General features: G+C 71.0%; 103 protein-coding genes and 6 pseudogenes. 62 read left to right on the top strand and 47 right to left on the bottom strand.

Annotated elements, in window-relative coordinates:
* Nucleotides 1–78: 78 nt before the first annotated feature.
* Both DWB68_RS07270 and DWB68_RS07265 read right to left on the bottom strand, forming a co-directional pair.
* Nucleotides 79–1,203 (bottom strand): 5-methylcytosine restriction system specificity protein McrC, encoded by a 1,125-nt coding sequence (locus tag DWB68_RS07270; RefSeq protein WP_158588236.1) that lies wholly within the window; start codon nucleotides 1,201–1,203, stop codon nucleotides 79–81.
* A 1-nt stretch (nucleotide 1,204) separates the two neighbouring features.
* Nucleotides 1,205–3,280, bottom strand: coding sequence for an McrB family protein (locus tag DWB68_RS07265; protein WP_199700402.1), 2,076 nt, complete (start codon nucleotides 3,278–3,280; stop codon nucleotides 1,205–1,207).
* Between the two features lie 210 nt (nucleotides 3,281–3,490).
* Here DWB68_RS07265 and DWB68_RS07260 point away from each other — a divergent pair, with 210 nt between their 5' ends.
* Both DWB68_RS07260 and DWB68_RS07255 read left to right on the top strand, forming a co-directional pair.
* Nucleotides 3,491–3,754 carry a GlsB/YeaQ/YmgE family stress response membrane protein gene (locus DWB68_RS07260; RefSeq protein WP_119424481.1) on the top strand — a complete coding sequence of 88 codons (264 nt, stop codon included), beginning with the start codon at nucleotides 3,491–3,493 and terminating at the stop codon, nucleotides 3,752–3,754.
* Nucleotides 3,755–3,813: 59 nt separating this feature from the next.
* Nucleotides 3,814–4,038, top strand: coding sequence for a CsbD family protein (locus DWB68_RS07255; protein WP_119424480.1), 225 nt, complete (start codon nucleotides 3,814–3,816; stop codon nucleotides 4,036–4,038).
* 82 nt (nucleotides 4,039–4,120) lie between these two features.
* Here DWB68_RS07255 and DWB68_RS07250 read toward each other — a convergent pair whose 3' ends face one another.
* Nucleotides 4,121–4,804, bottom strand: a complete 684-nt coding sequence (locus tag DWB68_RS07250) for a hypothetical protein (RefSeq protein WP_119424479.1) — start codon at nucleotides 4,802–4,804, stop codon at nucleotides 4,121–4,123.
* A 93-nt stretch (nucleotides 4,805–4,897) separates the two neighbouring features.
* Here DWB68_RS07250 and DWB68_RS07245 point away from each other — a divergent pair, with 93 nt between their 5' ends.
* The 3 genes from DWB68_RS07245 to DWB68_RS07235 all read left to right on the top strand — a co-directional run bounded on the left by DWB68_RS07245 (nucleotide 4,898) and on the right by DWB68_RS07235 (nucleotide 7,247).
* Entirely contained in the window at nucleotides 4,898–5,782 is an 885-nt protein-coding gene (locus DWB68_RS07245) for an EamA family transporter (RefSeq protein WP_119424478.1), read from the top strand.
* A 56-nt stretch (nucleotides 5,783–5,838) separates the two neighbouring features.
* The gene (locus DWB68_RS07240; RefSeq protein ID WP_119424477.1) at nucleotides 5,839–6,423 is read left to right on the top strand and encodes a DNA-3-methyladenine glycosylase; all 585 of its coding nucleotides are present in this window, start codon (nucleotides 5,839–5,841) and stop codon (nucleotides 6,421–6,423) included.
* 164 nt (nucleotides 6,424–6,587) lie between these two features.
* Entirely contained in the window at nucleotides 6,588–7,247 is a 660-nt protein-coding gene (locus DWB68_RS07235; protein WP_119424476.1) for a GntR family transcriptional regulator, read from the top strand.
* Between the two features lie 112 nt (nucleotides 7,248–7,359).
* Here DWB68_RS07235 and DWB68_RS07230 read toward each other — a convergent pair whose 3' ends face one another.
* Entirely contained in the window at nucleotides 7,360–8,652 is a 1,293-nt protein-coding gene (locus DWB68_RS07230; protein ID WP_119424475.1) for an amidohydrolase family protein, read from the bottom strand.
* A gap of 189 nt (nucleotides 8,653–8,841) precedes the next feature.
* Here DWB68_RS07230 and DWB68_RS07225 point away from each other — a divergent pair, with 189 nt between their 5' ends.
* A complete protein-coding gene (locus tag DWB68_RS07225) occupies nucleotides 8,842–9,372 on the top strand; it encodes a GNAT family N-acetyltransferase (protein WP_119424474.1) in 531 nt (176 codons plus the stop codon).
* A gap of 218 nt (nucleotides 9,373–9,590) precedes the next feature.
* Entirely contained in the window at nucleotides 9,591–10,079 is a 489-nt protein-coding gene (locus DWB68_RS07220) for a hypothetical protein (protein WP_147391615.1), read from the top strand.
* A 32-nt stretch (nucleotides 10,080–10,111) separates the two neighbouring features.
* Here the strand turns inward: DWB68_RS07220 and DWB68_RS07215 are convergent, their stop codons facing one another.
* Complete coding sequence (locus tag DWB68_RS07215; protein WP_119424472.1) at nucleotides 10,112–10,660, bottom strand: CGNR zinc finger domain-containing protein; 549 nt, start codon at nucleotides 10,658–10,660, stop codon at nucleotides 10,112–10,114.
* A gap of 25 nt (nucleotides 10,661–10,685) precedes the next feature.
* On the opposite strand from DWB68_RS07215, the gene DWB68_RS07210 reads away from it, so the two are divergent.
* The gene (locus DWB68_RS07210; protein ID WP_119424471.1) at nucleotides 10,686–10,916 is read left to right on the top strand and encodes a hypothetical protein; all 231 of its coding nucleotides are present in this window, start codon (nucleotides 10,686–10,688) and stop codon (nucleotides 10,914–10,916) included.
* On the opposite strand, the gene DWB68_RS07205 is transcribed toward DWB68_RS07210, so the two are convergent.
* From DWB68_RS07205 to DWB68_RS07195, 3 genes are all read right to left on the bottom strand, one after another.
* On the bottom strand, nucleotides 10,897–11,550 hold the full coding sequence (locus DWB68_RS07205) for a GNAT family N-acetyltransferase (RefSeq protein WP_233548664.1): 654 nt from the start codon (nucleotides 11,548–11,550) through the stop codon (nucleotides 10,897–10,899). The genes DWB68_RS07210 and DWB68_RS07205 overlap by 20 nt on opposite strands.
* The gene (gene rsgA, locus DWB68_RS07200) at nucleotides 11,547–12,653 is read right to left on the bottom strand and encodes a ribosome small subunit-dependent GTPase A (RefSeq protein ID WP_119424470.1); all 1,107 of its coding nucleotides are present in this window, start codon (nucleotides 12,651–12,653) and stop codon (nucleotides 11,547–11,549) included. Before rsgA ends, DWB68_RS07205 begins: the two co-directional genes overlap by 4 nt.
* A 263-nt stretch (nucleotides 12,654–12,916) precedes the next feature.
* Nucleotides 12,917–13,702 carry a GTP pyrophosphokinase gene (locus tag DWB68_RS07195; RefSeq protein ID WP_119424469.1) on the bottom strand — a complete coding sequence of 262 codons (786 nt, stop codon included), beginning with the start codon at nucleotides 13,700–13,702 and terminating at the stop codon, nucleotides 12,917–12,919.
* 193 nt (nucleotides 13,703–13,895) lie between these two features.
* On the opposite strand from DWB68_RS07195, the gene DWB68_RS07190 reads away from it, so the two are divergent.
* Together DWB68_RS07190 and DWB68_RS07185 are read left to right on the top strand one after the other, a co-directional pair.
* Complete coding sequence (locus DWB68_RS07190; RefSeq protein WP_119424468.1) at nucleotides 13,896–14,327, top strand: GntR family transcriptional regulator; 432 nt, start codon at nucleotides 13,896–13,898, stop codon at nucleotides 14,325–14,327.
* A 9-nt stretch (nucleotides 14,328–14,336) separates the two neighbouring features.
* Complete coding sequence (locus DWB68_RS07185; protein ID WP_325048551.1) at nucleotides 14,337–14,651, top strand: FCD domain-containing protein; 315 nt, start codon at nucleotides 14,337–14,339, stop codon at nucleotides 14,649–14,651.
* An 85-nt stretch (nucleotides 14,652–14,736) separates the two neighbouring features.
* Here DWB68_RS07185 and DWB68_RS07180 read toward each other — a convergent pair whose 3' ends face one another.
* On the bottom strand, nucleotides 14,737–15,963 hold the full coding sequence (locus DWB68_RS07180; protein WP_233548663.1) for an MFS transporter: 1,227 nt from the start codon (nucleotides 15,961–15,963) through the stop codon (nucleotides 14,737–14,739).
* Nucleotides 15,964–16,501: 538 nt separating this feature from the next.
* Here DWB68_RS07180 and DWB68_RS07175 point away from each other — a divergent pair.
* Complete coding sequence (locus DWB68_RS07175; protein ID WP_119424465.1) at nucleotides 16,502–16,705, top strand: cold-shock protein; 204 nt, start codon at nucleotides 16,502–16,504, stop codon at nucleotides 16,703–16,705.
* A 101-nt stretch (nucleotides 16,706–16,806) separates the two neighbouring features.
* Nucleotides 16,807–17,025 (top strand): hypothetical protein, encoded by a 219-nt coding sequence (locus DWB68_RS07170; RefSeq protein WP_119424464.1) that lies wholly within the window; start codon nucleotides 16,807–16,809, stop codon nucleotides 17,023–17,025.
* A gap of 10 nt (nucleotides 17,026–17,035) precedes the next feature.
* Here DWB68_RS07170 and DWB68_RS07165 read toward each other — a convergent pair whose 3' ends face one another.
* The 4 genes from DWB68_RS07165 to DWB68_RS07150 all read right to left on the bottom strand — a co-directional run bounded on the left by DWB68_RS07165 (nucleotide 17,036) and on the right by DWB68_RS07150 (nucleotide 24,799).
* Nucleotides 17,036–18,277, bottom strand: coding sequence for a Fic family protein (locus DWB68_RS07165; protein WP_119424463.1), 1,242 nt, complete (start codon nucleotides 18,275–18,277; stop codon nucleotides 17,036–17,038).
* An 89-nt stretch (nucleotides 18,278–18,366) separates the two neighbouring features.
* Nucleotides 18,367–21,567: a type I restriction endonuclease subunit R gene (locus DWB68_RS07160; protein WP_119424462.1), complete on the bottom strand. Its 3,201-nt coding sequence runs from the start codon at nucleotides 21,565–21,567 to the stop codon at nucleotides 18,367–18,369.
* On the bottom strand, nucleotides 21,564–22,520 hold the full coding sequence (locus DWB68_RS07155) for a restriction endonuclease subunit S domain-containing protein (protein WP_147391614.1): 957 nt from the start codon (nucleotides 22,518–22,520) through the stop codon (nucleotides 21,564–21,566). Before DWB68_RS07155 ends, DWB68_RS07160 begins: the two co-directional genes overlap by 4 nt.
* A gap of 311 nt (nucleotides 22,521–22,831) precedes the next feature.
* Entirely contained in the window at nucleotides 22,832–24,799 is a 1,968-nt protein-coding gene (locus tag DWB68_RS07150; protein ID WP_119424460.1) for a type I restriction-modification system subunit M, read from the bottom strand.
* Nucleotides 24,800–25,115: 316 nt separating this feature from the next.
* Here DWB68_RS07150 and DWB68_RS07145 point away from each other — a divergent pair, with 316 nt between their 5' ends.
* From DWB68_RS07145 to DWB68_RS07125, 5 genes are all read left to right on the top strand, one after another.
* Nucleotides 25,116–25,466, top strand: coding sequence for a histone-like nucleoid-structuring protein Lsr2 (locus tag DWB68_RS07145; RefSeq protein WP_119424459.1), 351 nt, complete (start codon nucleotides 25,116–25,118; stop codon nucleotides 25,464–25,466).
* 149 nt (nucleotides 25,467–25,615) lie between these two features.
* The gene (locus DWB68_RS07140) at nucleotides 25,616–26,014 is read left to right on the top strand and encodes a VOC family protein (RefSeq protein ID WP_119424458.1); all 399 of its coding nucleotides are present in this window, start codon (nucleotides 25,616–25,618) and stop codon (nucleotides 26,012–26,014) included.
* Nucleotides 26,015–26,058: 44 nt separating this feature from the next.
* Complete coding sequence (locus DWB68_RS07135) at nucleotides 26,059–26,490, top strand: GNAT family N-acetyltransferase (RefSeq protein WP_119424457.1); 432 nt, start codon at nucleotides 26,059–26,061, stop codon at nucleotides 26,488–26,490.
* Between the two features lie 435 nt (nucleotides 26,491–26,925).
* The gene (locus DWB68_RS07130; protein ID WP_147391613.1) at nucleotides 26,926–27,177 is read left to right on the top strand and encodes a hypothetical protein; all 252 of its coding nucleotides are present in this window, start codon (nucleotides 26,926–26,928) and stop codon (nucleotides 27,175–27,177) included.
* Nucleotides 27,178–27,181: 4 nt separating this feature from the next.
* On the top strand, nucleotides 27,182–27,391 hold the full coding sequence (locus DWB68_RS07125; RefSeq protein WP_119424455.1) for a hypothetical protein: 210 nt from the start codon (nucleotides 27,182–27,184) through the stop codon (nucleotides 27,389–27,391).
* Nucleotides 27,392–27,719: 328 nt separating this feature from the next.
* On the opposite strand, the pseudogene DWB68_RS07120 reads toward DWB68_RS07125, so the two are convergent.
* A pseudogene (locus DWB68_RS07120) lies at nucleotides 27,720–29,478 on the bottom strand (FAD-binding protein).
* Nucleotides 29,479–29,550: 72 nt separating this feature from the next.
* Between DWB68_RS07120 and DWB68_RS16650 the strand changes: the two are divergent.
* A complete protein-coding gene (locus DWB68_RS16650; protein WP_233548661.1) occupies nucleotides 29,551–30,786 on the top strand; it encodes a LysR family transcriptional regulator in 1,236 nt (411 codons plus the stop codon).
* A gap of 298 nt (nucleotides 30,787–31,084) precedes the next feature.
* On the opposite strand, the gene DWB68_RS07110 is transcribed toward DWB68_RS16650, so the two are convergent.
* A complete protein-coding gene (locus tag DWB68_RS07110) occupies nucleotides 31,085–31,660 on the bottom strand; it encodes a helix-turn-helix domain-containing protein (RefSeq protein WP_119424454.1) in 576 nt (191 codons plus the stop codon).
* 75 nt (nucleotides 31,661–31,735) lie between these two features.
* Between DWB68_RS07110 and DWB68_RS07105 the strand changes: the two genes are divergently transcribed.
* The 3 genes from DWB68_RS07105 to DWB68_RS07095 all read left to right on the top strand — a co-directional run bounded on the left by DWB68_RS07105 (nucleotide 31,736) and on the right by DWB68_RS07095 (nucleotide 35,830).
* A complete protein-coding gene (locus DWB68_RS07105; RefSeq protein WP_119424453.1) occupies nucleotides 31,736–32,725 on the top strand; it encodes an NAD(P)/FAD-dependent oxidoreductase in 990 nt (329 codons plus the stop codon).
* A gap of 366 nt (nucleotides 32,726–33,091) precedes the next feature.
* Nucleotides 33,092–34,972: an FAD-dependent monooxygenase gene (locus tag DWB68_RS07100; protein ID WP_119424452.1), complete on the top strand. Its 1,881-nt coding sequence runs from the start codon at nucleotides 33,092–33,094 to the stop codon at nucleotides 34,970–34,972.
* A 99-nt stretch (nucleotides 34,973–35,071) separates the two neighbouring features.
* The gene (locus DWB68_RS07095) at nucleotides 35,072–35,830 is read left to right on the top strand and encodes an IclR family transcriptional regulator (protein ID WP_119424451.1); all 759 of its coding nucleotides are present in this window, start codon (nucleotides 35,072–35,074) and stop codon (nucleotides 35,828–35,830) included.
* 179 nt (nucleotides 35,831–36,009) lie between these two features.
* Here DWB68_RS07095 and DWB68_RS07090 read toward each other — a convergent pair whose 3' ends face one another.
* Nucleotides 36,010–37,002, bottom strand: coding sequence for an AraC-like ligand-binding domain-containing protein (locus tag DWB68_RS07090; protein WP_158588235.1), 993 nt, complete (start codon nucleotides 37,000–37,002; stop codon nucleotides 36,010–36,012).
* Nucleotides 37,003–37,158: 156 nt separating this feature from the next.
* Here DWB68_RS07090 and DWB68_RS07085 point away from each other — a divergent pair, with 156 nt between their 5' ends.
* The 4 genes from DWB68_RS07085 to DWB68_RS07070 all read left to right on the top strand — a co-directional run bounded on the left by DWB68_RS07085 (nucleotide 37,159) and on the right by DWB68_RS07070 (nucleotide 41,777).
* On the top strand, nucleotides 37,159–38,232 hold the full coding sequence (locus DWB68_RS07085; protein WP_119424449.1) for a carbon-nitrogen hydrolase family protein: 1,074 nt from the start codon (nucleotides 37,159–37,161) through the stop codon (nucleotides 38,230–38,232).
* 326 nt (nucleotides 38,233–38,558) lie between these two features.
* A complete protein-coding gene (locus DWB68_RS07080; protein ID WP_119424448.1) occupies nucleotides 38,559–38,948 on the top strand; it encodes a RidA family protein in 390 nt (129 codons plus the stop codon).
* A gap of 128 nt (nucleotides 38,949–39,076) precedes the next feature.
* A complete protein-coding gene (locus tag DWB68_RS07075; RefSeq protein WP_119424447.1) occupies nucleotides 39,077–39,322 on the top strand; it encodes an LPXTG cell wall anchor domain-containing protein in 246 nt (81 codons plus the stop codon).
* Between the two features lie 319 nt (nucleotides 39,323–39,641).
* Complete coding sequence (locus DWB68_RS07070; RefSeq protein WP_407645664.1) at nucleotides 39,642–41,777, top strand: heavy metal translocating P-type ATPase; 2,136 nt, start codon at nucleotides 39,642–39,644, stop codon at nucleotides 41,775–41,777.
* A gap of 101 nt (nucleotides 41,778–41,878) precedes the next feature.
* Here DWB68_RS07070 and DWB68_RS07065 read toward each other — a convergent pair whose 3' ends face one another.
* Nucleotides 41,879–42,481: a TetR/AcrR family transcriptional regulator gene (locus tag DWB68_RS07065; RefSeq protein WP_233548660.1), complete on the bottom strand. Its 603-nt coding sequence runs from the start codon at nucleotides 42,479–42,481 to the stop codon at nucleotides 41,879–41,881.
* A 65-nt stretch (nucleotides 42,482–42,546) separates the two neighbouring features.
* Here DWB68_RS07065 and DWB68_RS07060 point away from each other — a divergent pair, with 65 nt between their 5' ends.
* The 4 genes from DWB68_RS07060 to DWB68_RS07045 all read left to right on the top strand — a co-directional run bounded on the left by DWB68_RS07060 (nucleotide 42,547) and on the right by DWB68_RS07045 (nucleotide 45,452).
* Complete coding sequence (locus DWB68_RS07060; protein WP_119424444.1) at nucleotides 42,547–42,939, top strand: DUF1304 domain-containing protein; 393 nt, start codon at nucleotides 42,547–42,549, stop codon at nucleotides 42,937–42,939.
* 51 nt (nucleotides 42,940–42,990) lie between these two features.
* Entirely contained in the window at nucleotides 42,991–43,968 is a 978-nt protein-coding gene (locus DWB68_RS07055) for a zinc-binding dehydrogenase (protein WP_119424443.1), read from the top strand.
* 96 nt (nucleotides 43,969–44,064) lie between these two features.
* On the top strand, nucleotides 44,065–44,445 hold the full coding sequence (locus tag DWB68_RS07050; RefSeq protein WP_119424442.1) for a hypothetical protein: 381 nt from the start codon (nucleotides 44,065–44,067) through the stop codon (nucleotides 44,443–44,445).
* Between the two features lie 227 nt (nucleotides 44,446–44,672).
* Complete coding sequence (locus DWB68_RS07045) at nucleotides 44,673–45,452, top strand: VOC family protein (RefSeq protein WP_119424441.1); 780 nt, start codon at nucleotides 44,673–44,675, stop codon at nucleotides 45,450–45,452.
* Nucleotides 45,453–46,207: 755 nt separating this feature from the next.
* Here DWB68_RS07045 and DWB68_RS16965 read toward each other — a convergent pair.
* Nucleotides 46,208–46,390: pseudogene (locus DWB68_RS16965) on the bottom strand (LysR family transcriptional regulator); the annotation flags it as partial.
* Between the two features lie 99 nt (nucleotides 46,391–46,489).
* Here DWB68_RS16965 and DWB68_RS07035 point away from each other — a divergent pair.
* Nucleotides 46,490–47,464, top strand: a complete 975-nt coding sequence (locus DWB68_RS07035; RefSeq protein WP_119424440.1) for a DMT family transporter — start codon at nucleotides 46,490–46,492, stop codon at nucleotides 47,462–47,464.
* Here the strand turns inward: DWB68_RS07035 and soxR are convergent.
* Nucleotides 47,374–47,847 (bottom strand): redox-sensitive transcriptional activator SoxR, encoded by a 474-nt coding sequence (gene soxR / locus DWB68_RS07030; RefSeq protein ID WP_119424439.1) that lies wholly within the window; start codon nucleotides 47,845–47,847, stop codon nucleotides 47,374–47,376. The two genes, DWB68_RS07035 and soxR, sit on opposite strands and share 91 nt — an antisense overlap.
* A gap of 95 nt (nucleotides 47,848–47,942) precedes the next feature.
* Between soxR and DWB68_RS07025 the strand changes: the two genes are divergently transcribed.
* From DWB68_RS07025 to DWB68_RS07015, 3 genes are all read left to right on the top strand, one after another.
* Entirely contained in the window at nucleotides 47,943–48,797 is an 855-nt protein-coding gene (locus DWB68_RS07025; RefSeq protein ID WP_119424438.1) for an MBL fold metallo-hydrolase, read from the top strand.
* Between the two features lie 201 nt (nucleotides 48,798–48,998).
* Entirely contained in the window at nucleotides 48,999–50,015 is a 1,017-nt protein-coding gene (locus tag DWB68_RS07020; protein ID WP_119424437.1) for a zinc-dependent alcohol dehydrogenase family protein, read from the top strand.
* A 98-nt stretch (nucleotides 50,016–50,113) separates the two neighbouring features.
* Nucleotides 50,114–50,320, top strand: coding sequence for a hypothetical protein (locus DWB68_RS07015; RefSeq protein ID WP_119424436.1), 207 nt, complete (start codon nucleotides 50,114–50,116; stop codon nucleotides 50,318–50,320).
* Between the two features lie 101 nt (nucleotides 50,321–50,421).
* On the opposite strand, the gene DWB68_RS07010 is transcribed toward DWB68_RS07015, so the two are convergent.
* Nucleotides 50,422–50,976, bottom strand: a complete 555-nt coding sequence (locus tag DWB68_RS07010) for a TetR/AcrR family transcriptional regulator (RefSeq protein WP_119424435.1) — start codon at nucleotides 50,974–50,976, stop codon at nucleotides 50,422–50,424.
* 138 nt (nucleotides 50,977–51,114) lie between these two features.
* Between DWB68_RS07010 and DWB68_RS07005 the strand changes: the two genes are divergently transcribed.
* From DWB68_RS07005 to DWB68_RS06985, 5 genes are all read left to right on the top strand, one after another.
* Nucleotides 51,115–52,635: an MFS transporter gene (locus DWB68_RS07005; protein WP_119424434.1), complete on the top strand. Its 1,521-nt coding sequence runs from the start codon at nucleotides 51,115–51,117 to the stop codon at nucleotides 52,633–52,635.
* Between the two features lie 354 nt (nucleotides 52,636–52,989).
* Nucleotides 52,990–54,324 carry a hemolysin family protein gene (locus tag DWB68_RS07000; RefSeq protein WP_233548659.1) on the top strand — a complete coding sequence of 445 codons (1,335 nt, stop codon included), beginning with the start codon at nucleotides 52,990–52,992 and terminating at the stop codon, nucleotides 54,322–54,324.
* Complete coding sequence (locus DWB68_RS06995) at nucleotides 54,321–55,361, top strand: hemolysin family protein (RefSeq protein ID WP_119424433.1); 1,041 nt, start codon at nucleotides 54,321–54,323, stop codon at nucleotides 55,359–55,361. Before DWB68_RS07000 ends, DWB68_RS06995 begins: the two co-directional genes overlap by 4 nt.
* Before the next feature lie 124 nt (nucleotides 55,362–55,485).
* Complete coding sequence (locus tag DWB68_RS16640) at nucleotides 55,486–57,771, top strand: MFS transporter (protein WP_233548658.1); 2,286 nt, start codon at nucleotides 55,486–55,488, stop codon at nucleotides 57,769–57,771.
* A 145-nt stretch (nucleotides 57,772–57,916) separates the two neighbouring features.
* Complete coding sequence (locus DWB68_RS06985; RefSeq protein WP_119424432.1) at nucleotides 57,917–58,387, top strand: VOC family protein; 471 nt, start codon at nucleotides 57,917–57,919, stop codon at nucleotides 58,385–58,387.
* A gap of 25 nt (nucleotides 58,388–58,412) precedes the next feature.
* Here DWB68_RS06985 and DWB68_RS06980 read toward each other — a convergent pair whose 3' ends face one another.
* Both DWB68_RS06980 and DWB68_RS06975 read right to left on the bottom strand, forming a co-directional pair.
* Nucleotides 58,413–58,976, bottom strand: a complete 564-nt coding sequence (locus DWB68_RS06980; protein WP_119424431.1) for an NUDIX hydrolase — start codon at nucleotides 58,974–58,976, stop codon at nucleotides 58,413–58,415.
* Nucleotides 58,977–59,076: 100 nt separating this feature from the next.
* Nucleotides 59,077–59,598: a rhodanese-like domain-containing protein gene (locus DWB68_RS06975; RefSeq protein ID WP_119424430.1), complete on the bottom strand. Its 522-nt coding sequence runs from the start codon at nucleotides 59,596–59,598 to the stop codon at nucleotides 59,077–59,079.
* Nucleotides 59,599–59,826: 228 nt separating this feature from the next.
* Between DWB68_RS06975 and DWB68_RS06970 the strand changes: the two genes are divergently transcribed.
* The gene (locus DWB68_RS06970) at nucleotides 59,827–60,195 is read left to right on the top strand and encodes a hypothetical protein (RefSeq protein ID WP_119424429.1); all 369 of its coding nucleotides are present in this window, start codon (nucleotides 59,827–59,829) and stop codon (nucleotides 60,193–60,195) included.
* Nucleotides 60,196–60,430: 235 nt separating this feature from the next.
* Here the strand turns inward: DWB68_RS06970 and DWB68_RS06965 are convergent, their stop codons facing one another.
* Nucleotides 60,431–60,931: a DUF4188 domain-containing protein gene (locus tag DWB68_RS06965; RefSeq protein ID WP_119424428.1), complete on the bottom strand. Its 501-nt coding sequence runs from the start codon at nucleotides 60,929–60,931 to the stop codon at nucleotides 60,431–60,433.
* A 240-nt stretch (nucleotides 60,932–61,171) separates the two neighbouring features.
* Nucleotides 61,172–61,798 carry a DUF1697 domain-containing protein gene (locus DWB68_RS06960; RefSeq protein ID WP_119424427.1) on the bottom strand — a complete coding sequence of 209 codons (627 nt, stop codon included), beginning with the start codon at nucleotides 61,796–61,798 and terminating at the stop codon, nucleotides 61,172–61,174.
* Between the two features lie 70 nt (nucleotides 61,799–61,868).
* Between DWB68_RS06960 and DWB68_RS06955 the strand changes: the two genes are divergently transcribed.
* Nucleotides 61,869–62,972, top strand: coding sequence for a DNA alkylation repair protein (locus tag DWB68_RS06955; RefSeq protein ID WP_119424426.1), 1,104 nt, complete (start codon nucleotides 61,869–61,871; stop codon nucleotides 62,970–62,972).
* 223 nt (nucleotides 62,973–63,195) lie between these two features.
* Here DWB68_RS06955 and DWB68_RS06950 read toward each other — a convergent pair whose 3' ends face one another.
* From DWB68_RS06950 to DWB68_RS06940, 4 genes are all read right to left on the bottom strand, one after another.
* Nucleotides 63,196–63,486, bottom strand: coding sequence for a nuclear transport factor 2 family protein (locus DWB68_RS06950; RefSeq protein ID WP_158588233.1), 291 nt, complete (start codon nucleotides 63,484–63,486; stop codon nucleotides 63,196–63,198).
* Nucleotides 63,420–63,800 (bottom strand): Pr6Pr family membrane protein, encoded by a 381-nt coding sequence (locus DWB68_RS16160; RefSeq protein WP_158588232.1) that lies wholly within the window; start codon nucleotides 63,798–63,800, stop codon nucleotides 63,420–63,422. The genes DWB68_RS06950 and DWB68_RS16160 overlap by 67 nt, the downstream gene beginning before the upstream one ends.
* A 15-nt stretch (nucleotides 63,801–63,815) precedes the next feature.
* The gene (locus DWB68_RS06945) at nucleotides 63,816–64,187 is read right to left on the bottom strand and encodes a Pr6Pr family membrane protein (RefSeq protein WP_147391611.1); all 372 of its coding nucleotides are present in this window, start codon (nucleotides 64,185–64,187) and stop codon (nucleotides 63,816–63,818) included.
* 70 nt (nucleotides 64,188–64,257) lie between these two features.
* A complete protein-coding gene (locus DWB68_RS06940) occupies nucleotides 64,258–64,746 on the bottom strand; it encodes a nucleoside deaminase (RefSeq protein WP_119424423.1) in 489 nt (162 codons plus the stop codon).
* 148 nt (nucleotides 64,747–64,894) lie between these two features.
* On the opposite strand from DWB68_RS06940, the gene DWB68_RS06935 reads away from it, so the two are divergent.
* Entirely contained in the window at nucleotides 64,895–65,311 is a 417-nt protein-coding gene (locus DWB68_RS06935; RefSeq protein WP_119424422.1) for a GNAT family N-acetyltransferase, read from the top strand.
* 95 nt (nucleotides 65,312–65,406) lie between these two features.
* The gene (locus tag DWB68_RS06930) at nucleotides 65,407–65,661 is read left to right on the top strand and encodes a hypothetical protein (RefSeq protein ID WP_119424421.1); all 255 of its coding nucleotides are present in this window, start codon (nucleotides 65,407–65,409) and stop codon (nucleotides 65,659–65,661) included.
* A 3-nt stretch (nucleotides 65,662–65,664) separates the two neighbouring features.
* Here DWB68_RS06930 and DWB68_RS06925 read toward each other — a convergent pair whose 3' ends face one another.
* Nucleotides 65,665–66,354 carry a TetR/AcrR family transcriptional regulator gene (locus DWB68_RS06925; protein WP_158588231.1) on the bottom strand — a complete coding sequence of 230 codons (690 nt, stop codon included), beginning with the start codon at nucleotides 66,352–66,354 and terminating at the stop codon, nucleotides 65,665–65,667.
* A 166-nt stretch (nucleotides 66,355–66,520) separates the two neighbouring features.
* Between DWB68_RS06925 and DWB68_RS06920 the strand changes: the two genes are divergently transcribed.
* From DWB68_RS06920 to DWB68_RS06890, 7 genes are all read left to right on the top strand, one after another.
* A complete protein-coding gene (locus tag DWB68_RS06920) occupies nucleotides 66,521–68,218 on the top strand; it encodes an amidohydrolase (RefSeq protein WP_119424419.1) in 1,698 nt (565 codons plus the stop codon).
* Nucleotides 68,215–69,891, top strand: coding sequence for an ABC transporter substrate-binding protein (locus DWB68_RS06915; protein WP_119424418.1), 1,677 nt, complete (start codon nucleotides 68,215–68,217; stop codon nucleotides 69,889–69,891). The genes DWB68_RS06920 and DWB68_RS06915 overlap by 4 nt, the downstream gene beginning before the upstream one ends.
* Nucleotides 69,892–69,916: 25 nt before the next feature.
* The gene (locus DWB68_RS06910) at nucleotides 69,917–70,873 is read left to right on the top strand and encodes an ABC transporter permease (RefSeq protein WP_119424417.1); all 957 of its coding nucleotides are present in this window, start codon (nucleotides 69,917–69,919) and stop codon (nucleotides 70,871–70,873) included.
* Nucleotides 70,870–71,778 (top strand): ABC transporter permease, encoded by a 909-nt coding sequence (locus DWB68_RS06905; protein ID WP_233548657.1) that lies wholly within the window; start codon nucleotides 70,870–70,872, stop codon nucleotides 71,776–71,778. The genes DWB68_RS06910 and DWB68_RS06905 overlap by 4 nt, the downstream gene beginning before the upstream one ends.
* Nucleotides 71,775–73,490, top strand: a complete 1,716-nt coding sequence (locus DWB68_RS06900) for a dipeptide ABC transporter ATP-binding protein (protein WP_119424416.1) — start codon at nucleotides 71,775–71,777, stop codon at nucleotides 73,488–73,490. The genes DWB68_RS06905 and DWB68_RS06900 overlap by 4 nt, the downstream gene beginning before the upstream one ends.
* Nucleotides 73,491–73,635: 145 nt before the next feature.
* On the top strand, nucleotides 73,636–74,010 hold the full coding sequence (locus DWB68_RS06895; protein ID WP_119424415.1) for a DUF488 domain-containing protein: 375 nt from the start codon (nucleotides 73,636–73,638) through the stop codon (nucleotides 74,008–74,010).
* Between the two features lie 177 nt (nucleotides 74,011–74,187).
* The gene (locus DWB68_RS06890; RefSeq protein WP_119424414.1) at nucleotides 74,188–74,853 is read left to right on the top strand and encodes a hypothetical protein; all 666 of its coding nucleotides are present in this window, start codon (nucleotides 74,188–74,190) and stop codon (nucleotides 74,851–74,853) included.
* Between the two features lie 108 nt (nucleotides 74,854–74,961).
* Here DWB68_RS06890 and DWB68_RS06885 read toward each other — a convergent pair whose 3' ends face one another.
* From DWB68_RS06885 to DWB68_RS06875, 3 genes are all read right to left on the bottom strand, one after another.
* Nucleotides 74,962–76,500, bottom strand: a complete 1,539-nt coding sequence (locus tag DWB68_RS06885) for an FMN-binding glutamate synthase family protein (protein WP_119424413.1) — start codon at nucleotides 76,498–76,500, stop codon at nucleotides 74,962–74,964.
* Between the two features lie 137 nt (nucleotides 76,501–76,637).
* Entirely contained in the window at nucleotides 76,638–77,699 is a 1,062-nt protein-coding gene (locus DWB68_RS06880) for a D-2-hydroxyacid dehydrogenase family protein (protein WP_119424412.1), read from the bottom strand.
* Nucleotides 77,700–77,922: 223 nt separating this feature from the next.
* A complete protein-coding gene (locus DWB68_RS06875) occupies nucleotides 77,923–78,177 on the bottom strand; it encodes a glutaredoxin family protein (RefSeq protein ID WP_119424411.1) in 255 nt (84 codons plus the stop codon).
* 134 nt (nucleotides 78,178–78,311) lie between these two features.
* Here DWB68_RS06875 and DWB68_RS06870 point away from each other — a divergent pair, with 134 nt between their 5' ends.
* On the top strand, nucleotides 78,312–79,244 hold the full coding sequence (locus DWB68_RS06870; RefSeq protein WP_119424410.1) for an NADP-dependent oxidoreductase: 933 nt from the start codon (nucleotides 78,312–78,314) through the stop codon (nucleotides 79,242–79,244).
* Between the two features lie 146 nt (nucleotides 79,245–79,390).
* Here the strand turns inward: DWB68_RS06870 and DWB68_RS06865 are convergent, their stop codons facing one another.
* The 4 genes from DWB68_RS06865 to DWB68_RS06850 form a co-directional block, all read right to left on the bottom strand.
* Nucleotides 79,391–79,921 (bottom strand): GNAT family N-acetyltransferase, encoded by a 531-nt coding sequence (locus tag DWB68_RS06865; RefSeq protein WP_119424409.1) that lies wholly within the window; start codon nucleotides 79,919–79,921, stop codon nucleotides 79,391–79,393.
* A 169-nt stretch (nucleotides 79,922–80,090) separates the two neighbouring features.
* A complete protein-coding gene (locus tag DWB68_RS06860; RefSeq protein WP_119424408.1) occupies nucleotides 80,091–81,272 on the bottom strand; it encodes a hypothetical protein in 1,182 nt (393 codons plus the stop codon).
* A gap of 132 nt (nucleotides 81,273–81,404) precedes the next feature.
* On the bottom strand, nucleotides 81,405–82,058 hold the full coding sequence (locus DWB68_RS06855; protein ID WP_119424407.1) for a response regulator: 654 nt from the start codon (nucleotides 82,056–82,058) through the stop codon (nucleotides 81,405–81,407).
* Nucleotides 82,055–84,265, bottom strand: a complete 2,211-nt coding sequence (locus DWB68_RS06850) for a sensor histidine kinase (protein WP_119424406.1) — start codon at nucleotides 84,263–84,265, stop codon at nucleotides 82,055–82,057. Before DWB68_RS06850 ends, DWB68_RS06855 begins: the two co-directional genes overlap by 4 nt.
* A 125-nt stretch (nucleotides 84,266–84,390) precedes the next feature.
* Here DWB68_RS06850 and DWB68_RS06845 point away from each other — a divergent pair, with 125 nt between their 5' ends.
* Nucleotides 84,391–85,422, top strand: coding sequence for an endonuclease/exonuclease/phosphatase family protein (locus tag DWB68_RS06845; protein ID WP_119424405.1), 1,032 nt, complete (start codon nucleotides 84,391–84,393; stop codon nucleotides 85,420–85,422).
* A 102-nt stretch (nucleotides 85,423–85,524) separates the two neighbouring features.
* On the opposite strand, the gene DWB68_RS06840 is transcribed toward DWB68_RS06845, so the two are convergent.
* Nucleotides 85,525–87,819, bottom strand: coding sequence for an esterase-like activity of phytase family protein (locus tag DWB68_RS06840; RefSeq protein ID WP_119424404.1), 2,295 nt, complete (start codon nucleotides 87,817–87,819; stop codon nucleotides 85,525–85,527).
* Between the two features lie 429 nt (nucleotides 87,820–88,248).
* Nucleotides 88,249–88,677, bottom strand: coding sequence for a DoxX family protein (locus tag DWB68_RS06835; RefSeq protein ID WP_325048550.1), 429 nt, complete (start codon nucleotides 88,675–88,677; stop codon nucleotides 88,249–88,251).
* 90 nt (nucleotides 88,678–88,767) lie between these two features.
* On the opposite strand from DWB68_RS06835, the gene DWB68_RS06830 reads away from it, so the two are divergent.
* Nucleotides 88,768–89,193, top strand: a complete 426-nt coding sequence (locus DWB68_RS06830) for a winged helix-turn-helix transcriptional regulator (protein WP_119424402.1) — start codon at nucleotides 88,768–88,770, stop codon at nucleotides 89,191–89,193.
* A 158-nt stretch (nucleotides 89,194–89,351) separates the two neighbouring features.
* Here the strand turns inward: DWB68_RS06830 and DWB68_RS06825 are convergent, their stop codons facing one another.
* Nucleotides 89,352–89,798 carry a GNAT family acetyltransferase gene (locus tag DWB68_RS06825; protein WP_119424401.1) on the bottom strand — a complete coding sequence of 149 codons (447 nt, stop codon included), beginning with the start codon at nucleotides 89,796–89,798 and terminating at the stop codon, nucleotides 89,352–89,354.
* 42 nt (nucleotides 89,799–89,840) lie between these two features.
* On the opposite strand from DWB68_RS06825, the gene DWB68_RS06820 reads away from it, so the two are divergent.
* Together DWB68_RS06820 and DWB68_RS06815 are read left to right on the top strand one after the other, a co-directional pair.
* Nucleotides 89,841–90,773: an amidohydrolase family protein gene (locus tag DWB68_RS06820; protein WP_119424400.1), complete on the top strand. Its 933-nt coding sequence runs from the start codon at nucleotides 89,841–89,843 to the stop codon at nucleotides 90,771–90,773.
* Nucleotides 90,774–90,786: 13 nt separating this feature from the next.
* Nucleotides 90,787–91,344: a GNAT family N-acetyltransferase gene (locus DWB68_RS06815; protein WP_119424399.1), complete on the top strand. Its 558-nt coding sequence runs from the start codon at nucleotides 90,787–90,789 to the stop codon at nucleotides 91,342–91,344.
* Nucleotides 91,345–91,351: 7 nt separating this feature from the next.
* Here the strand turns inward: DWB68_RS06815 and DWB68_RS06810 are convergent, their stop codons facing one another.
* The gene (locus DWB68_RS06810) at nucleotides 91,352–92,023 is read right to left on the bottom strand and encodes a LysE family transporter (protein WP_158588230.1); all 672 of its coding nucleotides are present in this window, start codon (nucleotides 92,021–92,023) and stop codon (nucleotides 91,352–91,354) included.
* A gap of 94 nt (nucleotides 92,024–92,117) precedes the next feature.
* On the opposite strand from DWB68_RS06810, the gene DWB68_RS06805 reads away from it, so the two are divergent.
* Nucleotides 92,118–93,545: an MFS transporter gene (locus tag DWB68_RS06805; protein ID WP_233548656.1), complete on the top strand. Its 1,428-nt coding sequence runs from the start codon at nucleotides 92,118–92,120 to the stop codon at nucleotides 93,543–93,545.
* Nucleotides 93,546–93,700: 155 nt separating this feature from the next.
* Here the strand turns inward: DWB68_RS06805 and DWB68_RS06800 are convergent, their stop codons facing one another.
* Genes DWB68_RS06800 through DWB68_RS06790 form a run of 3 tightly spaced genes read right to left on the bottom strand, consistent with a single transcriptional unit; the run spans nucleotide 93,701 to nucleotide 97,153 of the window.
* Entirely contained in the window at nucleotides 93,701–94,855 is a 1,155-nt protein-coding gene (locus tag DWB68_RS06800) for an ROK family transcriptional regulator (RefSeq protein ID WP_119424396.1), read from the bottom strand.
* Between the two features lie 13 nt (nucleotides 94,856–94,868).
* Nucleotides 94,869–96,005 carry an ROK family transcriptional regulator gene (locus tag DWB68_RS06795; RefSeq protein WP_119424395.1) on the bottom strand — a complete coding sequence of 379 codons (1,137 nt, stop codon included), beginning with the start codon at nucleotides 96,003–96,005 and terminating at the stop codon, nucleotides 94,869–94,871.
* Between the two features lie 26 nt (nucleotides 96,006–96,031).
* A complete protein-coding gene (locus DWB68_RS06790; protein WP_158588229.1) occupies nucleotides 96,032–97,153 on the bottom strand; it encodes an ROK family transcriptional regulator in 1,122 nt (373 codons plus the stop codon).
* Nucleotides 97,154–97,528: 375 nt separating this feature from the next.
* On the opposite strand from DWB68_RS06790, the gene DWB68_RS06785 reads away from it, so the two are divergent.
* The 4 genes and pseudogenes from DWB68_RS06785 to DWB68_RS17135 all read left to right on the top strand — a co-directional run.
* On the top strand, nucleotides 97,529–97,975 hold the full coding sequence (locus tag DWB68_RS06785; RefSeq protein ID WP_119424393.1) for a hypothetical protein: 447 nt from the start codon (nucleotides 97,529–97,531) through the stop codon (nucleotides 97,973–97,975).
* A 125-nt stretch (nucleotides 97,976–98,100) separates the two neighbouring features.
* Entirely contained in the window at nucleotides 98,101–98,685 is a 585-nt protein-coding gene (locus tag DWB68_RS06780) for a sunset domain-containing protein (RefSeq protein WP_119424392.1), read from the top strand.
* Nucleotides 98,686–99,000: 315 nt separating this feature from the next.
* A pseudogene (locus DWB68_RS17140) lies at nucleotides 99,001–99,258 on the top strand (cation transporter); the annotation flags it as partial.
* A 9-nt stretch (nucleotides 99,259–99,267) separates the two neighbouring features.
* Nucleotides 99,268–99,732: pseudogene (locus tag DWB68_RS17135) on the top strand (GNAT family N-acetyltransferase); the annotation flags it as partial.
* Here the strand turns inward: DWB68_RS17135 and DWB68_RS16635 are convergent.
* The 3 genes and pseudogenes from DWB68_RS16635 to DWB68_RS06765 form a co-directional block, all read right to left on the bottom strand.
* A complete protein-coding gene (locus tag DWB68_RS16635) occupies nucleotides 99,661–100,212 on the bottom strand; it encodes an alpha/beta fold hydrolase (RefSeq protein ID WP_233548665.1) in 552 nt (183 codons plus the stop codon). The pseudogene DWB68_RS17135 and the gene DWB68_RS16635 overlap by 72 nt on opposite strands.
* Nucleotides 100,213–100,786: 574 nt before the next feature.
* Nucleotides 100,787–101,431, bottom strand: a pseudogene (locus DWB68_RS16630) (SDR family oxidoreductase); the annotation flags it as partial.
* The gene (locus DWB68_RS06765; RefSeq protein ID WP_233548655.1) at nucleotides 101,428–101,982 is read right to left on the bottom strand and encodes a TetR/AcrR family transcriptional regulator; all 555 of its coding nucleotides are present in this window, start codon (nucleotides 101,980–101,982) and stop codon (nucleotides 101,428–101,430) included. The gene DWB68_RS06765 and the pseudogene DWB68_RS16630, both read right to left, overlap by 4 nt.
* Before the next feature lie 122 nt (nucleotides 101,983–102,104).
* Between DWB68_RS06765 and DWB68_RS06760 the strand changes: the two genes are divergently transcribed.
* The 3 genes from DWB68_RS06760 to DWB68_RS06750 are packed head-to-tail and all read left to right on the top strand — an operon-like array spanning nucleotide 102,105 to nucleotide 104,997.
* Complete coding sequence (locus tag DWB68_RS06760; protein ID WP_147391609.1) at nucleotides 102,105–103,298, top strand: hypothetical protein; 1,194 nt, start codon at nucleotides 102,105–102,107, stop codon at nucleotides 103,296–103,298.
* Complete coding sequence (locus tag DWB68_RS06755) at nucleotides 103,298–104,773, top strand: glycosyltransferase (RefSeq protein ID WP_233548654.1); 1,476 nt, start codon at nucleotides 103,298–103,300, stop codon at nucleotides 104,771–104,773. Before DWB68_RS06760 ends, DWB68_RS06755 begins: the two co-directional genes overlap by 1 nt.
* Nucleotides 104,770–104,997, top strand: a complete 228-nt coding sequence (locus DWB68_RS06750) for an aryl-alcohol dehydrogenase (protein ID WP_119424387.1) — start codon at nucleotides 104,770–104,772, stop codon at nucleotides 104,995–104,997. Before DWB68_RS06755 ends, DWB68_RS06750 begins: the two co-directional genes overlap by 4 nt.
* Before the next feature lie 217 nt (nucleotides 104,998–105,214).
* On the opposite strand, the pseudogene DWB68_RS06745 reads toward DWB68_RS06750, so the two are convergent.
* Nucleotides 105,215–105,312, bottom strand: a pseudogene (locus DWB68_RS06745) (organic hydroperoxide resistance protein); the annotation flags it as partial.

The raw sequence follows: 105,312 nt of genomic DNA, 5'->3' as shown, positions 1-105,312 counted from the left end.
CAATCATCACCGACCCCACACCGGCATCGGAGGCCTCTCACCCATCGATCGCGTCCACAACGTCAGTGGGAAGAACATCTAGGCGCTGAGTCGCATCTCCGGCTCGGCGGCCGGGTTGGGCGTGAGGAGTACCTCGTCGAAGGCCGCGCGGATGGTGAGCGGAGGCTGAGAGAGATCCACGGTCCGCACCTTCATGGGGATGCCCGCGAGCGTGAAATCAAGCGGGGGGATCGTGCTGCTATCGGTGCGAGCCGCCAGGAGGACCCCGCTCGTTTCGCGGCCGGAGGCAAACAGCTGGCAGTACGTGAAGAGCTGGCGGATGTAGCCTGCCTTCAGTTTTCGAGGTCCTGAGGAATCGAACATGGTGCCGCCCTCAATCGGGCCGAACTTGCACTCGATGACGATGCGGCGCTGGCCGATGTCCACGACCACGTCGCTGCGCTGTTCGGGGAAGAACTCACGCGCGATGTCGTCACCGGGAAGATCCCCGAGGGGCCATCTCTCCTTCGGTGAGTGCACGCTGCCGCGGCCGCGGAGTGCGAACGTCAGGTAGCCCTTGATGGCCTTCTCGAAGAGCGCGCGGAGCGCACCCTCGTCACGCTTGAGCACGGGCATGGACGAGGAGCCCGAGCGGTGCTCGGGGACGCACATGTCCCGGATCAAGCGACACAGCGCCACGAGGTCTCTATCTTCCGCATCGCTGCGGCCCCAAGGCTCGCGGGCGAGGTCCTGGGCAGAAGGCTCGATCGGCGTGACGCCCAGGCGTTCCAGCGTCAGCGCCGCCTGCTTGGCCCGTTGGGCGAGTGCCGTTTCGACCCCGGCCACGCTGAGCTTGCGCAGGCTCTGGTGCAGGTAGCGGTAGCGAGGAAGGTCCACCGTGTGTTCCGCATACACGCACTGGATGCGGCCGGATTTCATGAGCTGGCGGGAGGCGGTCTGCAGGTGATCCACCCGGCCGCGAACGCGCGTCAGCGGACGCGACTGGGTTACGTACCCGCGCGAGAGCATCGTGCGCAGCCGCCGCTCCGTGCGTGCGAGCAACACCGTTCCGAGGGCGCCCAACAGATCCGCGTCGTGTTCGCCCTTGTGGATGAGCTCGCGTTCGTCCGTGCGCAGTTTGGGCAGAACATCCGAGGCATACGCCAACAGGAACCAGAGGCTCCGGACGTTGATGCTTGTGCTGCCTTCGCCGGCCTGGAACACGTCAGAGGCCCTCGACGAGGCGCTCGCGCTGCTCACCCGCTGTGTCGGGCGCATCGAACCAGTACTCGTCCAAAAGGGGACCGATGTCCGTCCGGGCAACGTCCTTGAACCACGCTACGGGATCGCTGTGGCCGTGCGTCGGAGTGACGAAGGAATGGCCCACGAGGAAGCTGCCGCCCAGCGACGAGTCGGTGCGGATGAAGTCGTTCAACCCCGACATGCGAGCGCGAATCGTTTCCAAGGTGTTGGTCGAGAGCTGGTGGAAGTGCTTGTTGAGCGCGGCTTCCCATGCGTCGTTGAACTGAGGCTCCAGCCGGAGGAAGGCGAAGCGCCGGCGGAGCGCAAAGTCGACGAGTGCCAGCGAGCGGTCCGCGATGTTCATGGTGCCGATGATGTGGAAGTTCGGCGGCAAGTGGAAGGGGCCTTCGTCCTCCGCGTGGTAGGCAAGCTCGATCGCATCCGACGGCGTGCGCTTGGTTCCCTCGATCAACGTGAGGAGCTCACCGAAAGCCTGGGCCGGGTTGCCGCGGTTGATCTCCTCGATGAGCAGGACGTGCGGAACGTCCGGGTTAGCCCGGGCGCGCTCAGCGTGCTGAAGCAGGGGGCCGTCCACGAGCCGCAGCGTGCCGTCGCCTCCAGGGCGCCAACCGCGGACGAAGTCCTCGTAAGACGTGCCCGGGTGGAACTGGACCGCGCGCACCGCCTCCGGGTCCTTGCTGCCGATCAGCGCATATGCCAGCCGGCGGGCAACCCAGGTCTTTCCGGTGCCGGGTGCACCCTCGAGGATGAGGTTCTTCTTGTCGGACCAGCGCTTCAGAGCGAGCTCGAGTTCGGCCTTGGGATGGAAACAGCCCTCTTCGATGATCGAGGTAAGCGAGTACTCCGGGCGCACGGGGGCCGAAGGTTCGGCGGCGGGGGCCGACTCGGCTGGAGCGGGAACGGCTTCCGCTCCGGTCGCGCTCTTGGGCTCCTGCCACAACACCCTGAGGTCCTCGTCGAGGTAGAAGTCGGGAAGGCGCCCGAGGTCAGTGGTCAGCCGCGCCTCGAGATCGAAGAGATCCTGGTCCACGTCCTCGGAAGCCGCGCGTTGCAGGAAGATGGGGCAAAGTGCCGCCGCGATCTTGCGCTTGTGGTCTGCGTTGACCGTTGGCTGGAACAGCTCCGGGTGCCCGAGGAACAGGAGTGAGTTGCGCAGGGCGGGCTCCGGGGTGCCAGGAATCTTATTGACGATCTCCCGCCAGGCGAAGGGATCGGTCATCGCCTTCTCCTGCGCGACCTCGGGCAAAGATCGGAACCAGCGAACCAGCTCAAGCAAAAGTACGAGGTGGTACCACCGGCGCTGGTTGAAGCCCTGACCGCCATGGAAGACGCCGTGCTCCAGCGCCTCGAGCACGTCAGCAGGGAGTGCAGGCGGGTTATCCGAAAAGCCGAGGACCGCTTCGAGGAGCTCGCGTTTCTTGCCCGGCGTGAGATTGGCCAGCGGCAGGAGGTCCAGCAGCAAGAGCTCTGCGAAAAGCACGATGGCCCCTGCTGGGGCGGGAGTCAGTTGAGTACGCAGCTTCTCCATGAAGCTCGCTCCGCTGGTGTCTGGTGCCTCGACGAAGTAGGTGAACAGAGAGTCCACGTTGTCGTCCGTCCACACGTCCACGTCGGTGATCACAGAACCGCCGTGCCTCAGGCAATCGAGGAGCCTGCGCGACATGGCGATAATCGTCGACTCGCCTGCCCGTCGTTCCATGCCCTGAGTGTGAGAGATCGGCCCGGATTCGGTCAGGCGAACGCGATTGAGCGGGTGGCTGAAGCCCCACACCCGGCGATCGGTGCTGGCCCAGACCTGGTTGTCTCCGGCTGCCTGTAGCGCCTCTTCCTTGCTCGCGAACCCGTTAGTGAAACCGTTCTGGATGCGCAGCGTGGGGCCCTCGGAGGAGCGGATGGCCTTGATGTAGGAAGCGGTTCCCTCGTAACGGGCTACACCGACAACCTCCATCGCGTGTCGAATGCTCGGACGATTCTCGAGGGGAATGTCGAAGGCGTCCAGGGCGGCGTCGAGAGAGTCGTACACGCGGTGCGTCGTCATGCTCACATCCTATGAACACGGTCCGACACCTCGCGGCATCCGCGGCTCGGGTTCCGCCGCCCGCGCCACCCCGGAACCTGGGCGACGCCTGGGAACCACCTGCCAATCCAGCGCCACCGGGGCAAAACAGGGCTACGGTCGAAGCACGCCCGCCCCCGGGGATGAACCCTTCCCAGGGAGCGGAACGACAACCGACCAGGAGGGATCGAGATGGGCTTCATTGCATGGATCATCATCGGCTTCATTGGTGGAGCCATCGGCAAGGCGATCGTCGGCAAGAACATGGGGTGGATCGCCACCCTGATCTGCGGCCTGATCGGAGGTGTCGTGGGCGGCTGGCTTGTCGGCGCGATCTTCGGCGGCAAGGCCATGGAGTCGTTCTTCAACATCGGCACGTGGATCGCGGCCATCGTCGGCTCGGTCATCGTCGTCTGGGTCGTTTCCCTCTTCACGGGGAAGCGCCAGAACGCCTGAATCTCCCGCGGTACACGCCGCGGGCAACCTGAAAGATCAGCACAACGGAAGGGAACCGCATGGGGCTCGGAGACAAGATCAAGAACCAGGCAGACAAGCTCGCCGGACAGGCCCAGGAGGCCTTCGGCAAGGTCACCGGCAACGAAAAGGTCGAGGCGGAGGGCGAGGCCAAGCAGGCCAAGGCCGAGGCCGCGCAAGCCGCCGAGGCCGTCAAGGACAAGGCCGCCGAGGTGGGTCACCAGGTCAAGGACAAGGCCAACGACCTCCTCAACGGCGACAAATAATCCACCGGCCCGAGGGCCACAGAGCGAGGGGCGGGACCAACCGGTCCCGCCCCTCGTCGCGTGAAACCGGCGCCGCGCGCCGTCAGCACTGCTCCTGCGATTGCTCGTTGATGACCCAGTGGCCGTTGCCCGGCTCCATCACCACGAGCCCGCAATCGCCGTCGTAGTCCACCCACAGCGTCACCGCCGCGGGGCCGGCCCGGCGCACCTCGACCTCGGCGACCATCGCGTGCCCCGCTGCGGCGTAGAGCCGCGACGTCAGGGTGATCATCCCCGCGCAATCGCGCACGTCCGCGCCGCCCGCCGCGAGCTCGTCCACCATCTTCTGCGCCTGCTTGGCGCCCAAGTAGCGGCAGGCCTTGGCCGCGTTCCCGGCGTTGACCGCGGCCACCCAGGCCTGGAAGTCCGCCACGGCCCGGGCGGCCGGGGCGCCGTGGGCCTCGGCTGAGGACCCAGTGGACGACGGCGCGGCCGGCGTCCCGCTCGACGTCGCCGCTGGCGCGTCGCTGGCCTGGGCGGCCCCGCCAGTGGCGCTGCCCGCGTCCGCGCCTGTGGAACCGCCGGGGCTGGTGCCGGCACCACCCGGCGCCGAGCCGGAGACCGCACCGGAGGCCGCGCCCGAGGCGTCCGCCGCTCCAACGGAGGGCTGCGCTGGGGCGGGAGCACCCGCCGTCGTGCCTGAACAGGCGCTCAGGCTCAGCGCCACGGCCAGGCCCAGGCCGGCGACCGCCCGATGTGTGCCGCGGAGGGAGGTGGGGGGAAGCATGGGGACTCCTGGGGGTTCGGGGTGGGGTCTTCCACCCTCGCCCAGCGCGTCACGCGCGGTCAATGCCCGGGGATGCGCCCCTAGTCTTGGCGCATGTTCGGTGTCCTTCTCGCTCTTGCCGCCTCCGTCGCCTGGGGTGGCTCAGACTTTGTGGGCGGGCTCGCGACCCGCCGCTCGAGCGCGCTGCGCGCCACGGTCTGGACGTTTGTGGGCGCCGTGCTGATCTCGGCCCTCGCCGTGATGGTGCAGGGCGGCGCGTGGTCTGCCACGGCGGTGCTCTCCGGCGTGGCCGCAGGAGTGGCCTGCGTGGTCGGTTACCTCGCCTTCTTCGGCGCGCTCGCGACGGCGCCCATGGGGCCGGTCACGGCGGTCGTCGGCGCGACCGAGGCGCTGGTGCCCGTGGGTGTGGCGCTCGCGATCGGTCACGGCGGCCTGGGCTGGCTGGGCTGGATCGGCGTGGCGGTGGCCGTACTGGGCGGCGTGGTGATCGGCCTGGCCGAGCGCGGCGAGGGGCGGGCGAGCGCGCTCAACCTCTTGCTGGCGCTGGTCGGCGGGCTGGGCTTCGGCCTCACGGTGGTCTTCATGAACCTCGCGCCGGAGGAGTCCGGCGCCGTCCTGCCGCTCGTCGAGATGAGCGTTGGCCTCTTGCTCCTGGGCGGCCTGGCGCTGTGGATCACGCGCAGCCGAGGGCTCTCCGGCGCGTTGCAGCGGGCCGGGCTGAGCCATCCGGGGGCCCCGCGCTCGGCGCTCGCCGCCGGTCAAGCGATCACGGCAGGCGTGCTGTTTGGCCTCGCGAACCTCCTGCTCATGGCGGCCCTGTGGATCGGCCCGCTCGCGGCTGTGGGCGTGGCGGTGTCGATGTATCCCGTGACGACCACGGTGCTCGGGTGGCTCGTCCTCAAGGAGAAGCTCACGCGCGTGCACCTCGTGGGCCTCGCGGCGGCGCTACTGGGGTGCGCGCTGCTGGCGCTGGGCTGACGCGGGGAGAGCACCGCCTCCGCGAGCCGAGCCCTGGCCCGTCCTACGCTGGCCGCATGGACGACTTTTCGTGGCTAGGCCTGCCCGTCGAGGAGGCCGCGCGGAGGCTGCTTGGCTGCGAGCTCGAGCGCACGCTGGGCCCGGAGACGCTGCGCGTGCGCATCGTTGAGACCGAGGCCTACAGCCAGGACGACCCCGCGAGTCACACCTTCAGCGGGCGCACCGCCCGGAATGAGGCCATGTTCCTGGGGCCCGGCCACGCCTACGTCTACCTCAGCTACGGGATCCACTCGTGCCTCAACATCGTGGTGGGGCGCGAGGGCGTGGGGGAGGGCGTGCTGATCCGCGCGGCAGAACCGCTCGAGGGGCGGGACACTATGGCCCTTCTGCGCGGCCGGGGCGGCGTTGCGCTCACCAACGGCCCGGGCAAGCTGGGACAGGCACTCGCCATCGACCTGGGCCTGTCGGGGCACGACGTCGCGCTGGCGCCCTTACGTCTCCTCCGCCGCCCGCCGCTGGGGGAAGAACGGGTGGTGGTGACAACCCGGATCGGCATCACCAAGGCGGCCGAGCTGCCGCGGCGCTTCTACGACCGAGACTCCGGCTACGTCTCCGTGCGCGCGCGTCCCGTGGCGCGCTAGCCACGCCCCCAGCAGGCCCGCGGTGCCGCCCGCTGGGTCCCGCTCCCGACCCCGCTCAGGCTTCCGGCGGCGGTGTCTCCGCGGTCGGGCGCGCTCCCTGTGCACGGATGCGCATCCTGCGCGGCGCGTCCCGCCGAAGAGTTCCACCGTGGAAGGATGCATCCATGAAAACCACTGGGGGCGCCGCCGAGTCCGAGGCCGAGCGCGCGGCGGCCACGCTGCGCGATCAGATCGTCGACGGCGAACGGCTGCCGGGATCGCGCCTCGTGGAGCGTGACCTCGCGGCGGAACTCGGCGTCTCCCGCCTGCCCATCCGCGAGGCCCTGCGCGCGCTGACCAACGAGGGGCTCGTGACGCCCCGCCCGCGCACGTGGGCCGTGGTCCGCGAATTCTCCGAACAGGACATCGACGACCTGCAGCAGGTGCGCGCGGCCCTCGAGCCGCTCGCCTTCGCTGGGCTCGCGGCGACCCGCACGGCCGAGGACCTCAAGCGCCTGCGAGCCATCCTCGCCCGGCACGCCGAGGCGGCCAGCCGCGGCGATGTTGCGGCCTCCCACCGCGAGGCGGCGGCCTTCCACACCGTGGCGCTGGAGCTGAGCCCCAACGGGCTCGTCGGTGAGGTCGGTGCCCTCCTGGCCTCGCGCCTGCGCTGGATGCTCTCGCAGCACGACGATCTGCTCGCCGTCACCGACGAGCACGAGGAGCTCTACGCCGCGATCGAGGCGGGCGATCCCGAGCGCGCCCGCGCGCTCGCCGAGGAGCACCTCGTCTCCAGCGCGCGCCGCGCCGAGGAGCACGGGCGCGCCGCATACGTCACGGCCTAAACGCCCGACGGCGTGTGGCCGCCGCCCAGCGCGGCTTCACCGCAGGCTGGGCGTCCCGCCGCCCCGCCCAGCGAGGCTTCACCGCATGCAGCGCCGGGGCGCGGAGAGCGGCTCAGACGAGCAGCTCGCCGCGCTGCGCGACGACGCGGCCGCCGGCCACCACGAGCTCGCGCACGGGCGTGCGCACCAGGGCGTCCTGCACGTTGAGCGCGTCGACCAGCACCACATCGGCCCGCGCGCCCACCTCGAGGCCGTGCGCGTGGCGGTGCACGAACGGCGCGGCGAGCGTGCTCGCGAGCTTCACGGCGTAGGCCAGATCCTCGTCGGTGTGCAGGCCGTTCACTCGCGCGAACTGCAGGGCGATCTTGAGCAGATCGCCGTCGCCGAAGGGGTTCCAAAGGTCGCGGATGCCGTCGGTCCCCAGGCCGATCCCCACGCCGAGCTCGCCCATGCGTCGCCAGGGCAGGGGAGCACTGCGCACGGGGGCCACGGTGGACCAGCTGACGCCGGCCTCGGCCACCTTGCCGAGCAGCTCCTCCTGCGCGCCCGGCGCGAGCTCGCCCAGGGCGAAGCCGTGCGCCACGTTGACGCGGCCCTGCGCGCCGGCGGCGACGGTCCGCTCGGCGATGAGCTCGATCTGGAAGGCGCCGAGCTCGCGCGGATCGTGCAGGTGAAGGTCCAGGCCCACGCCCGTGCGCTCCACGATGTCGAACAGGGCGTCCAGCTGGCCCACGGGATCGCGGTCGATCCCGGCCGGATCCAGGCCGCCGATGCTCGCGACGCCGAGCTGGGCCGCCTCCTCGAGCAGCTTCACCACGCCGGGGCGGCGCAGCACGCCGTCCTGCGGGAACGCGACGAGCTCCACCTCGACGGCCCCGCCCAGGGACTCGGCCGCGGCGCGCACGTGCTCCAGTCCGCTCAGCCCCACCCCCAGATCCACGTCAACGTGCGAGCGGGTGGCGGTGGTGCCGTGGCGCAGGAACTCCTCCAGGATGGTGCGCGCACCCGACTCGGAGGGGATGCCGAGGCCCGCGCGGTGCTCGCGCTCGTGGGCGATGCGCCCCTGGGTGGTTCCCTCGCCGCCGTAACTCACCCAGCCGCGCCCCCACCACGACTTGTCCACGTGGGCGTGGGCGTTGATGAGGCCGGGCAGGGCCAGCAGCCCGCGGCCATCCACCACGGCGTGCTCCGCGCCGATCCCCGACGACGCCCGCTCGCCTCCCGCCGTCGCCCCGCCCGGGGCGGGCCGGGGCTGGGAGCCCGGCAGGGCGTCGTCGTGCGCTGAGGCGTGCTCCGCCGCGTGCGGCGTGATGGCGGCGATGAGGCCGTCCTCGAGGAGCAGGTCGACGGGCTCGCCGCCCAGCGGGCGGACGTTGCTGAGGGTCCAGGTGCGTGGCTCGGTCATGCGCAAATGGTGTCCCAAATATGATCTGGCGCCCAGGGGTGGGTCCGCTCGCGCGCGGGCGCGGCGCCCACTCGAGATCCGGACACCGACAGGAGATCGTCGAAACGACGATCGCCCGTCGATTCCCGGATGCGAACTGCGTTCGCCCGAACCCTGGCTGGCGCCAGCCAGGCCAGCTAGCGTGAGGGCATGAGCGAGCTTCCCCTGATCGGCCCCCTCGTGACCCTGCGCGCGCCGCGGGAGGAGGACGTCGCTCCGCTGGTCCGCATCCTCGCGGAGCCGGAGGTGAGCGAGTGGTGGGTCGGCTACGACGAACCGCGCGTGCGCGCCGACTTCCTCGAGGAGCCCCAGGTGGTGCGCATCATCGAGGTGGAGGGCGGCTGCGCCGGCGCCATGTTTGTGCTGCCGAACGAAGACCCCGAGTACCCCACCACGGTCATGCACCTCTTCATCGGTACGGCGTTCCGCGGGCACCGGATCGGCGAGGAGGCACTCGCCCTCGCCATCCGCGCAGAGTTCGCCAGGGGGATCACGCGCGTCACGCTGGACCCGAATATCAACAACGACGGCGCGATTCGCAGCTACGAGCGCCTCGGCTTCCGCCGCATCGGCGTGCTGCGCGACTACCAGCGCCGCCCCGCGGGCCACCTCGAGGACGCCCTGTTTCTCGACCTCACGCGCGGGGATTTCCCGGAGGGGCCGCCGCTGCCGGTGCGCTGATCGCTGCCGTCGTCACCGCCGGGTTGCCACGCGACTCCGGGGATAGTAAAGGAGTTCTCGGCCCTTTACTATGGTGCTCATGACCCCCCAGTAGTGCAGGTTCCGGAGTTCCGAACGGCCTGATGGGCGCCCCGGCCCTCACGCCCCGGGCCCGCGCCATTACCGCCGTTGCCCGTCACTTGAAGGGCGGGGGCATCCCCGATTTCTCGTTCCCGGCGATGGCCAAGGCCGTGCGCCTCACGGAGGAGCAGCTGGGGGAGCTGTTCCCCTCGGCCGATGTGCTCGCCGCAGCGGCGATGTCCTGGCTGTTCGCCGAGGCCGATCAGCAGTTCTTCTCCGGCAACGACGGCCGCGGCTGGGTGGGGCTCGGCAACTACGCCGCGCTCATGCGCGACCTCGAGCCCAAGCGCGGCGCGGTCAGCATGTTCGTCCGGCTGCGCGTGGAGGCGGCGGACCCCGAGCACCCGGCGCACGAGATCCTGGACGAGCTGCGCAACCGCAACATCGAGGCGCTCGAATCGATCTTCAGGGGCGGCGTCGAGGACGGCGTCATGCGTCCGGAGCTCGACCCGCGCCGCATGGCCCTGGCAACGCTCGGCCTGATCGAGGGCTCCCAGGGCCTCAAGCAGGTCATCGACGAGGGCGTCGATGTCGCCGGCACCTTCGAGGAGTTCGTGGAGCTGCTCAAGCTCAAGTACGAGGTCTAGCGGGAGACAGTGCCCGCCGCGAGCCCCGGCCGTCATGTGCGGCCGGGGCTCGCCTGCCTTGCGCGGTGGCGCCGCACGGCGTCGCGGTTGGCGCAGCGCACCGAGCAGTAGCGCTGGCGCCCGTTGCGCGTGACGTCAACGACCACGTTGGCGCAGGGGTCGCCCGGGGCCTCGCCCGCGGCGCAGCGGCGCAGCCGGTGCATGCCCCGCGTGGTGAGGTGCAGGGCGGTGCCCACGGCAAAGACCGAGCGCAGCACCGCCGCAAAGGACATCCCGACGTCCCGGTAGTGCAGGTGCCAGCCCTCGCCGTCGTGATCGGTGAGTCGGGGGAAGGCCGCCGCCGAGGCCATGATCTCGTTGAGCAGCTCGGCGCGCTCGGCGCCGGGCGGCGCGTCGACCACCGCCGCCCACTCCTGGACCACCTCGCTGACGCGGGCGTGGTCGTCGGGACCCTCGGGGAAGGTCATCGTCATCCCGAACTCGCGCGTCCTGGCCTCGATCCCTGCACGGTCGGCCGGCCACTCGTTGGCGAGCGAGGCGGCGAGCAGCACCGCGTATTCACCGTAAGGGTTGAGTTGCATAATGGCATTACATCAGCCTGGTGACATGAACACCACCACAGCTCAGATCGCCACCACCGAGACCGCGCCGGCCGCCCGCCCGGCCGGAGCCCCCGAGCACCAGCACGGCTGGAGTGTCGTCTCCCGCCACGCCACCTGGGAGGGCTGGCTCGCCTACGTTCGCTGCGAGGGGTGCGGGTCCTGGCGCGCCGAGCGGCTCGGCCCGGCGCGGGCGGACCGCTCGGCGCTGAGCCGCGTCATCGCCCCGCCGCACTAAGCGGAGCCCGTCCTGGCGGTTCGGCCGGGCCCGGCCCACGGCACGACGCCGCGTCCGCCGCCTCTAGCGGCGGGGCGGCGGACGGGTGCCGTCCCCGGCTACACGCCAAAGGCGGCCGGGTACGCGATCTCCCCGCGCGGCGTCGGGCGTTTGGGGTCCAGCGCGAGCGCCAGGAAGTGGTCATCCGGCACCTCGAAGGGTCCGGTGACGCCCCAGCCGGAGGCCGGCGTGAAGCCGAGCGCGGGTAGTAGGCGGCGTGGCCGAGCACCACCACGAGGTTCTCGCCGCCCTCGGCTACCCGAGCCCGCGCGGCGTCCAGGCCCGCGCGGATCGCGGCGGATCCGGTCCCACGCCCCTGCACCTCAGGGAGCACGGCGCACGGCGCCAGGGCGAGCGCCGGCTCGCCGCCCACCGTGCAGCGGGTGAGCAGGGCGTGGCCCACCACGCGGCCCGCGCCGTCCAGCGTCACGGTGGAGAGCCCCGGGATCCAGGCATCGGCATCCGCCCGCAGTGCGTCCACGAGTCGCGCCTCGTCCTCGGCAGGAAAGGCCGCAGCGTTGACGGCAAACACGGCCGCTTCTTCGCCGGGGGCCTCCGGCCTGGCCAGCCACTGCTGCGGCGTTGAGGGGCTCATCGTCCAGTGTCCCTTCGCTTGATCTCGCGCTTCATGGCGCGGTTGCTCTTGGCCATCGACTTCCACTTGGCACCGATCTCCTGCCGCAGCAGGGCATCGGTGCGCGAGGCCTGCCACGCATTCTCGCGCAGCAGCTTGCGATAGCTCGCGAGGCGTCGCTCGCTCAGCGCACCCTCGTCGATCGCCGCCAGGACGGCGCACCCGGGCTCGGTGCGGTGCTCGCAATCGGCGAAGCGGCAGCCCAGGGCCAGCTCCTCGACGTCACCGAAGGTCCGCTCCAGACCTTCCTCGTCCCCGCTCATGCCCACCGAGCGCAGGCCGGGGGTGTCGAGGAGGACGCCGCCACCCGGCAGGGGGAGCAACTCGCGCCACGCGGTGGTGTGGTGCCCGCGGCCATCCGCCTCGCGGATGGCGCCGGTGTCGAGGAGCTCCTCGCCGAGCAGCGCGTTGCCGAGCGTGGACTTCCCGGCTCCGGACGGGCCGAGCAGCGCCACGGTGCCGACGGCGAGGGAGCGGAGGCGTTCCATGCCCTCGCCCGTGGCGGCGGAGGTCGAGACCAGCTCGATGCCGAGCGCCACCTCGCGCAGTTCCTCGAGCGCGGCGTCGGGGTCGGGGCAGAGATCGGCCTTGGTCGCGACCAGCACGGGTGTGGCGCCGGAGGACCAAGCGAGCGAGAGGAAGCGCTCGGTGCGGGCGTGCCGCAGGGCCGAGGACAAGGAGACGGCGACAAACACCGTGTCCACATTGGCGGCGAGCACCTGCACGCGCGAGGCGCCACCGCTGCCGCCTCGGTGCAGCTCGGTGCGGCGGGGAAGGAGGGCCGCGAGGCGTCGGGCCTGGCCAGGCTCCGGGGGTGTCACGGCGATCCAATCGCCCGTGGTGGGTGAGGCCTGGTTGGCGGAGTGGGCGCCCACGAGGTCAACGCGGGCGATGCCGTCCGGGGTGATGGCCTCGCAGGCCGTGCGTTCGGCCCGCAGCACGCGGGCCGGTTGATGGTCGGGGAGTCCCAGGTCGGCGAAATCGCCGGCGAGGGAAGCGTTCCACCCGTAGGGGAGCAGTCGCTCCGGCTCGGAGGAGGGGAGGTCAAGGAAGGGAGTGCTCAACGCGAAAACCTGTTTCCGTGTGAGGCCCCGTGGGCAGGTGTCGCCCGCCGCCGCGCGCTGAAGGGCGCGGCGCTACGCCTGCTGCGGCGGAAGGAGGGGGCCGGTGAGAGGAGGAGTCGTCTTGTTGCGCTCGGCAACGGCAAAGGAAACAGTCATCGATTCCCACCTCCAACGGCCTGGTGCACGGCCCGACGCCGTGCGATTGGGAAAACCGTATCACACGGCGCTGGGCCGCACAGCGCGGGCGACCCCGAAGCCGTCGCCTAGTCCCGCGCGTCCCCGTGCACGCTGCGGTGCAGGGCCTCCATGCGCCGGTCGAGGTCGGTGGCGATGTGCGCCGCTTCGGTCAGCTGCGCCTCGAGTCCGGCGGGAACGTTTCCCTCGTACTTGTAGTAGATCTTGTGCTCCAGCGCTGCCCAGAAGTCCATGGCGATGGTGCGGAACTGGATCTCCACGGTCACAGGCACCGGCCCGGAAGAGAGGAAGACGGGAACCTGCACCACGGCGTGCAGCGACTGGTAGCCGCTGGGCTTGGGGTCGGCGATGTAGTCCTTGACCGTCAGCACCGTGATGTCGTCCTGGCGCGTGAAGAGATCGACGAGCCGGTAGACGTCCGCGGTGAAGCTGCACGTCACGCGGGCACCGGCGATGTCGGTGATCTCGCGGCGGACCGCGTCCATGTCCAGCCCCACGCCGCGGCGCTGGATCTTGGCCAGGAGCGACTCGGGCGACTTCACGCGCGTGGAGACGTGCTCGATCGGGTTGTAGGAGTGCATGTGGAGGAATTCCTCGCGCAGGATCGCGATCTTCGTCTCGACCTCGCGCAAGCCAAACTCGTACTCAAGGAGGAAGCGGCGCAGCTCGCGGCGCCCGCGGCGCAGTTCCTCGCCGGCCTCCTGGCCCTCTGTGCCGGTGAAGAGCGGCAGTGCAGCGCGCAGCGCGCGGGAGGGGGTGTCGGAGCGCGGCCCCGGGGGCGTCGCGGGGAACGCATCGGGGCGTCGGTTGGGGTGCGGCGCGGGAGAGAAGAGGCTGTCCTCAGTGCTGTGCATGGCGTCCTTTCGCTCCCGCGAGGCTAGCGGTCCGGGCTCGGCGAGAGATGTGAGCGAGAGGCTCAGATTTTGCTGCTGAGCAAAGACGGGAGGGCAGTCGTCAATCGAAGCGCATTGAACTATAACGCCGCTAGGAATTTCGGGTTAGGCTGGGGGAAACGCACGTCGGGGGGCTGCGTTGTAGGGGGTTGATATGAGCAGCGTGAGGGATCGCGCCGATCGGCAGGAGCAGGCCCTGGACGAACTCGGGCGCGAGATCGTCGACGGCACCGTGGCCGCGGGCTATCGCTACACGATCGACGGGATGCAGGACCGCTTCTCGCTCACGCGCAGCAGCGCACGGGACGTGATGCATCAACTCGAGGTCCTCGGCCTCGTGACGCCGCGGCGCAGCGTCGGCGTGGTGGTGAACCCGCAGGATCAGTGGAACGTGGGCGCCACCAAGGTGATTCGCTGGCGGCTCTCCGGTCGCCACGCCACGCAGCAGTTCGGCGAGCTGGCCATGCTGCGCGCCGGGGTGGAGCCGCTCGCAGCGGCCGGGGCTGCCCTGCACGCGCCGCTGCATGTGCGTCAGCGCCTCATGGAACTTGGCGAGTTCATGGTCACCGACCGCGCCGCGGCCTAGCCGCGCGAGCTGCTGGAGGCCGACGCCGAGTTCCACATGCTCCTGCTGCGCTACAGCGGGAACAGCTTCTTCGCGTCCTTCGGGGCCTTGGTGCGCGAGACCGCCCGCGAGCGCGGTCGGCAGGGGATCGCGCCGTTCAAGCAGAGCGAACCGCTCGCCCAGGCGCACCTGGACGTGGCCCGCGCCATCATGGACGGCGAATGCCTCACGGCCGAGCTGCACGCGGGGCCCATCGCCGAGGATCTGCGCGATGTTGCCGGTGTCGCCCCGGCCCTGGCCGCGGAACCCGGCCCCGCGCCGTCGGTGAGCGTGCACGCGGTCTAAGCACCCGACGTCGTGCAGTGAAGTAGACAGGGAGGGCCCGCCTGAGGCGGGCCCTCCCTGCTGTCCGCCGCCTGAATCGGCGCGCTCAGGCCGCCGGGGTGCGCAGCTGGCGGGCCATGACGGCCCAGATGATGAGGGCTCCGATCACGAGGGCGATGCCGCCCCAGGCCACGGCCCAGCCGATGCCGAGCAGCGAGCCCAGCACGGCCAGCGTCACGCCGTTGCCCGTGCGCAGCCCGGAGCCGAACATGTTGTAGACGCCCACCACGCGGCCGCGCTCCTCGGTCTTGGCGCGCAGCTGGACCAGCGCCTGACCGATGGTGGAGGACGTCAGGGCCGCGACGCCGCCGATCACCAGCGCCGCGACCGCCACGAGGTAGGAGGTGGAGAGCGCCACGGTGACGGTCGTGGCGCCGAAGAGCACGGTGGCGATGACGGCGGCCTTCGCGGAGGGGCGGACCCAGCCCGTGGCCTCGAGCAGCAGCCCGCCCACCACGCCGCCCACGCCGTTGGCGAAGAGGAGCAGGCCGTAGCCGATGCCTCCCTTGTCTCCCGCTCCGAGCGTCGTCGCGAAGTCGGGGATGGAGACCTGCAGCGAGCCGCCGATGCACAGGGCCGCGAGGCCGGAGATGAGGATCATGCCGAGCAACACCTTGTCGTGCGCCACGGAGCGGATGACGCCGAACATCTCGCCGAAGCCCGGGCGCTTGGCGAGCGTGAAGCCGCTGCGCGTGTGGCCCGTGTACGGGGTGCGGGCCATGAAGATCGTCATGGGCAGGTAGAACAGGATGTTCGCGAGGATGCCCCACGCCGGGCCGAGGAACCAGAGCAGGAACGAGCCGACAATGGGGCCAGCGAGCATGCCGAGGTTGCGGAACGTTGCGTTGAGGCGGACGGCGCCGGGGAGGTCCTGCGGCTCGGCGTAGTCGTGCAGCATCATCTGCTCGGCCGGGGCCCAGAGGGCGCCGGCGCAGCCGTGGAGGACCAGGAACACGCAGGCGTGCCAGAGCTCGAGCGTGCCGGTCATGAACAGGACGCCCCACGCGAGGGAGACGAGCATGAAGAGGCCCTGGGCGATCTGGATGAGCTTGCGGTTGTCGTAGCGCTCGGCCAGCGCGCCGAACGGCACGGAGAGTAGCAGGAACGGCAGCCAGTGCGAGATGACCTGGAAGCCCGTCAGCACGGGGGAATGGAAGGTCTGCCAGAGCACCCAGTAGGTGATGACGTGCTCGATGTTGTCGGCCATCATGCTCAGCCCGGCGCCAAAAAGGTACGGGCGGGTGAGCTTGTCCCTGAGGGCGGCAAACTTCACTGGTTTCGACGACGGCCGTTGACTCACCTTGCCATCTTGGCGCTTGGGGGCGGGTGGCGGCGAATGCACGACGGCGCGTGGCCGGCCGCCTGGGGGTGGCTCGGGTGAGGCGCATGGGCGCCTGAGGCGGCCCGGCCGCGGCCCCGGGCCGCTGAAGTTGTGGAGAAGATTGTGTCCGCGCGCTACGCATGTGGGCGATCAGTTGGTAGATTGGCAAGTGCACCGAGACGTCAGGGGGGACCTGGACGCCACGGAGGCAGCGGGGAACACCCCGCGGAAAACCGGTTTCGCCTCGCGGCGGAACCGCCGAATGAATCGATTTGCATCATCAACGCACTCGCCCCGGCCGCACCGGCCGGGCAGCTCCACCGGGCGCACGGCACCGGTGATGAACACCGCGCTCCGGAGACTTTCCTCGAAACGAGTGAAGCCCGGAGTGGCGGTTCAGCGCGTGGATGCATCCCACACACCGCCCTCATCGAAAACGTCGATGGGGACTTGGTCGCGTTCGCGACCGGCAACACAGAAGGAAGCAATTATGGCTACCGGCATCGTCAAGTGGTTCAACTCCGAGAAGGGCTTCGGCTTCATCGCTCCTGACGACGGTTCCGCCGACGTCTTCGCTCACTTCTCCGCCATCCAGGGCTCGGGTCACCGCAACCTGGAGGAGGGCCAGCACGTGGAGTTCGAGGTCGTCGAAGGCCCCAAGGGCCTGCAGGCTGCCGACATCCGCGGCCTCTGAGTCTTTCGGCTCTTTGAGCCGATTCAAGGGCGGGTCACGCACTGCGTGGCCCGCCTTTGGCGTACCCGGGGCGCTTTAGACTCCCTGTCCATGGTGAGGTCATGGTGAGCAGGCGGGAGTGGAGGGCGGCGTACGCCGAGCGCCTGCGTGCGCAGCAGCAAGAGGAGGCCGAGCACAACGAGTGGCTGGCCTCCCGCGGGTTGCCGCCGCGCCTGACGGACGTGGTGTTCTTGGTGCCCGTTGCCGGATTGTTCTGGCTGGCGACGTGGATGCATTCGCGGGCCTTCGCTGGGCGCGACCCGAGGTGGAGAAGGACCTGAGAGCCGCGGCCTAGCTGGTCGCGAGAAGACCCTGTGTCTTGAGAAACGTCTCCACGCGGGGCGTGAGGAGCCGTTGGGGTTGCTCCGCGATGCGCCCAACGAGTGACTCTGCCTCATCGAGGACGTCTCCCGCGGCCCAGGCCCGGTCTCGTTTGCGGTCGCTGATGGAACGCAGAACCCCGGCACGCTCCAGAGTCGAGATGGCCGTGCGTGCCGCGAGGTCGCTGACTCCAGCGATGCGTGCAGCCGATTCCGCCGTGACCAGAGGGTGCGCAAGCAAGGAACCCACGAGTGTTGATGCCGCGCTACCGGCACGGCTCGGGGCCGCTGCCGTCCAAACCTCCGGCAGTTGCCGCAGGCGATCAGCGGAGACGAGCGCCTCGGACGCGGCCAGGAGCGCGCTTGCTGCAAGGAAGTCCACAAAGAGATCCACGTCGCCGGTGCGATACTCGTTCACGAGGGCGAAGTACCACTCCCGCTTCGCGGCAAAGGCTGAAGCGACGGGAACGATGGTCGAGACCGTGATGCCGCGCTTGCGGAGGATGGCGTTGATGAGGGCTCGGCCGATGCGCCCGTTGCCATCGGTGTACGGGTGGATGGACTCGAACTGGGCGTGGGCCAGGGCCGCTTGTGCCAGGGCCGGAAGATCACTGCGCGCCACGAAGGCCTCAAGGTCAGCCATGTAGTCGGCCACGTCCTCGGCCGGGGGCGGAACGTGGACCGCTCCGCGGGGCGAGTGGTCTGATCCGCCGATCCAGTTCTGCATGGTGCGCCACGCGCCGGCATGTTTGGCATCCAGAAGATCGTGACGCATGAGGCGGTGATGCGCGCTGTTCAGGGCAGGGGCACTGGCCGGATTACCGGTGGACGACGAGGCGATGAGGTCCTCGATGGCCTCTGCGGCCGCGAGCGTTTCCGTCGCTCCGGCGCTCGACTTGAGACCAAGGGCTGCCTTGGCCAATTCGTCTTGGGACGTGAAAACACGCTCGATCTTCGAGGAGGACTGCGCCTCGTTGCGCAGCAGGAAACTGCTGAGGGGGGAGAGGATCTGTCCCGCCACCACGTCGAGACGCGCCAACTCCACGGCGGCGCGTTCAAGCAAGCCGGCGGAATCTGCGGGCGCGATCCACTCCAGTCCGGCGATCTTTGGCGGGAGGGATGCTTCGAACTGGGTGAACATCCGGTCCTCGCGCGGGCCGCGCGCGGTGGATGACCAGCTCTGCGGCGTCGAACGGTGCGCGGGCCAGGCCATGAGACAACCTTGCGTAGGGGACTCGTTATTTAAGTTTAGGGCCACAAACTTAAATAGTGAACGGCTTACGCAAGGTTGCGCACCGCGAGCTAGGCCGTGGAGGAACCGCCCCGCAAGCGCCCGTACAGGTCCATCTCGTTGAGCAGGAACTGCAGGATCACCTTGGGGTCCTGCTGCTGGATGAAGTCGGTGATCCGCTTTTCGGTCTCGTCGACCTGCCACTGGGCGTCCTCGATGGCCCGGATCACGCCGGGGGAATGCACGAGGTCTTCGGCCGGGTTATTGGCCGCCTGCTGTTGCAGGGCTGGATCCTTGGAGACAGCCTCCAGGATGTGCTCGAAGCGTTCGGCGGCGTTGGCCACATCGTCGGGATCGAGGTCGCCGAAGTACTTGTTAACCTTCTCTATCACCTCGGCCTTGCCCTTGCGTTCCGCCTCGCGGATCTTGGCCAGGCCGGCTTCGGTCATGCCCACGAGGCCCGGGACGTCGTCGCCGGTCTTGGCCAGGCCGAGGTCCTCGTTGGCGCGGATCTGGTCCAGCTTGAAGTGGGTCAGGACCACATCGGAGACACCCACGGCCTCGGCCACGGCGGAGTCGGCATTGAAGGAGGCCAGGCTCCTGGCCAGCAGGTCCGCGAAGACGGCCATCTTCTCGTACCGCGGGTCACCGAAGTCGAGGATCTGGCTGAAGAACGCGTAGGCCTTCACGTACTGGGCCAGCACGGCCTTAAAGTCCAGGAGCTCGTCCCGACGCTCGGCATTTTCCTGGAGCACGGCCTGCTTCCAGAAGTCCGTGAAGCGCTGGATCGCCGGCTGCAGGTGGGCGAACAACTGAGTGTGCTTGCGGGAGGCCTGCGCGGGCCGGGAGGTCCAATCGGCGAACACGGCGTCGACCTCGGCCCAGGTGAAGACCTCTTGGTACTCAAGCTTCTTGATGAGGTTGGCCACGAGGTCGGGGTCGGACTCCGTCTCGATGTGGGCCGCCGTGTAGTAAGTCTTGAAGGACTCGAGGATCTGCTCGGGATCGTTGACGAAGTCCAGGACGTAGGTGTCGGTCTTACCCTTGGCCACGCGGTTCAGGCGCGAGAGCGTCTGCACCGCAGCGATCCCAGAAAGGGCCTTGTCCACGTACATGCCCACCAAAAGCGGCTGGTCGAAGCCGGTCTGGTACTTGTTAGCCACGATGAGGAAGTGCTGCCCGTCCTGGGCAAACGCCGTGGCGAGGTCCTGGCCGTGCAGGCCGGGATTTTCGCTGGCCTCGGTGACGGTCTTGCCCGGCTTCCCCACCTCGCGCAGGCCGTTGTGGTCAGGGTCCTCGACCTCGCCGGAGAACGCCACGAGCGCATTCAGGTCCAGGCCGCGACGCTGGATGATCTTCTCGAAGGCGCGCTTGTAGCGCACGGCGGCCGCACGGGATTCGGTGACGACCATGGCCTTGGCCCGGCCACCCAAGTGATGCCGCACCGTGTGCTGGTAGTGGTCGAGGATGACCTCGACCTTGGAGGCCACGTTGGTGGGGTGAAGCTCCACGAATTGGATGTAGGCCTTGGTGCCTTGGCGTACGTCAATCTCGTCGAGTTCACCGCCCGACGGCGCCTGGCCGGCCTCGGCGCCAGGGGCGCCGGCGCGGGGGACGCCGTTGTAAGCGATGCGCGCGGCCATCTCGTAGCTCGTGTAGTTCTTGAGCACGTCGAGGATGAAGCCCTCCTCGATCGCCTGCTTCATGGGGTAGAGATCGAAGGCCTCGAGGTCATCGGTGACAGGGTTGCGGCGGCCGAAGAGCTCGAGGGTCTTTTCCTTCGGCGTGGCCGTGAACGCGAAGTAGCTCAGGCGGTGATCCGCGTCAGCGTGCGCGGCCATGGCGGCGAGGGCGTCCTGGTCGGCACCGGGCTCCTCGAGATCAAGCACGGTGCTTGCGGCCTCTGCCGAGTACAGCAGTTCCTTCACGGCCTTGGAGGCGTTGCCGGTCTGGGAGGAATGGGCCTCGTCCGCGACCACGGCAAAGTGCTTGCCGCGCAGGCGTTCTTGATTGGCCGGATCCTTGAGCGCCTCGAGGGCGTGGGGGAAGGTCTGGAGGGTCACGCCCACGATGTGGGCGGTGCCGGAGGTGAGGACCTCCGTGAGGCGTGCGGTCTTGGAACCGTCGCCGGAGGTGATGGCCTCGAAGGTGCCGGCCGTGCGCTCGAGCTGCTTCACGGCGTCGCGCAGCTGCTTGTCCAGGACCTGACGGTCGGAGATGACGAAGACGGTGTCGAAGACCTTATCGCCGGCCGCGTTGTGCAGGGAGGCCAGACGGTGGGCGGTCCAGGCGATTGAGTCCGTCTTCCCCGAGCCGGCCGAGTGCTGGATCAGGTACCGGTGACCCGGTCCCTCGGTGGCCGCGGCCGCGGCGAGGGCCGTGACGGCGCGCCACTGGTGGAAGCGCGGGAAGCGCGTCTGGAAGACCTTGGTGACCCGGCCCTCGAGGTCCACCTTTTCGCTCTCGTGGGTGTAGACGAACTTGGAGAGGATCGTGAGCCACGCGTCGCGCTGCAGGATCTGTTCCCACAGGTAGCTCGTGGCGTAGCCGTCTTCCACGGGCGGGTTGCCCGCGCCGCCCTCGAAGCCCTGGTCGAAGGGCAGGAAGAAGGTGTTCGGCCCTTCGAGCGTGGTCGACATGGCCACGCGGTTTTCGGTCACGGCAAAGTGCACCAGGGCGCCGCGGGTGGGGGTGAGCAGCGGCTCGCCCTGGGGGAGCCGGTCGGTGCGGTACTGCGCCTTGGCATGCTCGATGGACTGTGTGAGGACTGTCTTGAGTTCGGCCGTGGCGACGGGGATGCCGTTGAGGAAGAACGTGAGGTCGATCCGGTTGGAGTTCCGGGTGGAATAGACGAGCTCCTCGACCACGCGTAGGCGGTTTTTGGCGTAGCGCGCGGTCAGGTTGGGGTTCTTGTTGTCCGCCGGGGGCATCTGCATGAGCGGGATGTCCCGGACGCCCGGGATCTTCACGCCGCCGCGCAACACGTTCAAGGTGCCGCCGCCCTGCTTGAGAGGCTGGCCCAGCTCCTTGGCCACGCGATCCAGGATGCGCGCCTCGCCCTTCGCCCGAGCGGCCTCGGAGGCGTCGGCAGGGATGAGTTTGGCGTAGCTGGCCGGCTCGGTGTCCTCGATCCACGCCAGCAGGTCGGGGACGAAGAGCGCGCGCTCCTTGTCGTAGCCCTCGTTGCCCACCGAGTGCAACCAGCCGTTCGCGGCGAGGTGGGCCACGACGTTGTTCTGGAAGTGACGTTCCTGGTGCGCGCCGCCGCTCATCGCGCCTCCTCGATCTCGTCCTGCAACTGCTCCACGGCCGGCTTCCGGCGCCCGGTCACATCGATCTGCCCCGTCACGGCGGCCGAAATCAGCGCTGCCCGGCGTTCCTGGGCCAGCGCTAGCGCTTGAGAGAGGTCTGCCTGGAGCGCTTCGTGCTCTGACGAGAGCAAGCTGATTCGCTCTGCCCGTTGCTGTTGTTCGCCTAGGTCAAGGACAGGAACCTGCCCGCCCTTCAACGCCGCGATAGAGATGTTTCTGGCCAGGCCCTGGGCTCCCGAGATCATGGGTTCGATCGCTGCTCGCCACAGCCTTGTTTGCATCACGAATGACACAAAGCGCTTGTCGTACCCGGATGTCAGATTGAGGCGGTAGTGCTTGTCAGACATGGCTAGGTGACGATCCAGATCGGGGACGAGTGCTGCAGAGCCCACGTGCCGAAGACTGCCACTAGCTCGCGTGACGATAAGGTCGCCTGTCCGGACGAACTCTTGAGGGCTGAACTCTGACTCCTCCAGGACTCGTTTATTCGCCTTGATGTCAAACACCCCGTGATTCGTGCACCCTGCCTTGAGTACGCCAGTTTCACCCGGGCCCGCGGGGGTGGAGTCTGCTTCGGGGCTATGCCCCTGCTCGACGCTGTGAATGTATCGCCGCAAAGAGGCGCGTGCATTGACGCCACCCCAGACGAGCTCAGTTCGGGCAGCGTCGAAGCGTTCTTGGGCTAGCAACGCCAGAGCACCGCGTTCGGCGACGAACGCGTCGATCTCGGCGGTTTCGCGGTCGAGGAAGTCCGCGATGCGGCTTTGTTCCCAGCGCGCCGGGGCAGGCACCAGGACATCCTTCATCGTTGGCTCCGAAACCCGCTTTAGACCTCCTGCACCGGTCATCGAGGCGATCGCCGGTTCGCGAAACAGCGAGGATTGAACTAGGTAGCCGATGAACCGCTGGTCCACGTGAGGTCCAGGGCGAAGGACCGTGAGCTCAGTGGTCGCAAACGTCGGGCCCGAAAGCGAGGCTCCGAGAAGTCCCTTTCCGTTTTCGAAACAGGGCGTGACTTTTGCGTACCCCACGTCTTGCGGTTCTAGATACGAGTATCCGGTCGCCAGCGTTGACTGCGGGCGAATCTCTGGAGTGCCAAGGACTGAAAACTCTGAGATTGTGTCCATGGAGTACAACGGGTAATCACCTGTCGAGTCCGCCCTGACGTCGGCGGGAATGGGCGGGTTGAACTCGGCGAGGTATCGAAGCCGAACGAGCGGATAGTTCACGCCTTCACCTGCTCGAGCCGGGCCTTGATGCGGCCCAAGACCTCGTCGAGGTCGCGGTCGATCTCTTCGAGCGGGCGCGGTGGCACGTACTCGTAGAAGTGGCGGGTGAAGGGGATCTCCGCGCCCTCCTTGGTCTTGGACTCGTCGATCCAGGCGTCGGGCACGAAGGGCGTTACCTCGCGCTCGAGGTACTCGTGGATGTCTTCGTCCCACGGCACGTTTTCGGTGTCGCGCAGGGCGGCGCTGGCCTCGGGCTTGCCGGCCTTGGTGACGAGCTCGCCTGCCTCATCCTGCTCGGAGAGCTCGGTGAGCAGCACCTTCATGACCGCCGGTTTGAGCGCCAAACCCTCCTTCACCAGGGCAGCGCCGATCAGCTTCTCGAATGTTGCACGCTGGGTGGAGACTACGCCCTCGCCTAGCTCGCCGCTCGCGGAGGCGAGGGCCCGTGCCAAGGCCTCGCGATCGCCGTCGGGCAGTTTGGCCACGGCCTTGGCCGAAAGCGCGCGCTCCGTCCGGTCCGGGGTGAGCGCGTAGTTCAGGCGCAGCGGCCGCTCCACCGTGATGGTGCGGTAGAAGAAGTCCTCGTTGGCGAAGATCTTGGAGTGCTTGGACTCGGCGAAGTCGCGGTACAGCTCCGAGATGGTGTTGATGTCCTGTTGGCTCAGTTCCTTGCGCTTGGAACCGACCGACTTGCGCATCTTGACGAACATCTCGGTGCCGTCGATCAGCTGGACCTTGCCCCTGCGCTCGGCTGACTTGGCCTTGTTGAGCATCCACACGTAGGTGGCGATGCCCGTGTTGTAGAACATGTCCGTGGGCAGTCCGATGATGGCCTCGAGGTAGTCGTTTTCCAGGAGCCACTTGCGAATGTTGGATTCGCCGGAGCCGGCGCCGCCGGTGAAGAGCGGGGAGCCGTTCAGGACAATCGCGCCACGGCCGGCCCCGGTCTCGCCGAGCTTGGGCTCGCGCAGCTTGGAGACGAGGTGCATGAGGAACAGCAAGGAACCGTCGGAAACGCGGGGGAGGCCCGGGCCGAAGCGGCCATTGAAGCCGCGCAGCTCGTGCTCGCGCGTGACCACGTCCTTCTCCTTCTTCCAGTCCACGCCGAAGGGCGGGTTGGAGAGGCCGTAGTGGAAGGTCTGGTCCTCGAAGGCCGGCTCGGTGAGGGTGTTGCCCAACACGATGTTGGTGATGGGCTGCCCCTTGACCACCATGTCCGCCTTGCAGATGGCGTAGGAGGCGTCGTTGAGCTCCTGGCCCAGCAGATTGACCTGGGCCTGCGCGTTGAAAGCCTTAATCTTGTTGTCCGCCACGGAGAGCATCCCACCGGTGCCGGCCGTGGGGTCGTAGACGGATCGGATCACACCCGGGGCGCTCAGATCCTCGTCGCCGTTGAGCAACAAGGTGACCATCAGCTCGATGACCTCGCGCGGGGTGAAGTGCTCGCCGGCGGTCTCGTTCGAGGCCTCGGCGAACTTGCGGATGAGCTCCTCGAAGATGGTCCCCATCATCGCGTTGCTGACCGCTGCCGGCGTCAGATCCACCTTGGCGAAGTACTTGAGGATTTCCAGCAGCAAGTTCTTGCGCGAGAGATCCGCGAGCGTGTCCTCAAACTTGTACTGCTCAAAGATGTCCCGCACATTCGGGGAGAACGCGTTGACATAGTCGCGAAGGTTCTGCTCCACATTGTCTGGGTCGCCGGCCAGGGACTTCAGGTCATGCAACGAGCGATTATGGAAGGAATACTCGTGACCGGCGCGGTTGCGCAGCATGCCATCGCTCGGGACCTCCTCCTGGGGCATGTCCTTGGTGAGCGCCAGCACTGCCTGCTTGGTGGGAGCTAGAACGCCGTCCAGGCGTGCGAGCACGGTGAACGGCAAGATGACGTCGCCGTACTGGTGCTGCTTGTAGCTGCCGCGCAGCAGGTCAGCTGCATTCCAGATAAACGTGGCGTGATTGAACACGAGGCACCGATTTCTACTACATCTACACGAGTCAATCCACTGTAGGCGGGATCGTGGAACGAACGCTCATCGGCGCGCGCACCTCGCCTGCGCATGCGATGGTGGTGCGCTCGAACGACTGACAATCATCGAACATCGAGCGCGAGAGTAGGTGGGTAGCAGTAATCGGTGCCCGGTTCGTCCGATGAGCTTGGCACGAGAATCACCGGCCGTCATTAGGCATGAATCCATGCGTGGCCTGTGGATTGATTCGCCTATTCGACTGATAAGGCCCGTCAGCTGGTAATTCAGTTCACTTTGCCGCAAGGTATACATCATGGCTGAAATTCAGACGACGACGTTGATCGACGACCTCACCGGCAAGCCGCTCGACGCTGAGAAGGCACACCGGATTCACTTCTCGGTGGAGGGTAAGACCTACCGCCTCGATGTTGACGAGAAGGGTGCGGACGAATTCCACGCCGCCCTTGATCGCTTTATCGAGGTCTCCACCAAGGTGGCAGCGGGCGGCGCTTCCAAGCGCGCCGCCGCAGCGCCGCGCCGTGCCTCGGCCGGCTCCGGCGAGCAGACCAAGATGCGCGAGTGGGCCAAGGCGAACGGCTACGAGGTGGCCGAGCGCGGCCGCATCCCGGCCGCCATCCAGGAGGCGTACGCCGCGGCCAACTGAGCCACGGCGCCCGCTTGACCCAAGCAACGACGGCGCGTGGCCGGGCATCTGCCCGGCCACGCGCCGTCGTGCATTTCTGGGGGAGCGGGCCGCGGCCTGAGGGCCGCGGAGGGGCTATCGCCGCGGGCGAGACGCCCGTACGGTGGAGCATGGCCTTCGCGATCTCTCACATCTCCGTCGATTGCATCGACGCCTTTGCCCTCTCCGAATGGTGGAAGCAGCAGCTCGGCTACGAGGACGCCCCGGGGGATCCCAACGAGCCGGGGCACGAGGAGTGCTGGATCCAGTCGCCCGAGACGGGCCACGCGATCTTCTTCCTCGAGGTCCCGGAGCACAAGGCCATCAAGAACCGCCTGCACTTCGACGTGCGCCCCACGGATCGCGAGCGCGACGCCGAGGTGACCCGCCTGTTGGGCGCCGGCGCCTCCCTCCTGGACGATCGGCGCAACGCCGACGGCACGGGCTGGGCCGTGCTGCAGGATCCCGAGGGCAACGAGTTCTGCGTCCTGCGCTCGCAGGCCGAGCTTGAACGCGCAACGGCCACCTAGTCACGAATGGCTCTTGGGGGCCGCCCCCATCTACCTTTGGTGCCATGACGATGACGTTTTCACAGCGTCCCGCCTCGCTCGCAGACCTGGGCTGGCTGGAACGCCTCAAGGAGCGCGCCATGCGTGCAGAGCTCGAGGCGCTGGGGCGCTGGGAACCTCAGCGTTCGCGCGGGCGCATCGAGGATGCGCTCAAGACCGCCGATGTACGCATCATTCGCGTCGACAACGCATCGGTGGGCTCCATCGCCTGGACGCGAACCATGGCCGGTTGGAAGCTGAGCCTCTTCTACCTGGATCCTTCGGTGCGCGGGCGTGGACTGGGCAGCTCGGTGCTGGCTCAGGGACTCATGGAGCACCCCGGAAGCGTGGAGCTGGAGACCCTTGTCGGGAGTCGTTCCCGAGCCCTCTATGAGCGTTTCGGATTCAAGTACGTGCACACCCGGGGGATCGACGAATCCCTCCTGCTGCGACGTTGAACCCCAACGGCGTCAGGGAATTCAGCGCCGTGTCGCCGACGAGACGAGAAGACCATTAAAGGCAAGTGCTGACAGATGTAAAAGCATTTCGACGACTTATGGAAACTAAAAGCTGAATATTAATAACCTGCCGATCGCTATTTATGGAGATACCTTCAGCGTCCCGGTCGGACGAAATTTTTGTGATAAGCGTCATACTTCCACGATTTCGAGGGATTTTTTGGAACCGGTTTCATAGCTTCCTTTCGCTCCTGGCGCCCCGTCGAAAATGCCCGAGTTCCGGGGGAGATGCGAACGTGGTGGGGCAGTATATCCGCTCCGGCAGATCGCAAAGAATCGCCTTCTCTTTGCGGCCGATCCGGAGGGCTTTTTGGTGCTTCATTTGACGCATCAAGAGATCCACATGAGGGTGAATCCTCCGACGAAAGGTTGAGCGTGTCTTCCTGCGTGAGCACACCGGGGTTCCAGGGGTCTGGCCGTCACCGGGACAACACACCGGGCAAGCCCCTCACCCGTTTCGTCGCCGGTTTTTTCGCAGCCTTCCTTGTATGCACCGCACTGGTCGCCGCAGCCGTCACCCCGGCCCATGCTCTCACCCAGGGGGTCTCGGTGTCGCTGACCATGAATGGAACCAGCGAGACCACCGCGGACGAGACCGAGGAGTCCGCCATCCAGCTCCTCCGGTGACGGGGTGGACGTGGGCACGTTCAACGCGACCGACCCCATCGACGGCGACAACGCCGCCGCCGATGGCGCCTCCAACTCCTCCGCTGGCGCGGAGAACGAACTTGCGAACACCGGCGTGCCGGCGACAGTCCCCCTCGTCGCCCTGGCAGCATCGCTCCTTGCCCTCCTGGACGGCGTGCTGATGGCCCGTGGACGCGTGCAGCGCCGTCACTGATTCCCCCTAAGAAGTGACGGGGCTTTCCCCCCAAGAAACCGGCCCCGGCCCGAGCTCCCCCAGCTCGGCCGGGGGCCGGTCTCTTTCATTTTTGGGGCCTCTTCAGTGCCCGACGGCGCGGGGGCGCAAGGCGCGCGTGAGGCGTGCGGGGCCGTCCGTTTGTTAACGAGAGAAGCCCCGGCCGGCAGGGGGACTGTCCGGTCGGGGCTCCATGTCATCACTCGCACCCTTGAAGGTGATACCAACTCTAGGGAGTCAGCCTTGGCGGGAGCTGGGCGCCACCTCGCCAGTGCCTGGCAATGGTGACACTTTCCGCGGGCCTCCGGGGCTACTCGACGAGCTTGCCGGCCGGGGGAGTCATCCAGGTGGGCCTCGGCCAGCGCGCGCCACTCCTCCGGGGCGGCGGGCAGCGGCTCGAAGCTCACGCCCCCCGTGGGTGACCAGAGGAAGTTGCCGCGCAGCGCCTCGCTCTGCTCGGGGAAGTCGGCGCGGTTGTGGCAACCGCGCGTCTCGCGGCGCTCCAGCGCGCATTCGAGCGTGGCGCGGGCCGCGAGCAGCGAACCCTTGAGGTCGAAGGCGTGCGCCAGGACGTCGAAGCCCGCGATGTCCGGGTGGACCGTGACGCGCGTGGCGCGTTCCTCGAGCTCGGAGAGCTTGGCCAGCCCGGCGGAGAGCCCCTCCTCGGTGCGGACACCGCCCGCGTGCTCCGTCATGAGGTCGCGGATGGCGCGCTGGAGCACGCGGGCGCTCTCGGCGCCGTCGGCCGACTCGGGTGCCAGGAGCGCGTCCATCTCCGCCCGGGCCTCGGCCACGGCGGCCGGATCCCGGTGGATGCTCGTGAGGCCGCGCGTGTACTCGGCCGCGCTCTCGCCCGTCAGGCGCCCGTAGACGAGCAGCTCGATGAGCGAGTTGCCGCCCAGGCGGTTGGCGCCGTGCAGGCCCGAGGAGGCTTCCCCGATCGCGTAGAGCCCGTCCACGCCGGTGCCGTGATCCTCGGGGGCCACCCAGACCCCGCCCATGGAGTAGTGAGCCGTGGGGGCCACCTCCATGGGGGTCGTGGTGATGTCCAGCATCTGCAGGTCGATCATGGTGCGGTAGAGGCGCGGGAGCTTCTCCATGATCGTCTCGCGCGGCAGGTGGCTCACGTCGAGGTAGACGCCGCCCTTGTCGGTGCCGCGGCCCTCGGCGATCTCGGTGTAGTTGGCCAGCGCCACGCGATCGCGCGTGGAGAGCTCCATGCGTTCCGGGTCGTACTTGTCCATGAAGCGCTCGCCGAGCGCGTTCGTGAGGATGCCGCCCTCGCCGCGGGCGGCCTCGGAGACAAGCGTGCCGGCCATCTCGGTGGGCTCCAGGATGCCCGAGGGGTGGAACTGCACCAGCTCGGCGTCGCGGATCTTGCCGCCGGCCAGGGCGGCGAGGCGGAAGGAGTCGCCCGTGTTCTCGTCGCGGCGCGAGCTGGTGTAGCGCCAGATGCGGTTGTGCCCGCCCGCGGCGATGATGACGGCGTCGGCGTGGATGACCACGGGCGTGCCGTCCACGACGTCGAAGCCGTAGGCCCCGAAGACGACGCCGGCGGAGACGAGGATGCGCGTGATGTAGACGGTGTCGATGATCGGCACGTCCAGCTCCCGGGCACGGCGCAGGAGGGTGCGCTGGATCTCGAGGCCTGTGTAGTCGCCGGCATAGGCCGTGCGTCGGTAAGTGTGGGCGCCGAAGAAGCGCTGGCTGATGCGTCCGTCCTCCTCGCGAGCGAAGGGCATGCCCCAGCGCTCGAGGTCCTCGATGCCGCGGGCGGCGTTCTTGGTGACGGTCTCGACGATCTCGGGGTCGGCGAGGAAGTAGGACTCGCGGAGGGTGTCGGCGGCGTGCTGCTGCCAGGAGTCCTCCGGGTCCATCGTGGCGAGGGCGGCGTTGATGCCGCCGGCGGCGAGGGTCGTGTGCGCGTCGTGCTTGCGGCGCTTGCCCCCGGCCAGCACCTGCACGCCGCGCTCGGCGAGCTCGATGGAGGCCCGCAGGCCGGCGCCGCCGGTGCCGATGACGAGGACGGAGGTGGTGATCTGGCGCTCTGCGCGCTGGGTGGTGCTCATGCGTTCCACGGTAGGAAGCGTGCTGTCAATGCGTCCAATGAATAGTGCGAGTGGCTTCAATAGCGTTATGCTATGAACATGAAGCTAGAGCATCTGCGGGCCTTCGAGGCCGTGGCCCGCGTGGGGCACTTCACCAAGGCCGCCGAGGAACTGTTCATGGCGCAGCCCTCGCTGAGCCGACAGATCGCGGGGCTCGAGGCGGACCTGGGCCAGGACCTCTTCGACCGCGGGCGCAACGGCGCCACCCTCACGCACGCCGGCGAGGTCCTCCTGCCCATCGCGCGCCGCATGCTCGCGGACGCCGAGACCGCCCAGGCGGAAATGAACGAGCTCGCCGGGCTGAGCCGCGGCCGCGTCCGCCTCGGCGCCCCGCCCACGCTCTGCGTCTCCGTGGTCGCCGAGGTGCTCTCCTCCTTCCGGGCGGCCCACCCCGGCGTGGCGCTCGAGGTGATGGAGGCCGGCTCCCACGCCCTGGCGCAGGCGCTCTCCGAGGGGCGCCTCGACCTCGCGCTCACCGTGGACCGCGGCCCCGTCGGCGCCCCCGTCTCCTCCGAGAGCCTGTTCACCGAGGAACTCGTGGTCGCCTCCGCGCGGGCGGAGGGGCCGCTCGGAAGCCAAGCGAACGACGACGCCGCGGACGAGTCCGGCGCGGAGGGGCACCCCGGTGACGGGGCCGGGGAGGGCGGCGCCGCCGGCGCCCCAGGGTCCCCGGCGGGTGAGCCGGGAGCGGGCGGTGAGGCCGCGCCGTCGGGCACTCACGCCCCGGGCCGGACGGCCCGCCAGGTCCGCCCGGCCACGCACGCCGCCGGCCTGGGTCGCGCCGCGCTCTTCCTTGGCACGGGCGCACCGGACGCGCGCGATGGCAACGCCCCGGCCCCCGCGGCCCAGCAGCCGCACCGCGAACCCCTGTTCTCGGGCGAGCGCCTGAGCCTGGCCGAGCTCGCCGAGCTGCCCCTCGTGGCCTTCAACCGCAGCTACGACCTGCGCGTCGCGACCGACGCGGCCTTTGCCGCCGCCGGCCTGGAACCCTCCGTGGCGGTCGAGGGCGCCGAGATGGACGCCGTGCTGCGCTTTGTGGAGCGCGGGATCGGCGTGGCCGTGGTCCCCGCGACCATCCTCATGGAGCGCCCCGGCCTGCGCGCCACGCGCCTCGTGGAGCCCGCCCTCACGCGCACGGCGGCGCTCTCGGTGCGCGAGGGCGGCAGCCTCGACGCCGCCGCCCGCGCCATGCGCGAGCTGGTCCTGGAGACCGTGGAGCGGCTCACCCGCCCCGGCACGGAGCTGGCGGCGCTCGTCGCGCGGGCCTGAGGCTGCGGAAGGAGGGTGCGCCGCGCCGGGTCCCCAGGGGAGGAAGGCCCGGCACGGCGACGCTCGTCCGCCTTGGGGCCAGGGGGATCGCCCCGCGCGCTAGGGGAGCGTGCAGGGCTGAACAACTGATGGGAGCAGCCGGGGCGCGAGGTGTGGTCCCCCAAAAGATCAGCGGCCACCGCGACGCTTGACCGTCCCCTGGTCAACGTTCGAGCTCCTCAAATCCAAGCACCACGGCGCCCGGGATACCAGTACCTCGGGCGCACGAAGTCTCTGCGCGTCGCGGCGTGCGCGCCGGTCACTCTCCGCGGTGATCGTGGGCGCGTTCGCCGGCGTGGGTGAAGAGGCTCAGGTAGTCCACCGCGCGGTGATCGGCGGGCCCGAACCAGTGCGGCGTGGAGGTGTCGAACTCCGCCGCCTGCCCCGGGCCGAGGCGCCATTCGGTCTCGCCGAGTAGGAGCACGAGCGTCCCCGAGAGCACATAGACCCAGTCGAAGCCGGGGTGGGAGACCGGCGTGCGCGGCGGCGGCGTTGCCGATCCCGGGATGCGCGTGCGGCGCACCTGGGTGGGGGAGGAGCGCCGGCTCAGGGCTTGAACCAGCTGCCCGTTGAGCTCGGAGACCACCGGGGTGATGCGGGGATCGCGCGCCGTGGGCAGGGCCATGAGCTCGTCGAGGCTCACGCCGTACTCGCTCGCGAGGGGGAGGACGAGCTCCAGAGAGGGCTTGCGCTGACCCGATTCGAGGCGGGAAAGGGTGCTCGCGGAGATGCCGGTGGCGGCGGCGATCTCGCTCAGGCTCGCGCCGCGGCGCGCGCGGAGGGTGCGCAGGCGCTCGCCGAGGAGGCGCAGCGGGGCCAGGGAGTCGTTTGCCATATCGGCAAGACTAGTTGCCGAATCCGCCCGGCGGGCGGAGCGTGGAGGTGTTCCCGTCACCTCGTCAGGAGTCTCATGAACCCGTCGCACGACCCCACCCTTCCCGCCGTCCCCGCCCCGACCGGGGCGGTGGAGGTCGACGTCGCGATCGTGGGTGGCGGCGCCGCGGGCCTCAACGCCGCGCTCCAGCTGGCGCGCCAGGACCGCAGCGTGCTGGTCCTGGACGCGGGCCGCCCGCGTAACGCCCCCGCCGCCCACCTGCACGCCTATTTGGGTCTGGACGGCGCGGCGCCCTCGGAGCTGCTGGCCCGCGGCCGCGCCGAGGTGCGCTCCTACGGCGGGGAGATCCGCGAGGCCACGGTGGTCTCCGCGAGCGCCTCCGGCGAAGGCGCCATGCGCCGCTTCACGCTCGCGCTGGGCGACGGGTCGGCGGTGCGCGCCAGGGCGACCGTCCTCGCCGCGGGGCTCGTGGACGTGTTGCCCGAGGTGCCGGGCCTCGCCGAGCGCTGGGGCCGCGACGCCTTGCACTGCCCCTATTGCCACGGCTGGGAGGTGCGCGGGCAGCGCATCGCGATCCTCGCGAGCCACCCCAACGCCACGCACCAAGCGCTGCTCTTCGCGCGCCTCGGCTCCTCGGCCGCGCTCGTGACGCACGGGGTCGAGCCCTCCGCCGAGGATCGCGCGCTGCTCGCGGCCGCCGGCGTGGAGATCGTGGTGGGGCCTGTCGCCTCCGTCCAGGTGCACGACGACGCGCTGACCGGCCTGCTCCTGGCCGACGGTTCCGTGGTGGAGGCCGACGCTGTGGTGGTCCAGACGCGCATGGAGGCTCGCCTGGGTGGGCTGGAGGGGCTGGGCCTCGTGGCGGCCGAGCATCCCTCCGGGATGGGGACGCACGTCGAGGCCGGCTTCGCCGGGGCCACCGCCGTCCCCGGCGTCTGGGTGGCCGGCAACGCCACCGATCCGGCCGCGCAGCTGGGGGCCGCGGCCGCCGGAGGCGCGATGGCAGGCGCCGGGGTCAACGCCGCGCTGACGATGGAGGACGCCCACGCGGCGCTGGAAGCCTGAGCCGCGGCCCTCGGCCTGTCGTGACGGGCGTCGCTCGCGCTTGATCGAGCGCGCGCCGCCGTGAGGACGGGTGCGCGGCGCCCGCGCCGCCGCGGCACCGTGCCGCCTGGTGCGCGGCGCCCGCGCCGCCGCGGCACCGTGCCGCCTGGTGCGCGGCGCGTCGGCGCGCGCCACGCTCCCGGCGGCCCGCCGTTGAGCGCCAGCGCGGCGACCGCGCTGGGACGCAACCACCCGTCGTCGTGCATCGGAACACGCCCCTTAGTGAGGTGGCCCACAAGGGGCTATACTGTTCTCCAAGTTCCATAGAAGAACAGCAAGTTCTGATATGGAACACACAAGCATCGCAACGAGGCGAGGAGAGCCCTCATGCAGTTCCACGAAAACGGCTACGTCACCGGCGAACCCCGGGTGAAGGCCCCCGCCGGCGTCGGCATCGACCGCCCCGCCGCGCTGCCCGCCGCCATGGACGTGCTCATCGTGGGCGAGGGCCCCGCCGGCATGATCACCGCCGCGCAGCTCTCCCAGTTCCCCGACATCGACGCGCGCCTCGTGGAGCGACGCCCCGAGCAGCTGCTCGTGGGCCAGGCCGACGGCATCCAGGCCCGCTCCGTGGAGACCTTCCAGGCCTTCGGCTTCGCCAACCGCGTCATCGACGAGGGCTACCACATCACCGAGATGTCGTTCTGGAAGCCCTCCACCGAGAACCCCGAGAACATCGTCCGCACGGCCGTCGCCGAGGACGACGCCAACGGCGTCTCCGAGTTCCCGCACCTGATCATCAACCAGGCCCGCGTGATGCAGTACTTCGCCGAGGTCATGCGCAACTCGCCCTCCCGCATGGTGCCCAACTACGGGATCGAGTACCTCTCCCACTCGATCGACGAGTCCCAGGAGCACCCCATCGAGGTGCGCCTGCGCACCGTGGAGACGGGCGAGGAGTTCGCGGTCCGCACCCGCTACCTCGTCGGTGCCGACGGCGCCCGCTCGCAGATCCGCCGCGATATCGGCGCCACGCGCCAGGGCAAGCAGGCGGCGCACGCCTGGGGCGTCATCGACTCGCTGTCCGTCACCGACTTCCCCGACTGGCGCGTCAAGTGCGCCATCCAGTCCCACGACGGCGGTTCCATCCTGCATATCCCCCGCGAGGGCGGCCAGCTGACCCGCATGTACGTGGACCTGGGCGAGGTGGCCGAGGACGACAACCACGCCGTCCGCGAGACCCCCATGAGCGAGGTCATCGCTCGCGCCAACGAGATCCTTCACCCCTACACGGTGGACGTGAAGCACATCGCCTGGTCCTCCGTGTACGAGGTGGGCCACCGCGTCACCGACCGCTTCGACGACGTGCCGGCGGATCAGATCGGCACCCGCGAGCCGCGCGTCTTCATCCTCGGCGACGCCTGCCACACGCACTCCGCCAAGGCGGGCCAGGGCATGAACGTCTCCATGCAGGACGGCTTCAACCTCGGCTGGAAGCTGGCCCACGTGCTGCTGGGCGTGGCCCCTCAGCAGCTGCTGCGCTCCTACACGGGCGAGCGCCAGGAGATCGCACAGAACCTCATCGACTTCGACATGACCTGGTCCTCCATGATGGCCAAGCGTCCCGAGGACTTCGATTCCCCGACCGAGCTCGAGGACTTCTACGTCCGCACCGCCGAGTTCCCGGCCGGCTTCATGACCGAGTACAAGAACTCCCTGGTCTGCGGCACGGCCGATCACCAGGACCTCGCCGCGGGCTACCCCGTGGGCAAGCGCTTCAAGTCCTTCAAGGTCTCCCGCCGCGCCGAGGGCAACACCGTGGAGCTGGGCCACCTGGCCGAGGCCGACGGCAAGTGGCGCATCTACGTCTTCGCCGACGCCCCGAAGGCCGGCGAGGACTCGGGGGTGTCCCGCCTCGGCGAGTGGCTCGCGACCGATGCCGCCTCCCCGCTGGTCGGCAAGGACCTCGGCGGGCGCAAGCGCCGCGAGTGGTTCGACGCCAAGGTCATCTACCAGCAGCGCCACCTCGAGTTCGAGCTGCGCGACGCCCCAGAGGCCTTCCGCCCCACCTACGGCGCGTTCGACCTGATGCAGTACGAGAACGTCTTCGGCACCGCGCCCGAGGGCGACATCTTCGAGGCCCGCGGGATCTCCCGCGACGGCGCCATCGTGGTGGTCCGCCCGGATCAGTACGTGGCCCAGGTGCTCCCGCTCTCCGCCACGGATGAGCTGGCCGCCTTCTTCGAGGGAGTCATGCCGCACGCCTGAGGCGCACGGTAGGACCCGCGCTCCCCGCCCCCAAAGGGGCGGGGAACACCACATACGCACGACGACGCCGCCGTGGGCGGGACAGGGGAAATTGTCACCATGAGTGCCACGAGCGAAAGCGCCTCCGTCCGCCCGGCGGCGTCCGCCGTGCGGGGCCCGTCCGGGGGCTCCGGCGGCTCGGCCGGTTCTCAGACGCTCTCGCGCGGCATCCGGGTCATGGAGGTCTTGGCCGAGGCGCCCGGCCCGCTGAGCATCGCCGAGTTGAGCGAGGCGCTGGGCTTGCACCGCTCCATCGTCTACCGGCTGCTGCGCACGCTCGAGGAGCACGGGCTCGTGGTGCGCGACGCTGCAGGTGCCGTCCACCTGGGCCCCGGGCTCGCCGCGCTGGCGCGCTCCGTGAGCCGGGACTTGCAATCGGCCGCGCTGCCCGAGCTGACCACCCTGGCCAACGAGCTCGGGATGACGGCCTTCCTGACGGTCCTCGACGACTCCGACGTCACCACGCTGGTCTCGGTCGAACCGCGCAGCGCTGGCGCCGCCGTGGCCCAGCGCCCCGGCTCCCGGCACGCGCTGGACGTGGGCGCGCCAGGCGCCGCGATCCGCTGGCTGCTCGGCTCCGACGAGCTCGAGCGGCGCGGGCTGCCGCGCCCGGCCCTGGAGGGTTCGGCCGCCGCGCCGTACGCGACCTCCCGGGACCAGGTCATCCCCGGGCTCTCTTCCGTGGCGGTGCCGCTGCACCTGCCCGGGCTCGCGCCGGCCGCGCTGGCCGTGGTGCACGTGTCGCCGCAGGCCGAGCCGGGCGGCATCGCCGCGGCCCTGCACCGCGCCGCCGCGGTGGTCCAGGCCGACCTCGCCTGAGGCGCCGTCGGGCCAGCCCCTCGTTAGGCCCGCCCGGCCTGGCCCGCCCGGCCTGGCCCGCCCGGCCTGGCCCGCCCGCTGGCTCGGCCCCACCCTTCCCGCGGCTTTGAGGCCTGTTCTGCGCTGTGAGGCGCGGAAAGCGCGCCTCACAGCGTAGAACGCGCCTCATAGCATTGGCATCAGGGGCGTAGCGAAGCCGGCGGGGCTCCGTGCTCGCGCTTGAAGGCCCGCGAGAAGGCGTCGACGTCCAGATAGCCGCAGGCCCGTGCCGCGGCCGCGACCGGCGAGCCCTCCAACAGCAGCGCCCGCGCGTGCGCGAGACGTTCGCGCCGCAGATAGGCGGCGGGGCTGTCGCCGTCGCGCTCGAAGATCCGCTGCAGCCGGCGCAGCGAGACGTTGAGCTCGGCCGCCGTGCGCTCCGGGCCCGTGCGGGAATCGCCGAGCCCGGCCCGCAGGCTCTCGCGTGCTACGCGCAGCAGCTCCTCGTCCCCGAGAGGGGCCGGGGCCGAGGAGGCGCGCAGCGCGCCGACGAGCAGCCCGGAGACCGCCTCGGCGAGGGCCTCGGCGTCCGCCGCGGTGACCGCGTCCCCGCCCGGCGCCGGGGCGCCGTCGCCCACACGAGGCGAGCCCGCGCCGTCGAGCAATGAACTGCTCCGATCAGCGAACGGCAACGTGGAAAGCAGCGCGACGAGCCCGCGCAGCGAGGCCGAGGGTGGGAGGGGGCGGGCCGTGAGGTCCGCGAGCTCGCCCTCGCGCAGGCGCAGGGAACGGCGCGGGAGTTGGAGGACGAGCTGCTCGATGGGCCCGTCGAACCGCAGCGTGTAGGGCGAGGACGCGTCGTAGACGCTCAGGACGCCCGGGCTGAAGGCGGCTCGCCGCCCATGCTGGATCAGCGCGCCGTGGCCCGCTCGTTGCCAGGAGAGCAGGACGTCATCGCTCGGGTTTTCGCTCAGAGTGCGCGGGGTGCGGCTGACCTCGGAAGCGGCGCTACGCACCGAGGTGAGGCGCAGGCGCGGTCCCAGGCTCTGCTGGGTGAGGCTCGCGGCGAACTGTCGCGGCGCGGCGCCGACCCGGAGCGGGACGAAGGCGCGGCTCACGGCGTCGGCCCATTCCTCGGGGGACGCGACGTGCAGGCTGAGTGCGGGCGACGCTCCGCCGGTGGGCCCGACCATGAGCCGACTATAGGCCCGCCCGCTGGGAGCGTCCGGGGCTGTCGCAAACGGCCGGATGTCCGGCGCGAACGGCCGGGCCGAAGGTGTGACCCCGCTCATAGCGTGGAGCTCATTGGACCCTGGCGCAGGATGCGCCCCTCACCCTCAGGAGGACACATGCCCGAGTACGAGCGCACCGTGCGCGTCGCCGCTGTGCAGGCCGAGCCGGCCTGGCTGGACCTGGACGCCGGCATCGAGAAGACCCTGCGGCTCGCCGCCGAGGCCAAGGAGAAGGGCGCCGAGCTCGTCGCCTTCCCCGAGACCTGGCTGCCCGGCTACCCGTGGTTCCTGTGGCTCGGTTCCGTCGCGTGGCAATCGCAGTTCATCGTGAAGTACGCACAGAACTCCCTGGTGCTCGGCGAGGAGCACTGGAACCGCCTGGCCGAGGGCGTGCGGGCCTTGGGGCTCACCGTGGTGCTTGGCTACTCCGAGCGCGAGGGCGGCTCGCTCTACATGGGACAAGCGATCATCTCGCCGGAGGGCCGCACGCTCATGACGCGCCGCAAGCTCAAGCCCACGCACGTGGAGCGCACGCAGTTCGGAGAGGGCGACGGCTCCGACGTGGCCGTGGTGGACACCCCCGTGGGCCGCGTCGGCGCCCTGAACTGCTGGGAACACCTGCAGCCGCTGACCAAGTACGCCATGTACGCGCAGCAGGAGCAGCTGCACGTCGCCGCGTGGCCGAGCTTCTGCGTCATGCAGGACGGCGCGTACGCCCTGGGCGCCGAGGTGAACGTGAGCGCCTCGCGCGTCTACGCCGTGGAGGGGCAGTGCTTCGTGCTCGCCCCGTGCGGCGTGATCGGCGACGCCGCGCACGCGGCGTTCGGCGGTGATCCCGAGCGCGACGCGTTGCTGGGCCGCGGCGGCGGGCACGCCCGCATCTTCGGTCCCGACGGGCGCTCGCTCGCCGAGCCGCTCGCGCCCGAGGAGGAGGGCATCATCGTGGCCGAGCTCGACTACGCCGCGATCCTCGCCGCCAAGAACGCCGCCGATCCCGTGGGGCACTACTCCCGCCCCGATGTGTTCACGCTGCAGGTGCGCCGCGAGGGGCGCCTGCCCAAGGTGCTCGAGCTGCCGCTGAGCGGGGAGGCGGGCGCGGCGGCCGGTGCCCCGGCCGGTGCCCCGGTCGGCGTCGCGGCGGGGACGGAGGCAGACGAGGAGCTGGCCGGTCTGCTCGCCGCTGCCGAATAGTCGCGCCCGGAGGGTTTCGGCTTGGCCCACCTTGCTGGTGCTGTGCCCCGACGAATCATCGGGACGCAGCGCGAAAAGGGTGAGCAAGGCCGCTGGGTGTGAACGGCGCGACGGCGCGGGGTCGGCTCCTGAGCGCCCCTGCTGAGCGCGGAAGGGGCGGCCCCGCCGTGCGTGGTCATGGTCTCGCACGGGTGGGCCGTTCCCGACCGGAACGGCGGTCCCGCTCGTTCCCTCCGAGCGTACCCGGGAGCGTGAACGGAGCGGTGGTTGGTGCCTGGAGACATGGTGCGCGCGTCCATCGAGAACACCGTGGTGAACTGGGACTCATGAGCCTGCCGCGCACCAGCATCGAAATCGAGGGCTTCGGCCACGCCAACCCCATCCCGGCGGCCTGCCGCATGGGGCCGTTCCTCTTCTCCGGGGTGCTCACGGGGCGCGATCCAGTGACCCGCGAGATGCCAGAGCGGTTCGGGGAGCAGCTGGCGAACGTCTTTGCCCACGCGCGCTCGGTGCTGGCCGCGGCCGGAGGTTCCCTGGACGACGTCGCCAAGATGACCTTCTGGCTCGCCGACTACCGGGACCGCAACGAGCTCAACCGGCTCTGGCTCGAGGCCTTCCCTGACGCCGCCTCGCGCCCGGCCCGCCAGGCCATGTCCGCGCTCCTCGACGGCGGCGCCCTGGTGCACTGCGACCTCGTGGCGGTGTTCGGGGACTGAACCGGACAGGGGATGCACGGCGGCGGGTGCTTGCCTTCACGGCGCGGCCCTTGAATGAGTGGGGCTGGGGGAGGAACCTGGGGGCGCACCTTCGGGTGCCGACCTGCCGCTCGAACACTGGAGATGTCATGAAGTCGTTGAAGTCCTCGCTGAGTGTTGCCGCGTTGTCTGCGTTCGCGGTGGTGGCGACGATGATCGGGCTGGCCGCGCCGGCCTCCGCCTCGTCGCTCGCCGACTCTCCCCAGCTCGCCGCGACCGGTTCGAGCGGCATGCTGCTGCTCCTGGGGATCGGCGCGGTGCTGCTCGTGCTGGCCGTGGGACTCATGATCGTGAGCAACCGTCGGCGCAAGCGGCAGGATGCCGAGTCCGAGTGACGCCCGTCATGTCAGCGCGTTCCCGGGGAGTGAGCAGGGAACGTCGTGGTGGCCCACAGCGTATTCATCGGGTGAGTTCGTAGAGTCGTAGACACCTTCAAGGGTGCGAGTGATGACGCAGGAAGCCCCGGCCGGATCGGCCGGGGCTTCCTTTTTGTCTGCGCTGGGGTGTGGCGCGCAGCCGAGTTCCGGCCGCCGGCCACTTGGAGTGCGAAATGCGCTCAAGGGCCGCTCCTTGAGTGCATTTCGCACTCCAAGTTCTGTGGACCGAGGGAAGCCACACTTGCCATATACCCCCTAGGGGTATATGGTTGGCCGCATGAACGCCCACCACGAACACCACGGCAGCGCTCCCGCGGCGAGCGGCCACCACCACGAGCCCATGGATCACGCGGGGCATGAGGGCCACGAGGGGCGTGGCACCGCCGCGGACCACTCCGGCCACGCTGGTCATGATGAGCACGCGGGCCACGCCGCTCACGGCGGCCACGCGGGCCACGTCGCGGTCTTCCGTCGCCTCTTCTGGATCATGCTGATCCTTGCGGTGCCGGTCGTGGCCTTCAGCCCGATGTTCGCGCACATCATCGGCTACGAGCTGCCGATGGGCGGCTGGACCGCCTGGATCGCGCCCGTGCTCGGAACGGTCATGTACGTGTGGGGCGGCCGCCCGTTCCTCACCGGCGCCGTGGACGAGCTCAAGGCCCGCAAGCCCGCCATGATGACGCTCATCGCGCTGGCCATCACGGTCGCCTTCCTCGCCTCGTGGGGTTCCAGCCTGCACCTGCTCCCCATGAGCCTGGAGTTCTGGTGGGAGCTCGCGCTCCTCATCGTGATCATGCTGCTGGGCCACTGGATCGAGATGCGTTCGCTCGCCGCGACCTCCAGCGCCCTGGACTCCCTCGCGGCCCTGCTCCCCGAGGAGGCCGAACGCATCGAGGGTGAGGACGTCGTCACGGTGACCCCCGCCGCGCTCCGCGTGGGCGACCTCGTCGTCGTGCGCCCCGGCGGTGCCGTGCCGGCGGACGGCACCATCACGCAGGGCGAGGCCCACCTGGACGAATCGCTCATCACCGGTGAGTCGGCGCCGGTCAAGCGCGGCGTGGGGGACACGGTCGTGGGCGGCACCGTCGCCACCGACTCGGGTCTGCGCGTCCGGGTCACCGCGGCCGGAGACAACACCGCCTTGGCCGGCATCTCCCGCATGGTCGCCGAGGCGCAGAGCTCCACGACTCGCGCCCAGCGCCTCGCCGACACCGCGGCCGGCTGGCTCTTCTGGTTTGCCCTCGGTGCTGCGGTCATCACCGCCATCGTCTGGATGGCGCTCGGCCATCCGGATTCCGCGGTCGAGCGCACCATCACAGTGCTCGTCGTCGCGTGCCCCCACGCCCTCGGCCTGGCCATCCCGCTCGTCGTCTCCATTGCCACGGCCAAGGCCGCCCGCTCCGGGCTGCTCGTCAAGGACCGCCTGGCGCTGGAGACCATGCGCACCGTGGACGCCGTCCTCTTCGACAAGACCGGCACCCTCACGGAGGGCGCTCCGGCCGTCACCGCCGCCCATCCCGTGGCGGGCGTAAGCGAGGACGTGCTCCTCGCGCTCGCGGCGGCCGCGGAGGCGGACAGCGAGCACCCGCTCGCCCGCGCCATCGTGGCCGCCGCTGCCGAGCGCGGACTCGCGGTGCCGGCCGCCACCGACTTCGCGAGCCACCCGGCGGTGGGCGTGCGCGCCCTGGTGGGAGGCTCCGTCGTGCGGGTGGGCGGGCCCGCCCTCCTGGCGGAGGAGGGGCTTGAAGCGCTCGACGTCGCGCCCTCCTGGGGCGCGGAGGGAGCCACCGTGCTCCACGTGACGCGCGATGGCGCGGTGATCGGCGCGCTGCGCCTCGCCGATGCGATCCGCCCCGAGTCGCGGGCCGCCGTGGCGGCGCTGCGGGCGCAGGGTGTGGAGGTCGTGATGATCACGGGCGACGCCGAGCCCGTCGCGCGCTACGTGGCCGCGGAGCTGGGGATCCGGCGCGTCTTTGCCGGGGTGCGCCCCGAGGAGAAGGCGGGCAAGGTCGCCGAGCTGCGCGCGGAGGGCAAGGTCGTGGCCATGGTGGGCGACGGCGTGAATGACGCCCCGGCGCTCGCCTCGGCCGATGTTGGCATCGCGATGGGCGGCGGCACGGACGTGGCGATCGGCTCCGCCGGCGTGGTCCTCGCCTCGGGTGATCCGCGCGCCGTCGTGGCCCTGCGCACGCTCTCCAGCGCCTCAACCAAGATCATGAAGCAGAACCTGGGGTGGGCAGCAGGCTACAACCTGCTGGCCGTGCCGCTCGCGGCGGGGGTGCTCGCGCCGTGGGGCATCGTGATGCCCATGAGTGTGGGGGCGCTGCTCATGAGCGCGTCCACCGTGGTGGTAGCGCTCAACGCCCAGCGCCTGCGGCGCGTGGACCTGAGCCTCGACGCCGTGGGACGCTGAGCGGAGGGTCCCCCGGCGTTCCTCGGCGCCGCAACCACCCCCCTGATCGGAGTGGAGGGGTGAAGGGGAGCGGCAGCCCGGGGTGATAGCTCTAAGTGCGGCTAGGAAGCGGCCGCCTCCGCGCGGCGGGCGGCCAGACGTAGGAGCTGCTCGGCGGCCGCCGGGTCCACGCGGACCAACAGCAGTGCCGCCACCACGGACCCCGTGAGCTCCGCAGCGAGTTCGTCGGCGGCCTTCGGGTCCAGGTTCGGGCGGGCGGCGCGGACCCCGCGGCCCAGGGCCGCGAGCAGTTCGGCGTGGTAGGCGCGGATGCCCTCGGACATCGTCTCGTCGTGGGCGAGCCCGCCGGCCGCCGCGTTGAGGAGGAGGCAACCGTTGCCCTGGCCGGCGGAGCCGGCCCAGCCGGCCACGCGCTCAAGGTAGGACTGCAGCGCGCCGGGTGCCACGTCGTCGAGCATCAAGGGGACCAGTGGCGGGCGGATCACCTCGTCGAGGTAGCTGCGCACGGCGGCGTCGAAGAGGCCGCGCTTGGAGCCGAACGAGTGGTAGAGGCTGGAACGGTTCAGGCCCGTGGCGGCCTCGAGGTCGGGGACCGAGGTTTCCTCAAAGCCGCGCGCCCAGAAGGTTTCGCGCGCGGCGAGGACGGCGGCGTCCGTGTCGAAGGTGCGGGTGCGGCCCATGCCAAGCTCCTGTTCCGTCGGCACGGCGACTTGTGTACCGACCGTTTCAGCATATAGTGAAACGGTCGGTCCAATAAACGGAGGTCGTCATGCTCGTCGCCGGGCTCATCCTTGCCGCGCTCGCCGCGGCCCTGCACGTGTACATCTTCTGGATGGAGTCGGTGTCCTGGGAGGGTCCCGCCGCGCGCAAGACCTTCGGGATCGGCAGCGCCGAGGAGGCCAGGGTGACCAAGCCGCTGGCCTTCAACCAGGGCTTCTACAACCTCTTCCTGGCGCTGATGGCCGCCGGCGGCGTCATCGCCGTGGCGGCCGGCGCGCGGACCGTCGGCCTCACGCTCGTCCTCGCCGGGGTGGGCAGCATGCTCGCCGCCGCGCTGGTTCTGCTGCTCTCCTCGCGCCAGCACCGCGCCGCCGCCCTCAAGCAGGGCACCCTCCCGCTGCTCGCCGTCGTCCTCACGGCCCTTGGCGCCGCGCTCACTTGAGCGCCCCTGTACTTCACTCAGCACCACCCCGCGTTTTCTAGGAGCAACACCATGCGCGTCCTGTCCCACGAGACCTTCGGCGATCCCGCCGCCGTCCTACGTCCCACCGAGGCCGAAGCCCCCACCCCGGGCGCCGGCGAGGCCCTCGTCCGCCTGGTCCTGAGCCCCATCCACAACCACGACGTCCTCACCGTGAAGGGCGTCTACGGCTTCAAGCCGGAGCTCCCCGCCGGCGCCGGCACCGAGGCGCTCGGTGTGGTCGAGGCCCTCGGCGAGGGCGTGACGGGGCTGGCCGTGGGCCAGCGCGTGGTGATCGGCGGGCGCTTCGGCGCCTGGGCCGAGCTCTTCACGGCCTCCGCCGCCGGCCTGATCCCCGTCCCGGACGCCATCGCCGACGAGGCCGCCGCGCAGCTCATTTCCATGCCGTTCTCGGCGCTGTCCTTGCTGGACTCCCTGGGCCTCGAGGCCGGCGACTGGCTCGTGATCGACGGAGCCAACGGCGCCGTGGGCCGCCTCGTGACGCAGTTCGCCCGCGCCCGCGGCGTCAACGCCCTGGGCGTGGTGCGCCGCGAGGCCGGCGTGGCCGAGCTGGCGGCGCAGGGCATCGAGACCGTGGTCTCCACCGAGGATCCGCAGTGGCGCGAGCGCGCGCTGGAGATCACGGGCGGCGCCCCCATCAAGGCCGCCGTGGACCAGGTGGGCGGCGACATCGCCGGCGAGCTCGTGAAGCTCCTGGCGCAGGGCGGCACGCTCGTGGTGTTCGGCGCCATGGCCGGCTACACCATGCCCATCCCGTCCTCCGATGTGATCTTCAAGGAGCTCACGGTGCGCGGCTTCTGGGGTTCAAAGGTCTCCGCCGCGATGGAACCCGCGCAGAAGGCAGCCCTCATGGGTGAGATCTTCCAGCGAGTGGCAGCGGGCCAGGTGACCCTGCCGACCGCCGGCGTCTTCGCCTTCGACGAGCTGCCCGCCGCGCTCGAGCTGCAGGCGACCCCGGGCCGTACGGGCAAGGTGCTCCTGCGCCCCTGATTCCGGCTTGAATCGCGAGGGGCCTCGCACGGCATGCCGTGCGGGGCCCCTCGTTGCTGTGGCTGGCTGCGGGCTGCCTAGGTGTACTGCCCCGGCATGGAACGGCACCCACCGAGCATCCCAAGCGAAAGCCGCGACTGGACCTTCGTCCTGGAGAGCGGGTGCCGCGAATGCGGCTGGGAGCCAACGCCCGACGTCGGGCGCTTGCGTGAGGAGCTGACGCGCGCCTTGGGCGCGTGGCCGGCGCTGCTGGCCGGTCCCGAGGCGGCCGTGCGGCCCGAGCCCACGGTGTGGTCCGCCATTGAATACGGATCCCATGTGAGGGACATGGCCCGGCTGCTGGCCCTGCGCGTGGCCTCGATGCTGGAGACCGACGACCCGCAGTTCGCGAACTGGGACGGCGACGTCGCCAACGTGGTGCGGCGCGACTGGGCCGCCGCGGCCACCGCGGGGACGGCGTGCCCTTCACGGTGCTGAGCCTGCTGCAGTTCGTTGAACACGACATCTCCCACCACGTCGCCGACGTGCGCCGGGGGAGCTCGCCGGGCTGAGCCCCGGCCCGCCCGGCGGCCGCGCGATGAACCGTCCGGAAAAGTCCTGCCGCGCCCCTGGTGCGGTGTCGGGGCGCGGGGCTACCTTGTGCGAGGCCGCGCTTCGCGGCCGCCGATGAGGGCCGGGGAGGCCCTCCGGCTCGAAGGAGCGCCATGCCCATTCGCAGCGAACGTTGGCCCGAGGGAACGCCCAGCTGGGTGGACCTGTCGGTGAAGGATCTCGAGGGCGCCAAGGCGTTCTACGGCGGCCTCTTCGGCTGGGAGTTTCAGGACGCCGGCGAGGAGGCCGGGCACTACAACATGGCGTCCAAGGGCGGCCACCAGGTGGCCGGCATCGGCCCCGCGATGGACCCGAACTGGCCGTGCGTGTGGACCACATACTTCGCCGCGGATTCCGCCGACGACGTGGCGGCGCGCGTGCAGGCGGCCGGGGGCCAGGTGGCCGTGGAGCCCTTCGACGTCCTGGACGTGGGGCGCATGCTCGTGGGCATCGACACCGTGGGGGCGGCGTTTGGCGTGTGGGAGGCCAAGCTGCACATCGGCGCGGGCCTCTACAACGAGCCGGGTGCCCTGATCTGGAACGAGCTGCACACGCATGACTTCGTCGCGGCGCAGGAGTTCTACGGCAAGCTCTTCGGCTACACCTTCAACGACCTCTCCTCCGAGTGGCTCACGTACGCCACCTTCGACCGCGAGCCTCAGGGCGAGGGCCTGGGCGGGATCCAGCTGGACACCGACATCCCTGAGGGGGTGCCGAACTACTGGCTCACGTGGTTCGGCTCGGCCGGCGTGGACGCCGATACGGCCAAGGTGGGCGAGCTCGGCGGCACCGTGCTCATGCCGCCCATGGACTCGCCGTTCGGGCGCATGTCCGTGGTGACCGGTCCCGAGGGCGAGGCCTTCGGCCTGATCCAGCTGCCGGCGGCCGAGTAGCAGCGCCCCGCCGGGCGACCCGGTGTGTGAGGGCGCCGTCCCGTTCTGGGGCGGCGCCCTGTCGCGTCCCCGGGGAGGCCGCGCGAACGGGTTCGGGCGCGGGGCCGCCGACTCAGGCGCCCGGCTGCACGCGCGCCGTCTCGGCACGCAGCGCCTCGAGCACCGGCTTGGCCGCCAGGCCGAGGCGCGGAGAGCCGCAGGGTCGGCAGAGCAGCGGGGCCCTCGACGCGGCGCAGCCCCACCTCGGTGCGGTGACCCAGGGGGAGGGCCGTGAGGCCCACGCCCTCGCGTACGGCCGACAGCACGCCCGTGAGGTCGAGGGCCTCGCGGGCCACGTTCACGCCGAGGCCCTCCACGGTATCCTCGATCGCCTCGCGCAGGCTGCACGGCCGGGTGAAGAGCACGAGCCGGTGCTCGGGCACGGGGACATCGGAGTCGGCGCGGAACCAGCCCAGCTCCGCGTGGCCGAGGGTGACGGACCCCGTGCCCAGGTCGGTGAAGGCGAGCACCACATCGGCCCCGCCCTCCTGGACGATCGCCCGCAACCGCTCGGAGCGGTGGAAGCGAAAACACACGGGCCTCCCGGGGAACCGCTCCTGCAGCGCAGCGGCCGCGACGCGGACCAACGGCGCGGCCGCGAGGTCGCTCGCGGCGACCACGAGCTCATCCCCCGCCCGCCCCAGCAAGGCGTCCACGGCGTCGTCGTGCAGGGCAAGGAGGCGGTGCGCGCGGCGCACGAGATCCTCGCCCGCCGAAGTGAAGGCGATGTTGCGGCCCAGGCGGTGCGTGAGCGGCGTGCCGAGCTCGGCCTCGAGGCGGCGCAGGTGCCCGGAGACCGTGGGCTGGGAGACGTGCAGGACCTCTGCGGCCCGTGCCACCCCCGCGAAGGAGGAGACGGCCGTGAGCGAGCGCAGCGCGGCGATGTCGAGGGTTCTCACCCGCCTAGCGTGGCAGGCGCGGGCGGGGCACCGCAATGAATCATCGAGATTCCTGATGGGTTGGCGGCGCGGGGGCGAAGCGGCCCCAGCCTGGAGGACATGAACACCCGACTCCTCGCCCTCGGCACCGCCACCGTGCTCGTCTACGCCGCCGGTTACCCGCTCGGCGCCCTGGCTCTCCAGGGCCTCTCGCCGTTCTGGCTCATCGCCCTGCGTTTTGTGTTGACGGCGGCCCTGCTCTGGCCCGTGGTGCTGCTGCGCGGGCTGGCGCTGCCGGCCCGGGGCGCGTTGCTCGCGGCGCTCGCCGCCGGCCTGCTGGTGCAGGGCGCGCAGTTCCTCGGCGCGTACTGGGCCATGACGCACGGCGTGGGGGCCGGGGTGACGGCGCTGGTCGTGGCGCTGAACCCGGCCGTGACGGCGCTCCTGAGCGTGGCGGTCACGCGCCGCGGCATCGGGTCGCGAGCCTGGATCGCCGTGGCGCTCGCCGCCGCCGCGGTGGCCGTGGCTTGCCTCCCGCGTATCCTCGAGAACCCCGCCGTGGGTCCCGGCGTGGTGGGCGCGCTCGTGGGGCTGTTCGGGCTCGCGGGCGGTTCGTTGATTCAGGGCCGCGCGCTCGGGGGAGTGCACCCGCTCGCGTTTACCGCGATCGGCGTGAGCGTCTCCGTGCCGCTCGCGCTCGGCCTGGCCGCGGCGATGCCCGGCCACGTCTCGGCGGAGCCGGGGGCCTGGGCGCTCCCGGTCCTGCTGACGCTGTGCGGGCTCGCCGGCACCACGCTCTACGCCTCGACGGTGCGCACGTTCGGCGCGCGGACGGCCTCGCTGCAATTCGCGCTCATCCCCGCCGCGGCCTCGGTGCTGTCCTGGCCGCTCGTGGGCGAGGTGCCCGGCATCCTCACGGGCGTGGGGCTCGCGCTCGGCGCGGGCGCCGTGGTGCTGCAGCTGCGCACGGGGCGGACCGGCCCCGCGGGGGAGCGCCGCCGCGCTCAGAACGGCAGGTCGCCCTCGTCCTCGAGCCGCGGGAACAGGCGCCGGGGGCCGGCCGCGTCGGCGCCCAGGGCGTCGTCCGGGTTGTAGACGGCGCATTGACGCATGGAGAGGCAGCCGCAGCCGATGCACATCGAGAGGCCGTCCCGGATGGCACTCAGCTCGGCGATGCGCGCCTCCAGGAGCGGTCGCCACGCCTTGGAGAGGCGGACCCAGTCGCGCTTGCTCAGCGGTGCGTCCAGCGGAAACGGCTTGAGGTCCGCCGCGATTCTGGCCAGCGGCACCCCCACCCGCTGGGCGGCATGGATGACGGCGAGGCGGCGCAGCACAAAGCGGTGGAAGCGCCGCTGTCCGCCGCCGGTGCGCTCGCTCGCGATCAGCCCGAGCTGCTCGTAGTAGCGGATCGCCGACACGGCGAGCCCGGAGCGCCGCGCCACCTCGCCGATCGCCAGCAGATCGCCTGAGTCCTTCATGGCAGCCAGTCTTCCGCGGGGCTTGACCTCAAGTCCACTTGAGGTTGGAGGGTGGTGGCAGCGCCGGGGACGTCCCCCGGCGCGGAGAGGAACCCATGACATCTCAGGCCACCCGACCGGAACTCACCGCGGCGCAATGCGCCCTGTGCGGCGTGGAGACCGACTCCCCGCACGGGACGTGCCCCGTCTGCGCGGACGAGCGGCAGTACCTCGCGGCCGACGGGGTGCAGCGCTGGAGCTCGCCCGCCGAGCAAGCGGCGAGAGGCGCGGCGATCGAGCTCAAGGAGCTGGAGCCCGGGCTGTGGGAGCTCAACACCCGCGGTCACGTGGGCGTCGGCCAGCAGGCCAAGCTGGTCGTCACGGACAGGGGCAACGTCCTCGTGGACGTCCCCGCCTACATCGACGGCGCAGCGATCGAGGCCGTGAGCGCCCTCGGCGGCATGGCCGCCATCGTCCCGAGCCACCCCCACATGTTCGGCGTGCAATCGGCCTGGTCGGCCGCCTTCGACGACGCGCCGGTGTGGGTCTCGGAGCCGGACGCCGGCTGGGTTACCCGCGACTTCCCGGGCCTGCGCGTGTGGTCGGGCGAGCTGGAACCCGTTCCCGGCGTGCGCGCCTCGCAGCCGGGCGGGCACGTCCCTGGTTCCTCGGTGGTGCACTTCCGCGGCGCCGACGGCGCTGGGGTTCTCTTGAGCGGGGACACGATCGCCGCGGTGCCGCGGGCGGGTTGGGTCAGCTTCATGCGTTCGTTCCCCAACCGCCTGCCCCTTTCGGCGGGGGCGGTCAGACGGATCGCCGCCCACGTGGCCGCCCGCTACGACGTGGAGCGGCTCTACGACAACTTCCAGGGTCGCGTCTTGCGCGGCGCGGGGGAGGCCATCGCGTCCTCGGCCGAGCGCCATGCCCGCTGGGTGAGCGGGGAGTTCGACCACCTCACCGGCCCGGTGTGAACCCGGGTGACGCCCCGCCGGGCATCCGAAAAACGACGGAGCATCGTCGAATCGTGGATGTTTCGTCGTTTTCCGGATGCTGCGGCACCCGCCCCGCCGGGACCGGCGTCCCCGGCGCCCCCGATCGCGCCGCCAGGCTTTGCGCGCACGCGCCGACGGGCGCACCATGAGGTGAACCCCTTCAACCGTTCGAGGAGAGCCATGCGCGCCACCATGATCAACGGCACCCGCGACGTCACCGTCGAGGAGCTGCCCCGCCCCCAGATCGAGGCCCCCACCGACGCCCTCCTCAAGGTGGTGGCCGCCTGCGTGTGCGGCTCCGACCTCTGGCACTATCGCGGCGTCATCCCCACCCAGCACTCCCACCAGATGGGCCACGAGTACGTCGGCATCATCGAGGAGCTCGGCTCGGAGGTGACGGGCCTCGAGGTGGGCCAGTTCGTGGTCGGCTCCTTCATCACGAGCGACAACACGTGCGAGATCTGCCAGGCGGGCTACCAGTCCAAGTGCGTCAACGCCCACGGCGTCGGCACCGCCCAGGCCGAGTACGTGCGCATCACCAACGCCGCCGGCACCCTCGTGCCCACCCCCGAGCACCCGGACGAGGACCTCATCCCCTCACTCTTGGCCGCCTCGGACGTGCTCGGCACCGGCTGGTTCGGCGCCGTGGAGGCCCAGGCCGGCCCCGGCAAGACGATCGCCGTGGTCGGAGACGGCGCCGTGGGCCTGCTGGCCATCCTGGCCGCCAAGCAGCTCGGCGCCGAGCGGATCATCGCCTTTTCGCGTCACGCCGATCGCCAGGTGCTGGCCCGCGGGTTCGGAGCCACCGACATCATCGAGGAGCGCGGAGACAAGGGCGTCGCCAAGCTCAAGGAGCTCACGGACGGCCTCGGCGCGCACGGCGTCGTGGAGGCCGTGGGCACGCAGGAATCGATTGAGCAGGGCCTGCGCTGCGCCCGCGGTGGCGGCTACCTGACCATCCTCGGCGTGGCCCACGGCGTGCAGCTCTCCGGCCGCGAGATCTTCGGAGCCGAGGTGCACATCGTGGCCGGCGGCGCGCCCGTCCGCCGCTTCCTGCCCGAGCTGATCCAGCTGATCCTTGATCGCAAGATCAACCCGGGACGCGTCTTCACGATGGACGTCCCGCTGGAAGAAGCACCGGCCGCGTACGCCGCGATGGACGAGCGCACCACCATCAAGGCGCTGCTGCGCCCCTGACGCCTCGGCGCAAACCCTTGTCAGCGGCGCGTCCGCGGGCGAGGATCGGCGATGACGGCGCGCCCGGTGCCGTCCGAGTTGTAACCGGAAGGAACGCCATGGCCGAGATCGACGAGGGACAGTACGTGGACGCCGAAGGCACGGGGCAGGATCCCGCGTTGCGCGGCAAGGAGAAGGGCGACTACACCGAGGTGGAGCTCGCCGACGGCGAGAGTGCCGGCCGCACCGTGGGTGAGGGCAGCTACACCGAGGGGGAGAGCTCCGACTCGGTGGGCGCGTACACGGATACCGATCCGGAGGCCTAGCGGTTCGCCTCTATCGAGGCGGACGGACCTGAAGTGAACGACGGCGCGGCGGGTCTGGGAGCCCCGCCGCGCCGTCGTGCTGTGGGAGGAAGGGCGCGCGCTCAGGCGCGGGTCATGTCCACGAGGCGCTCGCCGATCTGTGCCAGGAGCTCCGGGGCGTACTCGGCGCCCCAAAGCGGGGCGGCGGCGAGGCCGTCGGCGGCGGCCACGACGAGCGCGGCGGTGACGGGATCGGTGCCGTCGGCGGCGATCGCCGCGTCCCACCAGGCGGCGTCCTCGCGGCAGGCCTCGCGGACCACCGGGACGGTGCTCAACTGGGCCATGAGGGCGTGCTTTTCAAGCATGGCATCGGCGTTGGTGAGGGCGTCGAGGGTCGCCGCGACGTAGGCGCGCGTGAGGCGGCCCGGGCCGTCGTCGCCCTCCCGGATGAAGGAGTGCACCTCCGCGCGGAACTCCAGGAGCTGGTCCTCGGCGAGGGCCCGCAGGAGCGCGTCCTTGGAGGCAAAGTGGTACTTGAGCCCGCCCTTGGAGACCCCGGCGAGCTCGGCGATCGAGTCGAGCGAGGCCTCGATGCCGTGGCTCCCGAAGCGCCGCGCCGCCGCGTCGAGGACAAGCCGCCGCGTGGCCTCGGCGTCCCGGCCACTGATCCGTCCCATGGCCCGTGTGGCTCCGATCTGCGCCGTGGCGCGGTGTCGAGGTGTGAGGAGGCGAGCCGCGAGGCGCTCATCCTCCCGTCACCGTAGTGCAGTCTCGCGGTCTCGACGACTTTACCGCCCGGACGGTACAGTTTTGGCATGAGCACCGCCCAGCCGCCCCACCCTTCCGCGCATCGGCGCCGTTGGGCCGCCCTCTCGATCCTCGTGCTGGCGGTCCTGTTGCTGGCCATCGACGGGACCGTCCTCTACCTCGCGGTCCCCTCGCTGACCGCGGATCTCCAGCCGAGCGCCACGCAGATCCTGTGGATCGGCGACGTCTACTCGCTGGCCCTCGGCGGCCTGCTCGTGACGATGGGCGTGCTCGCCGACCGGATCGGCCGCAAGCGCCTGCTCCTCATCGGCTCGGCACTCTTCGGCGCCGCGTCGCTCGTGGCGGCCTTCGCGCCCAGCCCGGAGTGGCTCATCGCCGCCCGCGTGCTGCTCGGCGTCGCCGGCGCCACGCTCATGCCCTCCACGCTCTCGCTCATCCGCAACATCTTCACGGACGCCAAGGAGCGCACGCGCGCCATCGCCATCTGGTCCGCCGCGGCCGGCGGCGGCGCGGCCCTCGGCCCGCTCGTGGGTGGCGTCCTCCTCGAGCACTTCTGGTGGGGCTCCGTCTTCCTCATCAACGTGCCGGTGGTGATCGTCCTCGTCGTGGGTGGCTTCTTCCTGCTGCCCGAGTCCAAGGACCCGAACCCGGGCCGCTTCGACCTGCTCTCCGCGGCGCTGTCCATGGCGGCGATCGTCCCGCTCGTCTACGCCGTGAAGCACACCGTGCAGTCCGGATTCGACGCCCTGGGTGGGGTCTGCCTGCTGGCCGGCCTCGCCTTCGGCTGGTGGTTCATCCGGCGCCAGAAGCGCCTCGCCTCGCCCATGATCGACGTGAGCCTCTTCAAGGTGCCGGCGTTTGCCGGCTCGGTGCTCTCGCAGTTCATCGCCGTCTTTGCCCTCACGGGCCTGCTGTTCTTCTTCTCGCAGTACCTCCAGCTCGGGCGCGGCTACACGCCGCTGCAGGCCGGCCTCGCCGAGCTCCCCGCCACCCTCGCCTCGATCGCGGTCGTCCTCCTGGTGGGCTGGTTCCTGACCAAGCTCGGCGCCGGCCGCACCATCGCCGCAGGCCTGGCGCTGACGGGCGTGGGCCTCGTGGCGATCGCGATCGCCGAGGGCGCCGCGAGCTACCTCTGGCTCGGCCTCGCCCTCATCCCCGTGGGCCTCGGCGTGGGCCTGGCTCAGACCGTCACGGTGGACGCCGTGGTCTCCGCCGTCCCGCCGGCCAAGGCGGGTTCGGCCTCGGCCATCTCCGAGACCTCCTACGAGCTTGGCGTGGCGCTGGGCATCGCGGTGCTCGGCTCCGTCATGACGGCGCTCTATCGGATCAACCTGCCGGCCGGCCTCGGCGGCGGCGAGGAGCACGGTGTGCGCGAGTCCCTCGCCACGGCCATGACGATCCTCGACCCGGCCTCGGCCGAGGGCGAGGCGGCCCGCCACGCCTTCACCTCGGCCATGCAAACCACCTCGATCATCGCGGCGATCATCACGCTCGCCGGGGCAGTGATCGCGTTCAAAGTCATCCCCTCACCCAAGCTCGTGGGCGAGCGTGTGGCGGCCGATCACTGATCGGCCCGGCCGCTCCGTGGGTCCCTTCCAAGGGCACGACGACGCGCGCTCGCCCGGGTGTCTCACCCCACCCACGGTGGGGTGAGACACCCGGGGAACCATCCGGCGTCGGGCAGCTGAACGGGCCCCTCGTCCCTGGGAAATCGCCGGGAGTCGGGCTCCTGGCGCCCTGACGCCTGGCACGGCGGCTCGGCCTCCAGGACAATGAAACTTCACCGTGCCGCCGGAACCGGCGGCGAAGAAAGGAATGATGAACGCCCCTGGCGACAGTCCGGGCTCTTTGAAGCCCCCTCTGCCGTGTCACCCGGCACCCACCCCTTTGAGTCCTGAGCGGGGGTGCCGATCGTGGAAATAGTGTCAATCGTTCTGGCCCTCCTTCTCGTGGCCGCCTGCGGCATGTTTGTTGCCGCCGAGTTCTCCCTCATCACCGTCAACCGCAACGACGTCAAGGCAGCCATCGAGGCGGGCGACAAGCGTGCGATGGGCGTCCTGAAGGGCATGGACACCCTGTCGACGCAGCTCTCGGGAGCCCAGCTCGGCATCACCCTGACCAACCTCGGCATCGGCTTCCTGGCCGAGCCGGCCGTGGCCGCGATCGTCGTCGGCCCCCTCACGGGCGCCGGCCTCGCCGAGGCGGCGGCCCGCACCCTCTCCGTGATCATCTCGCTCGTGCTCGCCACGGTCGTCACCATGGTCTTCGGCGAGCTGGTCCCCAAAAACCTGGCCATCGCCAAGCCGCTGGCCACGGCCCGCCAGGTGGTGGGCTTCCAGCGCGGCTTCTCCGCCGCGACCAAGCCGCTGCTCGTCTTCTTCAACGGCACGGCCAACGCGATCCTGCGCCTGTTCAACATCACGCCGACGGAGCACCTGGATTCGGTGCGCTCCCCGGAGGAGCTCGTGGCCCTGGCCCAGCACTCCGCGCACGAGGGCGTGCTCCCCGAGCACACGGCCCAGCTGCTGGAGCGCTCCGTGGCCTTCGGCCATCGCCGCGGCCACGACACCATGACCCCGCGCACGCGCATGGTCACGGTCTCCGGCGCCACGAGCATCCAGGAGCTCCTGGAGCTCTCGGCGAACACCGGTCACTCGCGCTTCCCCGTGGCGGAGGGCGATGTGCACTCCGTGGACGGCGTGGTGCACGTGCGCCGCGCGCTCGCGGTGCCCTACGAGCAACGCGCCACCACGGCCGTCGCCACCGTGGCCGAGGAGGCCACGCTGGTGCCGGACACCGTGGAGCTGGACGAGCTCATGGACACCCTGCGCGAGGGCGGCCTGCAGATGGCCGTCCTCATCGACGAAACCGGCGACGTCGCCGGATTGCTGACCCTCGAGGACCTCGTGGAGGAGCTCGTGGGCGAGGTCGTCGACGAGCACGACCCCGAAGAGGCCGTGGCCAGCCCCGTCTCCGAGGGCGTGTGGCAGATCGACGGCGCCCTGCGCCCCGACGAGGCCACCGAGATCCTGCGCGCCCGCATTCCGGACGGTGCCGACCACGAGACCGTGGCCGGCCTGTTCACGCTGGAGCTGGGCCGCATCGCCAAGGAGGGCGACGTCGTCGTGCTCCGCACCGCCGGTGAATACCAGCTGCCCGCCTCCGAGGTGACCCTGACGGTCCTGGAGATGGACGGGGCGCGCATCGCGCGCCTCGAGGCAAGCGTCACCGAAGTGGACGAGGACGAGGGCAAGTGAACGACGTCGTTGCGATCGTCCTGACCGTGGCCCTCCTGGCCGCGAACTACTTCTTTGTGGCGGGGGAGTTTGCGCTCATCTCGGCGCGCCGCTCCATCATCGAGCCCAAGGCCCGCGAGGGCGGGCGCGCCGCCAAGCTGACGCTCTGGGCGCTCGAGCACGTCTCGCTCGTCATGGCCGGCGCGCAGCTCGGCATCACCGTGTGCTCGCTCGCGCTCGGCTACGTGACCAAGCCCTTCGTGAAGCACGCCGTCGAGGGTCCGCTGGGCTCGTGGGGCGTGCCGGAGACCGCGATCGACGTGCTCTCCTACGTCATCGCCTACGCCGTGGTGACGTACCTGCACGTGGTGCTCGGCGAGATGGTGCCCAAGAACATCGCGCTCGCGGGCCCGGAGAAGACCGCCCTGCGCTTCGGCCCGCCCATGGTGGTGCTGGTGCGCGTGCTGCAGCCCGTGCTGTGGCTCATGAACGCGATCGGCAACGGGATCCTGCGCCTGTTCAAGGTCCAGCCGAAGAACGAGGTCGCGAGCACCTTCGACCAGCACGAGGTCGCGGCGATGGTCCGCGAATCGGCCGAGGGCGGCGCCATCGACGACGGCGACGAGGCCCTGCTCCTGGGCGCCCTGCGCTTCGGGGCCGGCACGGTGGACTCGGTGCGGATCCCGCTCGAGTCCGTGGTCTCCCTGCCGCTGAGCGTCACGCCCGCGGGGGTGGAGGAGGCCGCCGCGCGCAGCTTCTCCCGCTTTCCGCTGCGCTCCGCCGACGGCGGCTGGGCCGGCTATGTGCACGTCAAGGACGTCATCGGCACCACGGGCGACGCCCGCCAGGCGCCGCTGCCCTCCGCGAGCGTGCGCGAGCTGCCGCGCTTCGCCGCCGGCACGCCCGTGGGTGAGGCCCTGGGCGCCATGCAGCGCGACGGCGCCCACCTGGCCCTGCTGCTCGGCGCGGACGGCGAGCCGGACGGGCTCATCACGCTCGAGGACGTCCTCGAGGAGCTCGTGGGACGCATCCGCGACGACAGCCGGCCGGGGGCCTGACGGCCCACGGCCCGCAGGTCCGGTTCTTGAGGCACGACGACGCCCGCTCACCTTCCTTGAGGTGGGCGGGCGTTTCGTTGTGAGGGGCTTGTAGTGTGTCCGCCCATGAGGGATTAACTAACGTATGGATAAATTCTCGTGGGCCTTCATGCCGATCGCCACGTTCTGGGCCGCGGCGGTGCTCCTCGCGGCCTGCGTCGTGTGGCTCGTGGTGCGCGGGCTGCGGCGCCGCCGCAGGGGTCAGCTGCCCACGAGGTCCTGGGTGGCGGCAGGTGTGTTGCTACTCGTCGGCTTGCTCGCGGCGCCCCCCGGGTACGCGATCGCGGTGTGGAGCGGGCTGAGCATCTCGATGGACGAACACAGGGCGTGGGTCAACAGCCCCGAGGGCCAGCGCGAGCTGGCGTTGCAGGAACAGCGCGACGCGCTCCTGGGGTCGGGCACGCGCGCGCGGGAGGGCCCGCTGACCAGACCGGCCAGGCTGCACCGCGACCTCGGGGAGGTGCGGGCCGCAGCCCCGGGGGAGTGGATCGAGGGGCAGTGGGTCGGATTGCGGCTCGTGGATGTCTCCATTGCGCCGTTGAGCGCCGCCGCGGCGGGCGAGGCGATCGACCCGAGCGGCTACTCGACCGTGACGTTCACCGTGGAGGTTCGCGAGGTCTCCACCCTGACGGGCGAGCGGCTCGACGCCGCGCGCGCCGCGGTCCTCACCGAGGACGGGGCGGTCCACTCCGGAACGCGGTGCGCCGCCGAAGCCCCCGAATCGACGCCGTCCGATGCGGCGGGCGCCGCCGCGGCCGAGGGAAGCACGCGATCCTGGTGTCGCGTGGTCCCCACCCACCTGGCGCAGAACGCCTCGCTGCGGCTTACGGTCTGGGGCTCGGAGAAGCGCAGCCCCCGCGCCCAGGGGTTCCTGCTCGGGGGGGCAGGCGAGCAAGCAACTTGCGGAGGCCGTGGCCTCGTCCGCGTCTGCCTCCGCCTCTGCCTCGTAACGCTCGCGGGGCTGGGGCGATCCCCGGCGATAGGGTGGGCGCAGCAGACAAGGGTGCGGGGGATGGGCATGGCGCGGGCCGCTTCGACGAGGGAGCGATCCGGCACACCCTGGCTCTGGGTGCTCATCGTCGCCGCGGTCTTCACGCAATCGGGCCTGAATCTTCTGCGTCCCGTGACGTCCTACAAGCTCCTGGCCTTCGGCGCCGATTCCGTGGCCGTGGGTGTCGCGACGGCCGCCTACGCCATCATCCCGCTCGCCGTGGCCATCGCCCTGGGCCGGCTCTCCGATCGCATGCTCAGGCTGCGGGTGCTGCTCGCCGTCGGCGCCGCGACGCTCGGCCTGGCCGGGGTGGGCCTCGCGCTGGCGCCGAACCTCTGGGGCGTCATCGCCGCCTCCGCGGTGCTCGGCTTCGGCCACCTGGCCTTCACGATCGCCGGTCAATCGGCCATCGCCCGCTACTCGAGTCCGCGCCAACTGGACGTCGGTTTCGGCTGGTTCACCGCCGCCTACTCGGTGGGCCAGCTCATCGGCCCGTTCCTGGGCGGGCTCATCGTCGGCTCGGCGCACGGCGACGGGCGGCTGGGCGCCGTGCAGACGGCGCTCTGGGTCGGCGCCGCCATCGCGGCCGCCGGCACGCTGCTCTTCGTCGCGCCCCTGCCCGGTTCGCCCCGCGACCGGCGCACCGAGGTGGAGATCGCCCCCGGCCCGCCCGACGACGCGGGGGAGGCCCCAGCGGAAGGCGAGGCGAACGCCGCGGCCGGCCACGCGGCGTCGGGCGGTGACGTTCAGGCCCCGCCAGGGGGCGCGGTGCCGGGGGCGCCGGAGGGGCGGCCGACGGTCCTCAAGATCATGCGGCGCCCCGGTGTGCCGGCCGCGATGCTCGCGGCCCTGAGCCTGCTCTCGATGCTGGACATCCTGACCGCGTTCCTGCCCGTGGTGGGCGAGGAGCTGGGGATCGATCCCGGGGTGATCGGCACGCTCCTGGCCATCCGCGCGCTCGCCTCGATCATCTGCCGCGCCGTGCTGCCGTGGATGGTGGGGCGCGTGGGGCGCACCCTCCTCATGCTCTCGTGCCTCTTCGGCTCGGGGGCCACGCTCGCGCTGCCCCCGCTCGCCCTGGCCTGGTGGCCGGGCGGGCCCGGCATCGCGGTGGCGACGGTGTTCCTCGTGATCGGAGGCTTCTTCCTCGGGATCGGGCAGCCGCTGACCATGACCCTCATCTCCCAATCGGTGCCGGGTGCGTGGCGCGGTTCGGCGCTGGCCGTGCGGCTCATGGGCAACCGCCTGGGGCAGGTGCTGATGCCGTTGCTGGCGGGGCTCGTGGCGGCGCCGTGGGGGCCGGCGGGCGCCATTTGGATGACGTGCGCGCTCCTGGTGGTCTCCGGCGCGGCCAGCGCGGCGGATGCAGGCCGGCGCTGAGCGCGCCCGCTCCGCGGTGCCCTGGCCCCGCTGCGGCCGGGGCGTCGATGCGGCCGCGGCGCCGCGCCCCTAGCGTGGCGGGGCGGAGCGTTCTAGCGTGGGGGCCGGGCCTCGCGCAGAGACGGCCCCGGCGGAAAGAGGCGTCATGGCAGAGCAGAAGATCACCCCGTCCCTCTGGTTCGACGGGGTCGCCCTGGAGGCCGTCGAGTTCTACGTGAGCGTCTTCCCGGACTCCGAGATCCTGAACGTGGCACGGTATCCGGAAGAGGGCCTGCTGGACTTCCAGAAGCACCTGGCCGGCAAGCCGCTCTCCATCCAGTTCACGCTGCGCGGCGTGAAGTTTGACGCGATCAACGCCGGCCCGGAGTTTAAGTTCAACGAGGCCATCTCGCTCATCGTCGACTGCGCCGATCAGGCGGAGATCGATCGCTACTGGGAGGCGCTCTCCGCCGTCCCGGAGTCCGAGCAGTGCGGCTGGCTCAAGGACAAGTACGGCCTGTCCTGGCAGATCGTGCCGGAGAACATGGGCGAACTCATGGCCTCGCCCGGCGCCTTTGAGCGCATGATGAGCATGAAGAAGCTGGACATCGAGGGGCTGCGCGGCACGGGCGCCTGAGCGGTTCCCGCCGGGCGGTCGCGGCCTAGAGCGCCGCGGTCCGCGCGAGCACGCGGGCCAGCCGCGCCGCAAAGCCGCTCGGCAGCTTTGCAGGCAGCTCCTCCACGGGGAACCATGCGAGATCGTGGGACTCCGCGCTGACGAGCAGCGCCGCCTCCGGGTCGGCGAGCACCGCCACGCTCAGGTCCAGGTGAGACGCGCAATGGCCAAACGCGCCGGAGAGCGCGTGGTGGTCGAGGTCCACGACCACCGGCGTTCCCAGCGGGGAGGCGCCCGTCTCCTCGCGCGCCTCGCGCAGGGCGGCCCCGATGGCCGAGGCGTCGTCGTCCTCGGGATGCCCACCCGGCTGCACCCAGAAGTCGCCCTTCACGTGGTGCACCAGCAGGGTGGAGCGCAGATCGGACGAGAACACGAAGGCGCTGCACGTGACGTGGGTCCGCCACGGGTGGCGCAGGAGCGCCGGCGGCTCTTGGGCCAGCGCGGCCCGCGCGTCGGCAAGAGCCGCCGCCTCGCGGGCGTCGGGGGTGCCCCAGCGCTTCTCCCAGCCCGCCAGGAGGGTCTCGACGTCGTGCAGCAGCTGGGCGTTCATGCCCTCCAGCCTGCCACGGCGGACGGTGAGGCGCCCGCCCGCGGCGGGCGGGCGTCGTCGGGCGCTGAAGTCAGGTCCAAGGTGCCCGACGGCGCGTGGTTCAGACGCGCTCGAGGGCGGCCAGGGCCTCCTCGGCCGTGGGCTCGTGGGCGACACGGTTCCACGGGGCGCGGGAGAGCAACGAACCCATGGCGCAGGTGTTGGAGAGGGCGGCGACGGTCAGACCGCCGCCGATGATCCCCGAGAGGCCGCGGAGCTTGGGGGAGAGGAAGCGGCCGCCGGCCAGTCCCGCCAGGACCAGCGAGCCGGCGACGAGGCGGACCTGGCGCTCCAGGGCCCATGTCCCGGAGGTGCGCACGGCGCCGCCCTCCTTCTCGAGGGCGTTGACGCCGCCCGTGAGGACCGTGGCGTCGGTGAAGCCCTCTCCCGCCAGCGCGGTCCTGGCCTCCTCGGCGCGGGCGCCCGAGGCGCAGAGCAGCGTCACGGGGCCGCGCAGCTTGGACGCCGCCTCTGCGCGGTGCTCGAGGAGCACGGGAAGCGGCACGTTGACAGAGCCCGGGGCGTGCACTGCCTCGAACTCGGCGGCGGAACGGACGTCGATCAGCAGCGGGGCGAGGCTCATGGGGCGCTCCTTGGGGCGGTCGGTTGGGCTGGGGTGAGCGACAAGGTGGTCTCCGGTGTCGCTCGGGCGGAGCACGAGCGTCGCACCACCCCCGGCGCGCTGTCACGGGATGGCGTCAGCGGGGGTCACCCGGCGTCACGCGACGTCATGCGTCGGGGTGTCACCGATGGGCAAAGCGTCGGGGGCCCGGCCTAGGCTTAAACCCGCAGACGTTGATCAGGAGGATGCGTGGACGGCAGAGACCTCACCATCGGCGCCCGCGTGTTGGCCAGGGGGCTGCACGCCGGGAGCACCGACGCCCGGGGCCGCGGGCTCGGCGAGGCGTTGGCTGAACTGGCCGCGCGCGTCGGCGAAAGCCGCGGCGAACGCCACCCCGCCGTGGCCGTCGCGTGGCTGCACCTTTCCCTCGAGCAGGTCACCGAGGCCGAGCTGGCCGCGAGTTTCGGCGAGGAGATCGCCTCCGCCGTCTCGGCGCTGACGCCGAGGGCAGGGGAATCTGCCGGGACCCTCGCCGCTCGCGCCTTGAGCCATCCGCTCGCGCGCCTCGTCTGGGACGCCCTCGGCGAGGAAGCCTGGCACCTGCGCCCTGCCTGCTGAGACGGGACAGTCGGACGCGGCCCGCACTGGCCTGGCTGCACCCTCGTGCCCACCCAGCGGCGCGCCGTCGTGCGCTTCCATCCCCCAAAAATCGGAGTGCCAAATGCACGCTTTTTGGCCGACAAGCGTGCATTTGACACTCCGATTTCGTGGAGAGACGGCCGAGCCCGGGGGTGGAGCCGCCGAGCGCCTGTGCCCGGAATGACGAGACGGGCGCGGGTGCCTCCTCCTTGAGTTAGCCCGCGCTCCGGCCTCCGCGGCGGCTCATGCGCTGCTTGGCCGTGCGGGATCCGTGGTCCACCGGTGCGTGCCCCGTGGCCTGTGCGAGCCCGAACGCCGGCATGTTGACGTAGACGCTCTCCCGGTGATCCGGGGCAACGCGATACGTCTCGTGCCAGATGCCCACGGCGTCGTCCTTCCTCACCGTTTTCATGAAGCGCCGCCACGGGGCCAGGTGGGGTGCATCAGCCGCGGAGGCGAACGCCTGCAGCTCCTGGACGCTGCGCCAGTACTGCAGGATCAGGATGGTGCGGCCGGCCCAACCGTGCAGACCGAGCAAACCCTGCGCCGGGTGGCGCTTCAGGTACACGATCATGCGCGGCATGGCCACGAAAACGGGCAGCCAGCGATGGACCTTCCAGGGCTTGTTGAAGCGCATGCCGATGAGAAAGACGGTCACCTCCTCGTCTCCGGCGTCGGTGAAGCGGCCGGGGTGGACGGCGGGAAACGGGCCCATGATCACTCCTCGCGAGCGGCGGTAGCTGCCTGCCCCTCAGCGTGGCAGACCCGGCCGCGAAGAACACCTGACATCTGTCACGAAGCCTCGGCCATCGCCTTCGCCCCGTGAGCCTCCACCCCCGCCGCTCGGTGAGCCTCCACCTCTCCCAAAAAATCGGAGTGCCAAATGTACGGTTTTGGGCCAAAAACCGTACATTTGGCACTCCGATTTCGGGGTGGGAGGGGTTCTCCCGGGGTCTTAGAGCAGTTTGCGCACCGTGTTGAGGTTCCGCGTGGTGAGCGAGGGCTTGTGGCGCGCCGCGGCCGTGAGCTTGGAGAACGGGGTGTCAGTGCTGGAGCCGCGAGGGCAGGCCCAATAGAGCACGCCCTCGCCGGCGCTCACGCGTTCCGCGCCCTCGGCGACGGGCACGGGCCCGGCCGAGCCGCGGTCCAACGCATCGGAGGCCCGGACCCCCTCCCGGTCGGCGGCCGGAGCATCGACGCTCAGTCCTCGCCCCGCGGCGTCGTCGAGCAGTGCGGCCAGGGCCCCGGGATCCGAGCCGAAGACGACATAGGCGTGATGCGCCGCCGACTCGGCGTACGGGTAGGCCGCCGCGACGCCCGCGATCCGGGCCCGTGGTTCGAGCACCACACGGGCCTCGTAGCCGAAGCGCTCCGAGAGCAGCTCCTCGAGCCGGGTGCGCAGGCCCTCGGCCGCAACGGTATCGCCCGCCTCCTCCGGCGAGGAGAAGAGCACGTTGCCAGTCGCGAGCACGGTCTTCACGGCGTCGAAGCCGGACTCGCGGAACAGCCCGGCCAGCTCGGCGCTCTTGATGTTCACGCCGCCCACGTTGATGCCCCGCAGCAGGGCCACCCATTCGGTCATGGGCCCACCCTAGGCTGGAGGGCAGACACCGCGGTGCCCCGCGGCCCCTCCCACGCGAAGGACACCACGCATGCCGATGGCCGACGAGCTCCTGGGCGCCCCGCAGGCCGCCGCCTTCCACGCGGCGCTCTCCGCCGCCTCCGGCCGGGAACTGCCTGGCCTGCGCGCCGCCGCCGCACCCGAGGCCCTGACCCCGCTCGCGCTCTCCGCCCGGGCCTCCGCCCTCGCCGAGGCCGCCCTCGCGGAGCTCCCCGGAGACTTCGCTTCAGTGGCCGGGAGCCTGCGCGTGGCGGCCCAGGACCCAGCGTTCGAGGGCTGGCTCATCTGGCCGGCCGGCCTCACCGCCGCGCGCTCGGCCCTCAAGGCGGGCGACGAGGGGAGCTTCGACGAGGCGATGGAGATCCTGGCCCTGCTCACGCCGCGCAACACCTCGGAATTCGCGATCCGCGAGCTGCTGCGCGCCCGCCCCGAGCGCGGCATCGAGATCATGCGCGGCTGGGTGGGCCACCCCCATCACCACGTGCGCCGCCTCGCCTCCGAGGGTTCGCGCCCCCTGCTGCCGTGGGGCCTGCGGGTCCCGGCCCTCGTGAAGGACCCCGGGCTCGCCGCCCCGATCCTCGAGGCGCTGCGCGGGGACCCCCAGGACTACGTCTATCGCTCCGTCGCCAACCACCTCAACGACCACTCGCGCCACCATCCGCAGTGGGTGCTGAGCACCGCCGAGGCCTGGGCCGCCGCGCCGCGCGGCAACGGCGAGTGGGTCATCAAGCACGGCCTGCGCACGCTCATCAAGCGTGGCGAGCCGGGGGCCCTGCGGCTGCTCGGCTTCTCGAGCGAGGACCTGGGCGTGGAGGGCCCGGTCGTCGCCACCCCCGAGGTGCCCTTCGGCGGCGAGCTGCGCTTCGAGGGCTCCGTCGCCAACCGCGGCGCGGCGCCCGCCCGCGTGGCCATCGACTGGGCGCTGCACCTGCGCGGCGCGCGTGGGGCGGCCCGCCGCAAGGTCTTCAAGCTCGCCGCTCCCACGCTGGCGCCGGGCGAGCGCCTCGACATCGAGCGGGCCTTCTCCTTCCGCCCCATCACCACGCGTGCCTACTACCCGGGTGAGCATGCCGTGGAGCTCCTCGTGAACGGGACGAGCCACGGTCCGGTGCCCTTCGAGCTGCTCGAACCCTAGGGTCCGGCCGAGCTGAGCGCGCCGGGCCGGGCGCCGGAGGCGCCCCAGACCCAAGGAAAGCCCGACGGCGGGTGACCGGCCCCTGCAGGCCGGTCACCCGCCGTCGGGCACGGAAAAGCGCGTCAGCCCTTCAGGGCCAGCTGCGCCGGGTGGGAGTCGCAGATCTGCTCGAAGGCCACGATCTTGCCGTCCTGCACCGTCCACACGTGCACCGTGCGGATATTCAGCGGGATCCCGGTGCTCTTGGCGGTCGCGGTGTAGCACAGCCGATCATGACCACAGTGTCGCCGTCCTCGAGGAGGCGTTCAACGCCCACGGAGAAGCCGTTCCAGGCGGCGTCGGTGGGACCGAAGACGCCGTCGATGATCTCCTGCGGGCCGTTGTACACGCCGGCGGTGGGGAAGCCTGCGGCCTCGGTCCACACGATGTTGGGCGCGAAGTCGGCCATCATGCCGGGAAGGTCGCCGGCCTCGGAGGCGGCATAGTGTTTGCGCACCACGTCGATGCTGCGCATGGAGTTCCTTTCGGGAAGGGGCCGTGGGCCCATCGTCGCCGGGGCAGGGCGCGGCGGCCAGGGGAGTGCGGCGCGCGGGCGCGCATCTCCTGGCGGGCGTCAGGGGGAATCAACCGCGGCGGGCCGCGCGTCCGCAGCCGCGAGGCCCACCAGGCGAGCGTGCCGAAGCCGAGCCCCACGAGCAGGATCACGAGGCAGTACAGCGTCACGGTGGGGTAGCCGATGCTCGGGTTGAGGAAGGGGTAGGGGACCCAGCCGTCCGTGGCGCCGCGGAACAGCACCACGGCGACCCACACGAGCGGGTAGGCGATCACGAGCCAGAGCTTGCGTCAGGGGAGGGCCGGGCGGTCGCGGAAGAGCATCCAATCCAGCGGCAGGTACAGCGGCGTGACCATGTGCAGGATCGCATTGGAGACGGGAACCTCCACGCCGCCGGCCGCCCCGAGCGGCGCCAGAAGGATCGCGTAGACCACGCCAACGATCGCGATGTACGCCGTGACGCAGCCGCGCAGGAGGTGGAACCACTCTCGTAGCTCGCGGTCGCGCAGCAGCGCCACGGCGGCACCCATGAGCACCACGATTGAGAGGAGGTTCGACTGGATCGTGAAGAAGCCGAAGAAGTTGAAGGGGTTGGGCAGCGCGCCGTGGGTGGCGGCGGAGACCGCGTAGCTCACCACCACCGCAAAGACGATGAGCGCCACCACGGCGAGGCGGACGGCGGCGATGAGACGGGGGGCATGCTCACGAAGCTAGCCCCCCGCCGCCTGGGGGCTAGGGCGTGACGCCGCGACTGATCGCCTGCAGCGCCTTGAGCCGCTCCTCGAACTGCGGCGCGGGGCCGGCCGTGGGGGTGAACGGGGCGACGGTCCCGATCGGGAGCGCCACCACGGGTGCGGGCGGCAGGCCCCAGCCCTCGCACCACGCGGAGAGCTGGGCGGAGCTCGAGGCGTAGACGATGCGCCCGAGCCCCACCCAGGCGTGGGCGGCGGCGCACATGGGGCAGTGCTCGCCCGAGGTGTCGACCGTGGACGCGGCGCGCTCCTCGGGCGAGAGCTCGCGGACGGCCCAGAGCGCGATCGCGAGCTCGGGGTGGCGTGTCTGGTCCCCGTCCTTGACGCGATTGCGGTCCTCGAAAAGCACCTCGCCGCCGGACGAAAGGAGCAGGGAACCGACGGGCTCGTCGCCGTCGGCCAGGGCCTCCTCGGCCAGCTCGACGCAGCGGGCCAGGTGGAGCAGGTCGGTCTCGGTGAGTTGGGGCATGGCTCCCACGCTAGGGCCCGGGCGGCTCGGGGGGCCAGGGGGATGGTTCCCTTGCGGCCCGCTCGCCCGTAGCGTGGTGCTCGGAACGGCCGACGCAGCCCGCTCACCCCCTGAAAGGGCGGCGCGCAGCGGCCCCAAGGAGGCGAACATGGCGTGGAGCGTCGGCGCGGGCGAGGTCCCGCGCCTGGATGAGTGCGTCGAGCTCTACGACGCGGTCGGCTGGAGCGCCTACACGCGCGACCCCCAGGCGCTGCAGGCGGCGCTCGCCGGCTCCACACGCGTCTACACCGTGCGGGACGGGCGGCGCCTCGTGGCGCTGGCCAGGACGCTGTCCGACGGCGCCTCGGTCACCTTGGTGCAGGACCTCCTGGTCCACCCAGACTGCCAGCGCGAGGGGCTCGGCTCCCTGCTGCTGGACGCGATCCACGAGGACAGCACCGGCATCCGTCAGCTGTTGCTCATGACGGACGACGAGCCGGCCCAGCGGGCGTTCTACGAGAGCAACGGGCTCACCGAGGTGCACGAGCTGCCCCGCCCCGGCCGGGCCTTCGTGCGCTACCTGTAGCCGCGCCGTCGGGCGTTGTCCCGCTGGCCACACCGTGCCGAGCGCACCGGCGGCCGCGCCGCGGCCGTCTGGCCCCGCTCCGGTAGGCTCGGGGCGTGGCTTTTCAGAACGTTCCCCGCGTGCCGTTGTGGCAGATCATCGGCGTGATCACCCTCGTGATGTTCGTGGGCTCCATCGCCACGGTCTACGGCGCCGGGCGCCCGCCGAGCTCGGCCTTCGAGCTCATACTGACCTTCGTCCCGCCCGTGGGCGTGGGCATCTGGACCCTCGTGCTGTGGCTGCGCGCGCGGCGCAGGGCCGCGGCGAGCACCGGCGAAGCGAGCGCCGCCGACGAGCAGCGGGGCGAGTAGCCCCTACGCCCCGGCCGCGAGTTGCTGCGCGCGCTCGAGGCCCTCGCGCTTGGCCGACTCCGTGATGAGCTTGAGGCCGCTGCGGAAGAGCTCGAGGTCCTGCAGCTCGCCGAGCTGGACGGCGTAGCGGGCCAGGAGCGGATGCACCGCTGGATCCGCGGTGGGAACCGTGTCGAACCACGGGCCGAGCCGACCCGTGCCGCCGTTTTCGGTGATGGAACGCGCCATGCCGGCCGAGCAGGCCATCATGTGCTGGGCGAAGAGCGAGTAGTGGCGCACCACGCCCGCGTCGTCCAGGCCGGCCTCCTGGAAGGCGCGCAGGATCAGCTCCACGGCCGCGCGCTCGCCGGGGCCGTGGGTCGTGGCGACGATGGCCTCGACGCCCACGGCTGGGTGGGCGGAGAAGAGCTGCACCGTGGCCTCGCCGAGCTGGCGCAGGCGCGCCTCCCACTCGGCCTCGGGGGCGTCGACGCTCTCCACCGCGCGGGATTCGAGGCGATCGAGCATCGCTAGGACGAGCTCGTCCTTGTTACGCACGTGCCGGTAGATCGCGGTGGGATCGGCACCCAGGAGCTGACCCAGCTCGCGCACGGAGAGGGCCTTCACCCCGTCGCGCGCGGTGATCTCCAAGGCCGCCGCGATGATGGTCTCGCGGTCCAGGCGGCCGCGCTTGGCCGGTGCCGTCGTGCTCATGGTCCCCACTTTCTTTGCCCTCATCGTGCCACGAGGAGGGGCGACCCTCGGCATTGTCATCAATGTAGTCAATGCCGTTGACACGGTGACGCCCCTCACATTAGCGTCGACGCACGAACCCCTCCCTCGCGCCCTCCCGGCGCAACACCCACCCGAGGAAGTGCGCATGCCCCACGCAGAGCTGATCCTGACCGGCGGACCCGTCTTTACGGGCACCGGCGAGCCGCTGAACGACACCGCAGTGCTGGTGAGCGGCGGTCGCATCACCGGCCTCGTCCCCGCCGCCGAGGCCCAGGAGCACGCCGGCCCCGACACCCGCGTGGTTGACCTCCAGGGCGCCCTCCTCTCCCCGGCCTTCCAGGACGCCCACATGCACCCCATGGGCGCCGGCGTGGAGATGCTCCAGTGCGATCTCTCCGGGGCGGGGTCCGCCGAGGAGACCCTCGAGCTCATCGCCGCCTACGCGCGGGCCTACCCCGAGCGCGAGTGGATCTTGGGCGGCGGCTGGTCCATGGAGCACTTCCCCGGTGGCACGCCCACGCGCCAGCTGCTGGACGAGCTGCTGGGCGAGCGCCCCGTCATCCTGACCAACCGCGACCATCACGGCGCATGGGCCAGCACCGAGGCCATGCGCCGCGCCGGCGTCGATGCCTCCACGCAGGACCCGGCGGACGGCCGGATCGAGCGCGAGGCGGGCGGCTTCCCGGCCGGCACCTTCCACGAGGGCGCCGAGCACCTGTTCCCCGGCGTCCGCCCCGGCATCAGCGACGACTTCGCGCTCGCCGGCCTGCACGCCGCCCAGGAGGCGCTCCTGGCCCAGGGCATCACCGGCTGGCAGGACGCCTGGGTGGGCGTCGGCATGTCCGGCATCTCCGACATCGACGCGATCTACCGCCGCGCCGCCGCCGAGGGCAGCCTCAAGGTGCACGTGCGCGGAGCCCTCTGGTGGGAGCGCGACCGCGGCATGGAGCAGGTGGAGGAGATGATCGCGCGCCGCGCATCGGCCGCGCAGCACGCCCCGAACTACGTTCCGGGCACGGTCAAGATCATGGTGGACGGCGTCGCCGAGAACCACACCGCGGCCATGCTCACGCCGTACCACGACCACTCCGGCCACGCGACCCAGAACGCCGGCCTCACCTTCGTGGAGTCGGCGCTGCTGAAGGAGGCCGTCACGGCCCTGGACGCGGCCGGGTTCCAGGTCCACTTCCACGCCCTCGGCGACCGCGCGGTGCGCGAGTCGCTCGACGCGCTCGAGGCGGCCCGCGCCGCCAACGGCCCCAGCGCCAACCGCCATCACCTGGCCCACCTGCAGATGGTGGACGAGGCGGACTCGGCCCGCTTCGCCGAGCTGGGTGCCGCCGCGAACATCCAGGCCCTGTGGGCCTGCCACGAGGAGCAGCTCGACGTGCTGACCCTCCCGTTCCTGCGCGACGGCGCCGAGGCCCGCCACTACCCCTTCGGCGAGCTGCGCGACCGCGGCGCCCGCCTCGTGGCCGGCTCCGACTGGCCCGTCTCCACGGCCGATCCGCTGCAGGCCCTGCACATCGCCGTGAACCGCACGGCCCCGGGTCGCGAGGACACCCCGCTCGGCGGCGAGGCCCAGCGCCTCACGGTCGCCGAGTTCATGGCGGCCTACACCTCCGGCAGCGCGTGGATCAACCACCGCGACGACGAGACCGGCAGTCTCGCCGCGGGCTACCTCGCCGACCTCGCGGTCATCTCGCCGAACCCCTTCGCTCTGCCCGCCGAGGAGCTGCACACCGCGCGCGTCGCCTCCACCTGGATCCAGGGGGAGTGCGTGTACGACGCCGCCGAGGCGGCCTCCGGCGCGGCCGTCACCACCGCTGACGGTGCGACATGAGCCGCCCCCAGGCGCGCGGCCGGGCCGGCACCCGGGCCCACCTGAGCGCTGGAGGCTCGGCGCGCCGTCGGGCCCTGGCGATCGCGGCGCTGAGCGCTGCGACCCTCGCCCTGGGCGCGTGCGGCCCGCCCGCCGGAGCCATCTCCGAGTGGGAACTGACGCCGGCCCAGCCGGCGGCCGTGTCCGACGTCGACCAGATCACCTGGGCCGTGCACGCCGAGCCCTACAGCCTCGACTACGCCTACGCCTTCGACTACCCGGACAACATGGTCCTGGCGAACGTGTGCGAGTCCCTGCTGCGCATGAAGCCGGACCTCTCGCTGGAACCCGGCCTCGCGACGTCGTTCTCCAATCCGACCCCCACCACGTGGGTCTACGAGATCCGCGACGGCGTGACGTTCCACGACGGCTCGCCCCTCACGGCGGACGACGTGGTGGCCTCGCTGAGCCGCCACCTCGACCCCGAGGTGGGCTCCTTCTGGTACTCCGTGTACCAGAACGTGGACTCGATCGAGAAGACCGGCCCGCGCCAGGTCACCGTGACCACGCGCGTGCCAGACAGCCAGTTCAACCTGGCCATGGGCAACTCCTCCGGCGTCATCGAGTCGGCCAAGACGCTCGAGGAGAAGGGCAAGGACTACGGCAACTCCACGGGTGGCGTGAACTGCACCGGCCCGTTCCAGTTCTCGAAGTGGACCTCCGGTGAGTCGATCAAGCTCACGCGCTACGACGGCTACTGGCGCAAGGAGGGTCGCGCCCACAGCTCCGAGCTGGACTTCGTCTTCATGCCGGACGGCACGGCGCGCACCAACGCGCTCAAGGCCGGCGAGGTGGACGGCACGTGGATGGTGCCGCCGGAGGCCGTGCCGATCCTGCGTGCCGGCTCGGGCGGCGACGTCTTCTTCGGCACCAACGCCACCGTGAACTCGCTCGTGGTTTCCGACCTCAAGGGACCGTTCGGCGACCTCAAGGTGCGCCAGGCCCTGGCCTACGCCCTGGACCGCGCCGGCATCCTGGGCGCCGGCTACGGCGGCTACGGCGAGGTGACCGACGCGCTGACGACCCGCAGCGTGTGGCAGGGCGTCCCGAGCGCCTCGGTGGACGCGGCCTTCACGGGCCTGAACGGCTACCCGCGCGATCTCGAGAAGGCCAAGGCCCTCATCAAGGAGGCAGGGGTCGAGGGGCAGGAGGTCGTCATCGCGACGGCACCCATCTCCAACGACTTCACGGTCACGGCGCAGGCCACGGCCGACGCGCTGAACCAGATCGGCCTCAAGGCAACGATCAAGACGGTCACGCCGAACGCCTACACCACGCTGTTCTCCGATCCGAGCGCCCGCGAGGGCGTGGACCTCTTCTACACCTCCTGGTACCTCTCCAGCCCGGACGCCCTCGAGATGTACGGCGTCCTGCGCACCGGCGAGTTTTCAAACTACGGCGGCTGGGACGATCCCGAGTTCAACAGGGTCGTCAACCAGGCCACCGCCACGATGGACGCCACGCAGCGCGCCGCCCTGACGGCCAAGGCCCAGAAGATCGCCAACGAGCAGCTGCCGTGGATTCCGCTCTTCGCGCCGCCGACCACGGCCTACCTCTCCGACCGCCTGACCGGTCTCTCCCCGTCCATCAACTTCATGTACGCACCCTGGGCCGCGGCCCTGGGCGCGCGCTGAGCCGGCACCTGAGGAGGAATCCCTCGTGAACATCGTGCGTTCCGTCGGCGGAAAGCTCGCCGGCCTCGTCCTGACGCTCTTCCTGGCGTCCCTGCTGGTCTTCTTCTCGCGCTTCCTGGTGCCGGGAGACCCGCTCTCCTTCCTGCTGCGCGGGCGCAAGCCCAGCCCGGAGGCCATCGCGGCGGTCACCGAGCAGTACGGCCTGAACCTCTCCCCGTGGGAGCAGTACCTCAAGTGGATCGGAGGGATCTTCACTGGCGACTTCGGCCGCTCCATGCAGTACCGCCAGTCGGTCTCCGAGGTGCTGCTCGACCGCCTGCCCGTGACGCTTGGCCTCGTGATCATCGCCGGCCTGCTCATCACGGTCTTCGGCCTCGCCGCCGGCATCCTCGCCGCGGTCAAGCGCGGCACCTGGGTTGATCGCACCGTCGTCGTGACGCTCACGGCCTTCGGCGCCATCCCGTCCTTCGTCGCCGCTGTGGGCTTCATCGCCCTGTTTGCGGTGCAGCTGGGCTGGTTCCCGTCCTTCGGCTCAGGCGAGGGCTTCTGGGACACCATCCGCCACCTCATCCTGCCCTCCGCCGCACTGGCCCTCGTGTACGTGGTGCTCATCGGCAAGGTGACCCGCTCCGCCATGGTGGAGCAGCTCGGGCGGGAGCACGTGGAGGTGGCGACCTCGCGCGGCCTAACCCAGGCCGCCGTCGTCCGCCGCCACGTGTTGCGCAACGCCGTGGGCCCCATCCTCACGGTCTCCGGCATGCTCGTGGCCGGCCTGCTGGTCTCCAGCTCCATCATCGAGTCGGCGTTCGGCCTCTCCGGCCTCGGCTCCCTCCTGGTGCACTCGGTGGACCGGCTGGACTTCCCCGTGGTGCAGGCGATCGTGCTGCTGGTCGTGGCGGTCTTCGTGGCCGTGAACGCCGTGGTCGACCTGCTCCAGCCCCTAGTTGATCCCCGGACCGTGGCAGGAGCTGGTGCCCGATGACCGCCCCCGTGATTTCAAACGTCCCGGAGCCAAGCTCCGATGAGCCCACGCCGCACCGGCCGGCGCCGCGCGTGCGCTGGAAGACCCCGCGCTGGATGCGGGGAACGGTGCTCGTGTGGATCGCCGCCGTGGTGCTGGTGGTGGCCGTGCTCTGCGCGGTCCTGGCGCCGTGGCTCGCCCCGTACGATCCCGACCGGATCGACCTCATGAACCAGTACGCCTCGCCGAGCGCGGCGCACTGGCTGGGCACCGACTCGCTGGGCCGCGACATGCTCTCGCGCATGATGCACGGCGCCCGCACGGCGCTGCTCGGGCCCCTGCTGGTCGTGATCGGCTCCTCGATCCTCGGCATGCTACTCGGCCTCCTCGCCGCGTGGCGCGGGGGCTGGGTTGACGCGGTCCTGGCCCGCCTCTTCGACCTGCTCTTCGCCTTCCCGGCGCTACTCCTGGCGATCCTCGCCGTGGCGCTCTTCGGCAAGGGCCTCGTGGCCCCGGTCATCGCCATGGCCATCGCCTACGCGCCCATCGTGGCCCGTCTGACCCGCCAGCTCGTGCTCGCGGAGAAGCAGCGCGCCTACGTCAGTGCTTACCGCGTGCAGGGCTTCGGCGGCGGCTGGATCGCCCTGAACCGCGTGCTTCCCAACGTCACGCCCGTGGTCGGCGCGCAGTCGACCCTGAACTTCGGCTACGTGCTGGCCGAGCTCGCGGGCCTGTCCTTCCTCGGCCTCGGCGTCCAGGCGCCGCAGTCCGATTGGGGCTCCATGATCAACGAGGCCCAGGTGGGCCTGCTGTCCGGGCATTACCTTCCGGCGATCATCCCGGCCGTGGCCGTGGTGCTCGTGGTGGTGGCCGTCAACATCCTCGGCGAGGAGTTCGCCGAGCGCATCGGAGGGAACAAGGCATGAGCCTGCTCGAGATCTCGCAGCTGACCCTGGACCTGCCCGGCGGCAAGCGCCTGCTGCACGGCATCGACCTCACGGTGGAGCCCGGGCGCACCGTGGGCCTCGTGGGGGAGTCGGGGTCCGGCAAGTCCCTCACGGCCCGCACGGCGCTCGGCCTCTTCCCGGAGAAGGCGAAGCTGGGCGGTTCGGTCAAGGTGGACGGCACCGAGGTGCTGGGCCTGTCCGGCTCGGCGCTGCGCGCCCTGCGTCTCAGCGATGTGGCCATGGTCTTCCAGGACCCGCGCGCCGGCATCAACCCCGTGCGCACCCTCGGCGATCACCTCACCGAGGCCCTGCGCCTGGGCGAGGGCGTCTCCGGCGAGGCGGCCCGCAAGCGCGCCATGGAGCTCATGGAGGCCGTGCGGCTCCCGCGTCCCGAGAAGCACTTCCACCAGTACCCGCACGAACTCTCCGGTGGACAGCTGCAGCGCATCATGATCGCCGGGGCGCTCATGGGCAACCCGCGGTTGTTGGTCTGCGACGAGCCCACCACGGCGCTGGACGTCACCACGCAGGCGGAGATCGTGCGGCTGTTGGCCACGCTGCGCGACGAACGCGGCATGGGCATGCTCTTCATCACCCACGACCTGGGCCTCGCCGGCGCGCTGTGCGACGACGTGGTGGTCCTGGCCGGCGGGCGGGTCCAGGAGCGCGGCGACATGGCGGCGGTCCTGGCCCACCCCACGGCCGAGTACACGCAGCGCCTCGTGGCAGCGACGCCGTCGCTGCACCTGGATGACGCGGTGCCGTCGGTGGTTTCGGGCGCTTCATTGCCCGACGGCGCGGGGTCGGCTTCCGCTGGCGGGCGCCACGAGGCGGCGCCCGCCGCCTCCCAGGCGGGCGCGCCCGAGGCGGGCCGGGGCACCCTGGCCGGGGACGGCGTCGTCGAGCCCTTGCTGCGCGTGGAAGGCGTCCGCCGGACGTATGCCGTGCGCGGCAAGGATCCCGTGACCGCCGTGGCGGACGCGAGCTTCGTGATCCCGCGCGGCTCCGCGTTGGGCGTGGTCGGCGAGTCGGGGTCCGGCAAGTCGACGCTGGCCCGCATGGTCGTGGGCCTGGAGACGCCGGACGCCGGCACCATCACGGTGGCGGGCAAGGACCGCACCGGCACGCCGCGTGGGCGCGAGGCGCGCCTCGCCCACGCTCGCAGCGTGCAGATGGTGTTCCAGGATCCGTATCTCTCGCTGGACCCGCGCATCCCCGTCATCCGGGCCGTCCGCGACGCCGCGGCGCTGCACGCGGACGGACGCGATGCGGCGGCCGTGGCGAAGGAGCTGCTGGACCGCGTGGGACTCACGGCCGAGCAGCAGCAGGCGCTGCCGCGCACGCTCTCCGGCGGTCAGCGCCAGCGCGTGGCCATGGCCAGGGCCCTGGCCGTGCAGCCCGAGCTGCTCGTCATGGACGAGGCGACCTCCGCGCTCGACGTGTCGGTGCAGGCGCAGGTGCTCCAGCTCGTGACCGAGCTGCGCGCCGAGCGCGGGCTGACTGTGCTGTTCATCAGCCACGACCTGGGCGTGGTGCGGCGCGTGTGCGACGAGACGTTGGTGCTGCGCCGTGGCGAGATCGTGGAGGCCGGCCCCACCGCCGCCTTGCTCGATCACCCGGCGCACGAGTACACACGGCTGCTGCTCGACTCGGTCCCGCGCCCCGACGCAGGCTGGCGCCTGGCGGGCTGAGCCTGGCCGGGAGTGGGGGGAGGGGGCTTCCATGGCTTGGCCTTCTCTCCCGGGTTTGCCCCTGCTCGTTGCGCTTTGCCCCGGGGAATACCCGGGGCAAAGCGCAACGAGCAGGGGCAAAGCTCCAGGGCATAGGGTGGCGCGCATGAGCGAGTACCTGCTGAAGCGCGCCTACGACGCCCCCGCACCCGAGGACGGCGCCCGCGTCCTCGTGGACCGGCTCTGGCCGCGGGGCGTCAAGAAGGAGGTGCTCGACGCCGTGTGGTTGCGTGACGTGGCGCCCTCACCGGAGCTGCGCCGGGCGTGGCACGCGGCGAGCGCGGAGTCCTGGGAGGCCTTCGCGGACCAGTACCACGCGGAGCTCTCCGCAGCCGACGCGGCCGGGACCGGCGCCAAGGCCGAGGCCCTGGGTCGGTTGCGGGCGTTGACGGCCGCCGGGCCGGTCACCCTCGTGTTTGCCGCCAAGGACCCGCAGCACAATCACGCGGTGGTGCTACGGGACTACCTGCTGGGCGGCTAGCGCGGAGTCGCTGCCCCGGCGCCTACCGCGTGGACCGCTGATCACCGGCCTGACGGCCCGGCACCCGCGCCGGGCCGCTCCCGGCACGCTTCAGGCCTGCCGGATGGACGCGGCGCCGGATAGGCTCGGCTCCCCACGGCGGTCATGGCACCGCCATGACCCTGGCAGGAGCCCCGCATGAGTGAGACCCCCGATCCAGTAGCCCTCCGCACGGCGATGGCGCCGTTGGCCGATGCCTTCGCCGCGGCAGCCCGGGCCTCGACGACGTTTGCGGACGCAGAGACGGGCGCAGGCAAGCCGGAGTTCAGCGACGAGGTGATCCGCGAGAACACGGGCCACGACTGGGTCGAATGGGTCGGGTTGATCGACGCGGGTCCGGGGCGGCAGGCGGGCCACGCGGCGATCGCCGCCTGGGTGCACGAGAACTTCGAGGTCAACGGATGGTGGGCCCAGGGCGTCACGGTGAGCTACGAACGGCTCGTGGGCCTGCGGCTGCCTGGCCAGATGGCGGACGGCACGTTCACGGTCCAGAAGAACAAGACCCTGGAGGGGAACCGCGAGGCGCTGCGGGCCTGGTGGGTGTCCGACGACGCCAGGGCAGCCCTGCTCCCGGGCCTTGCATCCGTGCTGCGCTCCAAGCCAGAGGCGAAGCAGCTCAAGGTGGCGCTCAGCGGGGCCGAGGGTGAGGCGCTGGGCACCGTGGGATTGACGGTGGACGAGGCCAAGGGCCGGCTCAAGATCAACGTCTCACACGAGAAGCTGCCCTCCTCCGCGGCCGGCGAGGAGTGGAGGAACGCCTGGGGCGCCTGGCTCGATGCCCTGGCGGGGGCGCTCGCCGCCTGAGGCGACCGAACCGCCCCACCCGGCCGCGTGACGTCGGGCCCTGGATCCCGAGCGTGCGGCGTCGGGCGCCACCCGGCTCCGCGACGTCGGGCGCTGGATCCCGAGCGGCTAGTGCAGCGCCCCCTTGAATCCGAAGTGGTCGGGGCTCGCCTTGCGCCAGTCGCGCTCCCAGCCCTCGGGCGGCTCGGTGAGCAGCTCGCCCGGCTTGAGCCAGCGGTAGAGCTCGGCGTAGGAGGCGTTGGAGTCCACCTCGATGTTGCGGCGCAGCATCTCCGGGGTGAGGTCCGCGGCCGAGCGCACACCCATGGAGGCGATCAGCCGCAGCGCCTGGTCCACCGTGGCCCGGTGGTAGCGCGTGACGCGCTGCGCCTTGCTTGGCACGTCGAGGGCCTTCTGGCGCCGGGGATCTTGCGTGGCAACGCCCGCGGGACACGTGTCGGTTGAGCACTTGAGCGACTGGATGCAGCCCAGCGCCATCATCATGGCGCGGGCCGAGTTGGTGAAGTCGGCGCCCTGGATGAGGCGTTTCACGATGTCGTTGCCCTCGGCGACCTTGCCGGAGGCCCCGAGCTTGATCCTGTCCCGCAGTCCGGCGCCCACGAGCGCGTTGTGGAAGAGCATGAGGCCCTGGGTGAGGGGCATGCCGACGTGGTCCTCGAACTCGGAGGGCGCGGCACCGGTGCCGCCCTCGGAGCCGTCGATGATGATGAAGTCCGGGGCCGAACCGACCTCGAGCATGGCCTTGCAGATCGCCAGGACGTCCCGCTTGGAGGTCACGCAGAGCTTGAAGCCCGTGGGCTTGCCGCCCGCCAGCACGCGCATGTCCCGGATGAACTCGATGAGCTCGCGCGGGGTGTCGAAGACCGAGTGCTGGGCCGGGGAGATGCAGTTCTGGCCCTCGGGGACGTCGCGGATGCGCGCGATCTCCGCCGTGACCTTGGCGCCGGGAAGCACACCGCCGAGGCCCGGTTTGGCGCCCTGGCTGAGCTTGAGCGAGACCATCTTGACCTGAGGGTCGGCGGCCTTGGCCCTGAACTTCTCTGGATCGAAGTGCCCGTCGGCAGTGCGCGCGCCGAAGTAGCCGGTGCCGATCTCCCAGATCAGGTCGCCGCCGTGGCGGTGGTGGTCGGAGAGGCCACCCTCGCCCGTGTCGTGGGCGAAGCCGCCGGCCGCAGCGCCCTCGTTCAGCGCTTGGATGGCGTTGGCGGAGAGCGCCCCGAAGCTCATGGCGGAGACGTTCATGAGGCTGATCGAATACGGCTGGGTGCATTCGGGCCCGCCGACCATGACGCGCGGTTCGAGCTCCGGCGGCTCCAGCGGCGCCATGGAGTGCACCAGCCACTCGTAGCCGGGACGCCCCACGTCCCGCAGCGTGCCGAAGGACTCCTCGGACTTGGTGCCCTCCGAGCGGTCCTCGATGACTTGGCGCGTGGTCTTGTTGAAGGGCCGCCCGTCCCAGTCCCGCTCGATGAAGTACTGCTGGATCATGGGCCGGATGCCCTCGAGCAGGTAGCGCGCGTGCCCGATCACCGGGAAGTTGCGCAGCACTGCGCGCTTCTTCTGGGTCAGATCGTGAATGGCCACCCCGCCGAGCGCCGCGCCACCCGCCGCCATGAGCCCGAGCGCCGCCTTGGTCTTTGTCCCCATGCTCCCCGCCTTGTCCCCGCCGTCGCCGCGGCCGGGACGGCCGCCTGGGGATTACCCTGCCGCGAGGCGCGGCCGTGGGCAAGGGGTGCCCGACGGCGTGTGGAGGGCCGGGTGCCGGGCGGCGCCTGTGAGGTGGGTCAGGCCACGCGGTCGGTGTCGCCGCCGTCGAGGTAGGTGAGCACGCGGTCCACCGCCTGCCCATAGAACGCCGCGAGGCTCTGCTCGGTCACGAAGCCGATGTGCGGGGTGAGCAGGGCGTTGCTCGCGCTGCGCAGCGGGTGGTCGGCCGGCAGGGGTTCGGTGTCGTAAACGTCAAGGGCCGCGCCGCCCAGCTCGCCGGAGTTCAGCGCAGCGAGGAGCGCGGCCTCGTCCACGAGCGGGCCGCGCGCCGTGTTGACCAGCAGTCCGCGCGGGCCGAGCGCGCGCAGCACCGCGGCGTCGATCAGCCCGGCGGTCTCCGGGACGAGCTTGAGGTTCACGCTGAGGACGTCGCTGCGCTCGGCGAGCTCCAGCAGGCTCGGGGCAAAGCCGGCGCCGGCGGCCCGGGCCCGTTCCTCATCCAGTCGCGGGCTCCACGCGAGAACGTTCATGCCAAACGCGTTCCCGTAGTTGGCCATGCGCGAACCGATCCGGCCGAGCCCCACGACGCCGAGCGTCAGGCCCTCGGCCTCCCGGCCCGCGGTGGTCTGCCAGCGACCCTCGGCGCCGTTGGCGAGCTCGGTGGGCAGGTGGCGCAGGGCGGCCAGCATGAGCGCCCAGGTCAGCTCGGGGGCCCCGGCGGCTGAACCGCCCGTCGTGTACACCGCCACGCCGTGGGCGCGGGCGGCCTCCAGGTCGATGTGCGGCACCCCGCGGCCGGTGTTGACGATGAGCTGGAGGCGGGGGAGCAGGCCGAGCGTCTCCGCCGAGAAGGGCGTGCGCTCGCGCATCGCGATGACGGCGTCGAAGGGTTCGAGGGCCTCGGCGATGGCGCCGGGATCATCACCGAGCGAGTGGGTGAAGACGGTGAGCTCCACGTCGCGCTCGCGCAGCGGGCCGAAGTCGGCGCTGGAGAGCGCCGCGTCCTGGAAGTCGTCGAGGATCGCGAGCCGCTTCACCGTGCGGCCGCGCTCGGCGCCTGTCCCGGCGGCCGTGCCGCCGAACGGGTCTGCGCTGGGAGGCCGGGTCTCGGCGGAAGGTGAGGAGGCGTCGTCGTGCATGGCCTCACGCTACGCCCACCCGAAGCCTGCGGCGCTGTGCATCGACAGCCCGGCGCACAGCCCGGGCACAAGCGCGCCGCCTACCGTGGAGGCACGCAAGGATACGAGTGACGGGGAAGGTCCCGACCGCCAGCGGTCGGGACCTTCTGCGTTCACGCGACGTCACGCATCGCGCAACGTTCCGAGGCCCGCGAGGGGCACCGAAGCGCCGGCGAAGCAGGCCTCAGATGACGCCCGTCTGCTTGAGCTTCACCCGCAGTTCCTCGTCGGAGGGCTCCACGAGATGCGAGCCGTCCGGGAGCACCACCACGGGGATGTTCTTGCGCCCCGAGATGCGCTCGGCATCGTCGGAGGCCTCGGGGGTGGCGACGAGGTCGATGTAGTTGAAGGGCACTTCGAGCTTGTCGAGGAGCTTCTTGGAACGAAGGCAGTCGCGGCACCAGTCCGCGCCGTAGAGGGTCACCTGTGCATCGGTCATGACATCAGAGCCTAGACACCATCGTTAGTTGTCGTTAGCCCCCGGCCCCCTTAGCGTGGGGCCTGGACGGGACTCGCACCCCCCTCCGTCCCCTTTCGACGGCGGTACCCCCAAGACCGCTGCGAGGAGGAACCGTGGCTTCCATCCAGATCGTCCGCTTCGCCGACCAAGATCAGTTCGCGTTTTCTCACCACACCGGCGAGGCCACCCCCGGCCCCGGCCAACTCCTCGTGCGCGTCGAGGCGGGCAGCGTGAACCCCATCGACCCGATCGTGGCCACGGGTGCCCTCGCTCAGAGCGCCCCCGTTACCGCGAGCCTCCCGGCCGTGACGGGCGGCGACTTCGTCGGCACCGTGGTCCGGCTCGGCCCCGACGTGGAGGGGCTGCACGTGGGCGACCGCGTCTTCGGGCAGGCCGGTGTGCTCGTGGGCGGCTCCGGCAGCTTCTCCACCTTTGCCCTCGCCCCGGCGCGCTTCACCTCAACCCTCCCCGAAGAGATCTCGGACGAGCAGGCAGCCTCCCTTCCCCTGGCCGGGACGAGCGCCGTGCAGGCCCTCGATGCCCTTCACCTCGCCCACGGGGACTCGCTCCTGGTGGTGGGCGGCGGTGGTTCGGTGGGTTCGCTCGCCGTCCAGCTCGCTGCGGCCCGCGGCGCCACGGTGGTGGCCACGGCCAGCGCGGAGGACGCCGACTACGTGCGTTCGCTCGGCGCGAGCGAGGTCCTGGACCACCACGACGAGGCTTGGCACGGCCGCGCGAGCGACTTCGACGCCCTGCTGGACGCCTCCAACGTGCGCCAGCCGCGCTGGCGCTCCCTGCTCTCCACCCTGCGCCGGGGAGGGCGCGCGATCTTCCTCAGCTCGCATCCGGACGCGGACGAAGCGCAGGCAGCGGGCGTCAGCGCGGCGGCGCAGCTCACGGAGCCCACGCGCGAGCGCCTCGCGAGAGTCGCGGCGGAGGCGGCCGCCGGCCGCCTGGCCGTGCGGGTGGGCGAGGTCTTCGACATCGAGGACGGGGTGGAGGCCCTCGCCTCCCGCGCTCGCGGCAAGGTGGTCGTCATGCTCTAGGCGAGTGCCCGACGTCGGGCACTCGCGTCAGGCGCGGAGGGTGCCTGGGTGCCCGGCGCCTGAGGCACCCGGAGCTGGAAGCGCCGAGGCGAGGGCCGTCCCGTCACGCCGCCTCCTCGGCGGCGAGCAGCTGGAACAGCCGGTGGTCACGCCGCCTCCTCGGCGGCGAGCAGCTGGAACAGCCGGTGGTCGCGCCACCGGCCGTCGATGCGCAGGTAGGACGGCGCCACCCCAAACTCCTCGAAGCCCGCCGCGCGCAGCACGGCCTGGGAACGCTCGTTGTCCAGGAGCGTCGCGGCCTGGAGCCGATGCAGGCCAAGCACCTCGAAGCTGAACGCCGCCGCGGACGCCACGGCCTCCTTGGCGAAGCCCCGCCCGCCCGCGTCCTGGGCGACCCAGTATCCGAGCGAGGCCGACTCGAACGCCCCGCGCACGATGTCGTTGATGTTGATGGCCCCCACGACCTCCTCGCGCTCGCCGAGGATCACGAACGGCGCGCACAGGCCCGCCTGCCAGTCCGTCAGCTTGCGTTCGGCGAGCTCGAGCTGGCCTCGCTCGGTGAAGAAGGAGCCGGGGCGCGTGGGTTCGTAGGGCGTCAGGAAGACGCGGTTGGCGCGGTAGAGCTCGGCGAGGTCGAGGGCATCGTTGACGTCGAGGATGCGGATGCGGGTACTCACGCGGGGGCCTTCCGTGACTGCGGCTGCACCGGTGCTGTCGCAGCGGTGGAGCGAGGGTGGGTTCTCGGCACCCTACCAACGCCCGCGGGCCGCGGCACAAGGGCGCCCGCCGCCCACCGATGAACGGCGGTGCGGCGGGCGCGCGGGCTGGAATCTGCGCGGGATCCGCCTACCAGGCGAGGTCGAGGCGCAGGCGGCGCTCCTGCGAGCGCAGCAGGCCCAGCTCCTCGATGTCATCGATGTAGGGGTAGTCCAGTTCCTCCTCCGGGGCCGCTCCGTAGAGGGCGAAGCGCGGGCTCGCGCCGTCCTCCTCGGCCAGGACCAGGAGCAGCGCGCGGCGGGCCACGGCGCCGGCGGGGAGCCCCGCGACCTGGAGGGCCTCGAAGCGGTCGTCCAGCGGCGCGAACTCGTCCAGCTCGTCGTCGAGTTCGTCCTCGTCGGAGCCCTCGACAGTGTCCTCAGCGTCCGCGAACGCGCCGTCGGCGAGCAGCACGGCGTCGTCGCGGTCATCGGAGTCGTCCTCGAGCGAGCCCGGCACCACTGAGAGGTCGGCGCCGCCGGCCTCCTCCTCGGCGGCGAGCAGATCGCTCAGGCCCCAGTCGGCGAGCAGGCGCTCCTCGGTGCCGGTCACGCGCACCGCGATGAGGGAGAGCAGCTCGCCCAGGGCCAGGCCGTCGGACTCGCGCTGCACCCAGGTGACGGTGCCCTCGTCGTCGATCGTCTCGATGAGCGCCCACACGGCGGTGACGTTGGCGACGTCGTCCACGGTCTCGAACTCCCAGCCGGGGAAGAGCGAGGTCAGGGGCACCAGCTCGGGCGCCTCGGAGAGCGCCGTGGCCTGCGGGGACGGCACGTCCCACGCGAGCTGCTCGGTGAGACGCAGCTGGGCCAGGCGCAGCAGGCCGAGCACCTCCTCGTCGGAGAGCTCGGGGCTGTAGACGTCGCGGGCGGGCTCGCCGTCGGCGTCGGTGCTGATGACCAGCAGGAGAAAGCGGCCAGTGAGCTCCTCGTCGCCGAAGTCGCCGATGCTCAGCGACGAGAAGCGCTCGTCCAGCGGCGACTCGGGGACGTCGGCCTCGTCGTCGTCCTCCGGGTCGCCCACGAGCTCGTCGTCGTCGAACCAGACGTCGGCGGCCTCGAGGCCGGCCAGGTAGCCGGAGACCTCGGCGTAGACCGTGGACGGGTCGGCGCCCTCGCTGGCGCGCTCGTGCCAGGTGGCGTCGCCGTCGTCGTCCACGGTCTCGAAGTAGCCCCACACCTGGGTGGGCGTCTGCCCCGGCTCGAGGGCCGGGAGCGGGAAGTCGGCGAGCAGGGTGTCAAGGGTGACCGCATCGGTCCGCGTGGTGGTCATGGCACGAGCCTGGCACCGCGCCAGCCGCCGCGGGCGACGGGTCGGGGAAGCCTGGGTGAATCCCTCGTTCACTGCCCGACGCCGCGTGGTCACCGAGTGCGGGCGGCCCGCGCCGGGCGCGGGGCCGGGACCTTAGCCGAGCGACGCGCGGACGATGTGGTTCTCGTAGGCGTAGACGGCCAGCTGGACGCGGGAGCTCAGGCCGAGCTTGCGCAGGATGGCCGAGACCTGGGTCTTGACGGTCGCCAGACTCACGGACTCGCACTCGGCGATCTGGGCGTTGGAGAGGCCCTTGGCGCACAGGAGGAACACGGCGCGCTCGCGCTCCGTGAGCTCCGGGAGGATGTGCTCGGGGACGGGGAGGTCGGCCCCGTGCCGCTCCAGGACTTCTCGCAGCTCGGGGGCGCCCACGGCGAGGTCGCCGTCCAGCACGCGCTCCAGCGTGTCGACGAGGAGCGCCGGCGGCGCGTCCTTGGTCAGGAACGCGGCGGCGCCGCGGTGCATGGCCTCGTAGACCGCCTGCCCGTGGCGGAGCGTCGTCAGTACGACGACGGGCGTGTGGTCGCCGTCGGCGCGCAGGCGCGCCAGCACCTCGAGGCCGCTCATGCCCGGCATGCGCAGGTCGAGCAGGATCGCGTCAGGTCGCTCGGCGGCGACGAGGTCGAGCGCCTGCTGACCTGAGGCCGCCGGGCCCACCACGGAGAACTCCGGGCGGGCCTCGAGCACCATGGACAGGCCCTGGGAGAAGAGGGGCTGGTCGTCGACGACGAGCACGCGTGGCGTCATCGCAGCACCACCGCGCTCTCGGCGACCGCCGGGAGGTGGGCCGTGACGAGCCAGCCGGAGCCGGCGTCAGCGGCGCCGTCGGGCCCTGTCTCGGAGGCGGGCGTTCCGCCCGGGCCGGCCGAGGCGTCGTCGGGCCCCGCCGTGAGCCAGCCGCCGGCCACGGCGGCGCGGGTGCGCATGCCCTCCAGGCCCAGGCCCGTGCCGGGTCGGGGTTCCGCGCCCGGCGGCGTGGTGGAGGCGAGCGTGACCGTGAGGCCCGGGTCCTCGCCGCGCCAGTCGAGGATGAGGCGCGCGGTGGCGCCGCGGCCGCCGTGCGTCAGGACGTTGGTGAGGGCCTCCTGGAGGATGCGGTAGAGCGCGAGCTCGGTCGAGTCGCCGAGGGGCAGGCGCTCGCCGAACTCCTCGGTCTCGAGGCACAGGCCGGCGTCGCGCACGTTCTGGATCAGCCCGGGAAGATGGGCGAGGCCGGGGGCGGGGAGCGCGGTGTCCTCGCCGTCGAGGCGCTCGATGAGGGCGCGGACGTCGCGGAGGGAGGCCCGGGCGACGTCGACCATGCGGCGTACGGCGTCCTGCTGCTCGGTGCCCTGGCTGACGAGGGCGCCCTCGCCCTGCGCCACGATGACCGTGAGCGAGTGGGCCAGGACATCGTGGACGTCGCCGGCGATCCCGCGGCGCTCGTCCTGGCGGGCGCGGTCCTGCTCGGAGGCCTCGAGCTCGGCGCGGGCCTGGGCCAGCCGGCGGCGTTCAAACGCGACGCTCGTGGTGAGTTTCAGGCCCCAGGCCAGGACCGCGGGGAGGAGGAAGAGGGGTAGAGCCTGGAGGAAGGCGAGGGCGACTGTCGTCGGGCCGCCGTAGGGGATATCGGGGACCTTCTCGTCCATGACGGTGATCGCCTGCCGGGAAGACTCTTGATCGATGGCGATGTACTTCTGCTCCACGCGAGTCGCTTCCTCGTCGCTCATGGCCGCCCACTCGTCCTCGCCCGGGAAGCCGGGCAGATCGGACGACTTCGGAAGGTTCTGCATGGCGGCCGAGTAGGCGTTTGAACGAGCCGAGAGGTGGTTCTGCTGGGCCAGGAACGGGGTGTAGAGAGCCGCGCCGAGGACCACGAGCATGGCGGCCGTCCACCACCAGCGCCGTCCGGACGGAAGCGCGAGGAGCACAATAAGAATGGCGGCGGCGGCCGCGATCACGATGGAACCCGCGCTCCACTCGGCGATCCACGGGCGCAGGAAGCCGGCTGCGGAGGTGGCGATACAACCGGCGGCGACCAGCGATGCCCCGAGCACCGGCCGAAGCGGTGCGAGGGTGGCTCCGACCCCCATGAAAGCCAGCAGCCCGCCCGTCAACACGACCGAGGCGATGCTATTGCCGTTCTGCACCACGGCCGCGCCGATGTACACGGCGCACGCGGTGCCGATGAGAAGTGCCAGCGCGACGCGAGGACGGCGAACGCCCCGCGCCAAGCGGGACGAACCGATCCACGGGTGTTCCTGAAGGCGACCGGTGCGGGAGGCGAGGACGAGTGAGAGGACCCAGCCGCCCAACACGGCGGCCGCGAACGAGGTCAGGTAGGCCGCAAAGATGGGGCCTCCGAAGCTTTCCACCGCCTCGAGCGGAGTCGTAACCCACCCTTCGGGCACGGCATCCGTCTCGACGGAGCCCCCGCCCACCCAGAACGGGCCGCTCCCCAGCCGCAAGGCGCGGGCCTGGGCGCCGAACGTGGCGGTCAGCGTTTGAAGCGCTGCCAAGACCACGACGGATACGCCTGTCAGGATCACGAGGCGTCGGTGAGACCGTTCGGGCTCACGTTGGAGGGTCAACAGCGCCACGACCAACAGGGCGGCCACGAGGGTGGTGATGTAGCTGGTCGATACGTAGGTGTTGGTCGCCGGTTCCGTGCCGGGGATGAGCCACACGAGTCCGGAAGCCAGGCAGAGAGCGAGCGCCAGTAAGGGCCAGCGCGGGGCCACGGCGAGCCCTATGGCGGCAAGCGCCGCGCAGACCAGACCGCTGAGCACATCGTTGGAGTAGGCGGGAGTGCCCAAGGCAATCACGAACAGCACCGCAGCTGCCACGGGAGCCAGCCAGGTCAGCACCCGCTGCAGCGTCCAACCGCGGCGAGCACGGCGCGGGGTCGGGGCGCCTGGTGCGCCGGTGCCCGGCACGGCGTTCCGCAGGGTCTCGAGGGTCTCGGTGGTGTCCATGCCGCTCAGGCTAGGCGGCCCCGCCACTTCAAGGGGAGCGAACCGCGCCCAAGTTCATTCCAAGGAGTGAGGATGGGCCCAGGGTCGGACGCGGGCGGTCGGGGCCCTGCGGCATCCTGGAGGGCATGTCGGTCAACGCGTTCCTCACCCCGAGCACCGAACCGCGCCGGAAACGCCGCCTGAAACTCGGCTCGTGGGCGCTCGCCGGGCTCCCCGCCGTCGTGCTGGCGTACCTGCCGCAGATCGACCTCCAGCCGGGCGCCTCCATGCCCGGCGCCTGGTTCATTCCCGCCCTGCAGGCCGTGGTGTGGATCCTCTGCGCCGCCGCCCTCCTGGCGGCCGTGGTGTTCCTGGCCTGCCGTCGCATCGTGGCGGCGGTCCTGCTGATCATCGCGGTGGGGTTCGCTGCCTCCGCCTCGCGCGTGCACGACGCCACCCCGGAGCTGCGGGCCGCGGCCGAGCAGCTCAAGGACGCGCCCGACGTCCGGATCCTCAGCGTCAACGCGCTCTACGGCGGCGTGGACGCGCGGGCGCTCGCGGCCGAGGTCACGGAGCGGAAGGTCGACGTCCTCGTGCTGCAGGAGGCCACGGAGGACCTGCTCGATCGCCTGGAGGCCCAGCCGGGCTTCAAGGACGCCCTCCCGTACCGCACGGGAGACCTCCCCGAGCAGGGGGCCGATGGCACGGCCATCCTGTCTGCCGGGCTCCTCGCCGAGGAGGAACCGGCCTGGCCCGACGGTGGGCGCCACTTCGAGCAGCGCACGGCCGTGGTCAAGCTGCCCGGCCACCGACCCTTCCGCATCATGGCCGTCCACACCCTCCCGCCCATGGCGGACGCCGGGATCTGGCGCTCCGAGCTGCAGGCCCTCGGTGAGTACCAGCGTGCCCGCACCGATCTGCCGCTACTCGTGGCGGGCGACTTCAATGCCGGCCACGGCATGCCCGGCTTCCGCGCCGCGGTGAAGGGGCTCGACGACGCGGCCCGCGTGGCCGGCTGGATCCCACGCCCCACCTGGCCGGACAGGCCGCTGCCCCTCTCGCAGATCGACCACGTTTTCGTGCGTGGGCTCGCCCCAGCGCAGTGGGACACCGTGGACCTCCCCGGCACCGACCACCGAGGCCTGGCCGTCACCCTGCGCGCCCCCGCCGCGAAATGACGCACCGGACCCCACGCACGACGGCGTGGGGTCCGGTGGGTGCCTCCCCGCGCCGGGGCGCGGGTCGCGGGGCTCGTGGCGCAACACGCCGCCGTGCTGTGGCTAGGCGCGGCGGCGCCAGCCGAGCGTCAGGAGGGTCAGGCCCGCGGCGAGCAACCCGCCCGCGGCCAGCAGCCACGGCGTCGTCGCCGCGCCCGTCCGCGCGAGCGTATCGGTGCCGCCCGCCTGCGCCGCGATGTCGTCGTCGGTCTCCGCCTCGGAGCCGGCCTCGGGCTGGGAGCCGTCCGTCGCGTCGTCGGGCGTGGAACCCTTCTCCCCGCCGTCATCCGTGCCGGGCACCTCGGTGCCCGGGGTCTCGGGATCGACCGGGTCCACTGGCGTCTCGGGGCCCACGGGGGTCTCCGGATCGGGGCAGGTTGCAGCGAGCGTGCCGGTGCGCAGCGAATGACCGTCGGTGTTGTTGTCGTCCACGTAGAAGGTGGGGACGGCGCCGTCGACGCACTGCGAGGCGTCGGCCAGCGTGAAGCCCTCGTTGCCAAAATTCTGCGTCTGGGCGGGGCGCTCGTAGAGGGCCGTGCGGGTGAAGGACTGCGTCGCGGCGGCGGCCGCCACGCGGGCAGTGGCCGCGGCGACCGCCGCAGGGGATGCCGCCGCGCCCTCGCGCGGCGAGAACACGGCGATGCGGCCGTTGCACGCGTCGTCGCACGCGACCCACAGAGCCTCGCGCTCGGCGTCGAACTGGAGATCCGCGACCACGTCGAAGTCGGAGTCGATGGACGCGATCCGGGCGAAGGCACCGTCGTCCATGAGCGCGTAGAGGTACACCTGGCCCGTGCCCTCGACGCCCACGGCAAAGAGCCCTTCGCCGTGCCCCGGATAGTTGGCCGGGCGGTAGGCGGCGCCCGTGCGCTCGTCCAGGAAGGAGTGGCCGGTCAGCCAGGCGTCGGGGATCCACGTGATGCCCTCGAGGCCGGAGTTGGCTCTGAGCCCGGGGAAGTCGGCGGCGAGGTTCCACTCGGCCGCGGCCTTCAGCACGGGAGTGCCGCCCACGGCCGTGCGAGCGGCGGAGCCGCTGTCGGCGGCGGGCAGCGCGTAGCGCAGCACCGACGGGCGGGACACGCCCTTGACGTCGTTGTCGCGCTCGCTTGAAACGTAGAGGCCGGCCGCCGAACCGCCGGAGGTCACGGTGACGCCCTCGGCATCCACCGTGCCGGCGCCGTCGGGATAGCGCAGCTCGTAGCCGCGCGTGCGCTGCCAGCTCGCGCCGGCGTCCGCGGAATCCAGGCGGTAGAGCTCGCCGTCGCCGTTCTGCACCACCCACAGCGCGCCGGGGGCGCCCGCCGCGCCCGGCTCGTGGTCGATGCCGCTCCAGTCGCCGCGGGCCTCGTCCGCCGTGTCCAGCGCGCGGACCGTGTCGCCGCCCGGCCACGGGGAGGCGCTCACGCCGTCGCCCCCGCCCTGCTCGCTACACGCATTGGCCGCGCCGGGCGTGACGCGCTCGGTGAGCGCAAACTCGCCGCTACCGTCGGGGCAGCGGCCGTACGAGGTGGCGGCGTGTGCCTGCCATGCGTACTCATCCACCACGGTGCCGTCCGCACCCAGGAGGCGCACGGCGTCGGCCTTGCCCAGGCCGAAGCCGAACTGCGCGGTGTCAAGGCGCAGGAAGCCACCGGCGGGGATCGGGTCAAGGCCCGTGAGCGTGTAGCGGTGCCCCGCCTTGTCCGGCTCCGCGTCTGTCAGGACCAGGCCGTTCGGGTCGGCCGCGCCGGCCCCCGTGTTGTAGAACTCCACCCAGTCGTCGGGGTCGCCGGCATCGGAGACGATTTCGTTGATGACGAGGGGAGAGGAGCAGTCGTTGGGTGCGCCCTTCGTGGAGCGCGTCGTGGTCGCGAAGGCGCCCGCGAGGTCGGGGCAGCGGCCGAAGGTTACGGTCGCGTGGGCGGTCCAGGAGTACTCGACGAGCGGCGAGGCGTCCGTGGCCTTGACGTCCTTCCCGGCGGAGTAGAGCCGCACGGAGTCCTCGCCGCCGAGGCCGAACGGGAAGCCGGGCCGATCACCCTGGATGCCGTCCACGACGAGCAGGCCCTTGGCCGGGATGACGCTGCCGGCGGGCAGCGTGTAGGCATGGTCCTTCTTGGCCGGCTCGGCGTCGGTGAGGATCAGCCCGGAGACGTCCAGGGGAGCGTCGCCCGGATTGCCGAGCTCCACCCAATCGGTGTCGTCGCCGTTGGACTCCACCTCGTTGATGACCGGCACGACGGCGCCCGCTGAGGCGGGCGCGGCGGGTGCGGCCGCCGCGAGCGGGGCTGGGAGGAGGACGAGCGCGAGGGTGGCGGCCAGGACGGTCGGGACCAGGGCCGGAGCGGTGGGGGCCGAAGCGCGGGGCTGAGATGACATGCGCTCTAGCCAAGTGGGCGAGGGTGACGCCCGCCGGGGCGAGAGGTGAACGCGCGGTGAAGCGGCGGCGTCGTCCGTGGAACCCAGCCCTTGCCATGCCACCCAGGGCGGCGTGAACTGGGGTGATGGAGGACGAGATGGGCGGAGATCCCGTGTGCTGGCTGGACCGCGTGTGCCCGGCCTGCGGCGCCCTGACCGAGCGGCCCGCCGTCGCCGCGTGCCCGCGCTGCGGGGCGCTGCCGGAAGGCGAGGAATCGGGCTCGGCCCACGGATCCACCGGGAGTTTATCGAACTCCTGAGCTACGTGGAGGTGACGCACAGCCACCTTTCAGGGTGGCTCCGTAGTGTCAGTGACACCTCAAGGGTGCGAGTGATGCAAAGGTCCCGACCGGCATAGCCGGTCGGGACCTTCTGCGTGGGGGGTACGGCTCAGGCGACGGCGAGGAAGCCGAGCACCGCGGCGGCGACGGACACGGCGGCCAGGACCAGCGCGGGGGCCGCGGGCTCCTTGCGGCGCACGTGCACCACCACGGCGCCGATCATGACCACGGCCAGGGCCACGGCGGCGATGGGGGCCAGGACCGGGGCCACCCCGGTCAGCACCGGCAGCACGAGGCCCAGCGCGCCGAGCACCTCGGCGATGCCGATGAACTTGATCATGCCGGGGGTGAAGTCCTCGGCCCAGCCCATGCCGCCCTCCACGATGGCGGTCTTCGGCTTGATGACCTTCATGCCGCCGGAGGCGAGCATGGCGAGGGCGAGCAGACCGGCGACGATCCAATAGGCGATGAGCAAGGGGTTCCTCCAGGGGGTGTGATGCGCGTCCGTGCAATACTGACGATCAGTAAGTAACCCCATGATGAGTGAGTAAAGTGGGGCGCACAAAAGGCACACGGATGTGTGCCACACGCGCACATCCGTGTGCGTGGACCTCGCAGCCACAGCGCCATGAGCGCCACCCAGGACACCGCCCCGACCCTGAGCTGCCCGGGCGCGGAGGCCCGCAGCGCGTACGAGGGCTCGTGCAACGCGCCGGGCACCGACGCCAAGGCGATCCGCGAGGTGCTCTCCCGCGTGGGGGACAAGTGGTCGCTGCTCATCATCGCCACGTTGAACGCCGGCCCCCTGCGCTTCACGGCCCTGCACCAGCACATCCCCGGGATCTCGCAGCGCATGCTCACGCTGACCCTCAAGAACCTCGAGCGCGACGGCCTGCTGACCCGCACGGCGTACGCCGAGGTCCCGCCCCGCGTGGAGTACGAGCTCAGCGCCGTGGGCCGCACGCTCATCGGCCCCGCCGTGGCCCTGGCCGAGTGGGCCGTCGGCAACTACCCCCAGATCGAAACCGCGCGCGCCGCCTACGACGCGCGCTGAACCCGGCCGCCCGCCGTCGTGCTGGGCGTCGGAAAGCTGCACACCCGCCGTCGCGCTGGGGGCCGTGCGCGTCCCCCATCCCGCACTTTTCGTTGTATCCCGCCCCTTTGGGGCGGGATACAACGAAAAGTGCGGGATTGAAGGCAGGCGGGGGCGGCTTAGGCGCCCCGGCGGCGCAGCGCCTCGAGCTCGGGGTCGAGGAACTTGCCGAGCACGCTCGTGGACTGATCGGCGTAGCCGAGGCGCTCGTAGAAACCGAGCACGCGCTCGTTGGTGGAGCGCACCATGAGCTGGACCTTGGGGGCGCCGGCCTCGCGCAGCCAGGCCTCCGCGGCCTCCATGGCGGCGCGGCCCAGGCCCGTTCCCTGCCGCGAGGCGGCGACGGCCACGTAGTAGACCCAGCCGCGGTGCCCGTCCGTGCCCACCATGGCTGTGGCCAGCAGCTCGCCGCCGTCCAGGAGGCCGAGGACCGCGGAGGTTCCACCCTGGACCGCGCGCAGGAAGTCGCCGCGCGGATCGTTCCACGGTCGCACGAGCCCGGCCTCCTCCCAGAGGGCGGCGGCCGCCGGGGCGTGGTCGGGGGCGAGGGGAACGAAGCCGGTCACGGTGGTCCTTTCGTGGGAAAGCGTCAAGCCTAGAGTGGGCCCATGCTTGACGCGGAGTTCACGACGCCCGGCCCGACCTCAGACGCGCGGATCCCCGCCTACCTGGAGGCGCTCGGGATCCCGGGCCTCGCCGACGTTCACGTGCACTTCATGCCGCAGAACGTGCTCTCCAAGGTCTGGGGCTTCTTCGACCGCGTGGGCGAGGAGTTCGGTGCGGCACCCTGGCCCATCCACTACCGGATGCCCGAGGCCGAGCGCGTTCAGACGCTGCGCGCGCTCGGCGTCGCGGCCTACCCCACGCTCAACTACCCGCACCGCGCCGGGATGGCCGGCTGGCTCAACGAGTACTCGGCCGGCTTTGCCGCCGCGCACCCCCAGGCGGTGCCCTCGGCGACCTTCTTCGCCGAGCCCGAGGCCGAGGCCACGGTGCGCGCCGCCCTGGAGGGCGGCGCGCGCATCTTCAAGGTCCACGTGCAGGTGGGGGAGTTCGCGCCGGATCAGGGAATGCTCGACGGCGCGTGGGGCCTGATCGAGGCGGCGCAGGTCCCCGTGGTGATCCACGCCGGTTCGGGACCGCACGGTGGCACGCACACCGGCCCGGCGCCGGTGCGCCGGCTGCTCGAGGCGCACCCGCGGCTTGTGTTGGTCATCGCCCACGCCGGCATGCCCGAGTACGCGGAGTTCACCGACCTCGCCGAGGAGTATCCAGGCGTGCACCTGGACACCACGATGGTCGGCACCGACTACTCGCAGGCGCTCGCGCCCGTGCCGGAGGCGGTGCTCGAACGGTGGGCCGCGATGCCGGGGAAGATCGTCCTCGGCAGCGACTTCCCGAACATCCCGCACCCCTACGCCCACCAGCTCGGTGCGCTCGCGGCCTGGGGCTTCGGCGACTCCTGGATGCGCGCCGTGCTCTGGGAGAACGGCGCGCGGCTGATGCGCGTCACGGGGAGCCGAGGCGTCGGGGGAGCGTGACAGGCTGGGAGCCATGATCGAACGCACGGCGCAGATGCAGCTCAGCCCCACCTCGCTCGAGGACCTGGAGGAGATCCACGCGCTGTACTCCGATCCGCGCGTGTGGACGCACCTTCCTTCCGGGCGCTTCACCGATCTCGAGACGACGCGCGCCTGGATTCAGGCCCGCGCCGAGGCATGGGACCTTCACGGCCTCGGTAGCTATGTGGCGCGGGACCCGGAGAGCGGTGCGCTCTTGGGCCACGGCGGCTGCGATGTACGCGGCTCGGAGGACGCCGGCGGCGCCTTCTGGAATCTCGGGTACCGCTTTGCCCCGGAGGCGCAGGGGCGCGGCCTCGCCACGGAGCTCGCCCGCCATTCAATGGGGCGGGCGCTCGAGGTGCGCCCAGAGCTGCCCATCGTCGCGTTCCTGCTTGAACACAACGAGGCCTCGGCCGCCGTGGCGCGCAAGCTCGGGATGACCCTGCAGCACCGCGGCCCGGACGCCGGCAACCCGGACCCGGAGGCCATCCGGCTCGTCTTCGCCGACCGCGAGCTCACGCCCGCGCAGCTCGCCTCGACGCTGGCCTGAGCGGGCGCTAAGCCCCGGGCCAGTGCTCCACGGCCGCGAGCACTACAAAGCCTAGGCCGAGCAGGATGAAGACCACGCCGGCCACGGCGTCCAGGGTGTTGGTCCAGCGGGAGACCGCCGAGCGCAGTTTGGGGTGCCCCACCAGTGCCGCGATGACGGAGAACCAGCCCACCGTGGTCACGACGAGCAGGACCAGCAGGAAGATCGTCTGCCAGAGCGGGCGCTGCGCCGCGATGAAGGGCGCAAACACCGCCGAGATGTAGATGACGAACTTCGGGTTGGCGAGGTTCGTGAGGAGGCCACGGCGGAAGGAGGCGCCCACGCCCAGCCGCCCCGCTGCGTCGGGCGTTTCACCCTCCTCGGCGGCCCGGCCGCGCCGGGCCAGCCACGCGCGCAGCGTGCCGATGCCCATCCAGATCAGCACGAGGCCGCCGGCCACCTGCAGGATCACGGTGATGGGCGGGAACGCCGTCATGACGGCGGCCAGGCCCGTGAAGGCCACGACGAGCCACAGTGCCACGCCGCTCGCGATGCCGGCGGCCGCGGCGATGCCCTCGCGCCGGGAGCCCGCCAGTGAGCGGTGGATAACCAGGAAGAGGTCCGGCCCGGGGGACATCATGCCGATGACCCACGTGAGCATGAGGGGGAGCAGGGCGGAGGCGAATCCGGCGTCCGGCATGGGGACGGTTCCTTCCGAAGGAGCGGGAGCTGGCCCCGAGGGGTGGGAGGGCCCGGACAAGCCTAGCGCCGTCGTCGCCCGTAGACTTTTGAGGGTGTCTGCCCTGCCCCTGCCATCGCCCGCACGCCCTGAGCCGAGCAGCCCGTTTGCGGGTGGCCTCTTGCTCACGACCCTCGGCTCCTTCGCCCTGATCTTCCTGGCTGCCTTCGAGGCGCTCGCGGTGGCCACGATCATGCCGGTCGTGACCCGTGACCTGCACGGCGAGGGCGTGTACGCCCTGGCCATGGCGGCGCCGCTCGCCACGGGCATCGTGGGCATGGTCGGCGCCGGCGGCTGGTCGGATCGCACCGGGCCGCGCGGGCCCTTCTACACGGGCGTGGCGCTGTTCACGGCCGGCCTCATCGTCTGCGGCCTCGCGCCCGACATGCTCACGTTCACGATCGGCCGCATCCTCCAAGGCTTCGGCGCGGGCGCCATCAACGTGACGATCTACGTGCTCGTGGCCCGCCTCTACCCGCCGATCCTGCACGCCAGGGTCTTCGGCCTGTTTGCGGCGGCCTGGGTGCTTCCCTCGCTCGTGGGCCCGTACCTGGCGGGTGTGGTGGCGCAGGCAACCTCCTGGCACTGGGTGTTCCTCGGCGTCGTGGCGCTCGTCGCGATCGCCGTGGTGCTCATGCTTCCCTCGCTCGCGCGGCTGGGATCCGGGCCGGCCGCGGCGGAGGCCGCAGGGGAGCAGCCAGCGGAAGCCCCCGCCACCGCCCGCGCGCTCGCGCCGGACCTGCTGCGCGCCGCCGTCATCGCCGCCGCCGTGCTCACCCTGGGGACCCTCGGCTCGCGGGCCGGCTGGGGCCCGGCGGTGCTCATCGGAGCGCTCGTGCTCGTGGCCTTCCTGCTGCGGCCGCTGCTCCCCGTCGGCGCCTACCGTCTCTCGCGCGGCCTGCCGAGCGCGGTGATCCTCCGCGCCGTCATCGCCGCCGCGTACTTCGGGGCCGAGGCCTACCTCCCGCTCATCTTCAATACGCACTACCGCCTCGACGTCTCGCAATCGGGCCTCGCGCTGACCGCCGCGGCGGTCGCCTGGGCGCTCGCCTCGTGGGTGCAGGGCCGCTTCCTGCAGGCCGCGGGCGATCGCGCGCTGCTGACCTCGGCCGTCCTCGTCGTGTTCGCGAGCCTCGCGGCCGTGGCCGGCGCCATCGCCGCCAGCGCTCCGGTGCCGCTCGTGGTGGTGCTCTGGGGCGTGGGCGGCTTCGGCATGGGCCTGGCCTACCCCCGCCTGTCCACGATGGTCATCCGCCTCTCACCCGTGCGCGCGCAGGGCTTCAACTCGGCGGCGCTGAACATCGCCGACTCCACCGGCTCCGCGCTCGGCCTCGCGGCGCTCGGCACGCTCCAGCGGGGCGAGGAGTTCGGACCGCTCGTGCTCATCCTGAGCCTGGCCGCCGTGCTGGCCGGGCTGGGGATCCTGGTCGCCCGCCGCACGGGCGGCGCGGCCCAGGGCGCGACGGCGGCCGCTCCCGCCTGAGCCCCGGCCCGCCTCGAGCGGGTGCCCACCGGGCACCCGCCCGGCGCCCCTCGTCCGAGGCTCGCGGCGCGGAGCCGGGTGCTCACCTCAGCCAACCCGACGACGCCGCCCGCTCGCCTGAGGCGAGCGGGCGGCGTCGGGCACCAGACGGGGGACTAGACCGTCCAGTCGATGGCGGCCAGCGCGGCGTAGATGCCGCCCATGGGTCCGGCATGAGCCGAGCGGTAGTGGGCCAGGCGCACCTCGGGCACGCGCGTGAGGTCGAGCTCGTTGCCGTGATCCAGACCTGCAGCCTCGCGAACGGCTCCCTCGAGCGGCGGGAGAGCGATCTCCGGCAGGGCCAGCATCTGCCCGCCCAGCACGAGGACCTCGGGGGCCACCGCACGCACCAGGAAGGAAACGCGCGGCACGAGGGCCTCGGCGTAACGCGTCAGCACATCAATATCCGAGGCCGAGCCCTCCTGGGCCGCGGCGATGATCTCGGACATCCGCTGGCGCGGGTGGTCGCCGTAGATCAGGTCCCGCAGCGGGGTCCACGAGGCGGTCATGTTCTCGCCAACACCGTGCGGCTGCGGGCAGGATCCGGCGAGGCCGTGGGCGCCGCGCACGATCTTGCCACCCACCACGAGCGTGGCGCGGCAGCGATCGGAGAACGTCACATGGACGGCGGTCTGCACCCCCTGCAGGGAACCGGAGGTGAGCTCTGCGAGAGTGTCGAACTCGCCGTCACGGCCCACGAGGAGGCTCGCCTCCGGGTACAGCGCGCGGATGCCGTCGGCCACGTCGAGGCCGGTCCACTCCGGAGTCGTCACCGAGACGCGCAGCTTGCCGTTGGCGTCCACCGGGCCGGGCAGGCCGATGGTGATGGCGCGCAGGGGGGTGTCGGGGCCCGCTTCGGCCAGGCACCGCTCGGCGATGTCCTTGAAGTGGGCAACAAACTCCTCGCTCGTGGAGATCAGCGGGGGGCGCTCCGTGAGTTCCGCCCGCGGGGTGCCGGCCAGATCCGAGACCATCACGTTGAACGAGTAGAGGCCAGCGTCGACCGAGAGGATGAGGCCGGCGCCGCCGTTGAAGCAGAAACGGCGCGCCGGGCGACCGGTGCCGCCCGGCTGGCCCGCCATGGACAGCACCCAGCCGGCCTGCTCGAGGTCCTCGAGGACACGGGAGACGGTGGGGCGGGAGAGGTCGGTGGAGATCGCGAGCTCGCGCACCGTGAACCACGTGGTGGGCTCCTGGCGCAGGCAATCGAGAGTGGTCTGGGCGTTCAGGCGTCGCAGGGTGGCGACGTCGCTGGTGTCAATCGAAGTCATGGGGGGTTAAACCTCACACCGTCCAGTCGATGGCGTCGAGCGCCTTGATCACGCCGCCGAGGCAGCTGCCCTTTTCGGGGTCGACCTCGGCCCGCAGGAGCTCGAAGTCCTCGCTGCCAAGCGCCCGCAGGCCCGATTCAATCGGTTCGAAGAGGAGATCGGGTGCCGTGGAGAGCTGACCGGCGAACACGATCGTGTCCGGGTCCCACATGGCCGCCACGTCCGCGATGCCGCGGGCCAGCCCCTGACCGACGCTGCGGATGCCGTCCTGCGCCGCCTCGTGGCCGTTGGCCGCTGCCTCCAGCATGCGACCCACCGACGCCGGATGATTGAAGCCGGAGGACTCGAGGGCCTCAACGATGACGTCGGGCCAGCGATACTCGGGCAGCGAGCCGACGTCGCCCGCCAGGTTGAAGGTGCCGCGATGCACCTGTCCCTCGTGGATGAGCACGATGGAGGAGAACCACGCGAGGAAGCAGAACATCCCTTGGTCCGAGGTGGAGAGCGCACCCAAGTGCAGCTCGGCCTCGGCCGAGAGCAGGATGTCGTTGTTCACCAGGATGGGCACGTCCCCGAAGCGCTCGCGCAGTGTGGGGACAAACGACCCGCCCCTCCAGCCGTTGACCGTGGAGAGTGTGTCGACGTGGACGCCGTCGGCATCGGGGATGACCGGCGCGGAGAGCGAGACGGCGAGCACCGGCAGGTCCTCGTCCAGGCCGAGGTCGGCGCTCACCTCGCTGAGCTTCTGCGAGAACAGGGGCATGACGTGATCGATGCAGCTCTCGACCGTCTCGAGGGCAAGGCCCCACTCCATGGTCCAGGAGAGTTCGCTGCCCACGAGGTCGGTGATCATGATGCCCACGCCCGCGTACCCGACATCCAGGCTGGCGATGAGCCCCCGCAGTCGGTTGAAGGAGTAGCGGCGAGCGGGGCGGCCCGTGGCGCCGGGGCGGCCCTCGGCGCTCTGTGCCCAGCCGGCCTCGACGAGGTCGTCGAGCAGGCGGCCCACCGTGGGGCGCGAGAGGCCGGTCGCGATCGACATCTCCCGCACGGTGAATTTGCGGTAGGCCTCGGCGCGCAGCACCGAGAGCACCTTCGAGCCGTTGAGGCGACGGAGCGACGCTACTGCGCTGCCATCGAGGTCGGACACGCTGTCTCCTTGGGGGATGGGTGGGGTCACGGAGTGCCCCACTCGACGTGATCGAGCGCGGCCGAGAGTCCCCCGAGCATCGGCGCGTCGACGTGGTCAACGCTGGCGCACACCATGGTTGGTGTGGTGCCGAGCGTCCGTCCCAGTGCCGCCCCCAAGGGGCCCAGGACGAGTTCTTGTGCCGGTGCCAGGCATCCGCCCAGCACCAGCCGCGCCGGGTCGAAGGCCCGAACGAGGACCTCCACTCCCGGTGCGAGATGTTCCGCGTAGCGGCTCAGTGCCGCTGCGGCGTCGGAGTCGCCCGCGAGGCCGGAGGCCACGAGCTCGTCCAAAGTCTGTGCGCCGGTTTCCTCCAGCACGGCGGCGGTGGCCGCGCGCCAATCCACGGAGTCGAGCCCGCCGATGGCGCCGGCCGCACCGGTCGCTCCGCGGTAGGGGCGTCCCTCGATGAGCGGCGCGACGCCCGTGATGTCACCGGCCAGGACGAACACGGCGTCCTCGCCGGCCTGGAGCTCTCCGTGCTGCAGCTCGGCCTCGGCGGCCGCCAACGGCACGCCCTCGAAACGCAGGCGGAGGCCCGGCAGCTCCTGGAGCAGCTCGCCGAGCAGGGAGGGAAGGGCGGCCGTGGCCCAGGCGGGCGAATCGGACCAGGGCAGGATCCGGCCGTCCCGGTCCACCGTGGCGGGCAGGCTCACGACCACGGAGCTGAGGCCGCCGTGCGGCCCGGTCTCTTCCTCCACGAGTCGCAGCAGCGCCGCGGCGGCCTGCTGTGCCATGAGTTCCGCCGAACCGGGGTGCCCGTGGGGGGCATAGTGGCGGCGCAGCACGGTGCCCGACAGGTCGGCGACGGCGGCGAGCAGGTTGTTGGCGCCGAGGTCGAGCGCCGCGACGAGGCGGCGCCGCCGATTGATCGTGAAGGTGCGCGTGGGGCGGCCGGCGGATCCGCTGTGGGCGAGTTCGAGCGTGGCCCAGCCACTTTCGGAAAGCTCCGTCAGCAGGCGCGCCGCGGTGGGCCTGGAGAGCCCCAAACCGTCGGCGATGTCCGACGCCGTGAAGACCGAGTCGGGAGTGCGCCGCAGATGCTGCAAAGCCCCGTCCCTGTTGACATGCCGCAGGGAGGAGACATCACTCCCGATGATCTGCGGCACGGTGCTCCAGGGGGCTCTGAGGGGGGGCAAGACACCTCATGGTACTTTCGAAAACGACAAACTCAAAGATCCGAAAGGTATCTACCCAAGATTGCTCACGGGACCCGAGCGGCCGCGAACCCGGGGTACGGGAAGGGCGTTCTGAAAGAGAACGTTCAGGGGTTGTCGAAGGGTGGCGGCCCCGTCCCAGCCGCCGCGGTGGGCAAGGATCCATGGTGGCCTGACCACCCGCGCAGCGGAAGGCCCTGGGCGCCGGCCGGGCGTAGCCTCTGGCGTGAGCGACATGCGATCCGCGTGGCCACAAGGACCGCCCCCACGCATCGAGCGCGGGCGGAGCGGCGACGACGCCGCGCGATACCGGGAGGATGCACGAGCATGCAGTCATGGCGGGAACACTTCACCCTCTTGTCCGACGGCGAGCCGGGGGAGTCCTGGCGCCCGGCCGCGGACGGCAACGACGGCTGGATGGTCCTGGAGGCCGCGCCGCAGGACGTGACGCGCACGGGAAGCCTGCCCGCCGAGGGCGTGCTCTCGCAGGCGCCGCTGGGTGACTACGACGTCATCGAGCTCTCCGTCTTCGCCAAGCCGGCCGCGCGCATCCGCTGGCGCTACGACGACGAGGAGGGCGGCGCCATCAGCGAGGTGCTCCCCGTGGGCGGCGTGGAGATCGCCGCGTCCACGCGCGCCGCCCTGGTCGAGGCCGCCCTCGACGAGCTGTGGCAGGAGGGTGGGGAGACGGTCTGGACCGTGGTGCCCGAGGCGCAGGCCGCCGACTATCTCGCGGCCGGCTGGCAGCAGCGCGAGCGGGTGACGCGCGGCTGAGCCAATCCGGCTGGCCCGCCGCTCACCCGGACGGGGGTGGCCCGACGGCGCGGGCCTGGCCAGGGCGCCAGGGTGGGTCCGATGGACCCGCCTTCACCCCGCCCCCGCACCCCCGAGGGAACGCCATGCGTTTGATTCCCCGCGCCCTTGTTGCCGCAGCTGCCGGCCTCGGCCTCGCCCTGAGCGGCGTGGCCCCGGCCGTCGCAGCGCCCGCCCCGAGTGCCGTGCACGTCGTGACGGCGATCAAGGCCAAGCCCGTCACCATCAAGACCATCCCCACGAAGACCGTCTCCGGTGCGGCGAAGGCCGAGGTCAAGCCCTCCTTCGCCAAGGCGAAGGGCGTGAGCAAGGTCAAGGCCGTCATCACGGTGAAGAAGGGCTCCAAGACCGTCGTCAAGGCGAAGTCCTCGGCCAAGCTCGCTGCCGGAACCTACAAGGTGACGACCAAGGTCAGCTACGTCTACAAGGGCAAGAAGGCCTCGGTCTCCAAGACCCAGACGCTCAAGGTCGTGAAGAAGGCCAAGAAGAAGCCTGCCTCCGTGGCTGCGACCGGGTGGGATTGCCCCTCCGGATACCCGATCAAGGGCAACGGAAGCTCGATGATCCATCACGTGCCGAGCGGCGCGTTCTATGACCGCACGAACCCGGAGGAGTGCTTCGCCTCGGCCTCAGCCGCCCGTGCGGCCGGCTACCGCGCCTCCCAGCGCTGAGCCTCCCCGCACCCACGGTGCCCCGGTCACCTCACGGTGACCGGGGCGTCGTCGTGCAGGGCCTCAAAGGCCCGACGGCGCGTGGCTGGCGCCCGTTGCCGGCCCGCCGTGGGCGGGCCGAACGGTCCGACCACGGGCCCGTGAACGTGACGCGCCATTGACCTGGGTGGGTGTGATCCGCTTCACTACTTTCCTAGGATGCGGAATCTTGCATCCGTATCGTGGAAGTTCACGCCTCGAACCCCGGGCGCGGATCTAGGGCGTGTTGCTAAATGCTGGTCCGGAGCGTCCGATCGACTTCGGTGATGAGCAGCAGGAACCTACGCCGCAGCCGAAGGCATCCGGCGACTGTTCGAACCGCCGGAAGTATCCGCGGGCGAACTGCTCATCTTCGGCATCATCGGCCTCGTCTCGAACATCATCGCCATCACTATCCTCGCTTCCAGTAGCAGCTCGAACTTCAATATGCGTGCCGCATTCCTCGAAGTCCTCAACGACGCTCTCGGCTCGCTTGGAGTCATTAGCGTGCCCACCATCATCGCGACGTCGCCTGCAGAGGGCGTCCACGCGCTCGATCCTGAGGCCCTCGCCCATCCGAGCATCACTTTCTGGACCGCGCGCGACCCGCAGAGCGGCGAGCTGCTGGGCATCGGCGCCCTGAAGCAGCACCACGCGACCATGGGCGAGCTCAAATCGATGCGCACGAGCGGATGGGCCCACGGTCGCGGTGTGGCAGGTGCCGTGCTCGCGGCGATCCTGGCGGAGTGCCGCACCCGAAGCATCCGCGACGTCAAGCGCGAGTCGGGCACGGAGGACTACTTCGCGCCTGCCCGCGTCCTCTATGTGAAGCAGGGATTCCGCGCCTGCGGTCCGTTTGCCGACTGCACCGAGGATTTGAACAGCCCGTATTTCGAGTTCGCCGTCTGGGCGAGGCTGACGCCGGGCCTGCCTGCTGCTCGGCCTGGCCCTGTGCGCCTACTTGTGCAGCAGGCCCGCGAGCTCGCTGGCGTGCGTCAACTGTGGATGGTGCCCCGCGCCCGGCAGTGAGATCAGCTCGACGTTCGGACGTGATGCGAACTGCGTAACGGCGTCCGGGGCTAGCGGATCTGCGCTTCCCGTGATGATCCGCACTGGGCCGGCGAAGCGCGCCAGCGCCTCCCGCAGTTCCGCGCGCCAGCGCGTCGATCCGGCGTGGGCGAGGTACTGGGCCACGTGCCCGGCACTCGTTCGGCGCAGGTCCTGGGCACTGCTCTCCAGGGCGTTCGCGTTCCCTTCCGATCCGGTCAGCTGTCGCGAGAGCCGCGCCGCGTCGGCATGCCGCAGATAGGTGCGCACGAGGGGGCGTAGCCTCATCGCGGGCCCCACCGCGACCTGTAGGAAGAAGGGGGCGATCAGCGGGAGCGAGCGGATTCGATCCGGGAATTGCTCTGCGGCTGTCACCGCCGCGCCCGCGCCGATGGAGTGGCCGATGAGGTCTACGGGCTCTTCGCCCAGCACCGCGGGCAGCCACGTCTCCCAGTCGGCGATGCCGCGACCGCCGCTGAGACCGAGCCCCGGAAGATCGACCGCGCGCGCCGATCTGCGACGCCACCTGCGCCCACGTGTCGGCGTTGACCGGCAGCCCGGGCAGGATCAGACAGCCGGATCCGGCGGTGCCGAGTTCGAAGGTGCGCACCCCGCCCGCGTCGACGAACCGCCGGTCGCCGCCCGGGGCGGCGCCGAAGCGGTGCGCGGCGAGGTGGTCGGCCCAGCGCTCGAGCGACACCTGAACGTCGGGCATCGCGATCCCGTGTCGCTCGGCGAGCTCGATGGCCGAGCGCGTCGGATAGCGGTCGGTCGACATGAAGGTGAGGGTCTCCGGGTCTGCGTGGGTGAGCCACCGCGGCAGTCGCCGGATGAGGCTGACCGGCAGCCGCAACTGCGGCACCTCGGCGCCGAGGTGGCGGCCGACGAGCGTGAGCATGTCGGCCAGCGGCGGGCTGGCGTCGTCGAGCGTCCAGTACGCCTGCCCCGCCGCGACCGGATCGACGGCGCCGGCCGCCATAAACGCCGCCAGATAGTCGACCGTGAGCACGGGGACGAAGAGCCCCTCGTCGGCCGGAAGGGCCGATGCGCTTCCGGCCCAGAGCTGCTCGACCGTGGAGGCCAGCCCGACGAGCTGGTCGGTCTCACCGGTGGCGCTGTCGCCGATGACGGTAGCCGGGTTGACGATGGTCCACGGGACGCCTCGCTCCGCAGCCAGCGCCTGGAAGATCGCGTCGGATTCGACCTTCGACGCCTCGTACGCGCCGAGCTCGCGGTAGGTTTTGGCGCGCTGGGCGTCGGACCACGGGACGGCCGCCGGATCCTGTCCGCCGACGCGGTAGCCGGAGATGTGGACGACGCGCTGCAGCTGCGGCAGGCCCGAGGCGAAGTCGATCAGCTGCTCCACGATGCCGACGTTCGCATCGCGTGCCTCGGCGGCGGTCATCCCGAATCGGAATGACCCGGCGCAGTTGTGGATCTCGGTTATTGCCGCGAACGCCGCGGCGCCACCGGGGACGATCTCGGGGGCGTCGAAGTCGACGATCGTCGTGCGGATGCTGCGGGTGAGGCCGTGCTCGCGCAGCCAGCGCTCGACGCGCGCGCCGGATGCCGCGGTGCGGACGGCGGCCGTGACCTCGGCGCCCGCCGCGGCGAGGGCCAGGATGAGGTGGCGCCCGATCAGCCCCGAGGCTCCGAAGATCAAGGCGTTACGCGGGGTCACCGCGTCGCTCCCGCCGCGGCGGAGCGCTGGGCGATGAGGTCGGCGACGACGTCGGCGGTCGAGCTCAACGGGGCGGTGCTGCGCATCGCACGGGAGACGATGATGGACCCCTCGATCATCGAGATCACGACGGTGGCGAGCGACTGCGCGTCGTCGGCGTTGAGGCCCTCGGCCTCGAGCAGCCCCGCGGTCGGGGCGATCCACGACTCGAAGGCCGAGGCACAGGCCTCACGCAGGCGGTCGCTCTCGGTGCCCATCTCCAGCGTGACCACCGACACCGGGCAGCCCAGCCGGTACCCGCTCTCGTGCACGATCCCGGCAAGGGTCTCGATCGTGATTCGTGCCGCGCCCGCCGCGCCACCGGCCGTCTCGGCAGCCTCCCGGATCAGCCCCTCGAACTGCTTCGCGGCCAGTTCGACTGCCGCAACGCCTATACCCTCCTTGCCGTCGGGGTAGTGGAAGTAGACCGATCCCCTCGGCGCGGCGGCGTGCTCCATCACCGCGTTCAGGCCCGTGCCGCTGTAGCCGCTGGTCTGGATGAGCTCGAGCATGGACTCTGCCAGCCGTGCCTTCGTCAGGTCTCCCTTGGATGCCATGGAATGACGAATAGACCGGTCTACATATTTTGCCAAAAACGGGCGACCACCAGGTTTTCCTCCCGTACAGTGAGACCGTGACTGCGGAGGTACCCCGATCCCTGCAGCGCCGCTCCATGACGTCACGTCCCCGTCGCCGCGAAGGCGACGGAACCGGACGTGTCCCGAAGTTCCCGATCTCCTCTTGGCGACGGTGGCTGCTTCGCGGAGTCCTGGCGCTGCCCTTCATCGTGCTTGTTCTGCTTCTTGATGCCGCCAGAGGTGGCTACCTGCAGAACTCCACGGCGAACGCCTCCCTGGTGGCGACCGCCCACGAGATCCTCGCCCGGCCGGTCTCGGTGGAGACGGTCGGGATGCTCTATCCGCCCATCACGACCCTTCTGGCGGTTGTCGTGCCGGGCGGTGCCGTCGGGCTCGGCGCCGTCGGCGCGTTGGTGGCGGGGTTCCTCCTGCAGCGGCTTGTCGAATGGTCGCGGCGACAGCGACAGACCGGGATCGACGCGATCGCCTTGGTCCTCGTCGTGGGCGGCACGCCGCTGTTCGCCTTTCTCGCGACGACCAACCTTGAGGTCTTCCTCGGCCTCGCGCTGTTCGCGCTGGGGATGATCGACCTCGTCCGGTTCGTCGTTTTCGCGAACACTCAGGCCGGCTTCCGCGCGGGCCTGCTGTTTGCGGCGGCGGCGCTAACGGCACCGGCGTTCGCGTTCTCGATCCTGATCGCCGCCTGCGTCGCGCCGTTCCTACCCCACTCACGGCGGGGCTCGCGCGCCGGCACGGCGCTGACGCTGGCCTTCCCGACCGTCGCCGCATTCGGATCCGTCACGATCCTCGGCGTGGTCTTCCTCTCCGACCCGCTCTTTGCCGTCGACGTGCTCCACGTCGGCTTCGCGCCGGAGCAGGTCGAGCGCACACGGACGTTCTTCGCGCAGCCCTGGGCCTGGCTTTATTTCGTCCCGTCGGCGGGCGGTGTGGTGCTCGCCTTCTTGCGGCGCCGCCCCGTGGCCGCTGTCGCGCCGGCTCTGCTGATGGGATCGATCGTACTCATGTCGCTCGCAGGTGTCCTGCCGACCGGGTCCTCCGGTACCGCGTTCCTGCTTGTGCTGCTCGCGATGGTCGCCATCGCACCGGTAGGGGTCCACGGTCTCCGCACCCGCTGGACCCTGCGGCTCGGTGCCGTGGTGCTGCTCGTGACCGGATGGACGTCGGCGTTCCTGATCTACCGGCCGGTGGATCAGTGGATGCAGGCACTACTGAGAGGATGGCCGTTCTGATGTCCGTGCGCACGATCGAGATCCCCGAGCACATCGCGTACGAGGCCTCACTGGGCCTGTGGGAGCGCGCCCCGCTGCTGTCCGCCCGCACGGTGCTGACCCGCTCCCAGGGGATCGGTCTGATCGTCGCGACGGTGCTGTACGTCACCGCCCTGGTGGCGGCATGGCGCCCGATGGTGATCGTGACCCTGCTGGTGGTGAGTGTGGTGTTCCTCATCGCCACGGCGTTCAAGTTCCACGTCTCCCTCTCGGGAGCGCGATACGACCTGGCGGACCGCATCGACCCGGCAGAGATCGAGGCGCTCACCGACGACGAGCTGCCGACCTACACGGTGCTGGTGCCGGTGTTCCGCGAGGCGAACATCGTCCATCAGCTCGTGACCAACCTCGGCGCCCTGGACTACCCCGCTCACAAGCTCGAGATCCTCATCCTCGTGGAAGAAGAGGACGACGAGACGCGAGCGGCGATCGAGGCATCGCCGACCCCGGACAACTTCACCGTCGTCGTGGTCCCGAAGGGTCATCCGCAGACCAAGCCGCGAGCCTGCAACGTGGGCCTCGCGATCGCGACCGGCGAGTACCTCGTGATCTACGACGCCGAGGACGCCCCCGACCCCCTGCAGCTGAAGAAGGTGGTCGTCGCATTCCGCAACGCGTCCGAGGACACCGTGGTCATGCAGGCCTCGCTGAACTACTTCAACGTGCGCGAGAACCTGCTCACCCGGATGTTCACGCTCGAATACTCGTACTGGTTCGACTACATGCTCACGGGTCTCGATGTGTCGTCGCTGCCGATCCCGCTCGGCGGGACGTCCAACCACTTCCGCACGGAGGCGCTGCGCACGCTGGGCGGGTGGGATCCCTTCAACGTCACCGAGGATGCCGACCTCGGCATCCGGGCGAGCGCACAGGGCTACCAGGTGGGCATCGTCGACTCGGTCACGATGGAGGAGGCCAACACCTCGATCCCGAACTTCGTGCGTCAGCGCAGCCGCTGGATCAAGGGATACATGCAGACGACGCTGGTCCACGCGCGTTCTCCGCTGCGCTTGATCCGGCGGATCGGGCCGAAGCGGTTCATCGGCTTCCTGCTGCTGATCGCCGGGACCCCGCTCACCTTCCTCGGGGTGTTGCCGCTTGTGTTGCTGACGGTGTTCACCTGGGCGCTTCCCACCGAGATCGTCGAGCCGCTGTTCCCCACGCCGGTGCTGGTGCTCGTGCTGCTAAACTTCCTCGTCGGCAGCAGCCTGATCGTGTACCTGAACATGCTCGGCCCCTGGAAGCGCGGCGACTTCTCGCTGATCTGGTGGGCGCTGCTGAACCCGCTGTACTGGGTGCTGCACTCGGTGGCGTCGTACAAGGCGCTGGGGCAGCTTATCGTGCGGCCGCACTACTGGGAGAAGACCGAGCACGGTCTCACCACCCACGAGACGCCGGATCCGGCCGTGACCGCGACCATCACCATCAACCGGTGACGTCGTCATCCGGGCTGATTTCCGCCGCGGGCAAGACGGTCATCGGGGCCGTGGAGGGCGATGCGATTCCGCAGAACTTCATCCCCCAGCTAGTCGCGCTCTACCAGGCGGGTGCCTTCCCGTTCGACAAGCTGGTCAAGACGTACCCGTTTGAGCAGATCGAGCAGGCCATCGCCGACACCGGCTCTGGCAAGGCGGTCAAGGCCGTCCTGACCATGCCCTGATTTCTCTACGAGGACCCCTCCGGGGGGTGTTGCGGCGTCCGCCGCGACACCCCTTTTTCCTCGCCGCGGGCGACGAACGAACGGAAAGGAGACAGCGGGCGGTCAGCTACGAGCCGTGTCGCGGTCTTTGCCCGACAGCATGCGGTCCCTCGTCCAACTCGTGTTCGAGGGAACCGCTGAATCCAAAGCCCAGGGGGTCAGTGTGAATCAGTTCATGTCAGTCGTCGGAGACCGAGACGGTGACGTCGATGTTGCCCCGTGTTGCATTGGAGTAGGGGCAAACGTTGTGGGCGGCGTTCGCGAGTGCGACTGCGC

Source organism: Galactobacter valiniphilus (assembly GCF_003575975.1).
In the GTDB taxonomy this organism is placed as follows: domain Bacteria; phylum Actinomycetota; class Actinomycetes; order Actinomycetales; family Micrococcaceae; genus Galactobacter; species Galactobacter valiniphilus.
Note: the sequence above shows the minus strand (reverse complement) of the source record. Positions and strands in the feature narration are given on the sequence as shown.

Excerpts from the sequence above, each read along its gene's own strand:
- DWB68_RS07265 (WP_199700402.1), bottom strand. The coding sequence starts at position 3,280 with ATGACGACGCACCGCGTGTACGACTCTCTCGACGCCGCCCTGGACGCC.
- DWB68_RS07260 (WP_119424481.1), top strand. The coding sequence starts at position 3,491 with ATGGGCTTCATTGCATGGATCATCATCGGCTTCATTGGTGGAGCCATC.
- DWB68_RS07255 (WP_119424480.1), top strand. The coding sequence starts at position 3,814 with ATGGGGCTCGGAGACAAGATCAAGAACCAGGCAGACAAGCTCGCCGGA.
- DWB68_RS07250 (WP_119424479.1), bottom strand. The coding sequence starts at position 4,804 with ATGCTTCCCCCCACCTCCCTCCGCGGCACACATCGGGCGGTCGCCGGC.
- DWB68_RS07245 (WP_119424478.1), top strand. The coding sequence starts at position 4,898 with ATGTTCGGTGTCCTTCTCGCTCTTGCCGCCTCCGTCGCCTGGGGTGGC.
- DWB68_RS07240 (WP_119424477.1), top strand. The coding sequence starts at position 5,839 with ATGGACGACTTTTCGTGGCTAGGCCTGCCCGTCGAGGAGGCCGCGCGG.
- DWB68_RS07235 (WP_119424476.1), top strand. The coding sequence starts at position 6,588 with ATGAAAACCACTGGGGGCGCCGCCGAGTCCGAGGCCGAGCGCGCGGCG.
- DWB68_RS07230 (WP_119424475.1), bottom strand. The coding sequence starts at position 8,652 with ATGACCGAGCCACGCACCTGGACCCTCAGCAACGTCCGCCCGCTGGGC.
- DWB68_RS07225 (WP_119424474.1), top strand. The coding sequence starts at position 8,842 with ATGAGCGAGCTTCCCCTGATCGGCCCCCTCGTGACCCTGCGCGCGCCG.
- DWB68_RS07220 (WP_147391615.1), top strand. The coding sequence starts at position 9,591 with ATGGCCAAGGCCGTGCGCCTCACGGAGGAGCAGCTGGGGGAGCTGTTC.
- DWB68_RS07215 (WP_119424472.1), bottom strand. The coding sequence starts at position 10,660 with ATGCAACTCAACCCTTACGGTGAATACGCGGTGCTGCTCGCCGCCTCG.
- DWB68_RS07210 (WP_119424471.1), top strand. The coding sequence starts at position 10,686 with ATGAACACCACCACAGCTCAGATCGCCACCACCGAGACCGCGCCGGCC.
- DWB68_RS07205 (WP_233548664.1), bottom strand. The coding sequence starts at position 11,550 with ATGAGCCCCTCAACGCCGCAGCAGTGGCTGGCCAGGCCGGAGGCCCCC.
- DWB68_RS07195 (WP_119424469.1), bottom strand. The coding sequence starts at position 13,702 with ATGCACAGCACTGAGGACAGCCTCTTCTCTCCCGCGCCGCACCCCAAC.
- DWB68_RS07190 (WP_119424468.1), top strand. The coding sequence starts at position 13,896 with ATGAGCAGCGTGAGGGATCGCGCCGATCGGCAGGAGCAGGCCCTGGAC.
- DWB68_RS07175 (WP_119424465.1), top strand. The coding sequence starts at position 16,502 with ATGGCTACCGGCATCGTCAAGTGGTTCAACTCCGAGAAGGGCTTCGGC.
- DWB68_RS07170 (WP_119424464.1), top strand. The coding sequence starts at position 16,807 with ATGGTGAGCAGGCGGGAGTGGAGGGCGGCGTACGCCGAGCGCCTGCGT.
- DWB68_RS07165 (WP_119424463.1), bottom strand. The coding sequence starts at position 18,277 with ATGGCCTGGCCCGCGCACCGTTCGACGCCGCAGAGCTGGTCATCCACC.
- DWB68_RS07160 (WP_119424462.1), bottom strand. The coding sequence starts at position 21,567 with ATGAGCGGCGGCGCGCACCAGGAACGTCACTTCCAGAACAACGTCGTG.
- DWB68_RS07145 (WP_119424459.1), top strand. The coding sequence starts at position 25,116 with ATGGCTGAAATTCAGACGACGACGTTGATCGACGACCTCACCGGCAAG.
- DWB68_RS07140 (WP_119424458.1), top strand. The coding sequence starts at position 25,616 with ATGGCCTTCGCGATCTCTCACATCTCCGTCGATTGCATCGACGCCTTT.
- DWB68_RS07135 (WP_119424457.1), top strand. The coding sequence starts at position 26,059 with ATGACGATGACGTTTTCACAGCGTCCCGCCTCGCTCGCAGACCTGGGC.
- DWB68_RS16650 (WP_233548661.1), top strand. The coding sequence starts at position 29,551 with ATGAACATGAAGCTAGAGCATCTGCGGGCCTTCGAGGCCGTGGCCCGC.
- DWB68_RS07110 (WP_119424454.1), bottom strand. The coding sequence starts at position 31,660 with ATGGCAAACGACTCCCTGGCCCCGCTGCGCCTCCTCGGCGAGCGCCTG.
- DWB68_RS07105 (WP_119424453.1), top strand. The coding sequence starts at position 31,736 with ATGAACCCGTCGCACGACCCCACCCTTCCCGCCGTCCCCGCCCCGACC.
- DWB68_RS07100 (WP_119424452.1), top strand. The coding sequence starts at position 33,092 with ATGCAGTTCCACGAAAACGGCTACGTCACCGGCGAACCCCGGGTGAAG.
- DWB68_RS07095 (WP_119424451.1), top strand. The coding sequence starts at position 35,072 with ATGAGTGCCACGAGCGAAAGCGCCTCCGTCCGCCCGGCGGCGTCCGCC.
- DWB68_RS07090 (WP_158588235.1), bottom strand. The coding sequence starts at position 37,002 with ATGGTCGGGCCCACCGGCGGAGCGTCGCCCGCACTCAGCCTGCACGTC.
- DWB68_RS07085 (WP_119424449.1), top strand. The coding sequence starts at position 37,159 with ATGCCCGAGTACGAGCGCACCGTGCGCGTCGCCGCTGTGCAGGCCGAG.
- DWB68_RS07080 (WP_119424448.1), top strand. The coding sequence starts at position 38,559 with ATGAGCCTGCCGCGCACCAGCATCGAAATCGAGGGCTTCGGCCACGCC.
- DWB68_RS07075 (WP_119424447.1), top strand. The coding sequence starts at position 39,077 with ATGAAGTCGTTGAAGTCCTCGCTGAGTGTTGCCGCGTTGTCTGCGTTC.
- DWB68_RS07070 (WP_407645664.1), top strand. The coding sequence starts at position 39,642 with ATGAACGCCCACCACGAACACCACGGCAGCGCTCCCGCGGCGAGCGGC.
- DWB68_RS07060 (WP_119424444.1), top strand. The coding sequence starts at position 42,547 with ATGCTCGTCGCCGGGCTCATCCTTGCCGCGCTCGCCGCGGCCCTGCAC.
- DWB68_RS07055 (WP_119424443.1), top strand. The coding sequence starts at position 42,991 with ATGCGCGTCCTGTCCCACGAGACCTTCGGCGATCCCGCCGCCGTCCTA.
- DWB68_RS07050 (WP_119424442.1), top strand. The coding sequence starts at position 44,065 with ATGGAACGGCACCCACCGAGCATCCCAAGCGAAAGCCGCGACTGGACC.
- DWB68_RS07045 (WP_119424441.1), top strand. The coding sequence starts at position 44,673 with ATGCCCATTCGCAGCGAACGTTGGCCCGAGGGAACGCCCAGCTGGGTG.
- DWB68_RS07035 (WP_119424440.1), top strand. The coding sequence starts at position 46,490 with ATGAACACCCGACTCCTCGCCCTCGGCACCGCCACCGTGCTCGTCTAC.
- soxR (WP_119424439.1), bottom strand. The coding sequence starts at position 47,847 with ATGAAGGACTCAGGCGATCTGCTGGCGATCGGCGAGGTGGCGCGGCGC.
- DWB68_RS07025 (WP_119424438.1), top strand. The coding sequence starts at position 47,943 with ATGACATCTCAGGCCACCCGACCGGAACTCACCGCGGCGCAATGCGCC.
- DWB68_RS07020 (WP_119424437.1), top strand. The coding sequence starts at position 48,999 with ATGCGCGCCACCATGATCAACGGCACCCGCGACGTCACCGTCGAGGAG.
- DWB68_RS07015 (WP_119424436.1), top strand. The coding sequence starts at position 50,114 with ATGGCCGAGATCGACGAGGGACAGTACGTGGACGCCGAAGGCACGGGG.
- DWB68_RS07010 (WP_119424435.1), bottom strand. The coding sequence starts at position 50,976 with ATGGGACGGATCAGTGGCCGGGACGCCGAGGCCACGCGGCGGCTTGTC.
- DWB68_RS07005 (WP_119424434.1), top strand. The coding sequence starts at position 51,115 with ATGAGCACCGCCCAGCCGCCCCACCCTTCCGCGCATCGGCGCCGTTGG.
- DWB68_RS16640 (WP_233548658.1), top strand. The coding sequence starts at position 55,486 with ATGGATAAATTCTCGTGGGCCTTCATGCCGATCGCCACGTTCTGGGCC.
- DWB68_RS06985 (WP_119424432.1), top strand. The coding sequence starts at position 57,917 with ATGGCAGAGCAGAAGATCACCCCGTCCCTCTGGTTCGACGGGGTCGCC.
- DWB68_RS06980 (WP_119424431.1), bottom strand. The coding sequence starts at position 58,976 with ATGAACGCCCAGCTGCTGCACGACGTCGAGACCCTCCTGGCGGGCTGG.
- DWB68_RS06975 (WP_119424430.1), bottom strand. The coding sequence starts at position 59,598 with ATGAGCCTCGCCCCGCTGCTGATCGACGTCCGTTCCGCCGCCGAGTTC.
- DWB68_RS06965 (WP_119424428.1), bottom strand. The coding sequence starts at position 60,931 with ATGGGCCCGTTTCCCGCCGTCCACCCCGGCCGCTTCACCGACGCCGGA.
- DWB68_RS06960 (WP_119424427.1), bottom strand. The coding sequence starts at position 61,798 with ATGACCGAATGGGTGGCCCTGCTGCGGGGCATCAACGTGGGCGGCGTG.
- DWB68_RS06955 (WP_119424426.1), top strand. The coding sequence starts at position 61,869 with ATGCCGATGGCCGACGAGCTCCTGGGCGCCCCGCAGGCCGCCGCCTTC.
- DWB68_RS06950 (WP_158588233.1), bottom strand. The coding sequence starts at position 63,486 with ATGCGCAGCATCGACGTGGTGCGCAAACACTATGCCGCCTCCGAGGCC.
- DWB68_RS06940 (WP_119424423.1), bottom strand. The coding sequence starts at position 64,746 with ATGCCCCAACTCACCGAGACCGACCTGCTCCACCTGGCCCGCTGCGTC.
- DWB68_RS06935 (WP_119424422.1), top strand. The coding sequence starts at position 64,895 with ATGGCGTGGAGCGTCGGCGCGGGCGAGGTCCCGCGCCTGGATGAGTGC.
- DWB68_RS06925 (WP_158588231.1), bottom strand. The coding sequence starts at position 66,354 with ATGAGCACGACGGCACCGGCCAAGCGCGGCCGCCTGGACCGCGAGACC.
- DWB68_RS06920 (WP_119424419.1), top strand. The coding sequence starts at position 66,521 with ATGCCCCACGCAGAGCTGATCCTGACCGGCGGACCCGTCTTTACGGGC.
- DWB68_RS06915 (WP_119424418.1), top strand. The coding sequence starts at position 68,215 with ATGAGCCGCCCCCAGGCGCGCGGCCGGGCCGGCACCCGGGCCCACCTG.
- DWB68_RS06905 (WP_233548657.1), top strand. The coding sequence starts at position 70,870 with ATGACCGCCCCCGTGATTTCAAACGTCCCGGAGCCAAGCTCCGATGAG.
- DWB68_RS06900 (WP_119424416.1), top strand. The coding sequence starts at position 71,775 with ATGAGCCTGCTCGAGATCTCGCAGCTGACCCTGGACCTGCCCGGCGGC.
- DWB68_RS06895 (WP_119424415.1), top strand. The coding sequence starts at position 73,636 with ATGAGCGAGTACCTGCTGAAGCGCGCCTACGACGCCCCCGCACCCGAG.
- DWB68_RS06890 (WP_119424414.1), top strand. The coding sequence starts at position 74,188 with ATGAGTGAGACCCCCGATCCAGTAGCCCTCCGCACGGCGATGGCGCCG.
- DWB68_RS06885 (WP_119424413.1), bottom strand. The coding sequence starts at position 76,500 with ATGGGGACAAAGACCAAGGCGGCGCTCGGGCTCATGGCGGCGGGTGGC.
- DWB68_RS06880 (WP_119424412.1), bottom strand. The coding sequence starts at position 77,699 with ATGCACGACGACGCCTCCTCACCTTCCGCCGAGACCCGGCCTCCCAGC.
- DWB68_RS06875 (WP_119424411.1), bottom strand. The coding sequence starts at position 78,177 with ATGACCGATGCACAGGTGACCCTCTACGGCGCGGACTGGTGCCGCGAC.
- DWB68_RS06860 (WP_119424408.1), bottom strand. The coding sequence starts at position 81,272 with ATGACCACCACGCGGACCGATGCGGTCACCCTTGACACCCTGCTCGCC.
- DWB68_RS06855 (WP_119424407.1), bottom strand. The coding sequence starts at position 82,058 with ATGACGCCACGCGTGCTCGTCGTCGACGACCAGCCCCTCTTCTCCCAG.
- DWB68_RS06850 (WP_119424406.1), bottom strand. The coding sequence starts at position 84,265 with ATGGACACCACCGAGACCCTCGAGACCCTGCGGAACGCCGTGCCGGGC.
- DWB68_RS06845 (WP_119424405.1), top strand. The coding sequence starts at position 84,391 with ATGTCGGTCAACGCGTTCCTCACCCCGAGCACCGAACCGCGCCGGAAA.
- DWB68_RS06840 (WP_119424404.1), bottom strand. The coding sequence starts at position 87,819 with ATGTCATCTCAGCCCCGCGCTTCGGCCCCCACCGCTCCGGCCCTGGTC.
- DWB68_RS06835 (WP_325048550.1), bottom strand. The coding sequence starts at position 88,677 with ATGGGGTTACTTACTGATCGTCAGTATTGCACGGACGCGCATCACACC.
- DWB68_RS06830 (WP_119424402.1), top strand. The coding sequence starts at position 88,768 with ATGAGCGCCACCCAGGACACCGCCCCGACCCTGAGCTGCCCGGGCGCG.
- DWB68_RS06820 (WP_119424400.1), top strand. The coding sequence starts at position 89,841 with ATGCTTGACGCGGAGTTCACGACGCCCGGCCCGACCTCAGACGCGCGG.
- DWB68_RS06815 (WP_119424399.1), top strand. The coding sequence starts at position 90,787 with ATGATCGAACGCACGGCGCAGATGCAGCTCAGCCCCACCTCGCTCGAG.
- DWB68_RS06810 (WP_158588230.1), bottom strand. The coding sequence starts at position 92,023 with ATGCCGGACGCCGGATTCGCCTCCGCCCTGCTCCCCCTCATGCTCACG.
- DWB68_RS06800 (WP_119424396.1), bottom strand. The coding sequence starts at position 94,855 with ATGACTTCGATTGACACCAGCGACGTCGCCACCCTGCGACGCCTGAAC.
- DWB68_RS06785 (WP_119424393.1), top strand. The coding sequence starts at position 97,529 with ATGCAGTCATGGCGGGAACACTTCACCCTCTTGTCCGACGGCGAGCCG.
- DWB68_RS06780 (WP_119424392.1), top strand. The coding sequence starts at position 98,101 with ATGCGTTTGATTCCCCGCGCCCTTGTTGCCGCAGCTGCCGGCCTCGGC.
- DWB68_RS06765 (WP_233548655.1), bottom strand. The coding sequence starts at position 101,982 with ATGCTCGAGCTCATCCAGACCAGCGGCTACAGCGGCACGGGCCTGAAC.
- DWB68_RS06755 (WP_233548654.1), top strand. The coding sequence starts at position 103,298 with ATGTCCGTGCGCACGATCGAGATCCCCGAGCACATCGCGTACGAGGCC.